Consider the following 111,491-nt stretch of genomic DNA (forward strand, 5'->3'; position numbering starts at 1 on the left):
TCGCCGGTGAAGGCAGCCAGGGTGGAGGCCTGGGTGGCCCAGGCCTTCGCCGCAATGCGCAGTTCCTCGGACGGTTCGGTGGTGATGGTGCCGGCGGCACCGTCCACGTACACCTCAACCCCGTCGCTGATTTCGTCCACGCCGGGGGCGGCGACGACGGCGGGCAGGCCCAGCGCGCGGGCCAGGATCGCGGTGTGCGACTGCGGTCCGCCGCCGGAGGTGATCAGGGCGATGACCTTGGCCGGGTCGAGGGTGGCGGTGTCGGCCGGAGCGAGGTCCTCGGCAGCCAGGATGAACGGCACCTCCGAGGACGGGATGCCGGGGGCCGGGAGCCCGCGCAGTTCGGCCACGATCCGGGCACGCACGTCCAGCACATCCGCGACGCGTTCGGCCATGTAGCCGCCCAGGGACTTCAGGGTTTCAGCTACCGTGGCGGCAGCTTCCCAGACCGCGCGCTCGGCGGTCCGGGCACCGCCCGGAGCCTCCGGCGAAAGGAGCTTGACGGCGGACTTGATCAGCATGGGGTCGGCGGCCATCAACGCGGTGGCTTCCAACACCTCCTTGCCCTCGCCCGTGGCGATCGCGGCGCGGGAACGCAGCTCGGCCTGCACGGCCTTCGCAGCGTCCTTCACCCGCTGCGCCTGCGACTCAACCGTCACATCCGCGGGGATATTCACGTTCGCGTGCGGTTCCTGCACGGGCTTGGGCATCTGCCGCACCGGACCCAACACCCGGCCCGGAGCGACACCAACACCTGAAAAAGTCTGCATGGATCAGTCCTTTAGTTAGCTATCTAACGGCGTTGTCAGGCTGCTGCCGCAACAGTATCAACGGTCTTCTTGACTGCCCAGCGCTTGAGCGCCAGCAGGGTCAGGGCGGTGACCACCACGCCTACTGCGATCGACACGATGAACATGGCGATGTTGCCGATGGCGAAGAAGACGAAGATGCCGCCGTGCGGGGCCTGGGAGGTAACGCCTGTGGCCATGGACAGGGCGCCGGTCACGGCACCGCCAAGCATGGACGCCGGGATGACGCGCAGCGGGTCGGCCGCGGCGAAGGGGATGGCGCCTTCGGAGATGAACGATGCACCGAGCAGCCAGGCGGCCTTGCCGTTCTCGCGCTCGGCCAGGCTGAAGCCCTTCTTGTTGAGGGTGGTGGCCAGCGCCATGGCCAGCGGGGGAACCATGCCGGCTGCCATCACGGCGGCCATGATCTGCCACGGGGCCTGGTTGGCCAGGCTGCCGGCGCCGAGGCCGGCAACAGCGAAGGAGTAGGCCACCTTGTTGACCGGGCCGCCGAGGTCGAAGCACATCATGAGGCCCAGGATGATGCCGAGGATCACGGCCGAGGCGCCGGTCATGCCGGTCAGCCAGGAGTTCAGGCCGGCGGTGATGCCGGCGATCGGGCCGCCGAGGACCAGGAACATCAGGCCGGAGGCCACGATCGAGCCGAGCAGCGGGATGATCACCACGGGCATCAGGCCGCGCAGCCAGCGCGGAACCTGCCAGGTGCCGATCCAGTAGGCGGTGACGCCGGCCAGCAGGCCGCCTACCAGGCCGCCGAGGAAGCCGGCGCCCATGAAGGACGCCACCGCACCGGACACGAAACCGGGGGCGATGCCCGGACGGTCGGCGATGCCGAACGCGATGTAGCCGGCCAGCGCCGGCACCAGGAAGCCGAGCGACAGTGCGCCGATCTTGAAGGCGACGGCGCCCAGGTAGGTGAGCAGTCCGCCGTCGGGCAGGTTGCCGAAGTTGTTTTCCAGAACAACCTTGTCCGCGACCTCAGTGATGTCGTAGCCGCCCAGCAGGAAGCCGAGGGCGATCAGCAGGCCGCCGCCGGCGACGAACGGAATCATGTAGCTGACGCCGGTCAGCAGGACCTTCTTGAGCTTGGTACCGAAGTGCTCACTGGCGGCTTCCGCGGCCTGCTCGGCGGCTTCTTCCGCGCCGAAGTGCGGAACGCGGTGTGCGTTCGGATCGGTGGCGGCAGCGAGGGCTTCCTCGATCATCTTGGCGGGTTCGTCGATGCCGCGCTTGACCGGGGCGTTCACCACGGGCTTGCCGGCGAAGCGTTCCTTGCCGCGGACGTCCACGTCGACGGCGAAGATCACGGCGTCCGCGGCGGCGATCACGGCCGGGTCCAGCGGGGTGACGGCGCCGGAACCCTGGGTTTCCACCTGCAGGTCCACGCCGGCTTCCTTCGCGGCAGCCACGAGGGAGTCGGCGGCCATGTAGGTGTGGGCGATACCCGTGGGGCAGGCCGTGACGGCGACGATGCGCTTCGGTGCTGTTCCGACCGCTTCGCCGCTCAAGGGGGCCCCGCCCGCTTCGCGGACGCCCGAAGCCGCTCCCGGGCCCCCTTCAGCGGCTGCGCTCTTCGCGGGCCCGTCACCGATCGCCTCGGTCACGAGATTTACGATTTCCTCCGGCGAGGAAGCGGCGCGCAGGGCCGCGGTGAAGTCCTTCTTGATGAGGGAGCGGGCCAGCTTGGAGAGCAGCTTCAGGTGCTCCTGGTCGGCGCCGTCCGGGGCCGCGATGAAGAAGATGAGGTCCGCGGGGCCGTCCTTCGCGCCGAAGTCCACCTTCTGCGACAGCCGTGCCATGGCGAGCGACGGCGCGGTCACGGCGGCGGAGCGGCAGTGCGGGATCGCGATGCCGCCGGGAACGCCCGTGGCGGTCTTGGACTCCCGGGCGAAAGCATCGGCGAACAGGCCTTCCACCTCGGTGGCGCGGCCGGCGTTTGTGACCATTCCGGCCAGGTAACGGATCACGTCGGCAGGAGCCTCGCCGAGGTTCTGGTCGAGGGCGACCAACTGGGGGGTGATGAGCTCGGTCACTGTTAGTCCTTCGGAAGGGCCGTGATGGTTACGGCGTCGGGAGTTGTTTGGTGGACTGCCGGGACAGTGGAGCCCGGCAGCGAAGCAGCGGCGGCACCGTGTGCCACAGCCTGACGGAGGCAGTCCTGCGGGGTGCCGCCCTGGGTGGCGGCCAGCAGGTAGCCGGCAAGGGAGGAATCGCCGGCACCCACGGTGCTGACGGCTTGGATCGGCGGGTGCTTGGCCAGCCACGCGCCGTCGGCGGTGACCAGTACGGCGCCCTTGGAGCCAAGGGTTGCGAGCACGGTTCCCACACCGGAGCCGACGACGGCGGCCGCGGCCCGGGCGGCAAGGCCCGGATCCGCTTCCAGTTCCTCGGCGGTGTGCTGCTCGGTGAAGCCGGCCGCGGCGGCCAGTTCGGCCAGTTCTTCCGCGTTCGGCTTGAGCAGATCGGGGCGGCCGTCCTCGCGGCCGCTGATCGCTGCCGCCAGCGGGGCACCGGAGGAATCGATCGCGATCAAGGGGGCGCCGGCGTCGTCCGCGCTGCGAAGGCGGGCGGCGACAGTGGCGTAGAAGTCGGCGGGGACACCCGGGGGAAGCGAGCCGGCCAGGACCACCCATCCGGCGCCCTGGGAACGTTCCAGGAGCAGCTCGATCAGCGCTTCCTGCTGTTCGCCGCTCAGTTCCGGGCCGGGTTCGTTGATCTTGGTGGTGACGCCGTCCGGCTCGGTGAGGGTGACGTTGCTGCGCAGGGGATCGGCGATGGGCAGGGCCGCGAACGGCACCTTGTCCTCGCGCAGGCCGCTGAGCACGGGGTCGGAGTCGCCGCCGGGGAGGACCGCGACGGTATCCAGGCCGGAAGCCACCAGGGCGCGGGAAACGTTGACGCCCTTGCCGCCCGAGTGCTGGTGGACGGCGACGGCGCGCTGCACTTCGCCGCGGGCCAGGGCGGCGGGGAGCTCGACCGTGCGGTCGAGGCTGGGATTGGCGGTGAGGGTGACGATCATGCGAGCACGACGTCCACACCAGCTTCGGCCAGCGCGGCCGAGAGCTCTTCAGAGGGTTCGCGGTCAGTAATCACGGTGTCCACATCTTTCAGGGCGGCGAACTGGACGAGGGTTTCCGCGTCCAGCTTGGAGGAGTCCGCCACGACGACGACGCGCCGCGCGGAGGTGACGAAAGCAGCCTTGACGGCGGCTTCTTCGGGATCCGGAGTGCTGAACCCGAACGATGCGTGGATGCCGTTGGCGCCCACGAAGGCGATATCCGGCCGGAGCCGGTGTGCGGAATCGACGGTGGACTGCCCGACGGCGGCCTGGGTGAGGCCGCGGACGCGTCCACCCAGGATCTGGAGGGCGACGCCGGGGGTGCTGGACAGCTTGGCGGCGATCGGAATGGCGTGGGTGATGACCACGAGTTCGCCGTTGCCGTTCCCGCCGCGCTGGGCTGCCCCGCGCTGGGAGAGGAGGCCGGCGAGGGTTTCGGTGGTGGAGCCGGCGTCCAGGAGGATGCTGCCGGCGCCGTTTTCCGGGATGAGGGCCAGGGCGGCCTGGGCGATGCGGAGTTTTTCGTCCTGGCGCTGGACGGAGCGTTCGCCCACGCTTTCTTCGCGGGTGCTCAGGCGGTCCAGGGGAACAGCCCCGCCGTGGACGCGGCGCAGGCTGCCGGCGGATTCCAGGGCGGCGAGGTCGCGGCGGACGGTTTCAGTGGTGATGCTGAAACGGTCTGCGAGCTCAGTGACGCTGACCCGTCCGCGCTCCGCGACGAGTTCGGAGATCAACTGCTGGCGCTCTTCAGCGAACACTTACCCTCCATTGCGTACTAGCAGAATCCGGTTGGTGACCACCATCACATGATGTGGAATTGCTTGACTCTATCTTTGTTTTCGTGGGTATGTCAATAAAAAACAACATAAACAAAGATCGTCGGGCGTGGCTCGTGAAGGCGGCGTAACGTGCGCGTGATTTTTCGGCGGGTCCCCGGTGTCCCCGCGTAATCCCTATCCCGTGATCCGCCGCCCGGAAGCGTCCAGGCGGATGCCCAAGTGCTTCGGGGTGCGCAGCACGATCGAGCGGTCCACGATCTCGGCGAACGGCAGCCGCTCGCCGAGGTGCCGCTCCAGCAGGGTGATGTCCTCGATGCGGCGCAGCCACACCGCCACCACCAGCGAGTAGTTGCCCACGGTGGTGGTAACGAGCCGGACTTCGTCCAGGCCCACCAGCTTGCCGGCCACCGAACCCACCTGCGTTGCCGGAACGCGCATGAAGAACCACACGTACACGGGCCAGCCGGAGTACGGCCGCGCCACTTCCGATCGGATGACCACGCTTTGCTTCGCGAGGGACGTGGCCAGCACGCTGCGGGCGCGGGTCTGGCTGATGCCGAGCGCCGAAGCGATCGTGCCGATCGAGGCCCGTGCGTCCTTGCGGAGCACTTTGATCAGCTCTTCCGTCAGTCCTGCGGGGATGCGGGACAGTACTTCTTTCGGGGCCGGTATCTCCCGTTCGAGCGCCCGGACTTCGCCCTGGTTGAGGGAGCGGAGCCGCCACACCTGGGCGTCGGCCACCACCTGGATGGAACGGTGCGTGCGCATGCTGCGGATGCCATCCACGGTGGAGAGGCGGTCCAGGACGTAGCGGGACAGCGCGGAATCGTCGGCGCACATCAGGGTGACGATCATGTCCCGGCCGCCGGCGGTGAGGTCGATGGTCAGGACTTCCGGGTCGCCCGCCAATTGCTCGGCCACCGGAGTCATGCTCGCGGGGGAGCACTCGATCTCGAGAATGGCTGTCACGACGTCGGTGCCGCGCCCCGGGTAGCAGCCCATCCACGCCAGTCCCTGTGACTGCAGTTGTTCCCACCGCCGGGCGAGCGTCACCGGGTCCGCGCCGACCACCGGTGCCAGGGCTGTCCACGGTGCACGGGGCCTCACCTGCAGGGCGTGCAGAAGCCGCAGATCGCGTTCATCAAAAACAAGATCCTGCATCTTCGGCCCAACTTTCCTTAATTACCTGCAATTCTAAGGCCGTGTGATGCGCGTTATATAGCTTTGAAGCCCGTTCGGTTCCATCACTCCCCAGCAAGGAATCCCATGACTACTTCAACTCTCAAGGCCGCTCCCCGGCGCACCCGGGAATCGTTGGCATGGCTCTGGCCCATTGGCGGACTGGCCTTGCTGATCGCAACACTGAGCCAGATCGTCGGCCCCATGGTCATCCCCGTCGGCTTCGCGGCCATCACCATCCTGCCGATGGTGTGGGGCATCCTGGCCGGCGGCATCGTCTCCTCGCAGAAGTTCCGATCGCTGCCCAAGAGCTTCCAGTCCGCAGCCGGCGCCCTGATGGGTGTTTCCGTCCTCATCCTGGTGGGCAGCCTGGCCTTCACCATGGGACCGAACCTTCCCCTGCTCTTCCGTGCCGGCCCGGCCCTGCTGCTGCAGGAAGTCGGCCACCTGCTCGGCACCCTGATCCTGGCACTGCCGCTGGCCGTCATGCTCAAGATGGGCCCGGCAACCATCGGTGCAACCTTCTCGATCGACCGCGAAGGCTCCTTCGCCATGGTCAGCGAACGCTACGGCACCGACTCCCACCCATACCGCGGCGTGCTGTCCATGTACGTCTTCGGCACCATCTTCGGCGCCGTGTTCATCTCCCTCCTGGCGTCCATCACGGCCTCCCTCGGCATCTTCGACCCGCTCGCACTCGCCATGGGTGCCGGCGTCGGATCCGGCTCCATGATGGCCGCAGGTGCCGCCAGCGTCGCCGCCCAGTTCCCCGAACTGAAGGAGCAGATCTTCGCCGTCGCGGGCACCTCCAACATCATCACCAGCCTGCTGGGCGTCTACGTCGGCATCTGGATCGCCCTGCCCCTCGCGGACAAGATGTACCACGCACTCGTCCGCCGCTTCCCGCACCTGGGTGCCGCTGCCAATGCAACCCCGGCAGCCGCCTCCACCGAATCCGCAGCCGACCTTGCCGCCGTCGAGTCCGCCGCCGTCGAGTCCGCATCCGCTGAAGCCGAAGGCGACAACCACGGCCCGGTCCGCGTTCCGCTGTACATCGCCATGCCGGTGCTGACCGTGATCGGCATCTTCATCGCGTCGATTGCCGCGGGCGGATTCTCCTGGAACATCGTGGGCGGCTACGCCATCATCGACGCCCTCCTGCTGGCCGGCATGGGCCTGTCCAAGCTCTGCCGCGGCAAGGTGCCCAGCATGGTCTTCATCATCACGCTCGGCGCCCTGCTTTCCAGCCCGGTCTCGCCGATCGCCAAGACCCTGATCACCATGGTTACCAGCGTGAACTTCCTGTCCATCTGCACCGTGGTGCTGACCGTCGCCGGCCTCAGCCTCGGCAAGGACATCCCGTTGCTGCGCCGCATCGGCTGGCGGATCGTCCCCGTGGGCCTGGTCGCCATCGCGTCCTCCTACCTCTTCTCGGTATTCATCGCCCAGGCGACGCTCGGCCTCGGCACGCACTGACGCCCGCCTGAGCTTCCCACCACCACTTCCCGACTCCCGCTTCACCGAAAGGCCACCATGCCCAGCCAAGCCACCGCCGTCGACGTCGAAACCCTCAAGAAGTCCGTCTCCGCCACCATCGGATCGTGGGAAGACCGCCTGCGCGAAGTCAGCCGCGTGATCCACGGCAACCCGGAACTCGCCTTCGAGGAACACTTCGCCGCCGACACCCTGGCGACGATCGCAGAAGAGGCCGGCTTCGCCGTCGAACGCGGCGCCTACGGCATGGAAACCTGCTTCGAAGCGGTGCGCGGCAGCGGCGAATTCACCGTGGTGATCTGCGCCGAATACGACGCCCTGCCGGAGATCGGGCACGCCTGCGGGCACAACATCATCGCGACGGCGGCGCTCGGCGCGGCGCTGGCCCTCGCCGAGGTTGCCGATGAGCTGGGCCTGCGCGTGGTGCTGCTGGGCACCCCGGCAGAGGAGCACGGCGGTGGCAAGGCGCTGCTGCTCGAGGCCGGTGCCTGGGAGCAGGCCACGGTGTCCATGATGGTGCACGGCGCGTCCGGCACCGAGGACTTCAGCTGCGCCATCACCCACTCCCAGGCCGTGGACCGCTTCGCCGTCACCTTCACCGGCCGCGCGGCCCACGCCGCCGCCGCCCCGCACAAGGCGATCAACGCCGGCGATGCCGCCACGATCTCCCAGGTGGCGATCGGCCTGCTTCGCCAGCAGCTGCCGGACGGCGTCCGGCTGAACGCCTTCGTGGAGCACGGCGGCGAGGTCACCAACATCATCCCGGCGCGCGCCGTGGTGAGTGCAGAGGTCCGCGCCCATGACCTCGAAACCCTCGAGGACATCAAGGAGCGCATGCTGAACTGCTTCGCCGGCGGCGCGCTCGCCAGCGGCTGCACCTGGGAGGTTGCGCCCACCGAGCCGCGCTACGAAAACCTCGTGCAGAACACCCTGCTGGCCGGGGCCTGGGACCGGAACCTCCAGGCCATGGGCCGCACCGTGGTGCACAGCTCCGGCCTCACCGGCGGATCCACGGACATGGGCAATGTGTCCCACGCCGTCCCGTCCATCCACCCGATGATTGCCGTTCTCGGTGCCACCGGTGTTCCGCACACCCTGGAATTTGCCGCCGACGCCGGATCCCCCGCGGGCGAACAGGCCGCCCTCGACGGCGCGCTCGGCATGGCATGGACCACGATCGACACCGTCACCAACCCGGAAACCCGCGCAGCCCTGCTCGAACTGCAGGCAGCCCGGCGCCCCGGCGCCACGCGCAGCCCCGCGCTCGGGTAGCGGCACCTGCTCCACCGGACATGTCCATCGTTGGCAGCCGGGAACGGACATATGACTGTTATGTCCGTTCCTCGACGCCGACGGTGGACATGTGCCGTTGTAGGCGGAGCCGCGGACGTTAAGCTTTTCCCCATGGAGACGGTGGTCTGGTCCAAGCCGGAGAACGAACGCGCGGGCACGCCCCTGCTGGTGATGATGCACGGCTACGGCACGGACGAACAGCGCATGGCCAAGCTCTTCCCGGAACTGCCGGAGGAGTTCACGTGCGCTGCGCTGCGCGGACCCATGGTGATCGGCGACGACTACGGCTGGTTCCTGCTGGACTACTTCCTGGCCAACGACTTCGCCGACGTCATCACGGCCGCCAACAAGGTGTTCGCCTGGATCGACTCGGTCAAGGGAAACCACAGCAGCGTCAGCCTGCTGGGTTACTCCCAAGGCATGGCCATGGCCAGCACCCTGCTGCGGCTACGCCCGGACGGCTTCAAGGCGACCGTGGGCCTTTCCGGCTTCGTCCTGGACAACGATCTCCTGGCACTCAGCGAATCCTTCGACACGCCCCCGCCCTTCTTCTGGGGACGGGACAAGGCGGACCCCGTCATCAACGAGGACGCGATCGAGCACACGGCCGCCTGGCTGGAGCAGAACACCGCGCTCACGGCCCGCACATATCCCGGAATGGGGCACCGGATCGAGGCCATGGAAATGGCCGATGTGGGCACCTTCCTGCGCCACTACGTCCTGCGCTGAATCCCCGCGCCGGGCGTGGCCTGACTCTTGTGCCGGGCGCCCACCCAGGCGCCGCCCGCGTAACACTATCGATGTGCCGGAACGGCCCTTGCCCGCTAAAATTGTAAGCGCTTACAATCGCTCGGTGCGGTTCTCCGCCGCACCGTCCCAGACGACGTTTCACCAAGCATGGAAAGGGTTGAGGCCGTGTTGCATGGTTAGTGCCCAGCGCGCCACCATCCAGGACGTTGCTGTCCTCTCGGGTCTGTCCATCTGCACCGTGTCCCGGGCCCTGCGCAATCTGCCCAATGTGTCCGAGAAGGCGCACCGCAAGGTGGCCGAGGCCGCGGAAAAGCTTGGCTACAAAGCGTCTCCCGCCGCGTCCCGGCTGGCCGGCGGAAACACCGGTTCCGTCGCCATCATCGCCCCCACCGCCACGGCCTGGTTCTTCGCCCAGACCGTGGAAGCCGCCGAGGAAATGTTCGCCGACGCCGGCCACGACACCGTGCTGATCAGCCTCCGCAACAAGGCCGAGGTCCGCAGCCGCGTCTTCGGCGACCTCGCCGCCCTGCGCCAGCGGGTGGACGGGGTGCTGCTGCTGAACGTCGAGCTCGACGCCGCTGAGATCGGGGCGCTGGCCGCGTCCGGTCTCGCGGTGGCGAGCGTCGGCATGAGCGGCGTACCGTGGGACAACGTAGGGATCGACGACGAGCAGGCGGCGTGGGAGGCCACCAGCCATCTGCTGGAGATGGGCCACTGGGACCTCGCCGTGCTGGCGGGCCGGGACCTGGGCGGGCATTCGGTGCACACCAGCCGCCGCAGGCTGGACGGCTTCAGCCGCGCCCTGGCCGAGCACGACCTCGAGGTGCATCCGGACCTGGTGATCAGCGCCGGCTCCTCGATCGAGGACGGCCGCCGCGCCATGACCGAGCTCATCGCCAACCGGGCATTGCCCAGCGCGGTGTTCGCCGAATGCGACGAGACCGCGTTCGGTGCCCTGATGGCCTTGCGGGAGCATGGCCTGAGCGCACCGAAGGACGTGTCCGTGATCGGGATTGACGACCACCCCATGAGCTGGTTCCTTGGCTTGAGTACAGTGTCCCAACCCGTGGCGGACCAAGGTGCCTTCGCGGCCAACCTGCTATGCGAACGCCTGCAGAACCCGGAGCAGGACCACGCGCCCACCAACCACTTCCTCGACACCAAGCTGATCGAGCGCAAGACCACCCGACGCAAACGCCGAACGGACAAGAACCATGACTGACTTCCCCTCCACAGCCCCGAGCGCCGCCCCGACCCCTGAAGCGTGGACCGGCGCGTCTGCCCTGCTCTTCGACCTCGACGGCGTGCTGACGCCCACAGCCGTGGTGCACGAGCAGGCCTGGCAGGAACTGTTCGACGGCTACCTCGCCGAAACCGGCCATTCGGACGCCGACGGCAACGGCGGCTACCGGGAGAGCGACTACTTCGACTTCATCGACGGCAAGCCGCGCTTCGACGGGGTCCGCGATTTCCTGGCGTCCCGCGGAATCACGCTCCCGGAAGGCCCCACGGACGATGCCCCCGGCAACGAAACCGTGCAGGGGCTTGGCAACCGCAAGAACCTGATCTTCAATGAAATTGTGTCCACCCGCGGTGTGGAACCGTACGCAGGCTCCGTCCGGTTCATCGAGGCTGCGCAGGAGCGCGGACTCAAGCTCGCCGTCGTTTCCTCCTCCCGGAACGCCCCCGCCGTACTCAAAGCGGCGGGCCTGGACGGCTACTTCCCGGTGGTGGTTGACGGCCAGGTGGCGGCCGCCGTCGGACTTCCCGGCAAACCGGACCCGGCCACCTTCGACTACGCGGCACAACTGCTGGACGTGCCGGCCGAGGAATGCATCGTCGTCGAGGACGCGGTGTCCGGCGTGCAGGCCGGCAGCGCCGGAAACTTCCGGGCGGTGATCGGCGTGGACCGCGGCGCGGGCCGCCAGACCCTGCTCGACGCCGGGGCCACCCTCGTGGTGGACGACCTCGGCGAGCTCCTCTGAACTTCCTCCCCATACTGCTTTCGTAGGAAAGGCACCTGCCCCATGGCACTCATCAGCTCCGACCGGCTGCGCTTCCCGTGTGAACCCTGGAAGCTCGTCGAAGCCGTCCACGTCCCCGGCGACGCCGGCACCCTGGAAACCCTCTTCAGCCTCGGCAACGGCCACCTCGGCATCCGCGGCGGCCACTGGGCTCCCGCCGACGGCGAACTCCCCGGCACCTTCATCAACGGCTTCCACGAAACGTGGGACATCAAGCACGCCGAGAACGCCTACGGCTTCGCCCGCACCGGGCAGCGGATCGTGTACGTACCGGATGCCAACAACTTCACGGTGATGGTCGACGGCGAACAGCTGTCCCTCGCCGAGTCCGCCGTGCGCGACTACCGCCGCACCCTGGACTTCGCCACCGGCGTGTACGAATGCGCCGTCACCTGGGAATGCCGTTCCGGCGCCGTGGTCACCACGGTGGAGCGGCGCGTGGTGGGCTTCGAATCGCGCGGCTGCCTGGGCATCGAATTCAGCCTGAGCTCGGACCGCACCGCGTCCGTGGACATCACGTCCTCGCTCGTCAACCGCCAGGACCAGCCTGTGGAGGACCACTCCGCCCACGATCCCCGCCGCTCCGGCCGGCACGCAGGCCGCGTACTGCGCCCGCTGCACCTGCAGGGCGCGGACGGCTCCTTGCGCCTCGCCTGGGAAACCACGGTGTCCCGGCAGCGGATCGGCGTGGCCGTGGACCACTGGATCTCCCTCGAAGGCCAACCCTTCGAAACCGTTGTGGGGGAGGACGAATCGAGCGTGCGGTACGTCCTGGCCGTGAACGACGGCGAGACCTTCCGCCTGGAGAAGAGCGTCAGCTACGCGGTGAACGCCGTCGAGGAGGCGCTGGATGAGGCGGGCGCCGGCACCGAGGCTGTGGGCGAGGCGCTCGCCGCGGAGGCCGAGATGGGCCTGGCCACCTTCGGTGCGCTCCTTGAGGAAAGCACCGCGCACTACCGCGACTACTGGGCCACGGCGGACATCGTGATCGGCGGCCAGACCGACATGCAGCAGGCCGTGCGCTGGAACCTCTTCCAGCTGGCGCAGGCCACGGCGCGGGCCGGCGTCGCGGGCATCCCTGCAAAGGGCGTGAGCGGCTCCGGCTACGAAGGCCACTATTTCTGGGACCAGGAAATCTACCTGCTGCCGTACCTGAGCTACACCAACCCGGGCGCGGCCCGCCAGGTCCTCGAATCCCGCCACGCCATGCTGCCCGACGCCCGGATCCGGGCCAAGGAACTCAGCGTGGACGGGGCCCTGTTCCCCTGGCGCACCATCAACGGCCTCGAGGCCAGTGCGTACTACGCCGCCGGCACCGCCCAGTTCCACATCGCCGCGGCCATCGCCTTCGCCGCCAACCGGTACGAATGGGCCAGCGGGGACGCAGCCTTCGGCGAGGAGATCGGTGCGGAGCTGCTGATCGAAACCGCCCGGATGTGGGCCTCCCTCGGCTTCTTCGGCAAGGACGGCATGTTCCACATCCACGGCGTCACCGGCCCGGATGAGTACACCGCCGTGGTCAACGACAACCTCTACACAAACGTCATGGCGCGCTTCAACCTCCGGGCCGCGGCGGCACTGGACCACCCCGGCGTTGCCCAGACGGAGCAGATCATCTGGCGCCAAGCCGCGGAGCGCATGTCCCTGCCCTACGATCCGCACATGCACGTCCATTCCCAGGACAACGACTTCATGACCCTGGAGCCTTGGGACTGGAACACCCCGCGGTCCAAGTACCCGCTGCTGCTGAACTTCCACCCGCTGGTCATCTACCGGCACCAGGTGCTGAAGCAGGCGGACACCGTGCTCGCGATGTTCCTGCAATGGCAGGACTTCACGGCCGAGGAGAAGCAGCGCGCCTTCGACTTCTACGACCCCATCACCACCGGCGACTCCACGCTGTCCGCCTGCGTGCAGGGCATCATGGCCGCCGAGGTGGGCTACTCCGATATCGCGCTGAAGCACTTCACCGAGGCCCTGTTCATCGACCTGGACAACACCCACAACAACACGGTGGACGGCGTGCACATCGCCTCCACAGGCGGGATCTGGAGTTCGCTGGTGTGCGGCTTCGCCGGCATGCGGGACCAGGGCGAAGTGATGCATTTCGATCCCCGCCTGCCCGAGGAATGGGAGAGCCTTTCCTTCCGGCTGAAGCTCCGCGGGCAGATCCTGGAAGTGGAGCTGCGGCCGGGCAGCATCGCCTTCTCCGCGAGCGGCACCGGCCTGGAGGTCAGCGTCCGCGGCCAGCGGATCGCCGTCGGGCCCGAAGCGGTGACGGTACCGCTGGAGGCGGTCCCGGCCCCGGCGCCGTCGGTCTTCCCGAGCCTGTTCCCGACCGCCGGCCTGCCCGTGATCGGCACGCTGGAGGGTTAAGCGGAAAGCGCCCTGTGGCTGGAATCCAGCCACAGGGCGCTTTTCTACTTGCCGGTGATGGGCTTGTCGGCAGAGAGGCTGATGGTCTGGCCGGCGGCGAGTTCTCCGCCGGCGAGGCCTGTGAATCGGTACCACGTGCGTTCCCCCGCAGTCCGGGGCCGGTTGGCGGTCCCCAGGTCCACCATCTCCAGGTTGAAGCGGAACGCCACCTGGCGTTCGGTGTCTCCCGCCGCCGTCGTGTACGTCAGGGGCACGCCGTTGGCGTCCGTGGTGAAGCTGCCCCGGGCGCCGTTGAGCGTCACGGCGCCGGGCATGAGCGTCACCTTGGTGCCCGCGGGGAGGGAGCTGCCATCACGGAGTTCCGGGTTGTAACGGAGCAGTTGTTCCGTGGTGCGGCGGAAGGCGTAGCCCAGGCTGTCCAGGGAGTCGCCGGCCACAGTGGTGTAGTAGACCGGGTGGGCGAACGAATTCCTGACGATTTGTCCCTTGCCCGAACGCGGGTCGACCGGCTTCTTCTGCAACTGGAGGGTCTTGCCCGGATGCAGGAAATACACGTTTCCCTGCTCATGGAGGAAAGGCGCCTTATTGGCTTCGGCCAGTTGCTCCTCGGTGATGCCGAACCGGTAAGTGATGCCGTCCAGCGTGTCCTTTTCGACGACGGCGTAGCTCTGCGGAATTCCGTTGCTGTCCTCCGTTGCGGTGCCGGCAGCTCCCGGCATTGGGCCCGACGGCGGAATCAGCCGCAGCTTGGTGCCTTGCCTGAGTGGTGCGCCCTCGGTGAGCCCGTTGAAGGATGCCAGCTTGGCCTCCGAGAGCCTGAACGCCGCCGCCACTCCTGCGAGGGTGTCGCCCTCCGCCGTGGTGTAGAAATCAGCGTTCCCGAAGGAGTCAAGGGCCTTTGCGCCGGCCAGGTCTTCGGGTTTTTCCGCGGCGGGTGCCGGGCTTGGTTCTGTGGTTTCCGGGCCGGCGGCTGCAGTACTAGCGGGTGCTTTTGCGGCAGGATTCTCCGGTCCGCCGCAGTCCGCGAGTCCGGCCATGGCCCCGGCCGCGAGAACTGCGACAAGGACAACGGCCCCCGCCCGATTTCCAGTGGTGCCAAATTTGTGCGCCAAAATATTCCCCCAGTATGTGCCCGCAATTCGTTGGCGCGGGCAACCTATTGAGCATAAGGGATGTGGGTTGCTGCTCCGCCATCCGTCAGTATCGGCCGCTTTGACCCCTCGGATACCGGCCGGAATTGCCGAATGGTTTCCGGGAAGTGGTCCCTACCTCCTGCTTGGCGCCGGGCGTCCAGGTTCGGAGGGCATTTCCGTAGGTGCCCCTTCCACATATGCGGTGCCGCCACCGATGACGAATTCGCCCAAGACGTTTTCGCCGTCCTGGTCATAGACAGGGACCGCAATAGCTTTATTGCCCCGGGCTTCCTGCCAGGCAAGAGCATCGGCAGGGCTCTTGAACGTTTTCATGGCAGCTACTCCGCTGGCCTCGTCAAGGTCTGTCCGGTAGGCATACCCGGACCGTCCGTTGGTGGCTATCACCGCGATGAGGTCCGGCGTTCCGTTCTCAGGGCTCTCCATGCCGTAGCTTTCGCCTTTGACGTTGGTGCCCAATGGCAGCCGTTCCTGCTTGACGTATTTCGCGGTAATCCGCCAACGGTTCTGGAGATCGGTCTTGATGGTGACGCTGTGCTGTCCGGGAGTAAGCGCGAGCGTGTAGCCGGTCCAGCCGGGTTTTGACGCGCTTGTGGACTCATCGCAGGTGCCACTCGCGCCATCTTCGAACTCGAAGCGTCCCGGTGTCAGGCATACCAGGTCCACCTGGACGCCGGTGGTTCCCTCCGGCGGTGTCCCCAGTTCGACGGTGGCCGTACCCATGTACGTCTCGGTCACCGGTGCCGCCAAGGGTGTGATCCGCTCGCCGCCGGGGATGACGAGGATTCCTGCGGCCGTTGCACCTATCCCGCCGAGAAGCCCGACGCCGGCCAGCGCACCGGCGCCCAACCATATCCGGGCGCGGCGCCTCGCCTTGGCCGGAGTCTCCTTGCGGACGCGGGACACCAGTTCCTCCCGCAGGGCGTTGCTGTAACGCTCATCGATGCGCATGCGGTTCATGGCAGGCCTCCTTCCAGGAGCGGAATGGACGTGGGTTCGGGGCGTTTCTCCGGGAGCGCTGCTTTCAAGCGCTGGCGCGCCCGGTGCATGCGGACCTTCGCCGCCCCGGGAGTGAGCTTCAGGATTTCCGCGGCAGCAGCAAGAGTGTGCTCTTCGAACACCACCAGGCTGATCAACTGCAGGTCCACGGCGTTCAGGGACCTGAGCGCCTGCGCGAGTTCGGCGTCGAGCTGGTCCTGGAGCGTGCCGAACGCGGGGTCAACTGCCTCCTCCACACGCGGCAGAGAGTCGAGGAATCGCCGGTAGCGCCGGGCCGCCCGGCCGCTGTTCCGGGCACAGTTTGTGGTGGTGACCAGCAGCCACGGCAGGACCGAGCCTTCCACCACACGCACTTTGGACCGTCGCCGCCACAACTCCAGGAACGCCGTTGCCATGACGTCTTCGGCCTCATGCGGATCGCCGCACACCCGGTAAGCATGCCGGAAGACGCGGTCCCGGTGCCGGTCATACAGCGCACCGAAGGCGTCGCCGTCGCCCTTCAGGCTGCGGGCCCAGAGCGCTTCTTCAGCAGAATCAACGTCCCCCATGCACTGTATTGTCCGCGGGAGCACCGATGGTTACAGGCATTTTGAACCCGAACCGGAAATTACCCCTCGACGGCGTCTGCGGACTTCGCGTCAGTGGGCACCTCTGCCGCAGAGGCCTCCGCATCCAGCGGGTTTTCGATCTCGTCCGTCAGCATGCGCGCCGCGAACAGGGCAACCACGGACATCAGCGGGCACACCACACCGGCCGCCAGGAAGATCAGCCAGATCGGCAGCACCTCGGACAGAGGCCCGGACAGCGCCATTGACACCGGCATCAGCGCCAGCGACACAAAGAAATCCAGGCTGGACACACGCCCCAGAAGGTGCGGCGGCACCCGGCGCTGCAGCAGGGTCCCCCAAATGACCATCCCCACGCTTCCGGTGGCGCCGAAGATGAACAGGGCCGCGGCCAGCACCCAGAAGTTGTCCATGATCCCGACGGCGGCAAGCGGCAGGCTGCCCAGCCCCCACGAGGCGAGCATCACCGTGAGGTAGCGCCGCGGCAGTTTGAACGACGCCGTCACCAGCGATCCGATTGCCCCGCCGACGCCCATGATGGCCAGCAGGAAGCCGAACATCCGCGAATCGCCGTGCAACTGGTCCCGCACCACGAAGGGAATCAGCACCTCGATGGGCCCGATGATGAACAGCACGGACAAGCACGCCCAGATCAGGGTCCACAGCAGCCACGGCGTCCGCAGCGTGTAGAGGATGCCTTCGCGGAGGTCGAGCAGGAAGGAACGGACCGCCCCTCGCCGGACGGCGGCGCCTTCCGGCGAGCCGGGAGCCGAGCCGGAAGCCGAATCGGAAGCCGGGCCGGACGCCGAAGAGTCCCCGCCATTCCGCGCATCCAAGGCATGCCGCCCCAGGAAATTCAGCACGATGAACGCCATCAGATGGCACAGCGACACCCCGGTCACCGCCCACGACGGCGACAACGCCGCTACCAGCACACCCGCCACGGCCGGTCCGGCGGCCTGCTGCAGGATGGGCCGCATGGTGCCCTCCATGCCGTTGGCCGCGAGCAGGTCCTCGGCGGGCAGGATCCGCGGCAGGATGGCGGAGTACGCGGGGAAGAAGAACGCCGCGCCCACGCCCAGCACGAACGCCCCTGCGGCGAGGTGCCACAACTGCAGCAGCCCGGTCAGCGAGAGCACGCTGACGGCGCCGATCACCGCCAGGTTGGCGCCCTCGACAGCGATGATGAGCATCCGCTGCGGCACCCGGTCCGCGGCGATCCCACCGGCCAGCACGAACGCCACCAGGCCCACCGCGGCGGCCGTCGCCACGAGGGACAGCTCCAGCGGCCCGCCGCCCAGGTGGATCACTTGGTACACCATGGCCACGGCCCACATGCCCGAGCCGAAAATGGAGATGGCCAGGGCAGAGATCAGCACCCGGTATTCACGGTGGATAAAAGGTCGGAGGGCCCGAAAGGCAGCCATCAGCCCAGTCTAGGTGTGTTGGCCACGGACCGCACCGCGCACCTAAGCGGACCGGCAACTCAGTGCCGCCGCGGCGACTTCAAGCCCGTTTCCAGCTTGCTGCGGACCTCGCGTTTCACGCGCGAGGCGAGTTCGCCGTCGTGCGCTTCCAGGAAGGTGCGCACCGCGCGCGGATCCCACGGCACCAGGGACCGCAGCGCCCAGCTGAGCGCCTTCACCACGGTGTCGTCGCGGTCATGCATGAGGAGGACGACGACGGCGAGCGTGCGGTCGCGGTCGCCGGTTCCCCAGCGGGAGCGGGTGTTGAGGACAGTGGTCGCCACGAGCGCGATCCGCCGCCACCAGCGGTTGCCGTTGCGTGCCCAGCCGGTGACGTCGGAGTCGGCCACGAGGCCTTCGCGCCAGGCGGGCCCGGCGAGGATGGTGCCGAAGGCGTCGGCCTGGCCCCAGGAGGAGATCTCCGCACCCAAGTCAGCCAGCCGCGCGGCGTCGAGGGCGTGGTAGGCGGCGTCGTGGGCGCTGATCAGTTCCCAGCCCAGCCAGTCATAGCCCGCAGCGCGAAGGCCGTCGGCGAGGTCGAAAACGGTGGAGGCATCGGCAGCGGCCAGCTCGTGGGACACTCGGCGGCGGACGGCGCGGAGGCTGGCGGCATCGGCCTTCTCCAAGGCGTGGACTTCGGTGAGTACACGCTCCAGAAGTTCCCCCGGTTTTGCGTCCCCCGGAGATCCTGCGACCAGGCGCGGAGCCACGCTTCAATTTTAGGAGCGTGGCCCGCTTTGGGCCATGGCCCGGTGCGCTTGGCGGGGCTTATTCGGAGTTTTCGTCCTCGTCCGGGCCCTCCGCGGGATCCTGGCTGTGGAGCCCTGTGTCATGCGGGACCCAGCCCTCGGTTTCGCCCTCGGCGGGGGAATCGCTGTGGTGCCTGACGTCGTCCAGATTGTTGTTCTTCTTCATTTCCGGATACTTCCTGTCCTGGCTTGTTCCGGTTCCAGTGAACGGCACCCAGTCTACGCCGGGGTCCCCAGCCGACGGCTACGCTTAGCTGAAGAACAGCCACTACTTTCCACAGCAGAGGTGAACATGGCAAAGCGCCCCAACCCGGCGGTGAAAATTGCCCAGGAATCCGTCCACAAGGCGGTGTTCGACGAGCACGGCAATGCCAAGCCCGGCGTGCACAGCGTGCTGCTGCGCGCCGTCGAGGTGCAGCGTCCCCTTGTCCTGGCCAACCTGCGCCGCCTGCGGCGCCGCCACCCGAACGCCACGGCAGCCCAGCTGGCCGCCAAGCTTGAGCGCGACTACCTGATCGCTGTCACCGGCGGGGGAGCGGCGGTGGGAGCCACCGCCGTCGTCCCCGGACTGGGAACGGCGGCCTCGCTGGGACTGTCCGGCCTGGCAACGGTCGGTTTCCTTGAAGCGACCGCACTCTACGCCGCCTCGCTCGCCGAACTGCACGGCATCCGCCTGACCGATCCGGACCGCGCCCGCACCATGGTCATGGCCATCATGCTCGGCGAGGAGGGCACGGCACTGCTCGGCGCGCTCAGCGGGCAAAGCCGCGGCCACGGCAAGGGCGTCACCCAGACGTGGGGCAAGACGCTCAGCAAGAAGCTCCCGGGCAGCGGCTTCGGCATGATCAGCGACGCCATCCAGCGGGCCTTCTTCCGCCGGATCCTCAAGCACCAGGGCACCGCCTTCCTGGGCCGGGCGCTGCCGTTCGGCGTGGGCGCCGTGGTGGGCGGCGGCGGGAACCTGATGATGGGCCGGGCCGTGGTGGCCTCGGCCAAGCAGGCCTTCGGCCCGATGCCGGACACCATTCCCGGCGAGCTGCTCGCCGAACCCAATGCCAGTTCGGAACCCGGCACGAGTCCGGAACCCACTAACGCCCTGACGGAAGGCAACCATGGACCTCAACGCTGACCTCGGAGAATCGTTCGGCTCCTGGACCATGGGCGACGACGCCGCCATGTTCAGGATCGTCAGCAGCGCCAACGTGGCCTGCGGCTTCCATGCCGGGGACCCCGTCACCATGCTGGACAGCTGCCGCGCCGCCTTCGAACTGGACGTCCGCGTCGGCGCGCACATCGGCTACCGGGACCTGCATGGCTTCGGCCGCCGCAGCATGGACATGTCCTTCGACGAACTTTACGGCGATGTCCTCTACCAGTTGGGCGCGCTCGACGGGATCGCGCACGCAGTGGGCGCCTCCGTTGACTACGTGAAGCCGCACGGCGCCCTGTACAACCGGATCGTCCACGACACCGACCAGGCGGAGGCCGTCGTCGCCGCCATCCAGGCCTACGACCCCGGCCTGCCCGTGCTCGGCCTGCCGGGTTCGGCGTTCCTGCGACTCGCCGGTGAGGTGGGCCACCCCGTCTTCCATGAGGCCTTCGTGGACCGCGGCTACCTCCCGGACGGCACCTTGGTGCCGCGCTCGCAGGAAGGCGCCGTAGTGCACGACGCCGGCAAGGTGGTTGAGCGGGCCGTGCGCCTGGCGACGCGCGGGGAACTGGAGGCCGTGGACGGCTCGGTCCTGCGGGTGCGGGCGGATTCGCTCTGTATCCACGGAGACACCCCCGGCGCCGTGGAACTCGCTGCGGCCGTGCGGAAGGGCCTGAACGACGCAGGCGTGGAGATCGAAGCCTTCGCCTGATCCCCACGCCCGCGGTCCTTGCCAGCAGCGTTACTTGCTGACGAACACCGCCACGGTCCGGGCCGGAACGGTGAAGCTTCCGGCGTTGAACGAGGCCGTTTTCACCACCGGATCGTGGCCGCCGGCCTGGACCGGGTGCAGCTCGTAGCCGGCGGTTCCGGGGACAGCTTGCGTGGTGGCTTCGTCCGAGGCGTTGAACACCACCACGAGTCCCTTGAGCGAGGGATCGACGTCCGGGCCCGCGGTGTCGTCGATCTTCATGACGATCACGCCGGGCGTCTGCGAGGGCCCGCCCAGCGGGAACGAGACTTTCTGCTGCACCAGTTCCGCGGTGCCGAGATGGAACAGCGGGGTGCCCTTCCGGATCCTGAGCAGCTCGGCGGCGCCGGCGCGCGCCGTGGCGAGATCCGCCGTCGTCGGCTTGAGCGCAGGGTCTTCCAGCAGCGGCGTCATGAACTGGTACTTGCTGCCGTTGTCCGTGATGGGCGGCAGGCCCTTGGCGAAGCCGTTGCCGGCGTCCGTGTGGTCCATGGCGTTGAACCAGTCGCCGGAGTCGTAGCTGTTGCGGTCCAGGGACTTGCTGCGCAGGGCCTCGGTTCCGGCGTGCCAGAAGGAGACACCCTGCCCTAGCGCCGTGGTGCTCAGCGCCAGGTGCTGCATGCGGATCCGGTCCGCCATCGACGTGGCCGGCGGCAGTTTGAAGGCGAGTGCGTCGAAGAGGGTTTCGTTGTCGTGGGCTTCGACATAGGTGATGGCTTCCTGCGGATCCTGCGTGTACCCGGCGGGCTGGCCGTTGTAGGAGACATCCGAGCCCTTCACCGTGGCGCCGGTGCGGTCCGTGAAGGTGTACCCGGCAAGGTTGCCGGTGAGGCCCACCTTGATCTGGTCCTGGGCCAGGAGCAGCGACTGCAGCTGGGCCTCGCTTGAGCCGTTGGCAGGGGAAGCGTTGGGATCGGTGAAGAGCCCGCTGCCGAAGCCCTGGATGCGGGGATCATCGTCGAACGGTCCGCCGCCGCGCACGGCGTCGCGGAGGCGGTCCGTGAAGGTGCCGATCCCGGTGCCGGCCATGTTCAGCTGGGTGGCCTGCTCGAAACGGGCGTTGTTGGCTACCTCGCCGAAGTTCCAGCCTTCGCCGTAGAGGTAGATGCCCTTGCCGTCCACGCCGTCCTTCTTCAGGGTCAGCGCATCCAGCGCGGCACGGACGTCCAGAAGGTTCTGCTTGCTGTGGTGGCCCATGAGGTCGAAGCGGAAACCGTCCAGCTTGTAGGTCTTGGCGAGCGAGACCAGGGTGTCGGTCATGAGCTTGCCCATCATGGCGTGCTCGGTGGCGGTGTTGGCGCAGCACGTGGAGGTTTCCACGGTGCCGGTGTCCGGGTTGAGCCGGTGGTAGTAGCCCGGAACGATCCGGTCCAGGTTCTGCACCGAGTTCTGCCCGGCGCCGGAGGTGTGGTTGTAGACGACGTCCTGGACCACGCGGGCACCGGCCTTGTTCAGCGCCGCCACCATTTCACGGAATTCGAGGGTGCGCGTGGCGCCTTCGGGGTTGGTGGAGTAGGAGCCTTCGGGGGTGCCGTAGTGCAGTGGATCGTAGCCCCAGTTGAAGCCGTCCTTGGCCGCGATGGCCGAGACGCAGGCCTGCTGTTCCTCGCTCGCGGGAGGCAGGGAGGCAAGGTCGCAGGCGGGTTCCTGGTGCAGTTCGCGGCGTTCTTCGATGGTGGCGATGTCGTTGACCGGGAGCAGGTGCACGGCGTTGATGCCCGCGTCGATCTGCTCCTTCAGGCGGGACATGCCCTTGCTGTCCGTATCGGTGAAAGCCTTGTAGGTGCCGCGGTGGGCGGCGGGGACGCTCTGGTCCGCGATGGAGAAATCGCGCACGTGCAGTTCGTAGATGGAGAGGTCTTCCGGGGTTGCCAGTGCCGGTTTGGCGAGCTTCGACCAGCCTGCCGGGGCGAGTGCCTTGTCCGCCGGATCAAGGAAGAGGCTGCGTTCGGAGTTGGTGGACAGGCCCAGGCTGTACGGGTCCGTGACGGCATTGAGCTCCACCTCGCCCGTTTCCGGAACATAGACCTCCACCTCGTACAGGTAGTAGCTGCCCTTCCAGCCCTTGTTTCCTGCGGCGGTCCAGACACCGTCGGCGTCCCGTTGCATGGGTACGACGGCGGCCGCTTCCCCGCCGCTGCCCGTGCTGTAGACGTGGAGCCGGACGTTGCGGGCAGTAGGTGCCCACAGCGCCAGCGACGGCTTGCCGCCCTGCCAGTTCAGGCCGAGCCCGCGCTGTGCTGCGCCCGGGTAGAGGGAGTCGAGTACGCCGGGGAGCTGGACGCCGGTGGTCCCGACGACGTTCCCGGCCTCGTCGAGTGCCGCCACCACGAGCTGCCCCTTCAGGAGCTCCTTCGCCCTCGCGGCGTCCGCTGCGGACAGCGTCAGGACCGGCGTTCCGGCAAGGTGCGGGAACTTCGCGGCGGCTTCTCCGCCGAGCCCCGCGGACTGGCGGGACAGCCCAAGTGCCTCGCCGCCGTCGAGCTTTCCGTCCACCAGGGTGATTCCGCCGTCGGGCGAGGCGTACAAACGGTAGGCGGCAGCGGCCGGTGCGCCCTTCCACACGAGCGTTCCGGCATCGAGCCAGTGCGCGGCCGCGCCGGCGCCGACGGACTTGGGCACGTCATCGGTGATGGTGTGGGTGGCGTGGTCATAGGTAAACGTGACGGTGCCGCCCGTGGCCGCCAGCGGAAGGTTGGCTCCGCCCGCGGCCCCGCCAGCACCGTAGTTCTCAGTCCAGGAGTTGTTCAGGGCCACTTTGTATTCGTAGCTGCCCGCGGGGACGGTAAAAGTTCCGCGATAGAGCCCGGGCGAACCCTCCACCGGCTGGAGCGCGGTGGCCGGGCACTCGGGCTGCCAGTCACCGGGGCAGCCGAGCTCGGACTGGAGCGAACCGACCAAGGCCACGTTCACCGGAGCCGCGGTGTGGTCCGCGGACGCCGGAAGCGCCAGGCCGCCGAGGATGAGCGGAGTGAGGCCCGCGACGGCGGTGGCCGGCCGCGCGAGCTTGTGCAGGGATGAACGGGGTGGGGGAGCCATGGGGAACCTTCCAAGTCGGCATCATTGGTGAGCTGAGGCCCCTTGATGGTAGGAATGTGAAACAGAACACGTCAAGGTTTGCGAATAATTTACGCTCTGTTTTCACGTCAGCGTGGCAGGCGATTTGCGTAAACTGGTCCGGAAGGACGGCGGGACAGCCGGCAGCAAGCAAGGGAGAAGCCATGAGCGGCGGCGGTGCGCCCAAGCGCGGCAGTACACAGGAACGGCCACGCCTCGAAGACCTCGCCAAGCACGTGGGGGTCAGCCTTGCCACGGTCTCCCGTGTGCTGAACGGGCGCAGCGGAGTCTCCCGCGACGTCCGCCAGGCCGTGCTCACCGCCATGGACGACCTCGGCTACGAACGGGCGGACCGCGCACTCGGCACGGCCCGCGGGCAGGTGGGCATCATCGTGGCCGACCTCGTGAATCCGATCTTCCCCGCCATGGCCCAGGCCGCGGTGTCCTTGCTGTCGCAGGAGGATTTCATCCCGGTGCTGTGCGCCCTCCCCGGCGGCGGCCGCTCCGAAGACGAATACATCGAGCTGCTCACGCGCCAGGGCGTGGCCGGAATCATCTTCATCTGCGCATCCCACGCGGACGGCCAGGCCAACATGGAGCGCTACCACCGCCTCCAGGGCCGCGGCATTCCCTACGTGCTGGTCAACGGCAGCCGGCCCGAACTCGATGCCACCTCCGTGGCCAACGACGACGCCAAGGCCATCTTCGACGCCGTCCAGTACCTCGTGACCATGGGCCACCGGAAGATCGGGCTGTCGATCGGTCCGCACCGCTTCCTGCCCAGCCGCAGCAAGATCGAGGGCTTCCGCAGGGCGCTGAAGGAACTCCTTGGCGTGGACGACGCCGCCCCGCACATCGCCACCAGCATGTTCACGATCGAAGGCGGCCACAGCGCCGCGGCCGAGCTCATCCAGGCCGGCCACACCGCCTTCGTCTGCGCCTCGGACCTCATGGCGCTGGGCGCCGTCAGGGCTGCGCGCTCGCTGGGGCTGGGCGTCCCGGAGGACGTTTCGGTGATCGGTTTCGACGACTCCCCGCTCATGGCGCTCACCGATCCGCCCCTGAGCACGCTGCGCCAGCCCGTCAACGCCATTGCCCACGCCGCGGTGCAGGCACTGATCGCCGGGATTTCGGGCGAAGCGGGCGGCCCGTCGCAGGTGCTGCTGCAGTCCGACCTGGTGGTGCGGGGCTCGGCGGGTCCGGCACCAGCCAAGGCATAGGGCCTAGCCGAACACCAGATGCGCCACCGTGAAGATCAGCAGCCCGGCCAGCGCACCCACCACGGTGCCGTTGATCCGGATGTACTGCAGGTCCTTGCCCACCTGGAGTTCGATCTTCTGTGAGGTCTCCTCGGCGTCCCAGCGCGCCACGGTGTCCGAGATGACCCCGGCGATGTCCGAACGGTAGGTGTTCACCAGGTACCCGGCGGCGTCGCCGATCCAGGCGTTCACCTTCCCGGCCAGCTCGGCGTCGTCCACCAGGCGGTTGCCGAAGTCGCGCACCGCGGCCTTGAAGCGCCGGCTGAGTTCCGAATCGGGATCGTCGACGGCGGTCAGCAGCGCGTTCTTGAGGGTGCCCCACGTGCGGGAGGCCAGCTCGCGGACCTCCGGGTCGCCCAGGATCTGCGCCTTGATGGTTTCTGCCCGGGCGATCATGGCGGGATCGTGCTGCAGGTCGTGCGCCAGTTCGGTGAGGTAACTGTCGATCGAACGCCGCACCTGGTGGTCCGGATCGGCTTGCACGGCCCGGACGAACTTGGACAGCTCGGCGTGGACCTTGTCGCCCACCAGGTCATCCACGAAGGACGGAACCCACATCGGAGAACGGTCCGAAACCAGGCGGTTCACGGTGTCGTGGTTGGCCGCCACCCAGTCCGCGGTGCGGTCCACCAGCAGGTCCACCAGCGTGTGGTGGTGCCCCTCGGCGAAAATCCGCTCCGCCATCCGGCCCACCGGCGGTCCCCACGGCGGAGTCAGCACGTGCTTGCGGAACAAGCCCTCGATCACCGCCTGGACGTCGTCGTCGTTCAACACGGTGAACGCGCCGCGGATCACCGCGGAACCCTCCTTGGCCACGCGCTCGGGCCCGCCGGGGGAGCGCAGCCACTCGCCGGCCTTGCGCGCGATGTCCACGCTGGCCAGCTTGTCCTTCACCACCTGCTCGGAGAGGAAATTGTGCTCCACGAAGTCGCTCAGCGAGGCCCCGATCTGGTCCTTGCGCCGCGGAATGATGGCCGTGTGCGGAATCTTCAGGCCCATCGGGTACTTGAACAGCGCGGTCACCGCGAACCAGTCCGCCAGCGCGCCCACCATGCCGCCTTCGGCTGCGGCCCGCACGTACTCCAGCCACGGGTACTGCTTCTGCAGGGCGAACGCCACCGTGAACACCACCGCCATGCCGATCAGCAGCGCCAGCGCCACAGCCTTCATCCGGCGCAGCGCCGCCGCTTTGGCGGCATCGTTCGCGGAGAGTCCGACGGCGGCAGCCCCCTTGGCGGGGCGCGCATCCGCTTCGCTGACCGTCCGGTTATCCGCGGGGGCGGCGTCCGCCGTCGGGATTCGTTCAGAGTTCACCTGCATGTGCCCAGCGTAGCCCCGTGCCCGCCAGGCGGGTGGGTTACCGTGGCAGCATGACTATCGAGGCGCCCGAGAGCGATTCGCCGGAAACACCGCTGCGGCGGCCGCTGGTTTACGCGCACCGCGGGGCGAGTGCTGCGTTCGCTGAACACACGCGCGCGGCGTACCTGAAGGCAATCTCCGACGGCGCGGACGGCGTTGAGTGCGACATCCACCTCAGCCGGGACCAGCACCTGGTCCTGCTGCACGACGCGAACCTGGACCGCACCTCGGACGGTACCGGGCCGGTGGCTGAGAAGGACCTCGCGGAACTTCGCATGCTGGACTTCTCGTCCTGGAAGGGCGCCCGGATCCCGGACGAATACGGGGCGGCCTCGGACCAGTTCCTGACCCTCCCGGAGTTGTTGGACATCCTGCGCGGGGCCGGCCGGGAGATCGGGCTGGCGATCGAACTCAAGCACCCCAGCCCCTACCAGCTGAAGCTTGAAGACCGGCTCCTGGAACTGCTGCTGCGGGAAGGCTGGGACGCGGAGAGCTCCCGGCTGGACAACATCCTGGTGTCCTTCATGAGCTTCAGCCCGGACTCCGTGAAGCACCTGCTGCAGTATGTTCCCCCGCAGCACATCTGCCAGCTGGTGGATGACGTCAGTGTGGAGGAAGTCCGCGAAGAACTCGGCCTCGGACGGATCACCGGCGGCGCCGTGGCCAACGTGATGAAGGCTGCGCAGTTGGAAGGCGAACGGATCCTGGACGATTGCGAGGTGGGAATCGCCGGGCCCGGGATCGAGTACGTGCGCGAGCACGCCCGCACCGTGCAGCGTTGGCTCGACTCCGGACGCCGCTTCCGGGTGTGGACCGTGGATTCCGAGAAGGACGTGGCGCTGTGCCAGCGCCTGGGCATCCACGAAATCACCACCAACAAGCCCGCCAAGGTGCTGGCGCAGCTCACAGATACGGACTGAGCTTTGCCCGCACGGACCCTGCGCGGGCGCCCTTAAACGGAGCGGCCGGCCGTCGATGTCAACCATCAACGGCCGGCCGCCGGCGTTAGCCGCGCTTATTCGCGTGAGGCGGGCACCGCTTAGCGGGCCACCGGTTGCGGCGAGGTCAGGCGGTACAGGGAGTCGACGTCGCGCACTGCTCCCTTGTCCGCGGAGGTGGCCATGGCGGCGTAGGCACGCAGGGCCGCCGAGACTTCGCGCTCACGGTTGGCCGGGTGGTATCCCGTGGTGGCCTCGAGGCGCTCGCGGCGGGCATCCAGCTCGGCCTCGTCCACCAGCAGCTCCAGGGAACGGGTGGGGATGTCGATGCGGATGCGGTCGCCGTCCTCCACCAGGGCGATGGTGCCACCGGAAGCGGCCTCCGGGGAGATGTGGCCGATGGACAGGCCCGAGGTGCCGCCGGAGAAACGGCCGTCCGTGATGAGGGCGCACTTCTTGCCGAGGCCGCGGCCCTTGAGGAAGGAAGTCGGGTAGAGCATTTCCTGCATGCCGGGGCCGCCCTTGGGGCCTTCGTAGCGGATGACCACCACGTCGCCTTCCTTCACGGTCTTGTTCAGGATCTTCTCCACGGCTTCGTCCTGGGATTCGCAGACCACTGCCGGGCCTTCGAAGGTCCAGATCGACTCGTCCACGCCTGCGGTCTTCACCACGGCGCCGTCGACGGCGATGTTGCCGCGCAGCACGGCCAGGCCGCCGTCCTTGGAGTACGCGTGTTCCACGGAGCGGATGCAGCCGCCCTCGGCGTCGGTGTCCAGGGAAGTCCACACGTTCGACTGCGAGAACGCGGTGGAGGAACGGACGCCGCCGGGAGCAGCGTGCCACAGGTCCTGGGCTTCCTGGGTGGCCTTGCCGCCGCGGATGTCCCAGTCGTCCAGCCAGCCGTCCAGGTCCGCGGAGTGCACGGAGTGGACGTCCTTGTGGAGGAGGCCGCCGCGGTTCAGCTCACCGAGCAGCGCGGGGATGCCGCCGGCGCGGTGCACATCCTCCATGTAGTAGGTCTTGTCCTTGGCTACGTTCGGGGCCACCTTGGCCAGGCACGGCACCTGGCGGGACTTGGCGTCCATCTCGGCCAGGCCGTAGTCCACGCCTGCCTCCTGGGCCGCGGCCAGCAGGTGAAGGATGGTGTTGGTGGAGCCGCCCATGGAGATGTCCAGGGCCATGGCGTTGTCGAAGGCCTTGGCAGTGGCGATGGAGCGGGGCAGCACGGAGGCGTCGTCGCCGTCGTAGTAGCGCTTCACGAGGTCCACGATGGTGGAACCGGCCTTCTCATAGAGGGCCTTGCGGGCAGTGTGCGTGGCGAGCACGGAACCGTTGCCCGGCAGGGAGAGGCCGATCGCCTCGGTGAGGCAGTTCATGGAGTTGGCGGTGAACATGCCGGAGCAGGAACCGCAGGTGGGGCAGGCGTTCTCTTCGATGAGGTTGATGTCCTCGTCGGAGATGGACTCGTCCACGGCGTCGGCGATCGCGTTCACCAGGTCCAGGGAGCGCACTGAGCCGTCGCTCAGGGTCACGCGGCCGGCTTCCATGGGGCCGCCGGAGACGAAGACCGTGGGGATGTTCAGGCGCAGCGCGGCCATGAGCATGCCGGGGGTGATCTTGTCGCAGTTGGAGATGCAGACCAGGGCGTCGGCGCAGTGCGCGTTGGCCATGTACTCCACGGAGTCAGCGATCAGGTCGCGGGAGGGCAGCGAGTAGAGCATGCCGCCGTGGCCCATGGCGATGCCGTCGTCCACCGCAATGGTGTTGAACTCGCGGGGCACGGCACCGGCGGCGAGGATCGCCTCGGAGACGATGCGGCCCACCGGGGCCAGGTGGGTGTGGCCGGGAACGAATTCGGTGAAGGAGTTGGCCACGGCGATGATCGGCTTGCCGATATCGGAATTCGCGACGCCGGAGGCACGCAGCAGTGCGCGGGCTCCGGCCATGTTGCGGCCGTGGGTGACAGTGCGGGAACGGTATGCAGGCATGTATACCAGTCTCCCTGCGCGGATACCCGGTTACCAAGACGGTGTCAATACTGGTAGTGGGAGTACTAGAATCACTTCTTGCAACGCGGGGTCAGTTACGGCCCATGTTTGCTGTCCGGATGGGCCGTAAGTGACCCCGCGTTGGAAATGAGAGGAGTGCGGCGGTGGCGGAGTCCGAAGAATGGCGGAAGGAACTCGGCAACTTCCTGGCGGCGCGCCGTCGCCAGGCGGTCCGGAGCGATTACGGCTTGCCGCCCGCGGGTCGGGGCAAGGAGACAGGCCTGCGCCGTGAAGAGGTTGCCTTCCTGGCCGCCATCTCGGTCACCTGGTACACGTGGCTCGAGCAGGGCCGCAAGGTGAACCCTTCGCGCGAAGTGCTGTCCTCCCTGGCCACGGTGCTGCGCCTCGACACCGCGGGCGAACGGTACCTGTTCACCCCGTTCGGCTACGCCGTGCCGGAGCCCGGGCCCGGTACCGCCGAGACCACCGGACATGTCCAGCGGCTGCTGGACGCCATCGACCCCAACCCCGCTTTGGCGCTCGAAGGCAACTGGGACATCGTTGCCTGGAACCAGGCCTACAGCGACTTGTTTCCGCGGGTCCTGGAAGTGTCCGGGCCGGAACGGAACCTGCTGAAGCTCGTCTTCACTGACCCTGCGGTCCGAGCCCTGCTGCCGGACTGGGAACAGACCAGCGCCCAGTTCCTGGCCGAATTCCGCGCCGAGACCGGCTCGCGCATCCAGGATGCGCGGAAGGCGAGCCTGGTGGCCGGGCTGCTGCAGTCCAGTCCGGAATTCCGGGCGCAGTGGGAGGCGCACGGGGTGCGCGGCTTTACTCCGCGTACCCGCACCTTCAACAGGCCCGACGGCGGCACCGGGGTTTATGAGCACCATCAGTTGACGCTCGCGGACGCTCCGGCGTTGAAGCTGATCGTCTACACGCCGGCGGTGCCTGGTGTGCAGCCTGCTTAGGCGACCCGGTTGGCCAGTGTTCCGATTCCTTCCACGGTGATCTCGACGTCGTCCCCGGGCTGCACGGGGACGAAAGTATTGGGCGCCCCGGTCATGATGACGTCCCCGGGCTCGAGGGCGAGCCATTGCGTGACGTACACCAGGCATGCGGCCACGGAGGAAGACAAGTTGAAGGTTCCGGACTTTACTGTCGTCTCGCCGTTGACCACCACCTCGATGCCCACGTTTTCCGGAGTGGCGAGTTCCGTTTCGATCCACGGGCCCAGCGGCGTGTAGTTGCGGCCGGCCTTGCCCTGGAACATCTTCTCGTCCACCTGGTTCTGCTCCACGTTGGTGACGTCGTTGACCACCGTGTATCCCAGGACGTACTCCAGCGCATTTTCCAGCGTGAGGTTCTCCGCCCGTTTGCCGATCACCACGGCCAGTTCGCCTTCGATGTTCACGGTGCCCGCACCGCGCGTGGCAATAATGTCCGCCCCCGGCGCTGCAATGGTGTGCACGGACTTGTGCCAGGCCTGGATGGGGAGGGGGTGGTTGTTGTTTCCAAGGTTTTGGGCGATGCCCAGGAGGGCGGCCGGGCTGACGGGGGCCAGCAGTTCGGCGCTGCCGACGGGTGTGGAGGTGCCGGTCAGCACGGGCTCGGCCGCGAAGGGATCTTCGATGTGCTCCCACCGCTCCCCGCGCAGCACTGCGTGGACGGGCCCGGAAGGCGTCTGGAGACGGGCGATGCGCATTCGGTTCCTCCTTGAATTCGTCCAGTCAAGCTAACACTATGATGAACGATGTTCAATATTCTGAACGCACGGTGCGGGTGTCGGCCGGAGTTAGGCCGGTGCGCGGGGCTGTGGTTGCATGAAGGAATGCCCCAGAAGTTGCTCGAATCCCCGGCCGTGAAGGTCGGCATTTCCATCAGCATCGCCACGGGGCTCTACGGAATTTCCTTCGGCGCGCTGTCCGCGGCGTCCGGCTTCGACTTCTGGCAGACCATGGCGCTGAGCCTGCTCATGTTCAGTGGCGGCTCGCAGTTCGCCTTCATCGGGGTGGTCGCGGGCGGCGGCTCCGGCGTCGCGGCCATGACTGCCGCGGCCCTTCTTGGCCTGCGCAACGGCATCTACGGCATGCAGATGAACGCGCTGCTGATGCCCGGTCGCAAGCTCAAGTACCTCCAGGCCCAGCTGAGCATCGACGAAAGCACGGCAACGGCGTCGGGCCAGTCCGAACCCGGCGAGCAGAAACGCGGCTTCTGGACCGCCGGAATCGGCATCTACGTGCTCTGGAACCTGTTCACCGCCGTCGGCGCACTCGCCGGGAATGCGCTCGGCGACCCCAAGCAGTGGGGGCTCGACGGCGCTGCTGTCGCCGCCTTCCTGGCGCTGCTCTGGCCGCGGTTGAAGGGCCGTGAGCCGTGGGCGATTGCCGTTGCCTGCGCCGCGGCGACGCTGCTGGCCGTGCCCTTCGTTCCGCCCGGCGTGCCGATCCTGGTTGCCGCCGCGGTAGCCGGCGTGTTCGGCTGGCTTAGCCATGCCCGGAACGATGAAGGCTTGGAACCGGACATCGACCCGTACGCGAACCGCCACGGTGAGCACCGCTCCGAGGGGGAGGGCAAATGAACCTCTGGTTTTGGATCCTGGCCGCCTGCGTGCTGGCTTATGGCACCAAACTGGCCGGCTATTTCGTTCCGCGCAGCCTGCTCAAGAACCCGCGGACCATGCACATCGCCGGAACCATGACGATCGGGCTTCTGGCGTCACTGACCGTTGTCAATGCGCTCGGCTCCGGCCAGGCCTTGGCCCTCGACGCGCGGATCGGCGCCCTCGCGGCTGCCGCCATCGCCTTGTGGCTGAGGGCGCCGTTCCTTGTGGTGGTCATTGCCGGTGCCGCGGCGGCCGCGGGGCTGCGCCTGCTCGGCTGGGGTTAGCGGGCGGGCGGATTGCCGTAAGGCTGCTGGCCCTGCTGGGGGTAGGCCTGCTGCTGGCCATAAGGCTGCTGGCCGTACTGCTGCTGCTGCGGGTACCCCTGCTGCTGGTACTGCGGGTAAGCCTGGGCCGGGTAGTTCGCCGCCGGGTAGCCCCGCGCTGCATATGCCTGCGCGGGGTAACCCTGCACGTAGGGATTGAACTGCCCTGAAGCCGCCGGACCGAGGTAGCGTGCCTGGCCGTGGCCGAGCATCGGGAAGAACACGATCGGGAGCAGCACCAGGCCCACCGTGTATCCGGCGTCCTTGCCGAAGGACCGGGAAAGATCGTGCAAGGCAACGACCGCGAAGAAGATGCCAGCAAACGGAATCAGGAACAGCAGGAACCAGTACCAGGGCCGGCCGACGATCTCCAGGAGTTTGATGTCGTTGTATACCGGAACGAACGCTGCCCATGCGGGCTGCCCGGCCTTCATGAAAACGCCCATCCGGAGCAGGCCGCTGATCCCGAATGTCACCAGGAAATACAGCAGCATGAAGATCAGGATCAGGGCTGCGGGCGGATCGGATTCGGAATAGGCCATGGGCGCCAAGGTAGGAAGCATGATTCGAGCCTAGGCGGCTACCGGAACGCCCGCGATAGGGAGGACTACCCATGCGCCGCCGGGCCGCACTCCCGGCGGGTGACGGCTTAAAGAACGACGCCGGGAATGGGGGTCTGCGGAGGCAGCGGACGTTGCGGGCGCTCAGTGCGGATCGCGTCTTCCACCAGCGCAACGGGCCGTTCCCAGGCACGCGAGCCCGGCTCCATCGTGTCCACCGAGCCGATCAGCATGGCGACCAGGCGGATCATGTCCTCGATGGTGATGTCCTTGCGCAGGGTGCCCTGCCCCTGGCCGCGGGCCAGCAGCACGGCCATGGAATCGACGATGCCGCCGGTGATGCCCATCAGCAGGTTGCGGCGTCCGGCAACCGCCCCGAGCAGGTTGGCGTCCTCGCTCGCAACCATCACGACGGCGTCGATCACCTTGATCAGTCCTTCTGCGGCATCCATGCCGGCCAGGGCTTCTTCGGCCACCGGGTCAGCATGAAGGCGCAGCTGACGGGAGAGGGCGGCGAGCACGAGTTGCTGTTTGTCTGCGAAGTTGCGGAACAGGGTGGCGGGTCCGACGCCGGCGGTGGAGGCGATGGTCTGCAGGGGTACATCAGGCCCCAATTCACGGAAGCATTGCCTCGCAGCCGTGATGATTTTGTCCACATTTCGCGCGGCATCGGCTCGAAGCGGCTTGCGTTCCGGGGGCAGACTCATGCTGTTCAGATTAGCAACGCGGTTCTTTCGGCCCGTGGTTACTCCGGAGTTGGCGTTTATATGACATGGCATGCCATGAAAGACTTGGCGTATGTTGCTCGCATTTTCCGTAGCCCCGTCCGGCCAGCCCGCCGAAGGAAATGCCGCCGCCGACGGTTCCGTGCATGACGCCGTCGCCGAGGCCGTGAAGATCGTCCGGGATTCCGGCTTGCCGAACCGCACCGACTCCATGTTCACCACCATCGAAGGTGAATGGGACGAGGTGTTCGATGTCGTCAAGCGCGCCACCGAGGCCGTGGGCAAGTACGGCAGCCGGGTCTCGTTGGTGATCAAAGCCGATATCCGGCCCGGTTATTCGGGCGAATTGACGGGCAAGGTGGAACGCCTTGAATCCGCAATTTCAAATGCTGACTAAGCAAAAACAAACCAAATGCCGCTTTTAGGCGGCGATACGTATTGAACGGCGATAACGGCCGGACATAGCAGCAAGCGCGGAGTGCCCTGGTCAGGGGCGCTCCGCGCTTGCTTGTGCTAGCCGCCGATGCCGGGGAGAGGTGGCAGCGGCGGCAAGGTTCCTCCACCACCAAGGAGGCTCATGATCAAGTTCAGGATTGTGGTGACGAGGTTAATAATGGCGTCCACGGTGTCTCCCATCCAGACATTTCTCTGCGTGCAACGAGAAAGACTCTAGCCAGCCCGGTGGTATGTGGCAATAGATTTAATGACGAATATCAACAAAACTTTTCAGAAGTTAGTGACAAAGCTAGTCATGCGCAGGCCCGACGTGGGGTCATGCGGTGGGTCAGTGCCGCTCGAAGAGCCCCGTGATCGTGGCCCTGCCCAGCGTGTGCCGGTCCAGCAGCGGCCCCAGGGCCGAGGCCGCTCCGCCGGCGAGCAACGGCTCCGCGGTGTCCAGCGCATGGACCGCAATAACGTAACGGTGGCGTCCGCTTCCCCGCGGAGGCGCGGCTCCCACATAGTCGGCCGAGCCGGCGTCGTTCATTAACTGCAGAGCACCTGCCGGCAGCAGGTCCCCTTCCGCATGGCCGGCGCCTTCCGGCAGGGACGTGATCCCGGCGGGGATGCCGACGACGGCCCAGTGCCAGTAGCCGGACCGGGCATCGGGGTCGAAAACGGTGACGGCGTAGCCTTGGGTGCCGGCCGGTGCGCCGCTCCATGCCAGATGCGGGGATTGGTCCCGGCCGCCGATCACGCCAAGGCGTGCGCTGGTCTGGGCGGCCGGCAAGGCGCCGCCGTCGGAGAAGGAGTGGCTCTCCACCGTGAAGCTTGGCAGGTTTTCCGGCGATTGGTAGGGCAGTGGCGCTCCCATATCTCCACTGTGCCACCGGATGCCGGGCGGTTCCAGAGCGTCGGCGCGTTCCGGAGCCTTCCCAGCCCGGGGACCGGATGCAAGACTGGGGCCCATGTTCGAGCACAAAGTCCAGCCCGCCTGGGCTGATGTCGAAGAGTACTTGTCCACCGCCGTCGTGCGTCCCGGTCCCGAACTGGAGCGTGCGCGCCGCTCAGCGGTCGACGCCGGACTGCCGGCGATCGAAGTGGCGCCCAACGCCGGGAAGCTGCTCAAGCTGCTGGTTCAGTTGAGCGGCGCGCGGCGTGTGCTGGAGATCGGCACGCTGGCCGGATTCAGCACCATCTGGATGGCGCAGGGACTGCCTGACGACGGGCAACTGGTTACCTGCGAATACCTGCCCAAGCACGCTGAAGTGGCCCGCGGAAACGTGGATGCCGCGGGAGTGGGGCACAAGGTGGATATCCGTGTAGGCGCGGCCTTGGATACCTTGCCGCTGCTGGCCGGCGGGGAGGCGTTCGATTTTGTTTTCATCGACGCGGACAAGCAGAACGATTCCAATTACCTCGATTGGGCCATCAGGCTGGGCAGGCCCGGCACGGTGATCGTGATGGACAACGTGATCTGGGAGGGCGCCATCCTGGACAACTCCATTGACGAGGTCAACGCCCCCGGCATCACCGCCGCCCTGGAAATGATGGGCCAGGATCCCCGGCTCGACGCCACGGCCATCCAGACCGTCGGCACCAAGGGATGGGACGGCTTCGCCATCGCCCGGGTGGTGTGAGCGTGGAATTCACGGTGCGCCCCGCCGTGCCCGCGGATGCCGAGGCCATCGCCGCCATGCACCTCCGGGCCTGGCGGGAAAGCTACGGGCACCTGCTGTCGGAGAGGTTCTTCGAGGACCGCAAAGCCCGCTTGCCCGAACTTACGGCCACTTGCTGCCCGCGGAGTTCTTTGACTCCCGGGAGGCCGCGATGGAGGAACGGGTTGAGCAGCATCGGGAAGCCCTGGCCGGTTCGTACCGCCCCACGCTGGCGTTCGACGATGCCGGCGTGCTGGTGGGTATGGCCTTGGCGGCGGCCTCGAACGACGACGATGCTCCCTGCGGCTTGGAACTCCAGTTGATCTACGCACTCCGGCGCGTGCATGGCACCGGGGTAGGGCAGGCGCTGCTGGATGCCGTGATCGGCAAGGAGGCCGCGTATCTCTGGGTCCTTGAGGACAATCCGCGCGCCCAGGCTTTCTACCGGCGCAACGGTTTCGTGCCGGACGGGAAGCGGGAGATCCTCCCGGAGGAGTGGGAAAGGTTGCCGGAGATCCGGATGGTGCGGGCCGCCGTCGGGCAATAGCAGGCCGGGCAATCACGACGGCGGCTGGCCGCTGTTAAGGTGGGAGCATGATTCAGGCAGGACTCCGCTGATGGCCAAACGCGGACGCGTGGCGCGGCAGGGAAGCAGCGCCATTGAACCGCCCGCGGGCGGACGCTCGAAGGGGCCGGTGGAGGGCGTCTACTACATCGATACGGGCGACTGCGAACTGGTGGCCGATCCGGACAACTCCAACGGCTGGCTGCTGAAGATCAACGGGGTCATGAGCTCGCACATCGATCTCGCGGACCCCCTGTTCCTGGACTTCGAGTACATGCGCTGGATTGCGGCCCTTGTGGAGTCCGTGTGGCCGCCCGAAGACAAGCCGAAACTGCGCGCGCTGCACCTTGGCGGCGGAGCGTGTTCCGTGGCGCGGTACGTCCACGCGGCCTACCCCGAGGCCCGGCAGGTGGTGGTGGAGCTGGACGGAAAGCTGGCCGACTACGTCCGCGCCTGGTTCGATCTTCCCAAGGCGCCGCTGCTCAGGATCCGCGTGGGTGAGGCCCGCGAGGTCACCGAAACGCTCACTGCGGAGAGCCGGGACCTGATCATTCGCGACGTTTTCGCCGGGGCCTTCACCCCGCGCCCCCTGACCACGCGGGAATTCAACGCCCATGCCCGGCGGGTCCTCGCGCCCGGCGGCCTCTACGTGGTGAACTCCGGCGACAGCCCGGACCTCCGCAGCGCGCGGCAGGACGCCGCCACCATCGCGGACACTTTCGCCCACACCTTGATCATCGCCGACCCCGCCATGCTCAAGGGCCGCCGCTACGGGAACATGATCATGGCCGGCAGTGACAAGCCCTTCGGCGACGATCCGAAGCTGGCCCGCAGGCTCCTGGGCGGGGCGGTGCCGGCGCATATCTGGGACGACGCACAGGTCCGCGCGTTCGCCCGGGGCGCGGAAATCCGGCACGATCCCGTAGCGACTGCCTGACGACGGCGCTCGAATAGAGCGCCCGCGGACGCCGGCTGGCCGGAACCAGCCGGCTAGCTCCGCCCCAGCAGCGCGTCGTGCCGCGCCGTCATCTCTTCCTGCAGTGCACGCACGACGGCGGCCACCGCGGGGCGGCGCATGGATTCGGTCCGCAGCACCAGCCAGTAGGGGAGCAGCTCGGCGAAGTCGGCGGGCAGCAACCGGACGAGGTCGTCATGCCGGTCCGCCATGAAGCAGGGCAGGAAGCCGATGCCCGCCCCGGCGCGGGTCGCCTCCACGTGTACGAAGACGTTCGTGGACATGACGCCGTCCCGCATGCCGGGGACCAGCCGCCGTGGAGCATCGAGGTCATCCACCTGCAGCATCGAATCCACAAAGTAGACCAGCGGGTGCCGGACCAACTCCTCCGCCGTGCGCGGGATGCCGTGTGCGGCCAGGTACTCCCGCGAGGCGTACATGCCGAGCATGTATTGGCCCAGGCGGAGCGACTCCGCCCGGTGCACCTGGGGCTCGCCCACCACCACTTCGAGGTCCAAGCCGGAACGCTGCTGCAGTGCGCGGCGGGTGACGGTGATGATTTCCACGCTGAGCCCGGGATGCTGCGTCCGCAGCCGGGCAATGGCCGGGGCCGCGATGTACGCGCTGAAGCCGTCCGTCGCGGTCATGCGTACGACGCCGGCAATGGGGTCGGGTGCGCGGTTTCCGGCGTCCAGCGTGCCCACCGCCGCTTCGATCCGTTCGGCCACGGCAACCGCTTCGGTCCCCAGCTCGGTAAGTTCCCAGCCGCCGGCCGCCCGGGCGAGCGTCCTGCCGCCCAAGGCCTTTTCGAGCGCTGCGATCCTGCGCGACACGGTGGTGTGGTTCAGTCCAAGGTCCTGAGCGGCGGAGGTGAACTTGCCGGAGCGGGAGACTGCCAGGAGGATCAGGAGGTCGTCCGGATTCGGGTTCATATCTGCAATTCTGCACACGCTGAGTGCCGAATTGGCCATTGAGCTGTACTGAATCTGCAGGAAGACTCAACGAGTCATTCGTGTTGCGGATCACAGCAGTCGTGGATCGCGGCACGTGTCAACGAAGACACAAAGGAGCTGGACATGGCCGCAGAACGGCCCTCCCTCGCAGATGCAGGAGCACGTACCGGCAGCGCCGGACCGGCAAAGGGTGCGGGGCTCAAGAAGATCGTCGCTGCCTCCATGGTGGGCACCGTGGTCGAATGGTACGAATTCTTCCTCTACGCCACGGCCGCCACCCTGGTTTTCGGCAAGTATTTCTTCCCGGGCACCGGCAACGAGCTGGACGGCGTCATCCAGGCTTTCCTGACCTACGCGGTGGGCTTCGTAGCCCGGCCCCTTGGCGGGATCGTCTTCGGGCAGATCGGCGACAGGCTTGGCCGGAAGCCCACCCTGCAGCTCACCATCGTGCTGGTTGGTGTTTCCACGTTCCTGATGGGCTGCCTTCCCGGCTTCGCGGAGTTGGGCTACCTGGCGCCGGCCCTTCTCGTGGCGCTGCGCTTCATCCAAGGGTTTGCGCTCGGCGGCGAATGGGGCGGCGCGGTGCTGCTCGTGGCAGAACACAGCCCCAATGAATCCCGTGCCTTCTGGTCCAGCTGGCCGCAGGCCGCCGTTCCGGTAGGCAACCTGCTGGCCACCCTCGTGTTGTTCGTGATGTCCAAGGTGCTCAGCAGTGCCGACTTCCTCGCCTGGGGCTGGCGCGTGGCGTTCTGGCTTTCCGCGGTGATCGTCTTCGTGGGCTACTACATCCGCACCCATGTCACCGAGGCGCCCATCTTCCTGGAAGCGAAAGCGCAGGTGGAAAAGGAGCAAGCCGTCAGCTACGGCGTCGGCGAGGTCATCCGCAAGTACCCCAAAGGGATCCTGCAGGCCATGGGGCTGCGCTTCGCGGAAAACATCATGTACTACCTCGTGGTGAGTTTCTCCATCGTCTACCTCAAGAGCGTCCACAAATACGACACCTCGTCCCTGCTCCTCGCCCTGTTGATCGCGCATGTAGTGCACTTCCTGGTGATTCCGCAGGTGGGCAGGCTCGCGGATTCCTGGGGCCGCAAGCCCGTGTATCTTGCGGGCGCGGTTGCCGGGGCCTCCTGGCCGTTCTTCGCCTTCCCGATGTTCGACACCCGGAACCCCGTGGTGATCGTCCTGGCGGTGACGATCGGCCTGTGCCTGCACGCCTTCATGTACGCATCCCAGCCGGCCATCATGTCCGAGCTCTTCCCCACCCGCATGCGGTACTCCGGGGTGTCGCTCGGTTCGCAGGTCACCTCGATCTTCGCGGGTTCCCTTGCCCCGCTCCTGGCGACGCAGTGGCTCAAGGACACCGGCTCCTGGGTGCCCACCGCGGTCTACCTGCTCCTCGCCTGCGCGGTGACCGCCGTCGTCGTCCTCACCCTGCGCGAGACGCGCGGCGCCGCCCTGGAAGATATCGACGACGCCGACGCCCGCCGCCACGGACTGCCCGCCGGCAAGGGAGCGGGGAAGTGAGCGCAGCGCACCAGGGCGGAACGCTTGCGGGGCGCAAGGCGGTGGTCACCGGCGGGGCCAGCGGCATCGGCGCCGCCTGCGCCCGCACCTTCGCTGCCCGCGGAGCCAAGGTGGTAGTGGCCGACGTCGATGCCGCCGGGGCCGAAGCGCTCGCCGACGAACTCGGCGGCACCGCGTGGGCCGTCGACCTCCTGGACACGGGAGCCCTGGCCGGCCTCAGCCTCGACTGCGACATCCTGGTGAACAACGCCGGAATCCAGAAAGTGGCGCCCGTCGAGGAGTTCGACCCCGCGGATTTCCGGCGCATCCTTGCGCTCATGCTCGAAGCGCCGTTCCTGCTTATCCGGGCCGCCCTGCCGCATATGTACGCGCAAGGGTTCGGCCGCATCATCAACGTTTCTTCGGTGCACGGGCTCCGTGCCTCGTCTTTCAAGAGCGCCTACGTCTCGGCCAAGCACGGGCTGGAGGGGCTCAGCAAGGTGACGGCACTGGAAGGCGGGCCGCACGGAGTGACCTCCAACTGCATCAACCCCGGGTATGTGCGCACTCCGCTGGTGGAAAAACAGCTGGCGGACCAGGCCGTGCTGCACGGGATCCCCGAGTCCGAAGTCCTGGCCAAGGTGATGCTCACCGAATCCGCCGTGAAGCGTTTGGTGGAACCGTCGGAGGTCGCATCGCTGGCCGCCTGGCTGGCTTCCGACGACGCCGGCATGGTCACCGGCGCCAGCTACACCATGGACGGCGGCTGGTCCGCCCGGTGAACTGGTCCGCCCGGTGAGCTACTGAACTCGGCAGGCGCGATTAAACGCCGGTGGCGCCCGGGTCGGGGACCGGGCGCCACCAGTTGTTGCGGAGGGATGTGGTTAGGAGAGCGGGGCGCTTTCCTTCGCCGTTTTGCCCTTGACCACGGGGATCGAGGACGTTTCGTCGACCAGCTCGGCCCGGACGCGGCCGCCGTCGCGGACCCAGAGCCGGTAGGCAACCACCAGCAGGGCGAGCCACGCGGCGCCGACGTAGAGGGCTACGCGGGTGTCCTCGAAGACGCCCAGGATGACGATCACCATGCCCATGAACGCAATGGCGAGCACGGACGCGGCCGGCCACAACGGCGACGGGAACTCCGAGGCCGGCAGTCCCTTGCGTGCGATCTCGCGCTTCATGGCCACGTGCGAGGCCAGGATCATGACCCACACCCACACAGTGGCGAAGGTGGCGATCGAGGCGATGATGACAAACACGTCTTCCGGGATCACGGCGTTCAGGATGACGCCGACCAGCAGGATCGCGCCCATCAGCACCACGGTCATCCACGGGACGCCGTGGCGGGACAGCTTGCCGAAGCTCGCCGGAGCGTGGCCCTGCTGGGACAGGCCGTAGAGGATACGGCCGGCGCCGAAGATGTCCGAGTTGATGGCGGAGAGTGCTGCGGTGATCACCACGGCGTTGAGGATGTGCGGTGCTGCGGGGATGCCCAAGCCGTCGAAGATCTGCACGAAGGGGCTGCCGTTGGTGCCGATTTCGTTCCAGGGGAACAGGCTCATGAGCACGCCAAGGGTCAGCACGTAGAACAGCAGGACGCGCACGGGAACGGTGTTGACGGCCTGCGGGATGACCTTCTTGGGGTTGGCGGCTTCGCCTGCCGTGATGCCGATCATCTCGATGCCGCCGAAGGCGAACATCACGACGGCGAACGCGGCCAGGAGCCCGCCGAAACCGTTGGGGAACATTCCGCCGTGTTCGACCAGGTTTCCGAGGCCGGGTGCCACGGTGCTGCCGCCGGCCTGGAAGCCGAAGGCGATGATCGCGGCACCGCCGGCGATCATGGCGATGATGGCGGCGACCTTGATGAGCGAGAACCAGAACTCCAGTTCACCGAAAACCTTGACGCTGAGCAGGTTGAGTGCGCCGAGGAACAGGATGATGGACAGTACCCAGATCCAGCGGTCCACCTGCGGGAACCAGAAGCCCATGTAGATGCTGAACGCGGTGACATCAGCGATGGCCACGATGGCCATTTCGAAGACGTAGGTCCAGCCGGTCACGAAGCCGGCCAGCGGGCCGAGGTAGCGGCTGGCGTACTGTCCGAACGAACCGGACACGGGGTGGCGGACGGCCATTTCGCCCAGCGCGCGCATCACCATGAAGACGGCGGCGCCGCCGATCATGTACGCGAAGAGGACGGCGGGGCCGGCCTTCTGGATGGCCGAGGCCGAGCCGTAGAACAGGCCGGTGCCGATCGCGGAACCGAGTGCCATGAAGCGGATGTGCCGGACGCTGAGGCCGCGGTTCAGTGCGGTTGCCACACTGCCGGCTTTCGCACCGGCGGTGGCCGCTCCGGCGGCGCTGGGTGCTTGTTGCATACGAATACCTTCTCGTCATTGGGAGGGGGATCGCTAACCAGCAGACCATTTTCCTGGGCCTTGTGATTGGCCTCACGAGGCTTTGGTGTCTTACATCTCAGACGAACGCCGCCGCGTGTGGCCTGCGTCACGGCGGAGATGGCGCGCCGCGCCGCCGCGCGCCTCAAATTTGTCTGGGATCCCGGACAATTGAAGGCTGTATGGGGCTGGCCGTCAGTCCGTCCGCACCGCAAGCTTAAGTACGGGATCCCGGACACCTAGACCACTTGATGAGGAACCATGACTGCACAGCCGCTGGCGCCTGGCAAAGCCACTTCCAAAGTCCCGGCCGCCGAAAACACCTTGCGCATCCTCAAGCTGCTGGCTTCCCGCCGCGGCCCCATGGCGGCGTCGAACATTGCCACCTCCCTGGGCCTGCCGCGCTCCAGCGTCTACCACCTGCTGGGGGTCATGGAGGCCAACGGCTTCGTGCTCCACCTGCATGAGGAGCAGCGTTATGGCCTGGGCATCAGTGCCTTCGAGCTCAGCTCGGCGTACTCCCGGCAGGAGCCGCTCTCCCGGCTGGGCCGCCCGATGCTTGCCTCCCTCGTGGATGCGATCGGCGAGAGCGCCCACTTGGCGGTGCTGCACGGCCGCGACGTGCTTTACATCGTGGAGGAGCGGGCCAAGAACCGTCCGTCCCTGGTGACCGACGTCGGGGTCCGCTTGCCCAGCCACCTCACCGCCAGCGGCCGCGCCATCCTGGCCGCCCTGCCCAAGTCGCAGGTTCGGGCGCTGTACCCGAACGCGGCCGCCTTCACGGCGCGGCACGAGACCGAATCGCCCATCATGAAGTACTCGGCGCTGTCTTCGCACCTGGACCAGGTGCGCCAGCGCGGCTATGCCACCGAACACGGCGAAGTGACGCCGGGCTTCGGCTCGATTGCCGCCGCCGTTACGGACCACCTGGGATGGCCGACGGCGGCAGTCGCCGTGACCTTCCTCGAGGACAAGGTGCCGGCAGAGGAGTGGCCGGCACTCGCAGCCCGCATCCAGAAGGCCGCGGGCGAACTCTCGAACCGCATCTACGGCCGTCCGGCCCAGTAGACAACTCCGCCCCAGATGGCGCGCCTGCATGCGTTGCGGGGCCCGCTCTACGTGGAATGAATCCCGGAAAGCACGTAGAGCAGGCCCCGCAACGAACGGTCCTTCCCGGCGCCGCCCGGAACCACTCCGCGCCAGTCTGGAATCCCGGACACCACCCCTAGAAAAGCCATTCCGCGCCCGTTCCGGACAGGCTCTACTGGATACAGAAGATCTTTCCTCCGCAACCACCCCTCCAGAGACGAAGGAGCCACCATGGCACCCGCCGATTTCACCACCGGAGCCCGCCCGGTCAAAGCTGCCCGCGGCACCGAACTCACCGCGAAGAGCTGGCAGACGGAAGCCCCGCTGCGCATGCTCATGAACAACCTGGACCCCGAGGTCGCCGAACGTCCGGACGACCTGGTGGTTTACGGCGGCACCGGCCGCGCCGCCCGCAGCTGGGCCGCGTTCGACGCCATCACCCGCACCCTGGAAACCATGGAGAAGGACGAAACCCTCCTGGTCCAGTCCGGCAAGCCGGTGGGTGTCTTCCGCACCAACGAATGGGCACCGCGCGTGCTGCTGGCAAACTCCAACCTCGTGGGCGACTGGGCAACGTGGCCCGAATTCCGCCGCCTCGAGGCTGAAGGGCTCATGATGTACGGCCAGATGACCGCCGGTTCCTGGATCTACATCGGCACCCAGGGCATCCTGCAGGGCACCTACGAAACCTTCGCCGCCGTCGGCAACAAGCTCGCCGCCGAAGGCCGCCACCCGGCTCCCGCCGCGGAAGGTTCCACCGAAGGCCCGCTGGCCGGCACCCTGACCCTTACCGGCGGTTGCGGCGGCATGGGCGGCGCCCAGCCGCTCGCCGTCACGCTGAACGACGGCGCCTGCCTGATTGTCGACGTCGACGAGTCCCGCCTGCGCCGCCGCGCCGGCAAGCGTTACCTGGACGAGGTCGAAACCGACCTGGACACCGCCATCGCCAAGGTCCTCAAGGCCAAGGAAGAGCGCCGCGGTTGGTCCGTGGGCTACGTCGGCAACGCTGCCGAGGTCTTCCCCGAGCTGCTCCGCCGCCACAAGGCCGGCGAGCTGACCATCGACGTCGTCACCGACCAGACCTCCGCCCACGACCCCCTGTCCTACCTCCCCGAGGGCATCACCGTCGAGGAATGGCACGCTGAAGCCGAAGCTGATCCGGAAGGCTTCACCAAGAAGGCCCAGGCTTCCATGGCCCGCCACGTACAGGCCATGGTCGAGTTCCAGGACGCCGGTGCCGAGGTCTTCGACTACGGCAACTCCATCCGCGACGAAGCACGCAAGGGCGGCTACGACCGCGCCTTCGAATTCCCCGGCTTCGTTCCGGCCTACATCCGCCCGCTGTTCTGCGAGGGCCTTGGCCCGTTCCGCTGGGTGGCACTGTCCGGCGATCCGGAAGACATCCGCGTCACCGACGAGGCCATCAAGGAGCTGTTCCCGGAGAACAAGCACCTGCACAAGTGGATCGACGCCGCCCAGGAGCGCGTGGAGTACGAAGGCCTCCCGGCCCGTATCTGCTGGCTCGGCTACGGCGAACGCCACAAGGCCGGCCTGCTCTTCAACAAGCTTGTCGCCGAGGGCAAGGTCAAGGCCCCGATCGTCATCGGCCGTGACCACCTCGACTCCGGTTCCGTCGCCTCCCCGTACCGCGAAACCGAAGCCATGAAGGACGGCTCGGATGCCATCGCCGACTGGCCGCTGCTGAACGCCCTGACCGCCGCTTCCTCCGGCGCCACCTGGGTCTCCATCCACCACGGCGGCGGCGTCGGCATCGGCCGCTCCATCCACACCGGCCAGGTCTCCGTGGCCGACGGCACCGAGCTCGCAGCCCAGAAGCTCGAGCGCCTCCTGACCAACGACCCCGGCATGGGCGTCATCCGCCACGTCGACGCCGGCTACGAGCGCGCCGAAGAGGTTGCCGCCGAGCGCGGTGTCCGCATCCCCATGAACGAGGCCCGCTAGCCGACCCCTCGGTGGTCGAGCTTGTCGAGACCTGGATCCCGACAAGCTCGACCACCAGCGCTGGTTTCGACAGGCTCAACCACCGAAGGAACACCCAATGACCATCACCACCAACGAAGCGCTGACCGTCACCCTCGGTTCCAGCGACGTCACCGCGGAAGACGTCCTCAACGTCGCCCGCCACGACGCACAGATCACCATCGCCCAGGAAGCCCTGGACACCGTCGCCAAGGTCCGTGCCCACATCGACGAGCTCGCTGTCAGCGACACTCCCGCCTACGGCATCTCCACCGGCTTCGGCGCCCTGGCCAACCGCCACATCCCCAACGACCTCCGCACCCAGCTGCAGAAGTCGCTGATCCGCAGCCACGCTGCGGGCATGGGCCCGGCCGTGGAACGCGAAGTTGTCCGCGCCATCATGTTCCTGCGCGCCAAGACCATGGCGTCCGGCCGCACCGGCGTCCGCCGCGAGGTCCTCGAGACCTTCGTCAAGGTGCTCAACGCCGGCATCACCCCGCTGGTCCGCGAGTTCGGCTCCCTCGGCTGCTCCGGCGACCTCGCCCCGCTGTCCCACTGCGCCCTGGTGGTCATGGGTGAAGGCGAAGCGTTCGGTCCCGACGGCGAGCTCTACGGCGTCGAAGGCCGCCCCTCGGTCGCCGAACTCCTCGCCCAGCACGGCATCGAGCCGGTCACGCTGGCCGAGAAGGAAGGCCTGGCGCTGGTCAACGGCACCGAGGGCATGCTCGGCATGCTGCTCATGGCGATCGCAGACCTCCGCAACCTGATGACGACGGCGGACATCACCGCCGCTTTGAGCGTCGAGGCGCTGCTCGGCACGGACCAGGTGTTCCTGCCCGAGCTCCACGCCGCCCTGCGTCCGCACCCGGGCCAGGCCGCCAGCGCGGACAACATGCTCAAGGTGCTGTCCAACTCGCCGATCGTTGCCTCCCACCGTGTGGGCGACTCCCGCGTCCAGGACGCCTACTCGCTGCGCTGCGCCCCGCAGGTTGCCGGTGCGGTCCGCGACACCGTGACCCACGCCGAGCTCGTGGCCACCCGCGAACTGGCTGCCGCGATCGACAACCCGGTGGTCCTCCCGGACGGCCGCGTGTCCTCCAACGGCAACTTCCACGGCGCTCCCGTGGCTTACGTGCTGGACTTCCTCTCGATCGCCGTGGCGGACCTGTCCTCCATCGCCGAGCGCCGCACGGACCGCATGCTGGATCCGGCCCGCTCGCACGGCCTGCCGGCCTTCCTGGCCGACGATCCGGGTGTCGACTCCGGCCTCATGATCGCCCAGTACACCCAGGCCGGCCTGGTCTCCGACAACAAGCGCCTGGCCGTCCCGGCATCGGTGGACTCCATCCCGAGCTCCGCCATGCAGGAAGACCACGTTTCCATGGGCTGGCACGCTGCCCGCAAGCTGCGCAAGGCCGTGGAGAACCTCCGCCGCGTCCTGGCCATCGAACTGGTCACCAGCTGCCGCGCGCTCGACATCCGCACCAAGCTGTCCGACGGCGAACTGACCCCCGGCCCCGCCGGCGCGGCAGTGCTCGAGGTGCTGCGCGGCGTCGTCGCCGGTCCGGGAACGGACCGCTTCCTCTCGCCCGAGCTGGAAGCCGCCGACCGCCTGGTGGGCTCCGGCGCGGTGCGCGAAGCCGCCGAATCGGCCGTCGGTATCCTCGCCTGATCCCGAAGAAAATACGGCGCAGGTAAACATTGGATGGCGCCCCGGAAATGTTCGGCATAGCCGGGCCCGGGGCGCCTTCCGTGTAGTAGAACTTATGAGGTACGGCACGTCCGCGCCGATGATGTCGCGGACTTGTCGGGACAGCTCCACAACAGAAAACAACGAACATCCACAAAGGGGTAGAAGTTCAATGAAGTCACGCGGATCCGTCCTGTCCAGGCGAATCGCACATGCCGCCACCGTTGCCGACTGGGCAAGCCTGGAAGCGGGGGAGCGGATCGAGGTCGTCAAGCACGCCCAGGTGATCGCAGCAGGGGAGGTCCAGGAGGTTTCCGTCAGCGGAAACGTCGTGTGGCTTGAGCCTGCGGGTCCCGGTGCCGATGCGGCCGCCAAGCAGCTTTTCATGAAGTCCGACGGCGTGGTGCTGCGCCGGGCGTAACCCGCCCTCCGGATTTCCACTCAGCCGGGGCCTGCCCGCTGTTCCCGCACCTTGTGTGCCGGGGAAGCGGGCAGGCCCCGGTTCTTTTTGGGCACCGAATTATTGTCAGGATGATATTTAGTAGCTAGCATCCTTCTTATCAATCCGACAATAATTGGGGAACGTCATGAATGAACTGCTTGCGTGGATGAACTCTGCCGCCTTCGTCCTCTTCGGAGCGCCGGTCAGCTGGATCGAGGTCATCGGTTTCGTCACCGGTGCCGCCTGCGTCTACGGAGTCGCCCGGCAGAAGCTGTGGAACTGGCCGGTCGGCATCATCAACAACATCGCCTTCATCATCCTGTTCCTGGGTGCAGGCCTCTACGCCGAATCCGTGCTCCAGGTGATCTTCGCGGCAATTGCCGTGTACGGCTGGTTCAACTGGATCCGCGGCAACGCCCGCACCGAAAGCAGGAACGACCTCCCCATCCGGGATGCGACCCGCAAAGAGATCTACGCCGGCGCCGCGGCTGCCGCCGTCGGGACCGCCATCGTGGCCATGCTCCTGACCCACGGAACGGACTCCCAGGTGCCGTGGCCCGACGCCTTCGTTTTGACGGCGTCCCTCGTGGCCACCTACGGGCAGGCAAAGAAGATCTTCCAGCACTGGCACGTCTGGATCCTGATCGACCTGGTCTCCATCCCGCTCTATTTCAGCCGCGGCCTGGCCCTGACTGCCATCCTCTACATCGGTTTCCTGGCGCTGTGCGTGTACGGCCTGCTCGACTGGCGGCGTGCACGGAAGGCGGCGTCGGTGGAACCCGCTCCCGAGCTGGCCGCGGAAGGTGCCTGAGTTGTTCGGAAACTCCATGGTGATCGGGAAGTTCTACCCGCCCCACGTAGGGCACCGTCATCTCATCGAGGCCGCTGCCGCGCAATCGGAGCAGGTGTTTGTCCTGATGCTCGGCAGCCGTTTTGAGTCCATGACCGTGGAGCAGCGTACGGGCTGGCTGGAGGAGGAGTTCGCCGGCCGCCCGGACGTCATGGTGATCGGCATGCGCAACGACTGCCCCGAGGACTACCACTCCGATGAAATCTGGAAAGCCCAGACGGAGTTGATGCGCCTGGCCCTGAAATCCCGCGGGGTCGAACGGATCGATGCCGTCTTCAGCTCCGAAAGCTACGGTGACAGGCTCGCTGCGGCCTTCGGCGCGGAGCACATCCCTGTGGATCCGGCGCGGATTGCCTATCCCGTCAGCGGAACCCTGTGCCGTGCCGATCCTGCCGCGTCTTGGGACCGGGTTATTGAGCCCGCCCGCCAGGTCCTGGCCACACGCATCATCGTCCTCGGCGCGGAATCCACCGGGACCACCACCCTGGCCGCCGCGCTGACCGGCCACTACCGTTCCCGTTTCCCCACAATCCTCGATGTCCCGGAGTACGGACGCCAGTACACCTATGAGAAATTCGAGGAGCTCCGGGCGGTGCACCCCGAAGCCGAACTTGCGGACATGGTGTGGACTGCCGAAGACTTCGCCAGGGTCGGCGCACGGCAGAACGAACTCGAGAATGCTGCAGCGGCGGCGTGCCCCCTGGTCATCGCGGACACCGACTCCTTTGCCACGACCCTGTGGGAACGCTACTACCTCGGCGAAGGCAGCCACGGCTCCGCGGCCGCGGTGGCGGAGCTGCCCCGCCGGGACCTCTATCTGCTTACGGACTGGGAAGGCGTGGATTTCGAGGACGACGGCTGGCGGGAAGGTGAACACCGGCGGGCGGACATGACCGAATGGTTCAAGGACGCCCTGACCGGGGCCGGCCATTCCTGGATCCTTGCCACGGGTGACCATGCACGGCGGATGCGGACCGCAGTGGACGTCATCGATGCCGTCCTGGCGCAGGCCGGCGCGTTGGCCTCGCCGCCTTGGGCCGGCAGCACTGTCCTGACCGGGAGTTCGGCCCTACCCGCTGGCACTTCCCTTCGTGGGGCCGCCAGGTGAGCCGCGGGTCCGACGCCGAAAGGGAGTTCCTGGAGGCATACGAACCCCGTGATTATCCGTCCATTGCCGTCACGGTGGACCTTGTGGTGCTGGCCGTCGCGCAAGGGGTGCTGCATGCGGCGCTCGTCCGGCGCGGCGGCCATCCCTTCAAGGGAATGCTGGCGCTTCCCGGCGGTTTCGTGGCTCCGCGGGAGTCTGCCGGTGACGCCGCGGCACGGGAGTTGGCCGAGGAAACCGGCCTGGATCTCGGCGGCCTTCCGGCCCACATCGAGCAACTCGCCAGCTACAGCGACCCGGACCGGGACCCGCGCATGCGGGTTGTGTCGGTGGCGCACCTTGTCCTCCTCGCCTCCGACGGCGGTGCGTTGCCGGGTCTTTCGGCGGGCACGGACGCAGCCTCCGCCGCCTGGCACCCCGTCCATGCGGTCCTCGAAAGCCCGATGGCCTTCGACCACGCCACCATCCTCCGGGACGGCCTGGAGCGCCTGGCCGGCAAGATGGAGTACACCACGGTTGCCGCGCACCTGCTGCCGGCCGAGTTCACCATGACCCAGCTGCGTTCTGTCTATGAGGCTGTCTGGGACACGCAGCTCCCGGCCGGGAACTTCACGCGCAAGATGCTGCCGCACCTTGCGGCCACAGGCCGGAAGACGCAGCCTGCCGTCGGAGCACCGGCTGCCCTGTTCACGGCGGAACAGCGACATATCCACCCGCCGTTGAGCCGCCGTCGTACGGGCCCGGCCGGGTGAAAGCGGCTCCTGCCGCGTTAACGGGAAACGGCCCCCGCGCGCTCGAACGATAGCGTGCGGGGGCCGTGGCCGCGCTGGGGAACTCAGGCGGCAAAAGCCTCGCGGGTCTGGCCGAAGGGGACGGACTCGTCGAAAGCGACCGTGTAGCTGCCCGGCTCGTGGCGGGTGACGAGAATGCCGCAGTCAACGTCGGCTGCGTCCTCGATCAGGGTGTTGACGGCCTGGTCGAGTCCGTCGTGTACTTCCTGGCCGTTGGCGAAGGTCAGGTGGATCTCGCCTCGTGCGATGGTTGTAATGGTCATTGGGGGCCTCCTTGATGCGGGACTGCGCACGCAAAGGTGGCAGTCCGTCGTTCAAGGTAGCAAATTCAGTAGATGTCTGTCATTTAACGGGGCGCCCGGTTTCCTTCGAGCTCCTTCGATTCCCTTCGACGTGGTGGCGGGATTCGAACCCGCGTGCGCTGCTTTGCAGGCAGCTCCCTGGCCTCTTGGGTACACCACGTGCATCGAGACTAGGCAGGTGGCCGGCACCGTTCCAAGCTGCGTTTCGTTGCCTTTCCCCGCACGACGCCGGGTTGCCCGGGATGTCCCGATGTTGCCTTTGCTTGCGCTCTGTGACGCCGTTGCCGCCTTAGGCGGAGGGGCGGGATTCCGCGTCAATCCAGGCCCAGAGCGCCGCCGGCTTGCCTTTGCCCCGGGGCTCCGCAGCAGCAGCCGCCTTGCTGAGCAGGGGGCTCTTCGCGAAAGTGCGGCCGAGGTTGGAGGTGTCCGGCTCCGGGCGGCCGGCTGCTGCCGCCAGCTCACGTTCGCGCCGTGCCGCGTCGGCCGTGCTGAAGGTGCTGCCCAGCAAGGCCCGGGTGAGGGGAAGATCACGCCACAGGCTGTCCAGGACGGTCCCGGCAGTCCTGCGGATGATGGCTTCGTGGTCGAAAGGAAGGCCCCGGGCTTCGTCCAACGGCACTGCCCGGACTCCGGACTCCGGCAACGCGGTGCGCGGACGGAGGATGGCCGTATGGACGATGGAAATGGTGGGCCCGCGGGGGTCCCGGTCCGGATTGTCGAAGACGCCCGCGCCGCTCAGGGCGAGGACATCGGCCGCGCCGACCCCGATTTTCGACTCCAAGGCGCGCAATGCTGCTTCGTGCATGCGTTCGTTGCCCAGGAGCAGGACGCCGGGCAGGGCCGCCTGCCCGAGGAAAGGCTCAAATACGCGGTCCCCAAGCACCACATGAAGGCGTCCGTCCCGCACGAGCAGCGGCACTGTGTCGATCGATACCAGCGGCTGCCGCGGCAGCTCATCCTTCACGGTCCAGTTCCTCCCTGAGTTCCAGAATGATTGCAAGGCGGGCGTTCCTGCCCCGCAGGTACGCCCGCACGCCGAGCGGGGGCTGGCGCTCGTAAGCCTCCAGCTCCCGCTCGGCATTGGCCAGCCGGACAGCCAGGCTGTCCGGCTGAGTGGTGGTGTCCACAGCAGTCGCTCAGGCGATGTTGCCCAGAACGGCGCGGACGTCGGCGAAGGACTGGCGGGTGATGAACTCACCGTCTGCCCAGACCGGCTGCAGGAGGGATTCGGCCTCCTGTTCCGGCGTCGCCTTTTCGATCAGGACCAGCTCGCCGTCGGCATCGCGGACCACCGCGAGGCGCCCGGTGGCGGACTTCTTGGTGCCGCTGTCCGTGGCGGGGTCCTTCAGCAGGTTGTGCTCGACGCCGCCGATCCGCGCCCAGGTGGCCTTGACCGCGGAGGAGAAGGTATCCCGGGTGACGTATTGGTAGGAGTAGGAGCCCACGCCGAACACCACGTTTTCGGAAGCGAAGCCCATGGCTTCCAGCCGGGTCCAGATGTCCTTGGCGCGGTCGATGGTGATGGAGTCGCCGTAGATCAGGCCGATGTGGCTGTCCAGGACCTTGTAGCCCTTGGCGTTCACGGTTCCGCCGAAGACGTTCCAGAGCAGTTGGACCGCACCGAAGTATTCGGGATCGTCTTCCATGGTGCGGGCGGCGCCGTCGGAAACGGCTCCTGGGCGGGAGGCGGTACCGCAGATGATGTCCGCGGGGTCGCCGGAGTCGGGGCGGATGACCAGCTTGCCGTCGCGGGCCATGATGCGGCCCTTCAGGGCGGGGAGGATGCCGTTGAGCACCTCGAAGAAGTCGAAGGTGTCTGAGACAACCGAAACGATGCCGGACGGGTGCTTGTCCAGGATGCGTTCGAAGGTTTCCAGTTCGCTGGATTCGCTGATGCCGGCGCACATCACGGAGTGCTCGGTGGCCGGAACGGAGCCGAGGACGAGGCCGTTCTCCGCGCCTGCCTCGGAGGGGTAGTAGCGGCGCACCCAGTCGATGCTGGCCAGGGAGTCGCTGCCGGTGAAGGAGAGCAGGTGCCCGGCGCCGCTGGCGGCCGCGGAGACTGTGCCGGACATGCCGCGGTAGGAGAAGTCGTGCAGCTGCCAGTTGACGGCGGCGCGGTCCACGCCGGTCGTGTCCGCGGCCTCATCCAGGATGCGGCGGTAGTGGTCCGCGATGGTGGCCGTGGTGGAAGGGTGCCAGACGGCGGCGGAGAGCACGGTCTCGATGTAGTTGACCAGCCAGAAGAATTCGGGCCGGGTGTTTTCGATGGTGAAGCTGGGGACGCGCAGCGGGACGCGGGTGCCTTCGGGGACGGCGCGGAAGATCAGCGGCAGGTAGCCTACGCGGTGGAGTTCGCGGATGTGGTCGGAGCCGATGGAGTTCGGGCCGAGGATCGAGGCGAGGACGGTTTCGTATTCGGCGACGGCTTCGTCCTCATCGGCGGCGAAGAACGGGGCGAAGGCTTCGATGCAGTACGACTGGAGGAAGGCCTGCAGCCCGAAGTGGACCACCTTGGTGACGCCTTCGATGCGTGAGCCGCGGTTGGTGTAGTTGCTCAGGATGCCGGTGGTGCCTTCGGGGTACAGATCGCGGTGGCCCAGCTTGTAGGCATCGGTTTCGAACAGTGCGGCGGTCACGGACGGGGCGGTGATCGCGGGAGCGGTGACGCTGCTTGCCGGTGCGGTGGGGTTCATCAGTTGCTGCCTTCCAGGAGGTAGGGAATCAAGGGGGTGACGCGGGCGCCGACTGCGGGATTCGTGGCGCCGGGGTGGGAGTCGGTGGTGAAGATGGTGCCGTAGTGCTCGTTCAGCGCTGCGGCGTTTCCGGAGAAGACACCGTGGCTGACCCAGAGGTCCAGGCGGTCCTTGCCGAGCCCGGTGGCTTCGGCGAGGCCGCGGAATGTGCCGCCGCCGTCGCAGATATCGTCGACCACCAGGAACTTGCCGTTCTCCGGGAGGGTTTCGCATTCGAAGCCGGAGAGCTTGCCGGTGGCGAAGTCGCGGCGCTTGGTGGCGTAGTAGACGGGCAGTCCGAGGGTTGCGGCGGTCTTTTCGGTACGGAGCCGCGCACCCTTGTCCGGACAGATAACGCCTGCGTAGTCGCCGATGTGCTTGCGGAGGACCCTCGCGATGACGGTGTCCGAGTAGACGATCCGCAGCTTGTCCACGAGGCCCGGCATGACCTCGGAGTGCGGGTCGAAGCAGACCACTTCGTCGGCGTCCAGGGCGTTGATGAGGTTCGCGTAGACCTTGGCGCCGAACGGGACGCCGCGGTCCTGGCGCGCTCCGGGGAGGTAGGGAATGAGTGCTTTGACCTTGTGGCCGCCGGCGTGTGCGTAGTCGATCCACATGCCGGCGGTGACATAGTCATTGGCGTCGGTGCCGGTCAGGTACAGGTAGAGCGGGGTTTCATCCCCGGCTGATTCGGTCTTGATGTGGCACTCTCCGGCGGGGAACCGCATTTCCGTGGCCCGCGAGTGGGTGACCCATCCTTGGCTGGACTTCGAGAACATCGTGATCATGCGGACCACGCTAACAGAATAATCGTCAAATGACGAATAAATTTTTTGAGAGGTGTGGATAACGCCGAAGGGCCCCGCCTGGCATTGATGCCGGGCCGGACCCCTCGGGCTGTTTCGCTGAGCTGCTGTGCCTACGCGAGCAGGGTGTTCACCAGGCGGGCGGCCACCTTCGCGGTGCGGGAGTCGACGTCGAACTCCGGGTTCAGTTCCGCGACGTCCAGGTGCAGCAGCTTGCCGCTGGCTGCCACCTGGCGGCACACGGCGCTGATTACCGGGAGGCTGACGCCGTAGGCGGCAGGTGCGCTGACGCCCGGGGCGGTGGCCGCCGGCAGGACATCCAGGTCGATCGTCAGGTACAGGACATCGATCCCGTCGAGGAAGGACGCCACGAACTGCTCCACCGCCCCGGCCGAGCAATCCTCGTCCAGCAGGTACTTCACGCCCAGGCGTTCAGCAGTGTCGAAGAGCGTGCGGGTGTTGTTCGCCTCGGAAATTCCGACGACGGCGTACTGCAGTTCGCGGCCGGCGGCGGCTTCGGCGCGGGCCATCTGCAGGAACGGGGTGCCCGAGCTCGGCACGGCTTCGTCGCGCAGGTCGAAGTGGGCATCCAGGTTCAGCACACCCAGGCGCTTGCCGGAGGCGACCGCGTCGGAGCCGGCAACGCCCAGATAACTGGCGAATGCCGTCTCGTGTCCGCCGCCGAGCACCACGGTGAGGTTGCCGCCGTCGAGCAGTGCTGACACGACCGCGCCCGCGCGCTCCTGGCCCGCCTCGAGTGCCTCGCCTTCCACTACGACGTCGCCGGCGTCGAAGACGCTGCGGTCCAGGTGGTAGGCGAGTGGTCCCAACGCGGAACGGATCGCGGCGGGAGCCGCGGCGGCGCCCACGCGGCCCTTGTTGCGCCGCACGCCCTCATCGCTGCAGAAACCCACGACGACGGCGGGCCGGGTGCGGGAGGAGGCGTCACCGTCGGTGTAGGGGGTGATGGCCTGCCACCAGCGGCGGTGCTCCTCGCCGTCGCCGTCAAAGCGGCCCGTCCAGGGCTGCGGGTGGACATCAACAGGGAGGGCGCTCGTTTCCATGCTTAAAAGCACACCGCAGGCCGCGCCCGAATAACAGCGCAGCCTGCGGTGTGGTGTCCGGAATCCCGGACGGGCTTACTTGATGCCGAGGAGCTCTTCCACCTGGCCGATGCCGAAGAACAGCAGGAAAGCAGCGGCGACGGCCCACATCAGCGGGTGGACTTCGCGGGCGCGGCCCTGGAAGGTGCGGATCAGCACGTAGGAGATAAAGCCGGCGCCGAGGCCGTTGGCGATCGAGTAGGTGAACGGCATCAGGGCGATGGTGAGGAAGGCGGGAATGCCGACGCCCCAGTCCTGCCAGTCGATCTTGCCCACCTGGGACACCATCATGAAGCCCACCACCACGAGGGCCGGGGCTACGGCTTCGAACGGCACCAGGTTGATGAGCGGGGTGAAGAACATGGCCACGATGAACAGCAGGCCCGTGACGATCGAGGCAAGGCCGGTGCGGGCGCCTTCGCCGATGCCGGCCCCGGACTCCACGAAGATCTGGTTGGACGAAACGGAAGAGCCGCCGCCCACGATCGCGCCAAGGGCGTCCACCTGCAGCACGCGGTCCACATTGGGGATGTCGCCGTTCTTGTCCACGGTGCCGGCCTCATTGGCCAGGCCCACCATGGTGCCCATGGCGTCGAAGAAGATGCTGAGCAGGATCACGAAGGCCAGAAGCGCAGCGGCAACGAAGCCCAGGTGCTCGAAGGCGCCGAAGGGGTTGGCCTTGCCGATGAGGGAGAGGTCCGGGGCGCCCCACTCGGAGAACTTCGGCGCCACCAGCGACCATCCGCGCGGGTTGACGTTCTTGCCGTCGAAGCTGGGGCCGATGTGCAGGGTGAATTCCAGGATGGCGGCCAGTGCGGTGGATGCCACGATGCCGATCAGGATGGCGCCGCGGACCTTGCGGACCACCAGGGCGATGGTCAAGACCAGGCCGACTGCGAACACCAGGGTGGGCCAGCCCATCAGCTTGCCGTCAACACCCAGGCCAAGCGGAACAGTGGTGCCGGCGGCGTCCGGGATGCGGCGAACGAAGCCGGCATTGACCAGGCCGATCAGTGCGATGAAGAGGCCGATGCCCACAACGATTGCCGTTTTCAGCGCTTCCGGGACGGCCTTGAAGACCGCGGTGCGGAAACCGGTGAGGACCAGGATCAGCATGGTGATGCCGGAGAGGACCACCAGGCCCATCATGTCAGGCCAGGTGAGGCCCGGGTGCGAGGCGACCGTGACGGCCACGAAGGCGTTGACGCCCAGGCCGGTTGCCACGGCGAACGGGTGCTTGGCCCAGGCTCCCATGAGGATGGTCAGGATGCCCGCCACGAACGCGGTGGTGGCGGCGACGGCGGTGAAGCCGAGGCTGTTCCCGCTGGAGTCCGCTCCGGAGAGGATCAGCGGGTTCAGGACCACGATGTAGCTCATGGCGAAGAAGGTTGCGAAGCCGCCGCGGATCTCCCGCGAGACGTTGGAACCGCGCTCCGAAATCTTGAAGTAGCGGTCGATGGCCGAACCCTGTTTGAGCTGTGAACCCTGATTGAGCATGGAAGTCTCCGGGGAAAGTGGTTGGGGGTGTGCTATCAAATCCTAAACCTGTGGTGGAGGTCGCCCCGGAAATTTCGCCTAGTCTGTAAGGAATCCAACACAAGGAGTTGTCTGTCCATGCGCCCCGCCCGCCGGCTCCTGGCCGCTGCCGTAACCGCCTTCCTTTTTGCCGCAACCGTGCTCTTCGCAGCGGCACCGGCCTCGGCCCATGATGTGGCCGAGTCCACGTCCCCGGCCAACGGGGCCTCCGCGGCGACAGTTCCGGCGTCGGTTTCGGTCACGTTCAACAACCAGCCGCTGGCGCTCGGTGCGTCCATCGCCGTGAACGACGCCTCCGGCGAAAACTGGGCCGAAGGGCCGGTGGAGATCGTCGACTCGGTAGTTTCGCAGAAGCTGCGCGCGGGCGCCCCCGCCGGCGCGTACACCGTCGTCTGGCGCGTGGTCAGCTCCGATTCCCACCCGATCGAAGGCACTTTCACCTTTACGGCAAAGGCCGGCAGCACGACGCCGGGCGGCGGCACCGCGTCCGCCTCGCCGTCGTCGGTGGTCCCCTCGGCGGGCACGGCCGCTCCCGGTACGAGCAGCGAGCCGGAGAAGGCGCCCGACGCGTCCCAGCCCTTCCCGTGGAGCATCGTGGGCTTCGCGGCGGTTGCGCTGGCCTTGCTGGTCTTCCTTGGAATCACCGCCCGCCGCAAGCTGGCCGGTGGACGCGACGAAGAGGCTGCAGGGGAGTAACCCCGCTAAGCCAAGGCGGCGAAGCTCCCCGTCAGGGCACGTCCCGCCAAGGCATTGTCCGGGTGGACCTTCGCCGAGATGGCCTGGCCCACCACCTTCGCCTGGCGCAGGACCTCCTTCGGTGTGGGGCTGACGAGCTCTCCGACTCCCACCAGGTACATGCCCATGGCGCGCAGGGCCGAGGTGAGGTTCTGGCCGATGGCGATCCCCAGGTCCGCGAGCATGCGGCGCAACTGGCTCTGGCCGCATCGGGTCAGCACGATGTTGTCCGCGAGCAGCACGCCTTGTTCGGTGTGGATGGCCCACAGCTTTTGCTCAGGCTTCTGCTTGAGGGGCTGCTGGTGCGCCAGGAGGTCCAAGCGGACCGCGGGCGTGGTGTTGCGGACATCCAGATGATGGCTGGCGGCGTAGTTGCGCAGGTGGCGGAGGATTTCGTTGCGCTCCTGCAGGGACGCGGCGTCCGGCCCATCGCAGCGGGGCAGCTTGCCGGTGTTGAGGGAGCCGGTACCCGGCTGGCCGCTCTCGATGGAGAAGGGGAACCCGTTGAGGCCGCTGACTACAATCGCGTCCACGCCATGACGGCAGAGTTCGCTGGCGACGGCGAGGCCCGGCATGCCGGCGCCGATCACCACTGTGGTGGTGCGTTCCGCGTCCGGGGCAAGCATGAACTGCACGCTTGGTTCCTCCTTGAATAGTGCTCGCCCGAAGGCAATCAGGGGGTGGCGTCCGGTTTCCCCAAGCGGCCGCACAAACACCCCGGAATGTGCCGTAGGCCACATTTCGGAGTGCGTGCATGGAACACTACAGAATTTTCCGGCTGGACGGTAGCCGGTGAGTCGCCGGCCCGGAGGCGTGCTTGATTCGCTTCCACGAAGCGAGAATAGTGGGCAGTGGAGGCCCCGACCCGCGGCCTGCCGGGGGAGGCATGCCAGGGCCAAGGCCTCTGGCAGAATAGCGGCAACTAGAAGCCAGCAGTGCGAGGAGGCGGGCCCCATGGACCAGCACGGCAAACACAGCGGGAGCGAGCAGGAACCGACCATCGCCCCGGGCGGAATCGTGGTCGGCGTGGACGGCAGCGAACATGGCCAGTGCGCCCTGGTGTGGGCAGCGCGGGAAGCCGAACGCCGGAATCTTCCCCTGCACATTGTGACCGCCTACTCGGTGCCGATCTTCGCCGCGTCCGGGCTGGACGGCGGCTACGCCACGGTGGACGACTCGGTGATCCGCGAAGGCGCCGAAGAAATCGTCCGCCAGGCTCTCGCGAAGGTGTCCTCCTACCCGATCGAAGTGGACGGCTCCGTGGAGAACGGCGATGCCTCCGGGGTGCTGCTTGAGCTCTCCGCTTCCGCTGAACTCCTCGTCTTCGGCACCCGTGGCCGCGGCGGCTTCGTTGGCCGCCTGCTCGGTTCGGTGAGCAGCGCCCTGCCGGCCCACTCGAAGTGCCCCACGGTCACCGTCCCGCTCTTCTGCGGCGACCGCCTGGGCGAGCCCACCGAGGACAAGCACGTGAAAGCCGAGCGGGCCAAGTCCGGAAACCGGCAGATCGAGAACGTGGTGGCAGTCGGCGTCGACGGTTCGGAACAGGCGCGCGTTGCCGTCCTGGAGGCCGCGGAAGCGGCGGAGCGCATGGGTGCCAAACTCCGGGTGATCTGCGCGGTTCCCGAATACAGCGGATCCCTCGCCTGGGTTCCGGCTCCGCTGGACCGCGAGGCGCTGTTCAAGGACATCCGTATCCAGCTCGACGCCGGCCTGGCCTGGATCCAGAGCCATTTCCCCAGGCTGGACATCGAAACGCAGTTGCTGGACGGTTCCCCGGTGGACGTCATGGTGGAAGCCAGCCGGAACGTGGAGCTGGTGGTCCTGGGCACCCGTGGCCGCGGCGGCTTCACCGGCATGCTCCTGGGCTCCACCTCGGACGGCGTGCTGCACCACGCCAAGGGACCTGTGATGGTGGTTCCGGACCGTGAGGATCCGCGCCTTGCAAACCGTGCGGACTTCGGCCCGATGCTCGGGGCGGCGTAAGGACTCCGCGCCCGGCGGCTCAGTAGCGCGCCGCGTACGGATGCAGTTGCATACCGGACATCATGCTGATGTCCGTGACAGTGATGCCGCTGTCCGGGTTCAGGGCCTGGACCACCTTGCCGTTTCCGAGGTAAATGGCCACGTGGTAGAAGTACGAGCCCGAACCCCAGACCAGCAGATCGCCCGGCTGCGCCTGCGACACCGGCATCGTGAGGGGTGCTTGGAGGAACTGGTCCGTGGCCGTGCGTGGCAGGGACTTGCCTGCCGCGGCAAAGGCGTACTGAACCAGGCCGGAGCAGTCGAAGCCGACGGGTCCGGTGCCACCCCAGACATACGGTCCGCCAACCTTGCTGAGCGCTACGGAAATGGCGGTTTGGTTTGAACCGCCCGGTTGCGGGGCCGGCGGCTGCGGCGCGGGTGGTTTTGGTGCCGGCGGTTGTGGCGTGGGGGCCGGTGGTTGCGGGGCAGGTTGCGCGGGCGGCCGCGGAGCTGGTTGCTGGGGAGTCGGCTGTGCCGGCCTTTCCGGCTGCGGGGCAGGTTGCGGAGCGGGCGACGACGGCGCGGGCCGGGCGGGCGCCTCGGCCGCCGGTGCTTCAGCCGCCGGAGGACGCGCGGCTGCCTCGTTCTTGGCCGCCTCATCCGCGGCTGCGATTTCGGCCGCCAGGCGCGCTGCTTCCCGCTGCTTTTGCAGCCCGTCCACCCGGGCTGCCTCCAATGCAACGGTGGTGTTCCGCAGGGTAGCCAGCTGTTTGACGGCCGCGTCCCGCCGGGCGGAAGCTTCGGCTACGGCGTTGCGGCGCGCGGCGTCGGCGGCTTCGGCTTCTGCCTTACGCTCTGCTGCCGCGCGGGCGGCGTTGTCAGCAGCTTTCCGGGCGTCCTCGGCAGCGGCGGTGAGGGATTCGGCTGCCGCGGCCGCTGCCTCGGCGGATTCGAAGGTCCGCGCCTGGTTGCTGGTGTAGGCCTCCAATGTGGCGGCCTGTTCCAGCAATTGGCCTTGGCCGCTGGCGAGGGTGCTCAACGCAGGGTCGATGCCGCCGTTGCGGTACATCTCCGCGGCGAGCCGGCCCATATCCTTCCGGGCCTTTGTCTGTTCCTTGCTTGCCGACTCCGCACGCTTGCCTGCTGCATCGGCGGCGGCGCGGCGGTTTTGGAGTTCCACGAGAGCCTCGCCGTAGGCATTGTTGGCCTTCAGGGAGGCGGCGAAGCTGCTCTGCCGCGCATCGTTCACTTCGGCGAGCAAGCGTTCGATCCTGGCCACCTGGTCCGCCGTGGCACGCTCATTGCCCTTGGCAGCGGCAATCTCCTCCGGCGTCGGGATGTCCTGTGTCCGGTCACTCAGCGTCCGGTCATTCAACGCGGGGGAGAGGACCGCCGTCGGGAAAGCCGGGCTGGCGGGTGCGGCGTCCGCCCTGCCGGAGACGGCGGTGACACTAAGGAGGACGACGGCGGCGCAGAGCGCGGCGGTTGTCCGTCCGGCCGCGGGCCAGTGACTGGAGGGGGTCATGACTCATGAGGCTACGTCGCCAAACGCAACTTTGGCAACAGTAGTCACATCAGTAACATACGCAACACGCGAGTGCGCAGGCGGTATTTGCGCGGTGTGTCGCCGTCGCAGGGCGCCCCGTTCGGGCGCTGTCAGGCGTGCTGGTGCGTTTCGTGCTCGGAGTGGCTGGCCGGCTCCAGCTGGAAGGTGCAGTGCTCGGTGTCGAAGTGCGAATCGAGGCACGAGGTGAGCTGGTCCAGCAGACGGTCCGTACTGGTGGCGTTGAGGATGCTGTCCTCCACCACCACATGGGCAGAAAACACGGGGACGCCGGACGTGATGGTCCAGATGTGGATATCGTGCACGCCGACCACGCCGTGCACGGAGAGGATGTGTTCGCGGATCATGCTGACCTCCACGCCCTTGGGGGTGGCTTCGAGCAGTACGTCCACCACGTCCCGGAGCAGGTGCCAGGCGCGGGGCAGGATCATGAGCGAAATCAGGATCGAGGCGATGGGATCCGCGGCCTGGAATCCCGTGACCATGATGACGACCGCCGCGGCGATGACGGCAAAGGAGCCCAGGAGGTCGCCGAGCACCTCCAAGTAGGCGCCGCGCAGGTTGAGGCTCTCCTTCTGGGAGCCACGCAGGATCAGGAGCGAGACCAGGTTGGCCACGGCGCCGAGGATGGCCGCGTAGAGCATGGTGTCCGTGTGGACTTCCGGCGAATCCCCGAAGCGGCGGATGGCTTCGATCAGGATCACCACCGAAATGACGATCAGGATCAGGGCGTTCGCCAGCGCGGCCAGGACCTCGGCGCGCTGGTACCCGTAAGTGCGCTGATCGCTCGGCGGACGGGTGGCGACCCAGGCTGCCATCAGCGCGATGAAAACGCCCGCGGCATCCGAAAGCATGTGGCCGGCGTCGGCGAGCAGCGCAAGCGAGCCGGAGACGACGGCGCCCGCCACCTGGATCAGCACCACCGCCAGGGTGATGCCCAGGACAGCGATGAGCCGCTTCCGGTGCTTCCCGGTCGCCGTGATGCCGTGTGCGTGGTTGTGGTCGTGCCCCATGGCTATAAGGCTATCCGCGAGGGGCCCCGGCCGAGCGCAGCGAGGTTGGGGAAGCGGATGGGCGCTATCGCCGCGTCAGTCCCAACCCAGTTCGTGCAGGCGCTCGTCGTCGATGCCGAAATGGTGGGCAATCTCGTGGACCACGGTGACCGCGACCTCGTCGATCACTTCCTGGCGGGAGGTGCAGATGTCCAGGATGGGCTGCCGGAAAATCGTGATGCGGTCCGGCAGGGAACCGGCTTCCCACCAGGAATCGCGCTCCGTGAGCGGCACGCCCTCATAGAGCCCGAGGAGGACGGTGTCCGGGTCCTCGCCCGGTCCCGGGACGTAGTCGTCTTCGATGAACACCGCCACGTTGTCCATGGCCCGCGCCAGCTTGCGCGGTATCAGCAGAAGGGCGTCGCTCACTGCGGCTTCGAACTCTTCCTCGGACATGTCGAAGGGCGTGCCGTCAGGACGGATCGGCAGGCCGGGCGGCAGGTGGGACGACATTCTTCGACTCTAACCGCTGCGGGCGTTGACGCTGCAGAGTGACCGGGGATACAGTTTTCCGGGCTTTGGTTATGCGTATAACCTCCGTATGTCCAAGGCTTTCACAGCAACTCCTCCGGCAAGGCGGTTTCCGCAGACAGGTACGGCGCAGCAGCATGGGCAGGTACACGGCATGAGCCGCCCCGGCAACCGCACGGGGCCCACGATGCACGATGTCGCCGCCGCCGCCGGAGTCTCCCAGGCCACCGTCTCCCTGGTCCTCAACGACGCCTCCGGCACCCGCTTCTCCGAAGAGACCCGGCACCGCGTGCAGGAAGCCGCCCGGCAGTTGGGCTACCGCACCAACGCCCACGCCAAGGTCCTGCGGGACGGCGTGGCCGGGATGATCGGCTTCGTGGGCGATTTCGTGGCCACCGCCCCTTTCGCCGGCAAGATCATCGAAGGAGCCCAGGCCCGCGCCTGGGAAGCCGGCCTGCTCCTGCTGACCGTGAACACGGGCGGGGACAAGGAGCTGGAAAAGTCCTCCCTCGACATGATGCTTTCCTACAAGGTGGCCGGCGTTGTTTACGCGGGTATGTACCACCGCCAGCTGGAGGTGCCCGAGGCACTTGGCGAGGTTCCCGCCGTCGTGCTTAATTCGCGGGACCGCAGCGGCAGGCTGCCCGGCATTGCCCCGGACGAAGAGCTGGGCGGGTACACCGCCACCAGGCGGTTGCTCGGCGCCGGACACCGCCGGATCGCGATGATCAACATCGGAAGGCCTGACGACGTGGCCTTGCCGGCCGCCGCCGGGCGCCGTGCCGGGTACCTGCGTGCGCTCGCCGGGGCCGGGATCGACGCCGACCCGCGGCTGCAGTGCGACGGCGGAGGCGAGGTTCCCGACGGCCGCGCGGAAATGCTTCGGCTCATGGCCTTGGACGAGCCCCCGACGGCCGTGTTCTGCGCCAACGACCGCACCGCGTGGGGCGCCTACCAGGCCCTCGAATCACTGGGACTCAGGGTTCCGCAGGACGTCTCCGTCATCGGCTTCGACAACCAGGAAACCCTTGCCCCGAACCTGCGCCCCGGCCTGACCACGCTGGAACTGCCGTTCGTGGAAATGGGCCGCCGCGCCGTCGAACTGGTCCTTGCCGGAGCCCGGTCCGGCGCCGGCCGTACCGAGCTCCTCGCATGCCCCCTGATCGAACGACAATCGGTCGCGCCACCCCACCCGTCACCCCGCAGCCGGCGCGCCTGACCCTCCAACAACGAAGGAAACCATGAACCCCACCGAAGCCGTATCGCCCGAGCCGCTCGACGTCGTCGTGGTCGGTGAAGCACTCATCGACATCGTCAACGCGCCGGAAGGCCAGACCGAGTACCCCGGGGGCTCTCCGGCGAACGTCGCCTACGGACTGGGCAGGCTGGACGTGAACGTCGGCCTCCTCACAGCCATCGGCAATGACGAACGCGGCGGAGCGATCGCCGCGCACCTTGAAAGCGCCGGCGTGGTGCTGCTGCCCGGCTCGCAGTCCCTCGCGAAAACCGCGACGGCGACCGCCGAGATCGCTGCCGACGGTTCCGCCGAGTACACCTTCGACATCGAATGGGCGCTGCCGCCGGCGGTCCTTCCGTACGCGCCCAGGATCCTGCACACCGGCTCCATCGCCGCATTCCTGGAGCCCGGCGCGGCCGTGGTGCGGAACCTGCTGGAACAGGCGCAGGGCGGCTGCATGGTGACCTTCGATCCCAACATCCGCACGGACCTGCTGGGCAGCCACGGCGAGGCGTTGGGAATCTTCGAGGACCTGGTTCCGCTGGCGGACGTGGTGAAGCTCAGCGATGACGACGCCGGCTGGCTGTACCCGGACGCCTCCCTCGAGGACGCTGCCGAGCGGATCCTCGGGCTCGGTGCCGAACTGGCCGTGGTCACCCGCGGCGGCAGCGGCTCCCTGATGGCCACCAAGGGCGGCAAGATCACCGTGCCCGCCGTCCCGTCCGTGGTGGCGGATACGATCGGCGCGGGAGATTCCTACATGTCCGCGCTCATCATGGGCCTGCTCCTGCGCGGCAGCGAAGGCCTGGCCCCGACCGTCCTGGAACGGATCGGGCAGACCGCGTCCATGGCGGCTTCCATCACTGTTGGCCGGCCCGGCGCGAACCCGCCCACGCACCGCGAGCTGCTCGCCGGAATGGCGCGCTAGCCATGGAGTACCGCAAGCTCGGAGCGAGCGGCATGTACGTCAGCGCCATCGCCCTGGGGAACTGGGCCACGCATGGCGAAACCGTGGAGCAGGACCTGGCCACGGAGTGCGTCCGGACGGCCCTGGACCTGGGAATCACCACATTCGACACCGCGGATGCCTATGCGGGAACCAAGGCGGAGTCCATGCTCGGTGAGGCCTTGAAGGGCGTCCGGCGCGAAGGCGTGGAAATCATGACCAAGGCCTACTTCCCGACAGGTCCGGGGAAGAACGACCGCGGCCTGTCCCGCAAGCACCTCATGGAATCGATCAACGGTTCCCTGCGCCGCCTGCAAACGGACTACGTTGACGTCTACCAGGCCCACCGTTATGACTACGAAACCCCGTTGGAAGAAACCATGAGGGCGTTCGCGGACATTGTGCGGGCCGGCAAGGCGCACTACATCGGCGTATCCGAGTGGACCGTGGAGGAGATCCGGGCCGGTGCCGGGCTCGCCGCGGACCTGGGCATCCAGCTCGTCTCCAACCAGCCGCAGTACAACATGCTGTGGCGGGTGATCGAAGCGGAAGTGGTGCCCGCGTGCGAGGAATTGGGACTCAGCCAGGTGTGCTGGTCGCCCCTCGCCCAGGGCGTGCTGAGCGGAAAGTACGACGGCGGCCGTTCGGTTCCGGCCTCGGCCCGCTTCAGCGACAAGGACGGTGCCCTCAAAACCGAACACCGCTTCATGCAGCCGGAGGTGCTGGAGCGTGTGGAGAAACTGAAGCCCATCGCGGACGGCCTGGGTGTTCCTTTGGCGACGCTGGCCGTGGCCTGGGTGCTGGCGAATCCGAACGTGTCCGCGGCGATCGTGGGGGCAAGCAGGCCGGAACAGCTCGAAGACACCGTCAAGGCCGCAGAACTGGTCCTGGAACCGGCGGTCCTCGCGGCCATCGATGAGGCCCTGGGCGACGTGGTGGAACGCGATCCGTCGAAAGTGGAATCCTTCCTCACTCGCCCCTGAACCCCGCCGGGCCCGGCGCTACTGTACTTGGCGCGGGCGGCGGCGGGTGAGCCCGACGCCCACCAGGCACACCACGCCGCCGATCAGTCCCCAGACGGTGGGAACCTCATTGAGCAGCGCCCAGGAGATCAGGATGGTGGTCCCCGGGACCAGGTACGTGGTGGCGGCGAGCTTGCCTGCCTCGATCAGGGACAGGGCGTAGGCCCAGGTGGTGAACGCGATGGCCGTGGGGAAGATGCCCAGGTAGACCAGCCCGAGGGTTGCGGGCAGGGGCGCGGCCTGGACTTCGGTGACGAGTTGGCCGGCCCACGGCAGGCAGCAGACCGCGCCCACCATGATCCCGAACCAAGTGGCCTGTGCTGCCGTGAATTTCCGCAGCACAGGTTTCTGGACGATCACGCTGACCGAGGCGAGCACCGCCGCAAGCAGGCACAACAGCACTCCGGCGACGTCCGCCGTCGAGCGCTGGCCGGAACCCAAGGCGATCATCGCCACCCCGCCGAATGCCACGGCGCTGCCGATGATCAGCCAGCGCGGGAAGCCTTCCTTCAGGATGACGCCGGCCAGGACCGCGATGAGGATGGGCGAAACGTTGATGAGCATGGCGCTGGTCCCGGCATCCAGCATGTGTTCGGCCGCGTTCAGTGCCACGTTATAGCCGGCGAACCACATCACCCCATAGGCCAGGATGGGCCACCATTCGCGGCCTTTCGGCCAGGCTTTGATGGTGGGCAGGACCACCGCGCCAAGCACGACGGCGGCCACCGCGAGGCGGCCGAGCGTCAGCGGGCCGGGGGAGAAGCTCGGCCCGACCGCCCGGATGCCGACGAAGGCCGAAGCCCACAGGATGACGGTAATGACGACGGCGGCGATGCCGGCTTTGCTGATGCCCTGGCTGCCGGTGGGCGCCATGTGTTCGGGGCTGGTGGTGGATGCGCTTGTGGCCATGCAGCCAAACTATCGCCGGCCACTGACATTTGGCGCGCGATTTCCGGACGTCCTACCGCAAGAAAGCGCCAAGTTTGCGCCACGACCTGATGCCCTCCTGAGGGGCACCGGATGTCGTTCCAGGCGCCGATTTGGGAAATCCCGCATCCATGCTCTAAAGTTTTAGAGTCCAGTTCGGACAAGCGACCACGCGGGAATGATTCCTAGGGATCCTTTCTGCCGCGAATCCGGATTGTTCCAGGCCCCCATCGTCTAGCGGCCTAGGACACCGCCCTTTCACGGCGGCGGCACGGGTTCGAATCCCGTTGGGGGTACGCAAGGAAGTGGTCAAAGCGGTCTGAAAAGTCTGCTAGGCTGGAAGCCTTGAAAAACGCGGTAGAGATACCGCAAACAAGCAAGGCCCTGTAGCGCAGTTGGTTAGCGCGCCGCCCTGTCACGGCGGAGGTCGCGGGTTCAAGTCCCGTCAGGGTCGCTCTGGTGGCCGGAAGAGATTCCGGCTATCACGGTGATAAAACACCTCAGGCTCTGTAGCTCAGTTGGTAGAGCGTTCGACTGAAAATCGAAAGGTCACCGGATCGACGCCGGTCGGAGCCACCACTGGGAAGCATCAATTCTTCGGAATTGGTGCTTTTCTTCTTTAACCGCTGTTTTCCAGGCGTGGTGCCTTGTGGCTTTTCCGGGATGACAGTCTTATGGAGGACATGCCCATCACCCTGAGCACTCCTGCGGCCGCGGCCTTGCCGGAAGTGATCGACGCCCTTTCAGTGTGGCAACAGGACGGCCTGCCATTCCAGCTGCACCCCGGTGATCTGGGATGGGCCTGGCAGATCGGGGCGCCGGCGCTGGCAGCACGGGTCCGTGCCTGGCGCCGGGACGGGCAGATCGCCGCCGTGGGGTTCCTGGATGGAGCTGCCCTCCTGCGACTGGCGATCGCGCCGGAGGCGGGCAACGACGAGCAACTCGCAGATGCGATGCTCCACGATGTTTCCAATCCACGGCAGGGAGTCCTTCCCGCAGGCCCCGCGTCTATTGAAGCCGGCTTCGGCGAAGCCCTGAGGGGGCGGCTGCGAAACTCAGGATGGACCGCAGGCGAGGCGTGGACGCCGTTGACGCGCGATCTGGCCGGATCCGTGCCGGAGTGCGGGCTCCGCATCGAGACAGTCGGGCCCGCACTCGCCACGGCGCGGAGAATGGTCCAGAACGCCGCATTCAGCAGCCGGAATTTCACCGAAGAACGGTGGCATGCGATGGCGGCGGGATACGCCTACCGTTCGGCACGCTGCCTGCTTGCCTATGATGCCGCAGGCACCGCCGTCGCAACCGCCACCGTATGGTCAGCGGGTCCGGGCCGTCCGGGCCTGCTCGAACCGATGGGCGTGCATGATGGGCATAGGGGGCATGGCTATGGCACGGCGATCACTCTGGCCGCTGCTTCAGCCCTGAGGGAGATGGGCGCCTCTGCAGCCCACGTGTACGCCGAGGCCTCCAACACCGCCGCCGTGGCGACGTACAGTTCCGCCGGATTTGTCCGCGGGCCGGACTCCCCGGATTTCCACCGGGACGGATAAGGGTGTGCCCTTCGCTTCCGACCCGGTCCCTGTTCAGCGCGGACCGGCAGGCGTATTCTTTCCTCGCCGACACTCCGGGCGGTACCGAAATGGGGGAGAACAATGAAGACCACATCCCGGCTTTGGCTTGCTTTGTCACTTGCGGCGGCCATGCTGCTGAGCGCCTGCTCGCTTCCCGCACCGGCGGGGCAGCAAAGCCCGGCGCCGTCCTCGGAACCTGCTCCGGCTGAATCCTCCCCTGGCACCAGCGGCGACGGGCTGGCCGGTGGCTTCGGCTCGATGAACGAAGCCTGTGTTTCCGTCAGCGCCACGTTCCTGAGCATCTCCATCCTGCCGTTGGCCGGGTTGGTGGGCGGAAAAGCCGAGGATGTGAAGAAGGCGCAGGACGAACTCGCCAAACTCCAGGGCAAAGTGCCGGAGGAATTGAAACCGCACTTCGACAAGCTCAAGGCCTTCATCGATTCGGCCGGTTCGGATTTCAACAAGTACGGAAGCGACGAGTTCGGGAAGCTCTCGAAGCCGATCGAGGAATGGATCGACAAGAACTGCAAGTAGGCTGCCGGGCCAGCCCCCATCCTGTCGCAGCCACGCGTTAGGGTTGTAGGCAGGACTAGGGGAAGGGCGCAGACATGGAAACCGGCATGGAACATGAACTCGCAGAAGAACAGCCCGCAGGAACGGGCCGCACTGTCATCTCCGACTCCGCCGTAGCCAAGGTTGCAGGAATCGCGGCGAAAACCGTGGCCGGTGTCTACTCGCTCGGCTCCGGGCCCTCCCGTGCGCTCGGCGCCATCCGGGACGCCGTGGGCAGTTCGGACCATGCCGCCGGTGTTCGGGCCGAAGTCGGCGAAACCCAGGTGGCCGTGGACATCAACCTTGTAGCCGTCTATGGCTACCCGCTGCACGATGTGGCCAACCAGGTCCGGGCCGCCGTCTACCGGGCCGTGGAGCGCCTGGTGGGCCTGCAGGTCATCGAAGTGAACATCGAAATCAACGACGTCTACATCGCCCCGCCCGCCAAACCCGGCGGCAAGTCCGGCACCGAAAGGGAGGCCCTGCAGTGAACATGACCGTGGTCGGCATCGGAATCGGTGCTTTTGTGGCTTTCATGTCCTTCCAGTTCGGCCTGTGGGGTTTCCTGGTGTCCTTGCTCTTCATGGGCGTCGGTGCGCTCCTGGGCCGTGCCGCGGACGGGAAGCTTGACCTGCGCAGCGTGCTGGACGCCATCACCGGCCGGCGCTCGTCGTCATGAGCGCAGCCTCTGTGGCCGCCCCGCAGCTTTCCCCGGCCCTGGCGGGCCACAACCGGATCAGCACCCAGGCGCTGACCTCGCTGGCGCGCGAGGCCGCCGCCGAGGCGCTCGGCGTGCATGCCCATGATGTCCGTGTGGACTGGGCGGACGACGGCGGACTGCTGGCTTTGTCGATCGTGGCACCGGTCAATATTCCATCTTTGGCCGAGGTGCTCCGTGATCCTGGCCGGGTGCCGGCTATTGGCGGCTCGGTCCGGGACCGCGCGGTGGCGGCCAAGACAAGCATCCTCCGGCGGGTCACCGAACTGAGCGGCTCAATGCTGAGCCGCGTGGATATCAGGATCAGCGGAGTCCGGGTGGCCGAGGGAGGGCGGGTTCAATGAGCACAAGGAACGGCCTGCCACGGGCTGGCGGCCCGGAAACGGACATGCGCAATGATCCCGGGGTCCGCACTATCCTGCGCCGGGAAACACGTTCGTCCCGTGCTGCGGCTGCCGGTGTTGCTGCGGTTCTCGTCATCGCCGTCTGCATTTACGGGTTGCTGGAGTCCGCCCTTCGCGCCATCGGACAGCCTCCCTGGCTGATCGATCCGCAGACCGCCGCCGAACGGATTGTTGCCCTCCCCGCCGGCGTCCCGCCGCTGCTGCTGGGCGTGCTCGGCATGGTCCTTGCAGTGTGTGGCCTGGCCTTCCTGCTGAACGCCGTGCTTCCCGGCAAGCGCGCACGGCATCTCATCGATGATCCCCGGGTGGCCGTTGTGGTGGACGACGAAGTCATCGCTTCGGCCCTCGCCCGGCGTGCCCGTGCCGCCGCGAACGTCACCCAGGAACAGGTGATGGTGGTGGTTTCGCAACGGCTGGTGGTGGTCAACGTGCGGCCGACCTCCGGGGTTCCGGTCCAGGAAGAGCGCGTGCTGTCCGCCGTCGAGGACGAACTCCGGTCCATGGCACCCGAGCCCATGCCGGCAATCCGGGTGAACATCGCGGAGTCGGGGGTGATCGGCGCGTGAACGGCACACCCCGCGTCCTCAACCGCATCCTGGTGGGAATCCTTGGCCTGCTTCTTCTCGGCGCAGGTGTCCTGCTGGTCCTGTTGGCGAGCGTGCCTGCGGTGGCGCAGTGGTGGCAGGGCTGGGCCTCGGATGCCTACCAGCAGGCAATCCTCATGGCCGAGCAGACCCGGATCCCCGGCCGCCAGGAAAGCTGGCTGTGGCTTGCTGCTGCCGCCCTGATGGTGGTCCTGATCGTGCTGATGGTCGCGTGGCTGGCCCAGCAGGGCAAGGGCAGGGCCAACCTGATCGTGTCCGACTACGAGGACGAAACAACGCCGGGGGAGGTGCAGATCGGTGGCGGCGTTGCGGAGCAGGCGTTGAAGGCTGCCTTGGCCGGCCGCCCGGACCTCGCGGGCGTCACTGTTGCCACCTACGAGGTGCAGGGCCGTCCAGGCCTCCGGGTGAGGGTGCACCCCCGGCTGGGCGTCTCACCGCAGTTGCTTGCCGCGGAAGTTTCCGCGCTCATCGGGGCCCTGGACGAAGTGGTCGGGGCGAAGACTCCTGTACTCCTGCACATTGCCGGCGGCGCCCGGTCCAGGTTCAGCCGGGCCGAACGCGTCCGCTGACGGCCCCGGTAAAAGTGCGCTGAAGCGCTGGTGAACAGTGTGCTGTATGTGTACAAATATGCCCTGAACTGGAGTTTTGCCTTGCGAAGTGTTGTCTGTGCCCCCTAGCTTGATGGCAGAGGGGAAGCATTTCCCTTGCTTGGGCTTTGCCCGGGCCGCCGGGGGACACGCGTCTGAGTCGAGCCGACGAACCAGGAATCAAGAGAACCAGGATCAGGAGAGAACCATGAGCGAAGTAAACGGCACCGAAAACACCGAGGGCCAGGCTCCCGAGGGCGACGTTGTGGAGAACGCGAAGGAATTCGCCGCGGACGCCGTGGAAAACGCCAAGGAGTTCGCCGGTGACGCCGCCGAGAACGTGAAGGAATTCGCTGGCGACGCCGTCGAGAACGCCAAGGAATTCGCCGGCGACGTTGCTGAAAACGTCAAAGGCCTCGGCTCCAAGATCGCAGGCTTCTTCAAGGGCGAGAAGTAACACCAGGCCCTGAAGGCTGATGGCCGGTCCTGCCGCGGAAAGCGGCGGGCCGGCCATCGTTGTTTGCCGGGGGCCGTTCGGGCTTGACCCAGACCTCCTGGTCCGCGGCATAGCGGGTTCATGGGCCCGGACACGGGGCTCCCTCCAACGGTGCAGCGTCCGTCCCGGCGTATCCAGCCCATGTGTTTCGTGGCGGTTACAACGAAGTGCGTAAACGCTTGCATTCTTCTGACAAACCTCGCTAATGTGAGCAGCACCACATCACATTTGCCGCGTCGCGGCACCCACCTGGTTCACTCATCGAGGAGTCCCGGAAATGAAAACTCGCAAGTACCTCGTTCCGGCCGCAGTTGCCGGCGTGCTCGCCATCTCTTTGTCCGCCTGTGGCGGTGGCGGCGGCGGAGGTGGAACGCAAGGTGGCGGCGATGCAGCTGCCAACCTGGACGGCCGCGGCCCCATCACCTACGTGACCGGCAAGGACAACTCCGCTGTCCAGCAGCCCACGGTTGACCGGTGGAATGCCCTTCACCCGGACCAGAAGGTCACCCTGAAAGAGCAGACCGACAAGGCTGACCAGCAGCATGACGACCTCGTCCAGCACTTCCAAGCCAAGCAGTCCGACTATGACCTGGTAACGGTGGATGTCGTCTGGACCGCGGAATTCGCGGCCAAGGGCTGGCTGCAGCCGCTCAAGGACAAGATGGCGGTTGACACCTCCGCCCTGCTGCAGCCGACGGTGAAGGCTGCGAGCTACAACAACACCTTGTTCGCAGTACCGGTGCACTCCGACGGCGGCATGCTGTACTACCGCAAGGACCTGGTTCCCACACCGCCCAAGACCTGGGACGAAATGATGGCCATGTGTTCCATCGCGAAGGAAAAGAAGATCGGCTGCTACGCCGGCCAGTACCAGAAGTATGAAGGCCTCACCGTTAATGCTTCCGAGGCAATCAACACCTTCGGCGGCAAGGTGGTGGATGACCAGGGCAAGGCCACGGTGAACTCGGCTGAGTCCAAGGAAGGCCTGGGCAAGCTGGTCGACGCCTACAAGAGCGGCAACATCCCGAAGGAAGCCATCACCTTCCAGGAAGAGCAGGGCCGCCAGGCCTTCGAAGACGGCAAGCTCCTCTTCCACCGCAACTGGCCCTACGTGTACAACCTGGCCAAGACCGATGGCGCGTCCAAGGTGAAGGACACCTTCGCAGTAGCCCCGCTCCCGGGCAAGGACGGCCCCGGCGCCTCGTCCCTGGGTGGCCACAGCGCAGCCATCAGTGTCTACTCCAAGAACAAGGCCACCGCACTGGACTTCGCCAAGTTCCTGCTTGAAGACGAGCAGCAGAAGTTCTTCGCACTGAAGGGCTCCCTGGCTCCGGTGAAGGCCAGCCTTTACAAGGACGCCGATATCGTGGCCCAGGCCCCGTACATGCCGACCCTGCTGACCTCCATCGAAAACGCCGTGCCGCGCCCCGTGACTCCGTTCTACCCGGGCGTCACCAAGGCACTCCAGGACAACGCCTACGCCGCCATCAAGGGCGAGAAGACCGTTGACCAGGCGCTCGCGGACATGCAGGCCGCGATCGAGGCTGCCAAGTAGCGTTCCCTCACCGGCCGGGGATCCGCCGTCAAGGCGGGTCCCCGGCCTCCCCGGAAAGGGAAGAACAGGAGTCACCATGTCCACCGAGGCCCCCACGCCCACCAGCGCCAAGGATGCGTTGGCCGGCACCCACCATATGCCCGGCAAGGAAAGCGCGGACCGCCGCCAGGTCACCCAGGGCCGCTGGGCTTACACCTTGCTCGCGCCCACCTTGATCCTGCTCGGCGTAGTCATTCTTTACCCCATCATCAATGCCATCATCATGTCCTTCCAGAAGGACTCCGGCCTGGACCCTGCCACCGGTTTCTTCACCGAAGGCGGCTTCGCCGGATTCGAGAACTACACCCATTGGCTGCTTCAGCAATGTGGTTCCGGCCCGGCCCTGGGTCCCTGCCCGCCGGGCACCTTGGGCGCCCAGTTCTGGGACGCGATGGGCACCACCTTCTTCTTCACGATCGTGACGGTGGCTCTCGAAACGGTGCTCGGTTTCTGGATGGCCGTCATTATGGCCCGCGCTTTCCGCGGCCGGGCCGTGATCCGTGCAGCAGTGCTGGTGCCGTGGGCCATTCCCACCGCGGTGACCGCGAAGCTGTTCTTCTTCATGTTTGCCTTCGACGGCATCGTGAACAAACTGTTGGGAACCCAGATCCTCTGGACCGGCTCCGAGTGGCCGGCCAAATGGGCCATCATCATCTCCGACGTCTGGAAGACCACCCCGTTCATGGCCCTGCTGATCCTGGCCGGCCTACAGTTGATCCCGGATGAGGTCTACGAAGCGGCGAAGGTGGACGGCGCCTCGGCCTGGCAGCGCTTCACCCAGATCACGCTTCCGCTGGTCAAGCCGGCGCTGATGGTGGCCATTCTGTTCCGCACCTTGGACGTGCTGCGCATGTACGACCTCCCCGCGATCATGACGGGTGGCGCCAACGGCACCACGACGCTTTCGATCCTGGTGGTTGACCAGATCCGGCAAGGCTTGAACAATGCCTCGGCGTTGTCCACGATCACCTTCCTGGTGATCTTCCTCGTCGCCTTCATCTTCGTCCGCTTCCTCGGCGCCAACGCCGTGGACGCCGCAACCACAGGGAAGAAGTGACATGAGCACCACCACCGCCACTGCTGCCCGGCATGCAGACGCCCCGGCCCGGCGTCGCGCGTTCGACTGGGCCCCGGCACGCACCTATATCCAAGCGGGCATCATCTTGATCTGGTGCCTGGCGCCCTTCTACTGGATGATCGTCACCGCGTTCCGCGAGGTCGGCTACACCTTCGACCCGACGCCGTTCTTCACCCACTTCACCTTCGACAACTTTGCCACGGTGTTCGACGAATCCCGAGGCAACCATTTCGCCAGAAACCTGTGGAATAGCCTCATCGTCGCCGGTGTGACGACAGTGATTTCCCTGGTTGTCGGTGTCTTCGCCGCCTACGCCTTGGCGAGGTTGAAGTTCAGGGGCAAAAGCCTGGTGCTCGGCTTCATCCTGGGCGCCTCCATGTTCCCGGGCGTCGCCCTCATCACCCCGCTGTTCCAGCTGTTCACGAACATCGGCTGGATGGGCAGCTACCAGGCCCTGATCATTCCGAGCATCTCCTTCTCGCTTCCGCTGGCGGTCTACACCCTGACCTCCTTCTTCCGCGAGATGCCGTGGGAGCTTGAGGAATCAGCACGTATCGACGGCTGCACCCAGGGCCAGGCGTTCCGGAAGGTCATCCTGCCGCTCGCCGCGCCCGCGACGTTTACGACGGCGATCCTTACCTTCATCGGCGCCTGGAACGAATTCCTCATTGCGAGCCAGCTGTCCAATGACGCCACCAAGACCGTCACCGTTGCGATCGCTTCGTTCTCCGGCGCACAACCGCACCAGGAGCCGTACACGGCCGTCATGGCGGCCGGAACCGTGGTGACCATCCCGCTGGTGATCCTGGTGTTGGTATTCCAGCGCAAGATCGTTGCGGGCCTCACCGCCGGCGCCGTGAAGTAAGTGCAGCGAAGTGAGTACAGCGAAGTGAACCGTTCCGGACATTCCGGAGCTCCCGGCGGCGGCAGCCCCGCCGTCGGGGGCTCCGGAAACGACATCAACGCGCGGCGCAAGGCCCGGTCTGCCGAAGATCTGGACATACTGATCGGCTTCCTCGGATTCTGGGCGCTCGTGCTGCTGGTCACCACGGTGTGGATGGAGCTCACAGCCCAGCCCGCGCTCGGCTGGGCGCTCGGGCTGCTGGCTTCCGTCCTGGCACTGTGGGGCTTGATCCGGCTGCGCAAGCGGCTTCCCGCGCGTACGGGGCGGCGGCTCCGTTAGCGGGTGCGGTAACAAAGAAGCAAAGGAATCCGGGCGGCAAGAATAAGCTGTATACCAAGCCACGGCAGGGGATTTCAGCCTTCGTGTGGTCTCAGAGAGGATTTCATTGGCGAAGACGAGCGAGCGCGCCCAGCGGGGAGGGCACTCGGGGATCAGCATCGAGGACGTCGCCGTCGCGGCGGGGGTCTCGACCGCCACGGTGTCCCGCGCGCTCCGCGGACTGCCGCGGGTCTCCGAATCCACCCGGACCAAGATCCTCATCGCCGCGAAAGACCTCGGATACGTTCCGTCCTCCTCCGCTGCCGGCCTGGCAACGGGCAAGACCCGGACCATCGGCGTCCTTGCCCCCTACGTGGACCGCTGGTTCTTCGGCAAGGTGATTGACGGCGTCGAACGCGAACTCCACAGCCACGGTTACAACCTGTCCCTTTTCAACCTGGGCGGCCGCGGCGGAGCGCCTCGCGAACGGCTGTTCAGCCGGGCCATGGTCCAGAAGCAGATCGACGCACTGGTGCTGCTGGCCACCTTCCTGAATCCCGGCGAAATCGAAGAGCTGCAGGATATCGAGATGCCCGTGGTTTCGGTGGGCGGTGCAGTTCCCGGCCTGTCCACGATCGGCGTGGACGACCGCGAAGTCTCCCGCACCGCCGCCCGCCACCTGCGCGACCTGGGCCACCGCCGTATCGCCATGCTGCACGGCATCGGTGAAGTCCAGCAGCAGTTCACGGTTCCGGATTTCCGTGCCACCGACTTTGAAAACGCGCTCCGGGAAATGGGCATCGAGCCCGAACCGCGCTGGACTTTCCGCGCCGAATTCACCGTGGAAGGCGGGGTGACGGCCGCCCGGGCCTTCGCGGCCCAAAGCGGCCCTAAACCCACGGCCATCATGTGCGCCTCCGATGAGATGGCGCTTGGCGTGCTCTTCGAAGCCCAGCGCCTGGGTATCCGGGTGCCGGAGGAACTGTCCGTGGTTGGCATCGACGGCCATGAGATGGGTGCCGCGGTCGGCCTCACCACCGTGTGGCAGGATCCTGCCGCGCAAGGCCAGCGCGCCACCCAGATGCTCCTGGCGGCACTGGGGGGCGACGACTCCGCGGTGCACAGCGAGTACGCCGAACACCGCCTCATCGCACGTGAAACGACGGCCCCGCCTGCGGTTTAGTCCGCTTCAGCCCGCGCTTCGGACAGGGCGTTCCAGCGCTCCAAGGTGGTCCGCGCGCCGTGTTCGTGAAGTGAACGCAGGGCCTCCGCGTAGGCCGCGGTGAAGCGCTCCTGTTCCACGAGGTCCCCGAACAACCCCGCGTCCCGCAGGAACGCCAAGGGGTCCGTCCGGTTGCCGGCGGCCCGCGCCATGACCTCCGCACGGCGCTGGTCGACGACGTCGATCGGCCGCCCCTGCTCATCCGCACCTTCGGCGTAGCGCGCCCAGGCTGCGACCACCAGCGCCGCCAACGGCGCCTGCGCACCCTGCGCGAGCCGTTCCCGCACCACCGGCAGCAGGAAGGTGGGGATGCGGTCCGAAGCATCCGTGGCCAGGCGGGCCAGGGTGTCCGCGACCGCCGGGTTGGCGAAGCGCTCCACCAGGCCGCGACGGTACGCCGCCAGGTCCACGCCTGGCACCGGTGCGAGGGTGGGGGTGGCTTCGTCTTCCATGTAAGCCAGGAGGAAGCGGGCAAAGAGCGGATCCTGAGAGGCTTCGTGGGCGTAGCGGTAGCCGGCCAGGATGCCAAGGTACGCGATGGCCTGGTGCCCGGCGTTGAGCAGGCGCAGCTTCATCAGCTCGTAGGGCAGCACGTCGTCCACCAGCTGCACGCCGGCCGCTTCGAACTCCGGCCGTCCGGCGGGGAAGTTGTCCTCCAGGACCCATTGCGTGAACGGCTCGCAGACCACAGGCCACGTGTCCTCCACAGCGAATTCCGCTGCGAGGAGTTCCTTGTCCTTGTCCGTCGTCACCGGGGTGATGCGGTCCACCATCGAGTTGGGGAAAGCGACGTTCTCCGCGATCCACCCGGCCAGCCCGGGGCTGCGGTGGGCGGCGAATGCGGTGAGCATGCGGCACGCGAGGCTGCCGTTGCCCTGGATGTTATCGCACGACATGACGGTGAACGGCGCGACGCCGGCCTCCCGCCGTCGGGCGATGGCCTCCACCAGGAAGCCGAACGCCGTGGCGGGAACGGCACCCGGCTCTAGGTCCGCCAGCAGGCCGTCGTCCAGGACCAGCTCACCGGTGGCGGGATCGGCGTGGTAGCCGCCTTCGGTGATGGTGAGGGAGACGATGCGGATGGCGGGGTCCGTGAGGACGTCAAGGACCGCTTCCGGGTCCTCCGGCGCGAACTTGTAGTCGAGCAGGGAGCCGATGACGCGGGGTTCCAGCGTGCCGTCCGCGTGCTTGGCCACCACGGTGTAGAGATGGTCCTGGCCCGCCAGGGCGTCCCGCATGGCGGCGTCGTGCGGCAGCAGGCCGATGCCGACGATGCCCCAGTACTTGTGCTGTTCGGGAGCCTGCCCGAGCAACCGGTCCATGTACACCGCCTGGTGGGCGCGGTGGAATCCGCCCACGCCGATGTGGGCGATCCCGGCGCGGACGGTGGCGGGGTCATAGCCGGGGACGGCGACGCGGGCGTCGAGTACCGTGAGGGTGTTGCGGCTCAGTTTCGTCATGCTTCCGATCTTGGGCCGGGCAGGCCGGAAACCCCTAGGCCGGATACGGGCGTGCCAGTGACCGTTTGATGACCGAATGGGCTCACGCGCGGATGAGCTGCGGTCCGGCGGCGGCGTAGCGTTGCGCCTCCCGGGCCGGCAGTTCGCTTCCCGTGACCACCGCCTCGAAGTCGGCCAGTTCCGCGAAGCGGCAGAAACTGCTCGCCCCGAACTTGGTGTGGGACCCCACCAGGACCCGACGGCGGGACCTCCGCACCGCTTCCTGCTTGACTGCCGCCACGGCCGGGTCCGGCGTGGTCAGTCCATGCTGGAGGGAGATGCCGTTGGCGCCGAGGAAGGCGAGGTCGATGACCAGCTCGCCGAGCATCCGCAGCGCCCAATGGTCGACGGTGGCCAGGGTGCGCCCGCGCATCCGCCCGCCCAGCAACAGGACCGTGACCTGGCTGTGGTCAGCCAGCGCTTGGGCGGCGGGCAAGGACGCGGTGACCACGGTCAGCCGGGCTTGCTGATCCAGTTCGCGGGCGATGAGACCCGGCGTGAAGCCTTCGTCGATGAACACGGTTTCGGCGCCCCGCAGGAGCGTGGCCGCGGCGGCAGCGATCCTTCGTTTTTCACCGACGTTGCTTGCCGCCCGCTGCCTGACATTGCTTTCGAAGCCGGCGCTTTCCACAGCAACCGCCCCGCCGTGCACCCGCCGCAGCAGGCCCCGGTCCACCAGGACGCGGAGGTCCCGCCGGATGGTTTCGGCGGCAGCGCCAAGCTCGGGGACAAGCTTGGTGACGTCCACGCGGCCCTTTTCACGGGCGAGGCCGAGGATGGTCGATTGGCGGAGTTCCGGTTCCATCGCACCATTCTGCTGCCCGTTCGGTCGCCCGGACAAGGCCGAATGGGCGTCCGGATGGTGCCCGTTTGCGTTGGAGGCTGTGCCTAGGACGCCCGCGCCAGCTGCCGGATGGGGATCCAGCGTGATGCCAAGCGACGGTACGCGGCGGCCGCGCCGGTCATGTCGCCCTCGGCCAGGCACTCGATGCCCAGGCGCACATCAAGCGGGGACTCGTCCGGGTACACCTTGTCCGCCACCGCCCCGTAATCCAGTTCCACCATGGACTCGACGTGGAACTGCTCAAGCCACTCGGTGAGCTGGGTGAGGTCGTCCAGCATGTCCAGGTCCGGGGCGGCGAGGGCCAGGTTGGCCACCGCGAAGCGCGCCCGTTCCAGGGCCTCGGTGAGCGGCACCCATACCCGTACGGTGAGGATGCGCCCGTTGCCCTCCACCACGTCCTTGCGGTCCGATTCCTGGAACAGCGAGAACCAGCTGAAGGGAATGCCCCACGTGGAGGCCCGGGTGTGCACCCGCTTGGAATCGTGCCCGGCGTTGATACGGTCGATCCGCATTTGGTGCTTCTGCCGCTGGTCCACCGGGATCAGCAGTTCCGCGAGCGAACCGTGGATGCCCTCCATCAGCGCGTTCGCGGCCAAGCCGGCCCGGATCACCAGCTGGCTGGGGCAGTAAAGGAGGCGTCCGGCGTCGGGATTTCCATCCTCGGACGGGACCCGCGTGACCCGCACCAGATCGGTGCGGCCGGTGGGGAAAGGGTCGCCGCCGGGGCGCGTGACGCGGCCCAGCGAGGCGAGGAGTTCGGCGTGCTCGACGGCGGCGCGGGAACCCGGGCGGGTTCCACCGGCTTCGAGCTGTTCGCGCTGCCGTTCCGGGAACGCCTCGAGCGGTTCGTAGATCCGCAGCGCAGACGAAAAGGGGAGTCCTGCCTGGCCACGGTAGAAATCTTCGCTCATGCCGGCTCCGCCTCCTCGTACCTGAACAGCCTCTTCGTTAGTCCGCCAGTTCGACGATCACGGGGGCGTGGTCCGACGCTCCCTTGCCCTTGCGCTCCTCGCGGTCGATTTCCGCGCCGGTGACGCGGGCGGCCAGCGCGGGGGAAGCGAGGACGAAGTCGATGCGCATGCCTTCCTTCTTGGGGAAGCGCAGCTGGGTGTAGTCCCAGTAGGTGTAGACGCCGGGGCCCGGGGTGTACGGGCGGACGACGTCGGTGAAGCCGGCGGCCTCGAACGCGCGGAACGCTGCCCGTTCGGGTTCGCTGACGTGGGTCATGGCGTTGCGGATGAAGTAGTCGATGTCCCAGACGTCGTCATCCGTGGGGGCGATGTTCCAGTCGCCCATCAGCGCGATCTGGCTTTCCGGGTCACCGGTGACCCAGCCGGCCGCGTGGTCCTTCAGGGTTTCCAGCCACTTGAGCTTGTAGGGCATGTGTTCGTCGTCCAGGGCGCGGCCGTTGGGGACGTAGAGGCTCCAGACGCGGACCCCGTTGCAGGTGGCGGCGATGGCACGCGCTTCCTGGACCGGATCCTTGCCGGCCTTCCCGAAGGCGGGCTGGTCGATGAAGGTGCGTTCGACGTCGTCGAGCCCCACACGGGAGGCGATCGCCACGCCGTTCCACTGGCTCAGGCCGAAGTGCGCCACCTCGTAGCCCATGCGTTCGAAGAGCTCCCAGGGGAAGTTGTCGTCCTTGCACTTGGTTTCCTGGATGGCCAGGACATCGCAATCGCTGCGCTGCAGCCAGGCCTCGACGCGGTCTGCGCGGGCGCGGAGGGAGTTCACGTTCCAGGTAGCAATCTTCACAGCCACTAACTTACCGAACTTGGCTGGCGGGTTGTCCGGTGTTTCGGAATACCTTGCGGTTCGCCCCGGTTGCCCACCGATGTGAGCACACTTTTCTCTGAAGCCACCCTGTCCGCCCCGTCCGGCCAGCTCGCGCTGCGCAACCGGACCTTCCTTGCGCCCATGTGCATGTATTCCGTCGAAGCCCGCGACGGCGTCCCCACTCCGTGGCACCTGGTCCACCTGGGTGCGCGGGCCGCGGGCGGCTTCGGCATGGTGATCGCGGAAGCCACCGCCGTGGTGCCGGAAGGCCGTATCTCGCCTGAGGACCTGGGCCTCTGGAACGACGAACAGGCCGAAGCCTTCAAGCCGATCACCGCGTTCATCAAGGGCCAGGGCGCCGCTGCGGGTGTGCAGCTGGCTCACGCCGGAGGCAAGGCGTCCACCTACGGTTGGGTTCCGCGCTTCGCCTCCCAGGGCTTTACCGGTTCCGTTCCCGTGGACGACGGCGGCTGGACCACCATGGCGCCGTCGGTCACCTCGGTGCACGGGCTGGCCGAGCCGCGGGCTTTGTCCGTGGAAGAGATTCAGGAGTCCGTTGAGGACTGGGCGGCCGCCGCCCGCCGCGCCGACTCTGCGGGGTTCGACTTCATCCAGATCCACGCCGCCCACGGGTACCTGATCCACCAGTTCCTGTCTCCGCTGAGCAACACGCGGACCGATGAGTATGGCGGCTCCTATGAGGGCCGCACCCGGTACCTGCGTGAGGTGGTTTCCGCGGTCCGCGCCGTATGGCCCGCGTCGAAGCCGCTGGGCGTGCGGTTCTCCGGTTCGGACTGGGTTGAGGGTGGCTGGACCATCGAGGAAACCGCTCAGTTGGCTGTGGAACTGCGTTCGGTCGGCGTGACGGTCTTTGACCTGTCCAGCGGCGGGATCGGCGCTTACCGTGGGCCGGTCGGCCCGGGGTACCAGATCGCCTTGGCTGACATCGTGAAGAAGGCGCTCGCTGCGGACGCCCTGGAACGGGGTGTGGAGAACGACGCCTTCGTGACCGCAGTCGGGATGATCACCACGGCGCAGCAGGCCGAACAGGTGCTGGTCAACGGCCAGGCGGACGGCGTCTCGATCGCCCGCGCCGCCCTCCGGGAGCCGAACTGGGCCGCGTTGGCCGCCCGCGAACTGGGCGAAGCCGTGGAGAAGACCCCGTTCGCGCCGCAGTATTGGCGCGCGCACTGGTGAGCGTTTTGTAGGGGCCTTTAGTGCCGGGGCGCCGCCGTCCTGCCCCTCTTTGCCGGAGGTTCAGGGCGGCGGCGCCTTGTGTTGTGCGGGCTGTTCTTTTGGGCGCCGTCAAAGAAGGTCAGACCGGCACGTGCCACCTTGGCTCCGGTGACGCTCCCTCCCGCTTGCTTCGCAGGCCGTGCCGACTGCGCCAAGGCTTCCGGGCCCTGAGCTGGGAAATTATTGAGGCGCTGCGGGGATGGGCGGAGGCAACTGGGAGGGAACGTCAGGGATGGGCAAGTAACGAATTGGCAACAAGGTGAGCTTGGGTGTCCAAAAACGGCAACAGCGTGACCTTTGGGTATCAGGAGCGAATTGGTCTTTCCCTGACCAAAGGAGACATCATGCCCAGACGAGAAATGCTGACCGCCCGTATTAGCTACGCTGCCGACGACTCCGTCAGGCCACTTCGCTGCCGACCCGGGAAGCCGAGGGAAGAAGACGTAGAGAAGCTGATGGTGGTGCCGCGCACCCTGGTTGTCGGCTTGCTCGAGGAGAAGGAACAGGACCTGCGGGAGCCTCATTGGGAGAGGCTCATGAACTTTGTGAGCATCATCGGCGGATCGTTCGCAATGTGGGCCAGCCTTCTGTTGGCGATGGCCTCGTTTGTCGCAGGCGATCCAAGAATGCAGGACCACGTTTCTCTCCAGGAAGCCGGACAAATTCATGGCGAGGCTGCATGGTTCGTGGGCGGTCTGGCGTACTTCCTGGTGGTTTTCGCAGGAAGTGTACAGATCAGGGCAATCCTTTTCCGGCACCGGACCCGCCAGTGGATCAAAGTGTGCAAGCAAGCGTTGGAGATCCAGGAGCTGAACGCTGAGCTCTACGTGCCGGGGGCGCGCTGAGTCGTCGTTTAGATCGAGCGATCTTCCTTCCCGGTTGCTCCGTGGGCCGCACCGATTGGGCCCAGCCTCCGGCCCCTGAGCTGGGAAAATACTGAGGCGCTGCGGGGGAGGCGGAGGCAACTGGGAAGGAGCGTCGCAATGGGTTCCAGACCCGGACCCAGGGAACCGAGGTGGGGCTCTTTGACGCGACACACCGAGTGTTTGCGCCTAGACCGAGAGTCAGCGCCGCCAAAGTGCCCCACGACCGCGCCCCGAGCCGCCGAAGGCAACCCCTACCGGGTCCCCTCCCGGCGCAGGGCCTTCGCGATCGCCGCGGCGCGGGAATCCACCCCGAGCTTGGCGTAGATGTGGGCCAGATGGGACTTCACTGTGGCCTCGGAAATGAACAGCTTGCGCCCGAGTTCCTTGTTGGAGAGGCCCTCGGTGAGCAGGTTCAGGAGTTCGGCTTCGCGCGGGGTGAGGGCTTCGTCCGGGTTGCGCATCTGCTGGAACAGGCGGCTGGCCACGGGTGCACTCATGTGGCTTTGCCCGCGCGAGGCCCCACGGACAGCGGCGAAAATCTCGTCCGGCGCGGCGTCCTTGAGCAGGTAGCCCATGGCCCCGGCGTCGACGGCTCGCACAATGTCCGCGTCCGAATCGTAGGTGGTGAACACCAGCACGGCCTGCTTGGGCCGGGTGGCGTGGATACGGCGGATCGCTTCGATGCCGTCGATCCCTGGACCCATCGACAGGTCCATCAGCACCACATCGGGTTCGTGCTCCAGGACCACGGCCACCCCGTCCTCGCCGTTGGAAGCCTCGGCCACCACCTCGACGTCGGGCTGGGTGCTCAGCAGGGCCCGCAGCCCGCTGCGCACCACCAAGTGGTCGTCCACCAGGATCACGGTGATCAATGCAGGCCCCCTTCGGCCTCGGAGTGTTCGGACTCTGCGGTGTGGAACAGCGGAATTTCCACACCGATCACCGTACCCTCACCTGGCGCGGACTCGACGGCGAACGTGCCGCCCAGTTGCTCCACCCGCTGCCGCATGGCCCGCAAACCGTACCCGCCGTCGCGGGTGTGCCCGGCGGTGGCGTCCGGCGCGAAGCCGCGGCCGTCGTCGTAAATGTCCAGCGTGACAGAGTGCGGCAGGTATCCGAGCGTGGCGCTCGCGGTCTGCGCGTGGGCGTGCTGCAGCACGTTCGCTGCCGCGCTTTGGGCGATCCGGAGCAGGGCGTGCCGTACCTCCGCGGGAAGCTCCCGCGGCTGCCCGACGACGGCGACCCGCATGTCCGCCACATGCTTGCGTACCGCTGTGGCCAGGGCTGTTTCGAGCGGCTCTTCGGGGGCGTCCGCGGTGGCGAGCTCGTGGACGAGGCCACGGGTTTCGGCGAGGTTGAGGCGCAGTTGTTCGGTGGCCTGGCGGACCTCGGGGCTCAGGCCTTCCTTGCGGTCCGCGGCTTCGAGCAGCAGCACGGTGCTGGCCAGGCCCTGGGTGACGGTGTCGTGGATTTCGCGGGCCACGCGTTCGCGTTCGGCCATGGTGCCGGCGGCGCGTTCGGCGGCGACGGCCTGGATCTGGGCTTCGCGGAGTTCGTCATTCAGGGCGGCTTGCCGGGACAGGGCCGTCTCCAGCCGCTCGTAGACAAGGGTCAGCACCAGCCCCGCGGCGAGCGGACCGAGCAGCGCGGCAATATCCGTGAAGCCGCTCAGCTTGAACAGGCCGAGCGCCGTGCTCAGCGCGGTGACCGCCGTCGCCACCGCCGCCTGCCGGGCCGGCACGCCGGAACGGCACACGAAGAACACCCCGAAGGCGCACCAGGCGAAGCTCGGCGCCAGGACCACCAGCACCGTCCACACCGCCACCAGGACCCAGGTGGCCACGGCAGCGGACAGGCCCCGGGAACGGACGGCCGTCACATACAGCCCGCACAGCAGGCCGGCCAGCACCAGCACCATCGTGTTCTCGTCCGGGCCGTGCCGGAACACATACCGGATCAGCGACGCCGTCATCAGCAGGGCGAATCCGCAGTGCACGGCGAAGTTCAATTGCCGCTCCCGTTCAGGGCGGGTGTCTGCTGTGGTCATGCGGCAAGTATTCCACCGTCCACCGTGCAGGACCGGCCGGATTCCGCGCGAAATATGGCCTCTCATACTTTTGGCTGAGACGGATGGCTGAAAGCATGATCCAAGGCCCGCTGATGTGCCGATGTGCGGCGTTGAAGGGCCCGGCAACATGGATACCAACAGCCCGGCAGAACCGCCGGTGAAGCACTCAGAAAGGTGTCAATCATGGCCCTCAGCAAGCTCACGACCTTCTCCGCAGCAGCCGCAGCCCTCCTCCTGACCGGCGGCATCACCGTCGCCGCCAACGCCGGCCAAGGCGCACCGGCCGCGGCTCCAGCACCCGCCGCTGTTCCCGCCGTCGACATCCCCGCCGGCGAAGGCACCACCGTGGCCCAGAACCGCATCTCCGCCACCGCCTCCGCCAAGGCCGTCCAGGCTGCCCTCGCCAAGTGCGCTGCCGACAAGCTCCCGTTCGTCACCGTCTCCGTGGTTGACCGCTTCGGCACCGTCCAGGCTGTGCTGCGCGGCGACAACGCTGCCGAGCACACCATCGAAGCCTCCAAGCAGAAGGCCTACACCGCCGCTGCCTTCGGTGCCCCGACCAGCGAGCTCAACGGCCGCATCTCCGGCAACGGCAAGCCCTCCATCGCCGACCTCCCCGGCACCCTCTTCCTGGCCGGCGGCGTTCCGCTGAAGGTCAACGGTGTATCCGTGGCCGGCATCGGCGTCGGCGGTGCTCCGGACGGCATGCTGGACGAGGCCTGCGCCACCGCCGGTGCAGAAGCCATCCTGGCCCAGTAAGAAGTCTGCCCAGTAACCCATGGCATTTGCACACCGCGGCCGGGGCTTCCTCAAGGGAGCTCCGGCCGCTGCATTGATACTGTTCCTGGCTGCCTGTTCCGGCGGGCAGCCGCCCGTAAACGTCCCGACGTCGGCGGGCACGACGGCGGCAAGCACCCCGGCGGCGAGCCCGGCACCCGCGTCGGCGGCGCCGTCGTCGGCTGCTTCCGTTGCGCCCACAAGCAAGCGACCCGTCCTCAGCAAGGAGGCCCAGATGGATATCGACCGGCAGCTCATCCGCGCGGCGAAGGCCAACGACCCCGCTCAGGTGAAGAAGTTGATCGAGGCCGGCGGCAACGTCAACGCCAAGGACGACATCCAGGACTCGGCCTTCCTCTACGCCGGGGCGGAGGGCTTCAACGAGGTCCTGAAGCTGACCATCGAGGCCGGTGCGGACGTGAAGTCCACCAACCGCTACGGCGGCACGGCACTGATTCCCGCCGGTGAGCACGGGCACGTGGAGACGATCAAGATCCTGATCGCCGCGGGCGTGCCGGTGAACCACGTGAACAACCTGGGCTGGACCGCCATGCAGGAAGCCATCCTGCTGAACAACGGCGGACCCCGCCAGCAGGAAGCAGTCCGGCTGCTCCTTGAGGCCGGTGCCGACCCCGACATCCGCGACCCTCAGGGCCGCACGGCCCTGCAGAACGCGGAGCGGCTGGGCTTCACGGAGATTGCGGAGTTGATCCGGGGGCGCTGAGCTCAAGACGCTTTAAACAGCGCAACCGTCCTGACCCTCTTTGGGGAGCAAACAGGGGCGGCACACCTTTGCTGAAAGGTGTGCCGTCCCTGTTGTGCCTCCAAAGAAGGTCAGGAAGGGCGGCGCGTCAAGCAGCCTGCCGCTTCGCGACCACCAGCACGCAGGCGAAGGACGCCAGCACCCCGGCCAGGGACAGCGCCAGCATGCTGGTGAATCCGCCGCTGGACTGGATGAGGCTGCCGCTGAGGATGGGGCCGAGCGAGAAGCCGCCGCCGATCATCAGGTTGGTGGTGTTCATGACGTGCCCGCCGCCGGAGAGATCGGCCAGCGTGGAGAGCAGGTACGGCAGGATGAACGTCCACGCGAACTTGAAGATCACCGCGGCGATCGCGAACTGGATGAGCCCGGGAGTCCCGAACAGCAGCGCGACGCTCAGGGCCATGCCAAGGTAACCGACGATCAGGTAGAGGCGGCGCCGCGGGGTATCGCCCAGGACGGTGGCCACGAGCGCGGATACGATGCCGGCCACGGTGGCGATGGACAGCACGAGGCTGGTGGCGGAAAGTTCGGTTCCGGCGGCCGCGGAGATCTGTGCCATGAAGGACCACACGCCGCTGAGGGCAACATAGAAAAGGAAGACGGCGGCGAGCCCGGCCGCGAACTTCGCCACGGGAACCTTGCTGCGCGCAGCGGCCGCGGCGGGCATCTCCCGGCGGAGCGCTTCGCCGTCGATCCTGTTCACCACGGCAAGGCACGCCAGGCCGAGGCCGGCCAGCGTCCAGTAGATCGCCGAGACTCCCGCGTTGGCGAACAGGGCCGGGAACACCGCCAGGATCAGCGCGCCCATGGCCAGCTGGCACACCACGAAGATCCCGAAGGCCCGGCTGGGGTTGGAGGTCTTGCCGCTCAAGGTCAGCAGGATGACCGTAATCGAGCCGGCGGCCAGCGAGGTGACGAAGCGGACCGCCATCAGCAGACCGAAATCGTCCACGAAGCCGGAGAGCACATTGCCCGCGATCACGACGGCGGTGAACAGGTAGGACGCGGTGCGCAGGTTGATGCGCCGCAGCCACAGGTACGCCGGCACGGTTGCCAGGCTGAAGGCGCCGAGTTCAAGCGAGAACAGGCCGCCCAGCTGGACCGGGGTGAGGGCGAACTGCTGGATCAGCTTGCCGGCCACCACGGGCGCGATGAGGAGCACGGTGTAGAGGACGGCGCTGTAGACGGCCACGTAGGTATACGTGCCGCGGTCCGACGCCGTGGAGGGCACAGCGGATTTGAGGAGGGTTGTCATGGCTGCTCTTCCGTGGGGAGGGGGAGGGGTGATGGAAAAGGAACTCAGGCTTCGTAGACTTTCCGGCCCGCGAACCAGGTCTGCCGGGCGTGGATGGCCGGGATCTTTTCGATGTCCACGTCGTAGGGGTTGTCGCTGAGGACGATGAAGTCGGCGGATTTGCCGGGAACCAGGGAACCGGTGACATCGTCCACGCCCATCGCTTCGGCGCAGGCGGTGGTGTAGACCGCGATCGCCTCCGGGAGCGTGATGGCCTGTTCCGGCCATAGTGTTCCGGGGAAGATTCCGGCCGGGTCCTTGCGGGTGACCAGTCCGTAGATCCCTTCCCACGCGTTCGGGGAAACGCTCACGGGCCAGTCGGAACCGCCGGCAATGCGGGCGCCGGCGTCGAGCAGGATGCGGTTGGGCTGCATCTTCGAGGCCCGTTCGGGTGGAAGGACGGTGGCGATCGCTTCGGAGATCACGCCCGGGAACCAGAGCGACGGCGAAATATCGGCCGTGACGTCCAGCTCGGCAAAGCGTCCGTAGTCGTCCGGATGCACGAACTGCCCGTGGGCGATGTGGTACCTGGTGTCCGTATATCCCGCGGCCCGGACCTTGGCGATGGTGTCCAGGGCCAGCCGCACGGAGGCGTCCCCGGTGCAGTGGATCTTCGCCGAGATGCCGCGTTCGGCCGTGCGCATCAGCCAACCTTCCAGTTCCTCCGGCGCCATGGTGGCGTTGCCGCAGTGGCATTCCGGGAAGCCCTCGACCGGCAGGTACGGCTCCAGGAAGGCGCCCGTGCCCGCCGGCGGAACGCCGTCCAGGAAGATCTTGATGAAATCCGGGCGGTGGTGCTCGCTGCGCAGGCCGTCGCGTTCGGAGATGATGCCTTCGCCGAGCGGCGTGGTGCCGAAGATGAAGTCGTTCGCCTGCATGGAGGTGACCACCCAGGCGTGCAGCCGCCCGTCGTCGTCGAGCTGCTTGAGCGCCTGCAGCAGTTGCAGGGATGCCGCGGCGTCCTGGAAACCGGTGACGCCGTAGGAGTGCAGGAGCTCGATGCCGCGCTCCGCGGCGCGGGCCAGCTTCGCCGGATCCTGCGGCTGCAGCCGCGCGAGGGTCTGCTCCAGCAGCACACCGCCAGCCTCGATCAGCACCCCGGTGGCGCGGCCGGTGGCGTCGCGGAGGATCTGGCCGCCGTCGGGATCCGCCGTGGCGTCCGTGATCCCGGCGAGCTCCAGTGCGCGGGAGTTCGCCCAGCGGTTGTGCTTGCTGTCGTCCTTGAGGAGTGCAGGGCGCCCGCCGGTGGCTTCGTCCAGGCGGCGCAGCGCCTCCGGGGTGTTGAGCTCGGCCAGCAGGCCGGAGCCCCAGCTGCCGCCGGTGATCCACTCGTCCGGGCCGAGCGTGCGGGCGCGCTCGGCGATGGTGTTGAGGAACTGCTCCAGGGTCAGCGACGGCGGCGCGTCCAGCTCGAACAGGTCCATCTGCCCGGCGAGCATGTGGTGGTTGTGGACGTCCAGCAGCCCGGGCATCACGTACGCGCCTTGGAGGTCGACGACGGCGGTGGCCGGTCCGCGGCTCGCTTCGGCTTCCGCGCCGCTCGCCAGGACTTTGCCCGCCTTGACGGCGAGGGCGTGCGTGCGGGGGCCCTGGGGGTCCAGGGTATCGATGACGCCGTTGACCAGGAGAAGGTCTGCGTGGGCTGCGGACATGCGCTCCGTCCTTTCGCTGTGGGATTGCGATTCAGACTAGGTGCGCCGCCTCCCCCGGGCTTTGTCCAGCAGTGCAGGGGACTTGTCCGGCAGAGCTCGTCAGTGAGCTGCGCCACTCTGGAAAATAGTAGGAAGTCCGAGTATATTCGGGACCAGACGAGCCGGCGGCACCACAATCCACGGCTGAAATCCGTGCCTCCACACAGCGCGGCACGGTCCGCGGGACGGCCTTTACGGCAGTCCATTCCGGCAATGCGAAGGAGCATTCTGATGGTCCGCGAACTTTCCCATTACATCGACGGCCAGCGGGTGGACGGTACCTCCGGCCGCTTCGGCGACGTCTACGATCCCTGCACCGGAGAGGTCCAGGCGCGGCTTCCGCTGGCCAGCAAGGCCGAGGTGCAGGAAGCGGTGGCCAATGCGGAGAAAGCCCAGCTCGAATGGGCCGCCATGAACCCGCAGCGCCGCGGCCGGATCCTGCTGAAGTTCGTGGACCTGGTCAACGAAAACATGGACGAACTGGCCCGGCTGCTCTCCTCCGAACACGGCAAGACCTTCCTGGACGCCAAGGGCGACATCCAGCGCGGCATCGAAGTGGTGGAGTTCGCCGCCGGCGCGCCGCACCTGCTCAAGGGCGAGTTCTCGGACAGCGCCGGCCCGGGCATCGACATCCACTCGCTGCGCCAGCCGCTCGGCGTCGTCGCAGGCATCACCCCGTTCAACTTCCCGGCCATGATCCCGCTGTGGAAATCCGGCCCCGCGCTCGCGGCCGGCAACGCCTTCATCCTCAAACCCTCCGAACGCGACCCCTCGGTGCCGCTCCGTCTGGCCGAGCTTTACAACGAAGCCGGCGTCCCCAACGGCGTCTTCAACGTCATTAACGGGGACAAGGAAGCCGTGGACGCGCTGCTCGAAGATCCGCGCGTCAAGGCCATCGGCTTCGTGGGTTCCACGCCGATCGCCCAGTACATCTACGCCACCGCCGCGGCCCATGGAAAGCGCGCCCAATGCTTCGGCGGTGCCAAGAACCACATGGTGATCATGCCGGACGCGGACCTGGACATGGCCGCGGATGCCCTGATCGGCTCCGGCTACGGTTCCGCGGGTGAACGCTGCATGGCCATTTCCGTGGCGGTCCCGGTGGGCGAGGAGACCGCGAACATCCTGGTGGAGAAGCTGCAGGAACGCATCAAGGACCTGAAAGTCGGCCCGAGCCTTAAGGAAGGCGTGGACTTCGGGCCGGTGGTCGCCGCAAGTGCCAAAGAGCGGATCGAAGGCTACATCCAGGCGGGCGTCGACGCCGGCGCCACCCTCCTCGCCGACGGCCGCGGCCTCACCGTGGAGGGCTACCCGAACGGTTTCTGGGTGGGCCCCACGCTCTTCGACAACGTCACCAAGGACATGTCCATCTACAAGGAAGAGATCTTCGGCCCGGTACTCAGCGTGCTGCGCGCGGCTGACTACGACGAAGCACTCCGGCTCTGCTCCGAGCACGAGTACGGCAACGGCGTCGCAATCTTCACCCGCGACGGCGACGCCGCCCGAGACTTCGCCAGCCGCGTGGAGGTGGGCATGGTGGGCGTCAACGTCCCCATCCCGGTGCCGATCGCGTACTACACCTTCGGCGGCTGGAAGGCTTCCGGCTTCGGCGACCTCAACCAGCACGGCCCGGACGCCTTCCGCTTCTACACGAAGACCAAGACCGTCACCACGCGCTGGCCCTCCGGGGTCCGCCAGGGCGCCAGCTTCGTGATGCCGGCGGGCAGCTGATGGAGGCGGCTCCGGAGGTCCCGTTCGACGAGGTCCTGTTCGAGCAGCGCGGCGGGCTCGGCGTCGTCACCCTGAACCGGCCCAAGGCCGTCAACGCGCTGAACCATCGCATGGTGTTGGCCATGCTGGAGCAACTCGCGGCCTGGGCTTCGGACGACTCCGTAGCCGCCGTCCTGGTGCAGGGGGCGGGCGAGCGGGGGCTGTGCGCCGGCGGTGACATTGTGGCGATCTACGAAGACATGCCCGACGGCGGCCACGCCACTGCGGACTTCTGGCGCGACGAGTACCGCCTCAATGACCTGATTGCGCGGTACCCCAAGCCGTACGTCGTCTTCATGGACGGCCTGGTACTGGGCGGCGGCGTGGGGGTTTCCGCGCACGGCTCGCACCGGATCGTCACCGAACGCACCCGCACCGGCATGCCGGAAACCACCATTGGTTTTGTGCCCGACGTCGGCGGGACCTTCCTGCTGTCCCGCGCACCGGGGGAGACGGGAACCCATGCGGCGTTGACGGGGGCGCACCTTTCCGGGGCGGACGCCGTGTACCTGGGACTGGCGGACTACTTCGTGCCCTCGGGCGAGTTGCCGGCCCTTGCGGAGGCACTCGAAAAGGCGGCGCTGGAAGGCTCGACGCCGGATGCCGCCGTCGCGCTTTACGCCGCCGCGGTGCCGGGCTCGGTACTGGAGCGGCAGCGCGAGTGGATTGACGCCGCCTATGACTCCGACAATGCGGAGGAGATCGTGCGGCGGCTGCGCAGTTTTGGCCAGGGAGGGGCTGCCGGCGGGGAGGCCGCCGAGGCCGCGGATACCATCGAGGCGAAGTCGCCCACGTCCGTGAAGGTCACCCTCGAATCCCTGCGGCGCGTGCGCGGCCGTTCCCTTGAGGAGGCCCTGGCGCAGGAGTTCCGGGTGGGCCTGCATTGCCTGACCGGTGCCGACTTCCGTGAGGGAATCCGCGCGCAGGTGGTGGACAAGGACCGCAATCCGCGCTGGACGCCGTCCACGCTCGCGGAAGTGGACCGGGCCGCCGTCGAACGCTATTTCGAACCGCTGGGGCAGGAACTGACCTTCGAACCAAAGGAGTCGCGCCATGTCTGAGAACGCAAGCACCGGAACGGCAGGCACCATCGCTTTCCTGGGCCTGGGCCACATGGGCGGGCCGATGGCGGTGAACCTCATCAAGGCCGGGCACACGGTGGTGGGATTCGACCCTGTGCCCGCGGCCGTGGAGGCTGCGAAGGAACACGGCGTGCCGATGGCGGGGTCGGCCGCGGAAGCAGTGGAGGGCGCCGCCGTCGTGCTGACCATGCTGCCCAGCGGCAAACATGTGCTGGATGCCTACCGGGGCGTGGATGGTGGACCGGGACTGCTGTCTGTCGCCGCGCCGGACACGATGTTCCTGGACTGCTCCACCATCAACGTGGACGAGGCCAGGGAGGCCGCTGCCCTCGCGGTGGAGGCAGGGCACCGCTCCGTGGATGCGCCGGTATCCGGCGGCGTGGTGGGCGCCGAAGCCGGCACGCTGACCTTCATGGTGGGGGCGCTGCCGGAGGACTTCGACACCGTGAAGCCGATCCTGGAACACATGGGCAAGCGGATCGTGCACTGCGGAGACCACGGCGCCGGGCAGGCCGCCAAGGTCTGTAACAACATGATCCTGGGCGTTTCGATGATCGCGGTGAGCGAGGCGTTCGTGCTCGGCGAGAAGCTGGGGCTGACGCACCAGGCGCTGTTCGACGTCGCCTCCAACGCCTCCGGGCAATGCTGGGCGTTGACCACCAACTGTCCGGTCCCCGGGCCCGTGCCCACCAGCCCCGCCAACCGGGACTACCAGCCCGGCTTCGCGGGCGCTTTGATGGCCAAGGACCTCCGGCTCGCGGTGAATGCCCTGGAAAGCACCGGCGTCGAGGGCCGCATGGGGCACCTGGCCTCGGAGATCTACGATGCCTTTGCCGCGGGGGAAGGTGCCGCCCGGGACTTCTCCGGGATCATCACGGACATCAGGGACAAATCGGGCAAGTAGCCTTGGGCTTACTGACGGCTCGGCACACGTGGAACACGGAACGAAGGGGAACGGCTTGACGCAGCAATTCGAGAACATCCTGGTGGAACAGCGCGGGCGGGTGGGCCTGGTGACACTGAACCGGCCCAAGGCGCTGAACGCCTTGAACAAGGCCACCATGGACGAGCTCGTTGCCGCCGTGACCGCCATGGACGCGGACCCGGGTGTTGGCGCCGTGGTGATCACGGGTTCGGAGAAGGCCTTCGCCGCGGGCGCCGACATCAAGGAAATGGCGTCCAAGGGCTACCTGGACATGTACGCCGAGGACTGGTTCCGCGGCTGGGAAAACCTCACGCGACTGCGGATCCCGATCATTGCCGCGGTCTCCGGCTTTGCCTTGGGCGGCGGCTGCGAACTGGCCATGATGTGCGACATCATCATCGCCGGGGACAACGCCAAGTTCGGCCAGCCGGAAATCAACCTCGGCGTGATCCCGGGCATGGGCGGCTCGCAACGGCTCACCCATGCCGTGGGGAAGGCCAAGGCCATGGACATGGTGCTCACCGGGCGGTTCATCGACGCCGACGAAGCCGAGCGCTCCGGGCTGGTCTCGCGCGTGGTGCCGGCCGGCGTCGTGATTGAAGAAGCGCTGAAAGCCGCCGAACTGATCGCCTCCAAATCCAAACCCGCCGCGATGCTGGCCAAGGAAGCCGTGAACGCGGCCTTCGAAATGGGCCTGGCGCAGGGCGTGGTGTTCGAGCGCCGCGTGTTCCATTCCCTGTTCGCCAGCGAGGACCAGAAGGAAGGCATGGCCGCGTTCACGGAAAAGCGGCCGGCCGAGTTCAGGGGGCGGTAGGTTTCCGGGGCGCGTCGGAGGTTTTCGACGCGCTTCGTTCCCGGCGCACCCGGAATTCCGGGCGCGCAAGGAAAGAGCCGCGTCGCCAGCTTCGAAGCGTGTCTCCCGCCCACTCTTGTCCCTCCCACTTCCCGGGCGTAGAGTCCACGTGCCTGTACCCGATGCTGCGCACGGGAGGAGAAACCATGGGGCAACTGATAGTCCAGCAGTTTGTTACCGCGGACGGATTCGCCGCGGACAAGAACAACGAATTCAAAGCCTATGAATTGCTCGACGGCGGTACCGCCGAGCTGGAGCAGAGCCAGCTGGAGTGGCTCGCGTCGGTGGAGGCGATGGTGCTCGGCGCGAACACCTACAGGATGTTCCTTGAGTACTGGCCGACGCCGGCCTCCGCCGAGGATGCGATCGCGCCGGCGCTGAACGGACTCCGCCGGCACGTCTTTTCGAAGACCCTCACCGAAGCGCCGTGGGGCGACTACGAACCGGCGACGATCGAATCGGGAGACGCCGTCGAAGCCATCCGCCGGATCAAGTCCGACAGCCAAGGCGACGTTGTCCTCTGGGGCAGCCTGAGCCTCAGCGAAGCCTTCTTCAACGCCGGTGAAGTGGATGTGGTGCGGCTCGTCGTCATGCCGGTTGCCCAGGGTGCCGGCCGGGGCGTCTTCCCGCCGGACATGGACACGCGGGCCATGCGCTTCCTCGGCGCCGCGCCCTACGACCAAGGCCTGGTGGAGCTCCGGTACGCGCTGAACGACTAAAACAGCTGAATAACACAAGGGTGGCCCTCCGTCTCCGGAGGGCCACCCTTTGCGTTGAAACGAGCGGAATTACTTCAGCGTGACGCTGCCTTCGGCCTCTTCGCGCTTGCTGTCAATGCGTTCGCCGGCAGCGTCCCGCGGGCTGATCCGGGCCTTGATGAGCAGCTCCTTGCCGGCGGTGTAGGCGAAGTTCTCGGCAACGTTGTAGGACTCGCCGGCCGCCAGGATGTACGGGGCCTTGTCATCGCGGTCCTTGTCGAGCTTCTGCGCGGAGTCATCCAGGCCGTGCTTTTCGTACTGCTTGGAGCTGGAATCCGACGGCATGCCGCCAAGGTACTTCCAGTCGGCGTACTTGGTGTCGAGGGACACCAGGCCGATGGTGAACGCGAGGTCTTCCGAGGAGGTGTTGGTGACCACGTAGTTCATGTAGACGATCGGCGCGCCCTTGGGCAGGAGGTTTTTCTTGGTTTCCTTGTCCAGGAAGTTGCTGTCCTTGCTGGCGACGTCCGTGGCCACCTGGTAGACATCGATGCTGATGCTCTCGGACTTGATGGTTCCGAGCTTGGTGCCCTTGTCATTGATCGGCTTGGCCCAGGGCGCGGCCTTGTACTTACCGGAACCTGCCGCCGCGGCCTCGCTCGCGCTTCCCTCGGAGGCGGAAGCGGACGTGCTCGCGTCGGGCGACGCCGCGGACGAGCTGGAAGCCGGGCTGGAAGCGCTGGTCTTCTCCGCCGTCGGGCTGGCTGCTCCGCCACAGGCGGTCAGGGCAAGGAGGCCGGCCAGGGCGAGGGCAGAAAGCGTAGTGGTCTTTGCGGTGTTCACGAATTCCCCCAGAGAGTGGATGAATGATGTACGGCCATCCTGACACACTGTTAATTTTTCCCGCGATGGGCACTGCTATCCATCCGTGCTGGCCGCCTAACCGAAGTCCAGCGACAGCCGCGTCAGCTTGTCCGGGTTCGACAGCTGCCGCAGTTCCCGGATGCTGCCGTCCGGGCCGCCGTCGACGAACAACACGTCCGTGCGGCCGTTATGCCGGAGCAGCACGGCCGGCCCGCCGTTGACGTCCACAAGGCGGGCGCGCACCGGCTGCAAGGGGTCGACGGCGGCCGCCTTGCCGAGGATGCCGGCGAAGAAGCGCGCAATCCGGGCCGCCCCGAACAGGGGGTTCCTAGCGCTCCTGACCCTGCCTCCGCCGTCGGCCCAGAGGACCGCGTCCCGGTCCAGCATGGCCACCACGGTGTCGATGTCCCCGTGTTCAATGGCCGCCACCAGCTCTTCCAGCGCCGCCCGGTCCTTGGCCCTGGGCGCGGGTGCCTCCGGATCGATCTCCAGCCGGCGTTCGGCGCGCGAAATTAGCTGGCGCACAGCGGCCGGTGTCTTTTCCAGGATTTCCGCGATTTCCGGGGCGGACATCCCGAAGGCCCGGTGCAGCACCAAGGCCGCCCGGGCTTCCGGTGCCAGCTGCTCGGCGAGGTGCAGCAATGTCAGGGACAACAGCTCGCGGTTCGCCACGGCGTCCTCGGGCAACCGTGCGGTGTCCACCGGCTCCGGCAGCCACGGCCCTGTGTAGTCTTCACGCACCGTGGCGAGCTGGCGCACCCGGTCCACCGAACGCCGCACGCACACCGTGGTCAGCCAGGCCGGCCAGGAGTCCACGCGGCCGCCGTCGGGCCGCCGCTCCTGCCGTACGGCGTCGATCGCCACTTCCGAGACGACGTCCTCGGCATGGCCGAAATCGCCCAGCATCCGGTACGCGATGCCCAGGAGCCGGTTCCGCTCGCTCTGCCACGCCGAAGCCGCCGTCATCGGAAGGGTCATGCTGCCCACGCTACCGTTCACACCAGCGGGTTCTTCTCATCCAGCGGCGGTTCCATCTGCGTGCTGATCGCGATCCTGTTCCACACGTTGATCGTGGAGATGGCCAGGATCAGGGCACCCATCTGCCCGTCGTCGAAATGGGTGGCCGCCGCGTTCCAGATCTCGTCGGTGACGGTGTCCGGTCCGAGCCGCGTGACGGCGTCAGTGAGCGCCAGTACTGCCTGCTCCCGCGCGTCGAAAAAGACCTTCGAATGCTGCCACGCGGCCACGGCATGCAATTTGCGGGCCGGGATGCCGCGCTTCGCGCCGTCCGTGGCATGCATGTCCACGCAGAAGCCGCAGCCGTTGAGGATCGAGGCCCGCAGCTTGATGAGTTCGTACAGTTCCGGATCCACCGACTTGCGAGCGTAACCTTCCAAACCGATCACGGCGGCGTAGCCGAGCTTGTTGCTGCGGCCAAGGTTGATGCGTGTCATTCCGGGTCCCTTTCCGTAGTGGCACCTCATCGGGAAGTGCCTTACACCAGGGATGTCGGACGGCGTGCGGAAAGTGTGACAGTTCGGCCCGTCAGCCCGCCGCAACGGCCGAATCGAAGAACGCGAGCTCCAGGCGGACGGCCTCTTTGAAGGTGGCCGCCACGCGTGCGCGGATCGCCGGGTCGGCGGGCTCGACGGCGTCGAACTCCTCGCGCAGCCACGCCACCCAGCTGTTGTACTCCGGGTTGTTGTGCAGCCGGATCCATTCGGCATGCTTCGCCGCTGCAGGCCAGGAACCAGGCTCCCCGGCCTTGGCCGCCCAGTCGCCGTACAGCCACTCGGCCACCAGCAGCACGGCGAGGACGTCCGGGTAGGAGCGGGTGTCCAACGCCCGGCGCATCAGGGCATCGAAGTTCCGTGTAGCCGCCGTCAGCTCCGGGCTGTTGCGCTCCGTCTCCGCAACGGCCAGCTCCTCGAAGCAGTCCTGGAAGTAGCTGTTTTCATCCGAAGCGAAGGCGCCAAGGACTTTGGCGAACACCAGCCTGGACGGCAGTGACGGCGCGGACGCCACTGCCTGCCCCAGCAAAGCAACAAAGGCATCGCAGAACTGGTAATCCTGCACCAGATAGTGCCGCAGTACTGAGTCCTCGAGGCTGCCGTCCAGCAGCCGGTCAACGAATGCATGCCCGACGGCGGCGTCCCAGTCCGCGGCACAGCTGTTTCTCAGTTCTTCGGCAAAGCCCATGGTGTTCCCTCCTGGATCGTCAGCTGGGAGCCTAACAGTTCGCCCAGTTCACCGGCCTAGGCCTGCGCAGCTCCTCCCGCCGCCGATTCCACCAGGTTGCTCTTCTCCAGCGGCACTCCTGCCTGGACGGCCTGGATCCAATGGCCGCTATCGGCCACGGCAGCGAAGTTCGAGTTGAGCAGGGCCATCAGGGTGGTGTGCACGGTTTTCGCGTCCACGCTTCCCGCGCTGTTGGAGATGTTGATGGCGCCGGTGGCATCCGAGAGGACTTCGGTGGCGAAGCCATGGATTTCGGCGTCGCTGGCGGATGCGATGACGCAGTTGTTGGTCATGTAGCCGGCCAGGGTGATGGTGTCCACGCCGTTTTCCCGGAGCCATTCCGCCAAACCGGTGTCCGTGAAGACGGAGCTGTACTGCTTGATTACCGTCTTCCATCCGTCATTGCGGCGCTCCTCAAGGGAGGGGTGGAGCTGCCATTCGTTTTTGCCCGGGTTGAAGGCCGGGGCGTCCCCGGCGGCGGAGTGCTGGACCATGACCACGGGGATGCCGGCTTGCTCCGCGGCTTCGACGGCGGCCGTAATGCGCTGGATCGAGTCTTCCCGCGGCGGGTACTGGATGGGCAGGAGCCCGGTGAAGTATTCCTGCTGGGCATCGATGACGATCAGGGCACGGCGCGGAGCGCTCATGTCCACCTCCTGGGTTCTTGGGCGGGCGCGGCCTTCGCGCCCACGTCCAGCCTTCCGGGCCCGCACTTGTGCCACAATTGGCACAAGTGCACAACTACGATGAAATCAGGCCAAGCCGGAGGAGCACTTCGTGAAAGCGGTGAAGATCGCTGTGCATGCCTTCGACGGCATCACCATGTTCCATCTGTCCGTTCCCCAGATGGTGTTCGGGGAGGTCGCCCGTCAAGGCCTCGCGGACTGGGAGACGGTCCTGTTTACGGACAGCGAAGGATTTACGGACAGCGGCCGATCGGTCCGCACCTTGGAGGGCTACGGAATCGACGGCCTCGCCGGAAGCGAGGTGGTGCCCGGGGCGGACATTGTGGTGATCCCTTCCTGGTTCGACGACGGACGGCCCCTGCCGGCGTCGCTCGCCCAGGCGATCCGGCAGGCGCATGGGAACGGCGCCATGATCGTCGGCCTCTGCCTCGGGGCGTTTCCGGTGGCCGACAGCGGCCTGCTCGGCACCCGCCCCGCAGTGACCCATTGGCACGCGCTGGACGCGTTCAGCGAACGCCACCCCGGTATCCCCGTGGACCGCACTGTGCTCTACATCGACCACGGAGACATCCTGACCTCCGCGGGAACCGCCGCCGCGATGGACGCGTGCCTGCATATCGTGCGTTCGCGGCTGGGGGCGGAGGCTGCCAACCGGGTAGCCCGCAGCCTGGTGGTTGCACCGCACCGCAGCGGCGGGCAGGCCCAGTACATCGAACGGCCCGTACGGCAGATGAAGGACTCGAACCCCATCGCGGAGGCGCTGGACTGGGCGGTGGAGCACCTTGGCGAGAGGCTCGGCGTCGATGAGCTCGCCCAGGCCGCCCACATGAGCCGGCGCAGCTTCATCCGGGCCTTCCGCGCGGCAACCGGCACCACACCGGCTACCTGGCTCCGCACGCGCAGGCTGGACGAAGTGCGGCGCCTGCTGGAAATCACGGACCTTCCCGTGGAGCAGATCGCGGCCAAATGCGGTTTCACCAGCCCGGTCACCATGCGGCAAAACTTCGTGTCCGCTTACGCCACCACACCGTCCGAGTACAGGCACCTCTTCAGCCAGCGAAATGCGGGGACCGCTCTACGGGCTTAGGGCGGGCCAAAGGACGTAGAGCAGGCCCCGCAACGAGGGGAGGGATCAGTCCTCGAAATCCCCGGCCGCCTTGCGGAAACGGCCCAGCACCTGGATGAGCTGCTCAACGTCGTCGTCGTCAAAGCCGGACTGGGCGAACACCTCGGCGTTGAGGGCCGTCGTCGCCCGCTTGGCCAGGGTACGGCCCTCCGAGGTGAGCTCGATCAGGGTGGTTCGGCCGTCCGTCGGATGCGGCGAGCGGACTACCAGGCCCGCCTTTTCCAAACGGTCGACGGCGTTCGTCACCGAGGTCGGATGGACCTGCAGGAGCGCGCTCGCCTTGTTCATGGGCAGCGCGCCGCTGCGGGCGAAGCCGAGCAGCGCCAGCAGCTCGTACCGCGCGAAGGTCAGGCCCAGGGGCTTGAGGACGGCTTCGATCCGGGCCGTGAGGATCTGCTGCGTGCGCATGATCGCGGTGATGGCGGCCATGGGCGCGGCAACGTCCCCCCAGCCGTGGCGCTCCCAATTGCGGCGCGCGTCGGCGATCGGGTCGCGGGGCAGCGGGCTTCCCATGTTTCAGTCCTTCAGGCCCGGGAACTCGGACTCGGAGTATTCGACGCCGAGGCCCGCCGGCAGCGGTCCGGGGCTTCCTTTCCCGTCAGACCCGTGCCGTGCTTCCTCGCTCTGGCGCAGTTCCACGCGGCGGATCTTGCCGGAGATGGTCTTGGGCAGCTCCGCGAATTCGAGGCGGCGGATCCGCTTGAACGGGGCCAGATGTTCGCGGCAGTAGCGCAGGATGTCCTCCGCCAGCGCCGGGCCCGGAGTGTGGCCGGGGGCCAGGACAACGAACGCCTTGGGCACCGAAAGCTTCACCGGATCCGGTGACGGTACGACGGCGGCCTCCGCCACCGCGGGATGTTCGATCAGCACGCTCTCCAGCTCGAAAGGGGAGAGCCGGTAATCGGAGGACTTGAAGACGTCGTCCCCGCGGCCCACGTAGGTGATCACGCCGTTTTCGTCCCGGCTGGCCATGTCGCCCGTGTGGTAGTAGCCATCGCGGAACGCTTCGGCGGTCTTCTCCGGGTCGCCGTAGTACGCGGTCATCAGCCCTACGGGGCGGGGGTCCAGGCGCAGGCAGAGCTCGCCGTCGTCGGCTTCTTCCCCGGTGGCGGGGTCCACCAGCACCACGTCGTATCCCGGCAGCGGCCGGCCCATGGAGCCGGTCTTGACCGGCTGCCCCGGAGTGTTGGCCACTTGGACGGTGCTCTCGGTCTGGCCGAAGCCGTCCCGGATGGTCTGGCCCCAGGCCCGTTCCACCTGGCCGATCACCTCGGCATTGAGCGGTTCGCCCGCGGACACCACCTTGGTGGGCGGCTTCTTCAGCAGCGTGAGGTCCGCCTGGATGAGCATGCGCCATACCGTGGGCGGGGCACAGAAGCTGGTGACGCCCTCGCGGTCCATCTGCTCCATGAGGGCCTTGGCGTCGAAGCGCTCGTAGTTGTAGACGAACACGCAGGCCTCGGCGATCCACGGCGTGAACACATTGGACCACGCGTGCTTGGCCCAGCCGGGGGAGGCGACGTTCAGGTGCACGTCCCCGGGTTCCACGCCGATCCAGTACATTGTGGACAGGTGGCCCACCGGGTAGGACGTGTGGCTGTGCTCCACGAGCTTGGCGCGCGAGGTGGTGCCGGACGTGAAATACAGCAGCATGGTTTCGTCCGCACGGGTGGGCTGGTCCGGGACAAACTCCGCCAGAGCGGACGCGTAGTCCGCGTACCGCAGCGCGCCGGCCGTGTGGCCGGCCGTCCCGTCAGTCGGGCTGCCCACTTCGATCAGCATGTACTCGCCCGGCACCTCGGCGAACTTGGCGATGTTCGCGCTCCCGACGGCGGCCCAGCGCGCCCCTCCGCGTTCCACCCGGTCCGCGATGTCCCGCGGACCCATCAGCGTGGTGGTGGGAATCATCACCAGGCCCAGCTTGATGCCGGCCAGCATGAGTTCCCAGAGCTCCACCTGGTTTCCGAGCATGATGATCATCCGGTCGCCGCGCTGCACGCCCTGGGCGCGGAGCCAGTTGGCCAGCCGGGAGGACGCTGCGGAAAGGTCCGCAAAGCTGCGGCGCGTGGCGCTGCCGTCCTGCTCCACGATCACCAAGGCCGGCCTCCCGCCCTTGGCAGGGTCTGCGGCGATGGCATCGAACCAGTCGAGCGCGAAGTTGAAGTGTTCGAAGCGCGGCCACTGGAATTCACGGTGGGCCCGGGCGTAGTCCGTGCGCAGCTCCAGGAGCCGGTCGCGGGCCGCGCGGAAGTCGTCGGTGACAGTCATGGCGTGCCTTTCGCTTCGCAGGGCGGCCGGAGACAGAACGGTCCGACCCGGAGCCCTGCATCACTTGCAAAATATACTAGGACATCCAAGGGTTAGGAAGGCTGGCCCGGCAGCTCCCCGCCCAGTATTTCGCCGTACAGTTCCGCGTACCGCGCAGCCATGAGCGCGGCACTGAAGCGCTGCTCGACGGCGGCCCGGCAGCGGCGCCGGTCCAGCCCGGCCGCCGCGCGCAAAGCCAGCGCCAGCTCTTGGGTGCCGTTCCGCAGGAAGCCCGTGACGCCGTCGTCGACGATTTCAGGGGCGGCGCCCCGCGGTGCCGCCACCACGGGAGTCCCGGCCGCGAGCGATTCGATCATCACCATCCCGAACGGTTCGTCCCACTGCAGGGGATTGAGCAGGGCCAGGGCTCCGCGGAGCAGGGCGAGCTTGCCGGCGGCGTCCGGTTCGCCCAGGAACTCTTCGTTGTCGCCCAGCATCGGTGCCACCACGGTGCGGAAGTACTCCAGCTCGGTCCTGTCGCTCATCTTGGCCGCGATCCGCAGCGGAATCCCGGCGGAGCGGGCCGCCAGTACAGCCTCCACCACGCCCTTCGTCGGATCCATGCGGCCAAGGAACAAGGCGTAGCCGCCTCCGCCGTCGCCAAAGGGAATGGCAGCCGTGTCCACGCCATGGTGGATCACCCGGGCCACCGGAACGTCCGGGGCGGACTCGGCCTGCCGCCGCGAAATCGCTACGAGGGCCGCGTCCCGCGCAATCATCCGGTACACGCTCCGCAACTCCGGACTCATGACCGTGTGCATGGTGCAGACCACCGGGATACCGGGCGGGCGGTGCCGGTACAGGGGGCCCGCGAGCGTGTGGTCATGGATGATGTCGACGCCGGCCAGCGCCTCATACGCGCGGATGACGTGCGGGAGCTCCGCGGAGCTTTGCCCCATGCCGGAGCGCCGCGCCGGGGCGAAACCGCCGGGCCGCTCCACGGGGCAGCCGCTGTCCGAGGACGCCGCGAGCAGCACTTTGTGTCCTGCCGCCGTCAGGCCGGTGGCGAGGGCATGCACCACGGCTTCCGTCCCGCCATAGGCGGGCGGCGGAACAGGCACCCAGGGCGGCGCGATCAGGCCGATCCGCATGGCGGTCCTCCGGTGTTCACTTGGCCTCCCGTACGCACCGGGCCTCCAAAGCTATGGGGCGGGGTTCAATTTCTCCGCGAGCTCGACCAGTTCGGCCAGCACCGGCCTGGTTCCGTGATGCAGGGTGATGCCCGGCGGGAGACCATCCACCGTTGCCACGTTGTCCTTCACAGTAATCGTCATGCGCCCCTCGCCGATAGGGCAGTTCCGGATCCGCACATCGCCGAGCTCCGGGGGCAGCACCGGGTCCAGCCACAGCCCGTTCAACGACACATGGGGATCATGCCGCAGCAATACCCGCAGTAGTTGCACCGGGGCGGCGGCGGCCCAGGCCTGGGGCGAACAGGAGGTCGGGTACGGCACGGGCTCGGGGTACTCGGCCCGGTCAAAGCCGCAGAACAATTCGGGCAGCCGGTGGTCGGTGTATTCCGCGGCTTCGAACATCGCCATCGCCACCCGCTGGGCCTCCTTGACGAAGCCGTAGCGCATCAGGCCGGTGGCAATCAGCGCGTTGTCATGCGGCCATACCGAGCCGTTGTGGTAGCTGGCCGGGTTGTAGGCGCCCATGTCCGAGGCAAGGGTGCGGATGCCCCAGCCGCTGAACATCTCCGGGGACATCAGTTTCTTCACCATCAACGCGGCCTTGTCCGTATCCAGGATGCCGCTGATGAGGCACTGCCCCATGTTGGAGGCGCAGGCGTCCACGGGCCGCTTGTCCCGGTCCAGGGCGATCGCGTAGTAGCCGCGGTCCGGCAACCAGAACTGCTCGTTGAACTTCCGCTTCAGCTCCGCGCCGCGCTCGCGGTATTCGCGTGCCAGTGCGAAGTCCTTGGCGTCATAGGCCAGCCAGGCCCGAGCTGTGTAGGCGCTGTACACGTAGCTCTGGACCTCACAGAGGGCTATGGGCGGTTCCGCCAGGCGGCCGTCCGCGAAATTGATGCCATCCCAGGAATCCTTCCAGCCCTGGTTCACCAGGCCTTGGTCGTTGAGCCGCTGGTACTCCACGAATCCGTCGCCGTCGCGGTCCCCGTAATCCCGGATCCAGTCGAGGGCGCGGTCCGCGTACGGCAGCAGAGCGGCCATTTGTTCCGGGTCCAGTCCCCAGCGGCTGGCCTCGCCCATGAGTCCCACGAACAGCGGAGTGGCATCGGCCGAACCGTAGTACGCGGACTTTCCGCCCAGCGCCAGATTGGTCCCGATGCCGGGGCGGACCTCGTGCAGGATGCGGCCCGGCTGTTCCTCCGTGAGCGGGTCCACCTTGGTTCCTTGCCGTTCGGCGAGGTTCCACATGGTGTCCAGCACCAAGGTGGGGTCCAGGGGAAGGGACATGTAGGAGGTCAGCAGGGCGTCCCGGCCGAAAAGCGCCATGAACCACGGAGCGCCCGCCGCCACCACGGTCCGGTCCGGCCGCTGCGGGTCCTCGATCTGCAGGGCGCCGATGTCCTCGTGGCTGCGCTGCAGGGTCCGTGCCACGGACGGGTTGCCGATGTCCGGTGCCGGGATCTTCCGGATCCACTCCCGGCGCCGCAGCTCCGCCGGGGACTCCGCCGAACTCACCCGCCCGAACGGCAGGGGCAGGAGCGCGCCGGCCGGGCTGCCGCCGTCGGGCGCTGTCGTGGCGACCAAGGGCGAAACGGTGACGATCACGGTCCAGCTGCCGTGCGCCGGAACCACCAGCGTGTAGCCGAGGCCCTCGTGGCTGACGGCGGCATCCGGGGCGTGGACCATCACGCCCTTTCGCGCACCGCGCCACGAGCCCTCGATGTAGAGGGAGTCGCCGTCCACCCGGCGTTTCTGCTCCCAAAAGCGGGTGATCCGGGCGTCCTTCACCTCGAAGAGGTCCGCGAAATCCGCGTCCATGGTCAGTTCCAGGCTGCAGACGGCGGGTTCGCGTGAATGGTTCCGGATGGTGATGCGTTCTTCGAGCCCGACGCCGGCCTCCCGCGTGCGCTCGACGATCAGCGGGCTGTCACCGCGGCCGGCCAGGCGGCCCGGCCTGCCGATGAACAGGCCCCGGTACGGTTCGAGGTTCCGGGCGGCGAGCGGTTCCAGCGTGACGTCGTTGATGGTGAGGCGCCATCGGGAAATGATGCGGGTGTCGTCGTGGAAGACTCCGTGCGGGCGGTCGGAGTACATGTCTCCGGCCAGGCCCGAGATGCAGAAGTTGGCGCCGTCCACGAGGGTCACGGAGGCACCCAGGGGGCCGGCAGCGGTGTCGGCGTTCCATCCAGCCATGGCGGCTCCTTCACGGCGGGTCCACCGGCCACGGGATCCGCCGGCGGCTTTCGTTTTGTCAGCCAAGCATGACCCTACGCCTGCGTCCGGGGGCGGCGCCAGGAGGGCGGCGCTAGAAGGGCGGCGCCAGGAGGGCGGCGCCAGGAGGGAAACGGAACCGGCCGCCGTCCCGGTGCGGGGACGGCGGCCGGAGCACGCAGGTATTGCTACGACAGAGGGGTCACGTACGCCGCCGAGATGCCGCCGTCCACCAGGAAAGTGGAGGCCGTGATGAAGGAGGAATCATCGCTGGCCAGGAACGCGACGGCGGCCGCCAGTTCCTCGGGCTCGGCGAAGCGGCCCATCGGCACGTGCACCAGGCGGCGGGCGGCCTTCTCCGGATCCTTGGCGAAGAGTTCCTTCAGCAGCGGGGTGTTGGCCGGTCCCGGGCAGAGGGCGTTGACTCGGATGCCCTGCCGGGCGAACTCGACGCCGAGTTCCCGGCTCATGGACAGCACGCCGCCCTTGGAAGCGCTGTAGGAGATCTGCGAGGTGGCCGCGCCCATGACCGCCACGAAGGAGGCCGTGTTGATGATGGAACCCTTGCCCTGTTCCTGCATGTACGGGATGGCGTACTTGCAGCAGTAGTACACGGAGGTGAGGTTGACGTCCTGCACCCGGCGCCAGGCGTCGATGCCGGTGTCCAGGATCGAGGCGTCGCTGGCCGGGGAGATGCCGGCGTTGTTGAAGGCGATGTCGACGCTGCCGTACGTTTCTTTGACGGTGGCGAAGAGGTTGCGGACGTCTTCTTCGCTGGTGACGTCCACCTTCACGAACAGGCCGCCGACCTCCGCTGCCGCGGCCTCGCCGGTGGTGGGGTCGATGTCCGCGATGACCACGTGGGCACCCTCGGAAGCGAGGCGGCGGGCACTGGCCAGGCCGATGCCGCTGGCGCCGCCGGTGATGACTGCGCTGCGGCCTTCGAGGCGGTTGGAGATGACTGCGTTCATGATGGGCTCCTTTGTTCTTGTGTGTTTGCTTGGGGGTATCCGGCTCAGGCCGGGGTGGTGGAGATGAAGACGTTCTTGGTTTCGGTGAAGGCGGCCAGCGCGTCCGGTCCGAGCTCGCGTCCCAGGCCCGACTGCTTGAAGCCGCCGAACGGCGTGGAGTACCGCACCGAGGAATGCGAGTTGACGGACAGGTTTCCCGATTCAACGCCGCGGGCCACCCGCAGTGCCCGGTCCACCTTGGACGTCCAGATGGAGCCGGAGAGTCCGTACTCGGTGTTGTTGGCAATCTGGATGGCCTCTGCCTCGTCCTCGAAAGGAACGACGGCGAGCACCGGTCCGAAGATTTCCTCGCGGAAGGCGGGGGAGTCCAGGCCGGGAGTCAGGACGGTGGGTGGGAACCAGAAGCCCGGGCCTTCGGGGACCTTGCCTTGGAAGGCGACCGGGGCGCCGTCGGGCACAAAGGACGCAACCGTTTCGCGCTGTTGGGCCGAAATCAACGGACCCATGGCGGTGGCTTCGTCCGAAGGGTCGCCTACCGCGAGGCCGGTCACCGCGGGTTCGAGCAGCTCCATGAAGCGTTCGTACACGCTGCGCTGCACCAGCACGCGGGAACGGGAGCAGCAGTCCTGACCGGCGTTGTCGAAAGCACCGCCCGGGGTGGCCGCCGCGGCCAGTTCCAGGTCCGCGTCCTCGAAGATGATGTTGGAGCTCTTGCCGCCCAGTTCCAGGGTCACCCGCTTCACCTGCTCGGAGCAACCGGCCATGATCTGCTTGCCCACGCCTGTGGAACCGGTGAAGACCACTTTGCGCACCGCCGGGTGGGTGACGAAGCGTTGGCCCACCACGGAACCCTTGCCCGGGATGACCTGGAAGACGCCTTCCGGGATGCCGGCCTCCAGTGCGAGCTCGGCCAGGCGCATGGCAGTCAGGGGAGTGACCTCTGCAGGCTTGAGCACCACGGTGTTTCCGGCGGCCAGGGCCGGGGCGAATCCCCAGCCGGCGATCGGCATGGGGAAGTTCCATGGCACGATCACGCCCACCACGCCCAGCGGCTCCTGGAAGGTGATGTCCACGCCGCCGGCCACCGGGATCTGCTTGCCGAAGTTCCGTTCCGGGGCGGCCGAGTAGTACTGCAGCACGTCCCGCACGTTCCCGGCTTCCCAGCGGGCGTTGCCGATGGTGTGCCCGGCGTTGCGGACTTCCAGCTGCGCCAGGTTTTCCAGGTCCGCGTCCACTGCGGCGGCGAAGCGGCGGAGCAGGAGGGCGCGGTCGGCCGGCGCGACGTTCCGCCAGCTTTCAAAGGCTGCTGCCGCTCGGGCAATGGCGGCGTCCACCTCCGGCAGGCCGGCGAGCTGCACCGAGTCGATCACCTCTTCGGTGGCCGGGTTCAGGACGTCAAAGACTGTGGCGGTCATGGGGTGGACATCGCTTTCGTGGTGTCGGTGATGGTCAGGGTCTGGGTAACGGTCAGGGGACGGTCGCGGCGGTAGGCCGCTGCGGCTTCAACGAAGCCGTGGAAGAGGCGCAGGTCCTGCGGGTTCTGCTCCGGATGGAACTGCACGCCCAGAACCCAGCGCTCGTCCTTGCTTTCGAGCGCCTGGATGGTTCCGTCTTCGGAGCGGGCGGTGACCCGGAGTTCCGCGGGAACGGCGTCCACCGCCTGGTGGTGGTAGCAAGGAGCTGTCCCGGAGGAACCCAGCAGTCCTTCGATCAGGCTGCCCGCTTCGGTGCTGAACGCGGCTTCGCCGAACACTCCCGGTGCCGGCTGGTAGTTGGCGTCCGGGTTGATGTCCGGGATGTGCTGCACCAGCGAACCGCCCAGGGCAACGCTGAGCAGCTGGGCACCGCGGCAGATCGAGAAGAGCGGCAGGCCGCGTTCCAGGGCCGCGCGGGTCAGGGCGGCGTCGTGCGCGTCCCGCAGCGGCTGCGGTGCGGTGAGCGGATGCGGCTCTGCCCCGTAAAGGGAAGGGTCGACGTCGGGCCCTCCCACCACGATCAGGCCGTCCACCAGGTCCAGCACTGATTCATCGGTGCCCAGCGGAGGCAGGAGCAGCGGGGTGCCGCCCGCGGCGACCACCGCTTCCACGTAGGTGCCCGGAAGGATGGCGGCCGGCGCGTTCCAGACTCCCCAGGACGCTTCCTGGTAGTAACTGGTGAGCGCGATCTTCGGCCGGTAGGCGCTAGAGACGTTCGAAACCACGGACACGCTCCCAATCGGTGATGGCGCTTTCAAAAGCGGAGATTTCCACCCTGGCGGCGTGGACGTAGTGGTCCACCACTTCGTCGCCGAAGGCTTTGCGGGCCAGGCTGCTTTCGGCCAGCAGGGCGCGGGCTTCACGCAGCGTGGTGGGCAGGCGGTCGGAGTCGGAATCGTAGGCGTTGCCCTTGGTGATGGCGGGCAGGGAAAGGTCGTTTTCCAGGCCATGGATAACGGAGGCCACCAGTGCCGCCGCTGCCAGGTAGGGGTTGACGTCGCCGCCGCCCACGCGGTTTTCGGTGCGGAGGGCCGGGCCGTGGCCCACCACGCGGAGCGCGCAGCTGCGGTTGTCCAGGCCCCAGGCAATCGCCGTTGGCGCGAAGCTGCCTTCCACATAACGCTTGTAGGAGTTGATGTTCGGAGCCAGGAAGTAGCTCAGTTCGCGGAGCCCGGCCAGCTGGCCCGCGATGAAGCGGCCCATGACCGGGCTGAAGCCGTGCTCGCCGTCGCCGGCCAGCACCGGGTTGCCGTCCAGGTCCGTAAGGCTGATGTGGATGTGGCAGGAGTTGCCTTCACGCTCATTGAACTTGGACATGAACGTGATGCTCTTGCCGTGCTGGTCCGCGATTTCCTTGGCGCCGTTCTTGTAGAAGCTGTGCTTGTCGCAGGCGGCCAGGGCTTCGTCGTAGCGGAAGGTGATTTCCTGCTGTCCCAGGTTGCATTCGCCCTTCGAGGATTCCACCACCAGCCCGGCGGCCTCCATGTTGTTGCGGATGGAGCGGATCACCGGTTCCAGTCGGGAGGTGGCCAGCAGGGAGTAGTCCACGTTGTACTGCGTTGCCGGGGTGAGGCCGGTGTAGCCCTTGTCCCAGGCCTGTGAGTACGAATCGTCGAACATGATGAACTCGAGTTCCGTGCCGATGTGGGCGCGGTAGCCAAGCTTTTCGAGCCGCTCCAGCTGGGCCTTCAGCACTTGCCGGGGTGATGCCACCACCGGTGTACCATCCGTCCAGAGGACGTCGCACTGCACCATCGCCGTTCCTTCGAGCCACGGAACCCGGCGGAGCGTGGCCAGGTCCGGCTTCATCACCATGTCCCCGTAGCCGGTCTCCCAGGAGGACATGGCGTAGCCGTTCACCGTGTTCATTTCGACGTCGACGGCCAGCAGGTAGTTGCAGCCCTCCGCGCCGTGGTCCAGGACGTCCTCGAGGAAGGACCGGGCGCCGCAGCGCTTGCCCTGGAGGCGGCCGAGCGCGTCGGTGATGGCGACGACAACGGTGTCGATCTCGCCCGTCTCAACGAGTTCCCTGAGCGTTTCCAGCGTCAGCTGCTGGCTTCTGGTGTGAACAGTCATCATCTCTCCGAGAGTGTTTTCGAATGGATCAGGTTTGTGGATGCTCAGGCTTTGAGCTCTGCTTCGGCGCGTGCCAACTGGGCGAATTCTTCTTCCGGCGCTCCCGCGACGATCCGGTGCCGGCTGTAGAACCAGTAGTAGAGGAGGAACGCCGCGAAGATCACCGCGGTGATGGAGGCCGCGAAGACATCGACGACGAACGTTGCTACCACTGCCACGGCGGACAGCACCAGGGCGATCGAGGTGGTGACGACGCCGCCCGGCGTGCGGTAGCCGCGCTCCAGGAGCGGTTCCTTCCGGCGCAGGACAATGTGCGAGAGGTTGAGCAGAACGTAGGAGACGGTTGCGCCGAAGACCGCGATATTGATGAGCAACGCCCCGTCCTGGGTGATGGCCGCGAGCAGGAAGCCGATGGTTCCGGGTACGATCAGGGCCCAGTACGGGGTGCGGCGCTTCCCGGTGAGGGACATCCAGCGCGGCAGGTAGCCGGCGCGTGACAGTGCGAACAGCTGGCGGGAGTAGGCGTAGATGATCGAGAAGAAGCTGGCTACCAGGCCGGCGAGTCCGGCGTAGTTGATGAAGTCGGCCAGGAAAGTGTTGCCGCCGTAGGCGATCCGGAGGGCTTCCGGCAGCGGGTTGTCCGAGGTGCTCATGGCCTGGGACCCGGCGGCACCGGGAACCAGGACCAGCATCAGTGCCCCGAAGGCCACCAGGATGAGGACGGACACGATGATGCCGCGCGGCATGTCCTTCTTGGGGTTCGCCGTTTCTTCGGCGGCCAGCGGGACGCCCTCCACGGCAAGGAAGAACCAGATGCCGTACACCAGGGCGGCCAGGACGCCGCCCACACCCATCGGGAGGAACGCACTGGACCCGGCGGAGCCGTCCGGGACGATGTCGAACAGGCGGGCGGCGTCGAACTTGGGAGCGAGCCCGACGGCGGCCGCGAACAGGGCGGCAGTGGCCACTGCCGTAATGGCGAACATGAGCTTGAGCGCCTCGCCCACGCCGCGGAGGTGGATGCCGACGAAGACGATGTATGTGCCCAGGTACACGGGCCAGGAGTTGGTGAGGCCGAACAGGCCGAGGGCTTCGATGTATCCGCCGATGAAGGTGGCGATCGCGGCCGGAGCCACCGCGTATTCGATCAGGACTGCGACGCCGGTGGCGAAGCCGCCCAGCGGGCCGAGGGCGCGGCGCGCAAAGGCGTAGCCGGCGCCCGCGGTGGGAAGGGTGGATGAGAGTTCGGCCAGGCCGAAGACCATGCAGGTGTACATGACACCCATCAGGATGAAGGCGATCAGCAAACCGCCCCAGCCGCCTTGGGCCAGGCCGAGGTTCCAGCCGGCGAAGTCGCCGGAAATGACGTAGGCAACGCCCAGGCCGGCCAGGAGGACCCAGCCGGCGGCGCCGCGGTTGAGCCTGCGGTGCTGCAGGTACGCGTCGTCGGTGCGTGCTGTTTCTGTTGTTTCCATGTGTCTTCCTAAGGGGGAGGAATGCAGTGGGAAAGTTCTGAGGTGTTGCACGTTCTAAAGGACTGTTTTCAGTCCAAGGACTGCATCACAGTTTGGACGTGATCTGCGCCACGGTCAAGCGTTTCGGCGAAAAAGTGTGTGTTTCCAGCGGATTGGCGCGACGTAATGGTTCTGCCCGTGACCATTGGGTGAGGCGTGGATAATATGGGTGCAACATCAGCAGGCCCGGTTCCCGGCCTTAGTGAAGGGGAGGTTCCGCCGTGCAGGATTCTCCGTTCGGCCCTTCATATCCCGTGCTGCGTCCCGTCCGCGGCGGCAACGCCTTCGAAGAGACCATTGAGCACGTCCTGCAGACCATCAAGCTGGGAATTTTTGCTCCGGCGGAAAAGCTTCCGCCCGAACGCGAGTTGGCCGAGAAGCTCGGCGTGTCACGGGCAACACTGCGCGACGCCTTGGCGGAGTTGCAGGATGCGGGATACCTGGAGGTGCAGCGTGGACGTTACGGCGGTACCTATGTGTCCAACTCGGCGTTCCACCGGCCGTTGAAGAGCCAGCCCCTGGACCCTGCCGA

109 protein-coding genes and 4 tRNA genes (1 of these 113 running past the window's edge) are annotated in these 111,491 nt (G+C 67.2%); 58 read left to right on the plus strand and 55 right to left on the minus strand.

What is annotated here, in order from left to right:
- The 5 genes from BIU82_RS07350 to BIU82_RS07370 all read right to left on the minus strand — a co-directional run.
- Positions 1-770, minus strand: a 770-nt coding sequence (locus tag BIU82_RS07350) for a PEP-utilizing enzyme (protein WP_253182713.1), incomplete at its 3' end; no start/stop codon positions are given.
- 35 nt (positions 771-805) lie between these two features.
- Positions 806-2,842, minus strand: coding sequence for a fructose-specific PTS transporter subunit EIIC (locus BIU82_RS07355; RefSeq protein WP_070348823.1), 2,037 nt, complete (start codon positions 2,840-2,842; stop codon positions 806-808).
- Positions 2,843-2,844: 2 nt separating this feature from the next.
- Positions 2,845-3,828, minus strand: a complete 984-nt coding sequence (locus BIU82_RS07360; RefSeq protein ID WP_070348824.1) for a hexose kinase — start codon at positions 3,826-3,828, stop codon at positions 2,845-2,847.
- The gene (locus tag BIU82_RS07365) at positions 3,825-4,625 is read right to left on the minus strand and encodes a DeoR/GlpR family DNA-binding transcription regulator (protein ID WP_070348825.1); all 801 of its coding nucleotides are present in this window, start codon (positions 4,623-4,625) and stop codon (positions 3,825-3,827) included. The genes BIU82_RS07360 and BIU82_RS07365 overlap by 4 nt, the downstream gene beginning before the upstream one ends.
- A gap of 195 nt (positions 4,626-4,820) precedes the next feature.
- Positions 4,821-5,807, minus strand: a complete 987-nt coding sequence (locus tag BIU82_RS07370) for an Lrp/AsnC family transcriptional regulator (RefSeq protein ID WP_070348826.1) — start codon at positions 5,805-5,807, stop codon at positions 4,821-4,823.
- A 105-nt stretch (positions 5,808-5,912) separates the two neighbouring features.
- Between BIU82_RS07370 and BIU82_RS07375 the strand changes: the two genes are divergently transcribed.
- From BIU82_RS07375 to BIU82_RS07400, 6 genes are all read left to right on the plus strand, one after another.
- Positions 5,913-7,301, plus strand: coding sequence for a DUF3100 domain-containing protein (locus tag BIU82_RS07375; RefSeq protein ID WP_070348827.1), 1,389 nt, complete (start codon positions 5,913-5,915; stop codon positions 7,299-7,301).
- Positions 7,302-7,358: 57 nt separating this feature from the next.
- Positions 7,359-8,591, plus strand: coding sequence for an amidohydrolase (locus tag BIU82_RS07380; protein WP_070348828.1), 1,233 nt, complete (start codon positions 7,359-7,361; stop codon positions 8,589-8,591).
- A 132-nt stretch (positions 8,592-8,723) separates the two neighbouring features.
- Positions 8,724-9,341: a phospholipase gene (locus tag BIU82_RS07385; RefSeq protein ID WP_070348829.1), complete on the plus strand. Its 618-nt coding sequence runs from the start codon at positions 8,724-8,726 to the stop codon at positions 9,339-9,341.
- A 193-nt stretch (positions 9,342-9,534) separates the two neighbouring features.
- A complete protein-coding gene (locus BIU82_RS07390) occupies positions 9,535-10,584 on the plus strand; it encodes a LacI family DNA-binding transcriptional regulator (protein ID WP_070348830.1) in 1,050 nt (349 codons plus the stop codon).
- Positions 10,577-11,347, plus strand: a complete 771-nt coding sequence (locus BIU82_RS07395; RefSeq protein ID WP_070348831.1) for a beta-phosphoglucomutase family hydrolase — start codon at positions 10,577-10,579, stop codon at positions 11,345-11,347. Before BIU82_RS07390 ends, BIU82_RS07395 begins: the two co-directional genes overlap by 8 nt.
- Positions 11,348-11,389: 42 nt before the next feature.
- Positions 11,390-13,762, plus strand: a complete 2,373-nt coding sequence (locus BIU82_RS07400; protein WP_070348832.1) for a glycosyl hydrolase family 65 protein — start codon at positions 11,390-11,392, stop codon at positions 13,760-13,762.
- A 44-nt stretch (positions 13,763-13,806) separates the two neighbouring features.
- On the opposite strand, the gene BIU82_RS07405 is transcribed toward BIU82_RS07400, so the two are convergent.
- From BIU82_RS07405 to BIU82_RS19850, 6 genes are all read right to left on the minus strand, one after another.
- A complete protein-coding gene (locus BIU82_RS07405) occupies positions 13,807-14,799 on the minus strand; it encodes a LysM peptidoglycan-binding domain-containing protein (protein WP_070348833.1) in 993 nt (330 codons plus the stop codon).
- Between the two features lie 228 nt (positions 14,800-15,027).
- The gene (locus tag BIU82_RS07410; RefSeq protein ID WP_070348834.1) at positions 15,028-15,873 is read right to left on the minus strand and encodes a peptidase M56 family protein; all 846 of its coding nucleotides are present in this window, start codon (positions 15,871-15,873) and stop codon (positions 15,028-15,030) included.
- Positions 15,870-16,460 (minus strand): sigma-70 family RNA polymerase sigma factor, encoded by a 591-nt coding sequence (locus tag BIU82_RS07415; protein ID WP_070348835.1) that lies wholly within the window; start codon positions 16,458-16,460, stop codon positions 15,870-15,872. Before BIU82_RS07415 ends, BIU82_RS07410 begins: the two co-directional genes overlap by 4 nt.
- A gap of 59 nt (positions 16,461-16,519) precedes the next feature.
- Positions 16,520-17,905 carry an MFS transporter gene (locus tag BIU82_RS07420; RefSeq protein WP_070348836.1) on the minus strand — a complete coding sequence of 462 codons (1,386 nt, stop codon included), beginning with the start codon at positions 17,903-17,905 and terminating at the stop codon, positions 16,520-16,522.
- 59 nt (positions 17,906-17,964) lie between these two features.
- Complete coding sequence (locus tag BIU82_RS07425) at positions 17,965-18,654, minus strand: DNA alkylation repair protein (protein ID WP_070348837.1); 690 nt, start codon at positions 18,652-18,654, stop codon at positions 17,965-17,967.
- A 58-nt stretch (positions 18,655-18,712) separates the two neighbouring features.
- On the minus strand, positions 18,713-18,859 hold the full coding sequence (locus BIU82_RS19850) for a hypothetical protein (protein ID WP_171906517.1): 147 nt from the start codon (positions 18,857-18,859) through the stop codon (positions 18,713-18,715).
- A 126-nt stretch (positions 18,860-18,985) separates the two neighbouring features.
- Here BIU82_RS19850 and BIU82_RS07430 point away from each other — a divergent pair, with 126 nt between their 5' ends.
- Positions 18,986-19,822 carry a hypothetical protein gene (locus BIU82_RS07430; RefSeq protein WP_070349144.1) on the plus strand — a complete coding sequence of 279 codons (837 nt, stop codon included), beginning with the start codon at positions 18,986-18,988 and terminating at the stop codon, positions 19,820-19,822.
- A complete protein-coding gene (locus tag BIU82_RS07435; protein ID WP_070348838.1) occupies positions 19,806-20,555 on the plus strand; it encodes a 5-oxoprolinase subunit PxpA in 750 nt (249 codons plus the stop codon). The genes BIU82_RS07430 and BIU82_RS07435 overlap by 17 nt, the downstream gene beginning before the upstream one ends.
- Before the next feature lie 30 nt (positions 20,556-20,585).
- Here BIU82_RS07435 and pulA read toward each other — a convergent pair whose 3' ends face one another.
- Positions 20,586-23,633, minus strand: a complete 3,048-nt coding sequence (gene pulA, locus BIU82_RS07440; protein WP_070348839.1) for a pullulanase-type alpha-1,6-glucosidase — start codon at positions 23,631-23,633, stop codon at positions 20,586-20,588.
- A 182-nt stretch (positions 23,634-23,815) separates the two neighbouring features.
- Between pulA and BIU82_RS07445 the strand changes: the two genes are divergently transcribed.
- Positions 23,816-24,871, plus strand: coding sequence for a LacI family DNA-binding transcriptional regulator (locus BIU82_RS07445; protein ID WP_070348840.1), 1,056 nt, complete (start codon positions 23,816-23,818; stop codon positions 24,869-24,871).
- Between the two features lie 3 nt (positions 24,872-24,874).
- On the opposite strand, the gene BIU82_RS07450 is transcribed toward BIU82_RS07445, so the two are convergent.
- Positions 24,875-26,230, minus strand: coding sequence for a DUF445 family protein (locus tag BIU82_RS07450; RefSeq protein ID WP_070348841.1), 1,356 nt, complete (start codon positions 26,228-26,230; stop codon positions 24,875-24,877).
- A 50-nt stretch (positions 26,231-26,280) separates the two neighbouring features.
- Here BIU82_RS07450 and BIU82_RS07455 point away from each other — a divergent pair, with 50 nt between their 5' ends.
- Positions 26,281-27,189, plus strand: a complete 909-nt coding sequence (locus BIU82_RS07455) for a glycerophosphodiester phosphodiesterase family protein (protein WP_070348842.1) — start codon at positions 26,281-26,283, stop codon at positions 27,187-27,189.
- Between the two features lie 119 nt (positions 27,190-27,308).
- Here BIU82_RS07455 and ilvD read toward each other — a convergent pair whose 3' ends face one another.
- Positions 27,309-29,195, minus strand: coding sequence for a dihydroxy-acid dehydratase (gene ilvD / locus BIU82_RS07460; protein ID WP_070348843.1), 1,887 nt, complete (start codon positions 29,193-29,195; stop codon positions 27,309-27,311).
- Between the two features lie 164 nt (positions 29,196-29,359).
- Here ilvD and BIU82_RS07465 point away from each other — a divergent pair, with 164 nt between their 5' ends.
- Complete coding sequence (locus BIU82_RS07465) at positions 29,360-30,166, plus strand: helix-turn-helix transcriptional regulator (RefSeq protein WP_070348844.1); 807 nt, start codon at positions 29,360-29,362, stop codon at positions 30,164-30,166.
- Here BIU82_RS07465 and BIU82_RS07470 read toward each other — a convergent pair.
- On the minus strand, positions 30,163-30,900 hold the full coding sequence (locus BIU82_RS07470) for a fumarylacetoacetate hydrolase family protein (protein WP_070348845.1): 738 nt from the start codon (positions 30,898-30,900) through the stop codon (positions 30,163-30,165). The genes BIU82_RS07465 and BIU82_RS07470 overlap by 4 nt on opposite strands.
- Positions 30,901-31,026: 126 nt before the next feature.
- Here BIU82_RS07470 and BIU82_RS07475 point away from each other — a divergent pair, with 126 nt between their 5' ends.
- Together BIU82_RS07475 and BIU82_RS07480 are read left to right on the plus strand one after the other, a co-directional pair.
- A complete protein-coding gene (locus BIU82_RS07475; protein WP_070348846.1) occupies positions 31,027-31,776 on the plus strand; it encodes an AzlC family ABC transporter permease in 750 nt (249 codons plus the stop codon).
- Complete coding sequence (locus BIU82_RS07480) at positions 31,773-32,084, plus strand: AzlD domain-containing protein (protein WP_070348847.1); 312 nt, start codon at positions 31,773-31,775, stop codon at positions 32,082-32,084. Before BIU82_RS07475 ends, BIU82_RS07480 begins: the two co-directional genes overlap by 4 nt.
- Here BIU82_RS07480 and BIU82_RS20025 read toward each other — a convergent pair.
- Together BIU82_RS20025 and BIU82_RS07490 are read right to left on the minus strand one after the other, a co-directional pair.
- Positions 32,081-32,686, minus strand: coding sequence for a DUF5684 domain-containing protein (locus BIU82_RS20025; RefSeq protein ID WP_070348848.1), 606 nt, complete (start codon positions 32,684-32,686; stop codon positions 32,081-32,083). The genes BIU82_RS07480 and BIU82_RS20025 overlap by 4 nt on opposite strands.
- Before the next feature lie 86 nt (positions 32,687-32,772).
- Entirely contained in the window at positions 32,773-33,390 is a 618-nt protein-coding gene (locus BIU82_RS07490; RefSeq protein WP_070348849.1) for a TetR/AcrR family transcriptional regulator, read from the minus strand.
- Between the two features lie 91 nt (positions 33,391-33,481).
- Here BIU82_RS07490 and BIU82_RS07495 point away from each other — a divergent pair, with 91 nt between their 5' ends.
- Complete coding sequence (locus BIU82_RS07495) at positions 33,482-33,805, plus strand: thiamine-binding protein (RefSeq protein ID WP_070348850.1); 324 nt, start codon at positions 33,482-33,484, stop codon at positions 33,803-33,805.
- 387 nt (positions 33,806-34,192) lie between these two features.
- On the opposite strand, the gene BIU82_RS07500 is transcribed toward BIU82_RS07495, so the two are convergent.
- Positions 34,193-34,720: a YbhB/YbcL family Raf kinase inhibitor-like protein gene (locus BIU82_RS07500; RefSeq protein ID WP_070348851.1), complete on the minus strand. Its 528-nt coding sequence runs from the start codon at positions 34,718-34,720 to the stop codon at positions 34,193-34,195.
- Positions 34,721-34,814: 94 nt separating this feature from the next.
- On the opposite strand from BIU82_RS07500, the gene BIU82_RS07505 reads away from it, so the two are divergent.
- The 3 genes from BIU82_RS07505 to BIU82_RS07515 all read left to right on the plus strand — a co-directional run bounded on the left by BIU82_RS07505 (position 34,815) and on the right by BIU82_RS07515 (position 37,006).
- Positions 34,815-35,486: an O-methyltransferase gene (locus BIU82_RS07505; protein ID WP_070348852.1), complete on the plus strand. Its 672-nt coding sequence runs from the start codon at positions 34,815-34,817 to the stop codon at positions 35,484-35,486.
- 190 nt (positions 35,487-35,676) lie between these two features.
- Entirely contained in the window at positions 35,677-36,051 is a 375-nt protein-coding gene (locus BIU82_RS07510) for a GNAT family N-acetyltransferase (protein ID WP_253182714.1), read from the plus strand.
- Positions 36,052-36,121: 70 nt separating this feature from the next.
- Positions 36,122-37,006, plus strand: coding sequence for a fused MFS/spermidine synthase (locus BIU82_RS07515; protein ID WP_070348854.1), 885 nt, complete (start codon positions 36,122-36,124; stop codon positions 37,004-37,006).
- 53 nt (positions 37,007-37,059) lie between these two features.
- Here the strand turns inward: BIU82_RS07515 and BIU82_RS07520 are convergent, their stop codons facing one another.
- Positions 37,060-37,956 carry a LysR family transcriptional regulator gene (locus BIU82_RS07520; RefSeq protein WP_070348855.1) on the minus strand — a complete coding sequence of 299 codons (897 nt, stop codon included), beginning with the start codon at positions 37,954-37,956 and terminating at the stop codon, positions 37,060-37,062.
- A 144-nt stretch (positions 37,957-38,100) separates the two neighbouring features.
- Here BIU82_RS07520 and BIU82_RS07525 point away from each other — a divergent pair, with 144 nt between their 5' ends.
- Together BIU82_RS07525 and BIU82_RS07530 are read left to right on the plus strand one after the other, a co-directional pair.
- Positions 38,101-39,504, plus strand: a complete 1,404-nt coding sequence (locus BIU82_RS07525) for an MFS transporter (protein WP_070348856.1) — start codon at positions 38,101-38,103, stop codon at positions 39,502-39,504.
- Positions 39,501-40,265: a 3-hydroxybutyrate dehydrogenase gene (locus BIU82_RS07530; RefSeq protein ID WP_070348857.1), complete on the plus strand. Its 765-nt coding sequence runs from the start codon at positions 39,501-39,503 to the stop codon at positions 40,263-40,265. The genes BIU82_RS07525 and BIU82_RS07530 overlap by 4 nt, the downstream gene beginning before the upstream one ends.
- A 102-nt stretch (positions 40,266-40,367) precedes the next feature.
- Here BIU82_RS07530 and BIU82_RS07535 read toward each other — a convergent pair whose 3' ends face one another.
- Positions 40,368-41,864, minus strand: a complete 1,497-nt coding sequence (locus BIU82_RS07535; RefSeq protein ID WP_070348858.1) for an amino acid permease — start codon at positions 41,862-41,864, stop codon at positions 40,368-40,370.
- Between the two features lie 279 nt (positions 41,865-42,143).
- Between BIU82_RS07535 and BIU82_RS07540 the strand changes: the two genes are divergently transcribed.
- The 7 genes from BIU82_RS07540 to BIU82_RS07570 all read left to right on the plus strand — a co-directional run bounded on the left by BIU82_RS07540 (position 42,144) and on the right by BIU82_RS07570 (position 49,790).
- A complete protein-coding gene (locus BIU82_RS07540; protein WP_070348859.1) occupies positions 42,144-42,950 on the plus strand; it encodes an IclR family transcriptional regulator in 807 nt (268 codons plus the stop codon).
- Positions 42,951-43,202: 252 nt separating this feature from the next.
- Positions 43,203-44,933, plus strand: a complete 1,731-nt coding sequence (locus BIU82_RS07545) for a urocanate hydratase (RefSeq protein ID WP_070348860.1) — start codon at positions 43,203-43,205, stop codon at positions 44,931-44,933.
- A gap of 97 nt (positions 44,934-45,030) precedes the next feature.
- Positions 45,031-46,623 (plus strand): histidine ammonia-lyase, encoded by a 1,593-nt coding sequence (gene hutH, locus BIU82_RS07550; protein ID WP_070348861.1) that lies wholly within the window; start codon positions 45,031-45,033, stop codon positions 46,621-46,623.
- Positions 46,624-46,813: 190 nt separating this feature from the next.
- Entirely contained in the window at positions 46,814-47,062 is a 249-nt protein-coding gene (locus BIU82_RS07555) for a hypothetical protein (protein ID WP_070348862.1), read from the plus strand.
- Between the two features lie 166 nt (positions 47,063-47,228).
- Positions 47,229-47,894 carry a nicotinamide riboside transporter PnuC gene (pnuC, locus tag BIU82_RS07560; RefSeq protein WP_070348863.1) on the plus strand — a complete coding sequence of 222 codons (666 nt, stop codon included), beginning with the start codon at positions 47,229-47,231 and terminating at the stop codon, positions 47,892-47,894.
- Between the two features lies 1 nt (position 47,895).
- Positions 47,896-49,041, plus strand: a complete 1,146-nt coding sequence (locus tag BIU82_RS07565; RefSeq protein WP_070348864.1) for an AAA family ATPase — start codon at positions 47,896-47,898, stop codon at positions 49,039-49,041.
- On the plus strand, positions 49,038-49,790 hold the full coding sequence (locus BIU82_RS07570; protein ID WP_070348865.1) for an NUDIX domain-containing protein: 753 nt from the start codon (positions 49,038-49,040) through the stop codon (positions 49,788-49,790). The genes BIU82_RS07565 and BIU82_RS07570 overlap by 4 nt, the downstream gene beginning before the upstream one ends.
- Positions 49,791-49,873: 83 nt before the next feature.
- Here BIU82_RS07570 and BIU82_RS07575 read toward each other — a convergent pair whose 3' ends face one another.
- The 8 genes from BIU82_RS07575 to BIU82_RS07605 form a co-directional block, all read right to left on the minus strand.
- The gene (locus tag BIU82_RS07575) at positions 49,874-50,092 is read right to left on the minus strand and encodes a hypothetical protein (RefSeq protein ID WP_070348866.1); all 219 of its coding nucleotides are present in this window, start codon (positions 50,090-50,092) and stop codon (positions 49,874-49,876) included.
- Positions 50,093-50,220: 128 nt separating this feature from the next.
- Positions 50,221-50,291, minus strand: a tRNA-Cys gene (locus tag BIU82_RS07580).
- A 129-nt stretch (positions 50,292-50,420) separates the two neighbouring features.
- Positions 50,421-51,095, minus strand: coding sequence for an NUDIX hydrolase (locus BIU82_RS07585; protein WP_083292241.1), 675 nt, complete (start codon positions 51,093-51,095; stop codon positions 50,421-50,423).
- Positions 51,085-51,258, minus strand: a complete 174-nt coding sequence (locus tag BIU82_RS19860) for a hypothetical protein (protein ID WP_171906518.1) — start codon at positions 51,256-51,258, stop codon at positions 51,085-51,087. The genes BIU82_RS07585 and BIU82_RS19860 overlap by 11 nt, the downstream gene beginning before the upstream one ends.
- A gap of 9 nt (positions 51,259-51,267) precedes the next feature.
- The gene (locus BIU82_RS07590; protein ID WP_083292242.1) at positions 51,268-52,827 is read right to left on the minus strand and encodes a nicotinate phosphoribosyltransferase; all 1,560 of its coding nucleotides are present in this window, start codon (positions 52,825-52,827) and stop codon (positions 51,268-51,270) included.
- Positions 52,827-53,654 (minus strand): phosphoribosyltransferase family protein, encoded by an 828-nt coding sequence (locus BIU82_RS07595; RefSeq protein WP_070349147.1) that lies wholly within the window; start codon positions 53,652-53,654, stop codon positions 52,827-52,829. The genes BIU82_RS07590 and BIU82_RS07595 overlap by 1 nt, the downstream gene beginning before the upstream one ends.
- A gap of 131 nt (positions 53,655-53,785) precedes the next feature.
- Positions 53,786-54,736 carry a formimidoylglutamase gene (gene hutG / locus BIU82_RS07600; RefSeq protein WP_070348867.1) on the minus strand — a complete coding sequence of 317 codons (951 nt, stop codon included), beginning with the start codon at positions 54,734-54,736 and terminating at the stop codon, positions 53,786-53,788.
- A 75-nt stretch (positions 54,737-54,811) separates the two neighbouring features.
- A complete protein-coding gene (locus BIU82_RS07605) occupies positions 54,812-56,272 on the minus strand; it encodes an NCS2 family permease (RefSeq protein ID WP_070348868.1) in 1,461 nt (486 codons plus the stop codon).
- A 117-nt stretch (positions 56,273-56,389) separates the two neighbouring features.
- On the opposite strand from BIU82_RS07605, the gene BIU82_RS07610 reads away from it, so the two are divergent.
- Positions 56,390-57,007, plus strand: coding sequence for a copper resistance CopC family protein (locus tag BIU82_RS07610; RefSeq protein ID WP_070348869.1), 618 nt, complete (start codon positions 56,390-56,392; stop codon positions 57,005-57,007).
- Between the two features lie 5 nt (positions 57,008-57,012).
- Here BIU82_RS07610 and BIU82_RS07615 read toward each other — a convergent pair whose 3' ends face one another.
- Entirely contained in the window at positions 57,013-57,672 is a 660-nt protein-coding gene (locus tag BIU82_RS07615) for an FAD-binding protein (protein WP_070349148.1), read from the minus strand.
- A 328-nt stretch (positions 57,673-58,000) separates the two neighbouring features.
- Between BIU82_RS07615 and BIU82_RS07620 the strand changes: the two genes are divergently transcribed.
- Positions 58,001-59,029, plus strand: coding sequence for a universal stress protein (locus BIU82_RS07620; protein WP_070348870.1), 1,029 nt, complete (start codon positions 58,001-58,003; stop codon positions 59,027-59,029).
- A 19-nt stretch (positions 59,030-59,048) separates the two neighbouring features.
- Here the strand turns inward: BIU82_RS07620 and BIU82_RS07625 are convergent, their stop codons facing one another.
- The 3 genes from BIU82_RS07625 to BIU82_RS07635 all read right to left on the minus strand — a co-directional run bounded on the left by BIU82_RS07625 (position 59,049) and on the right by BIU82_RS07635 (position 62,077).
- Positions 59,049-60,533, minus strand: a complete 1,485-nt coding sequence (locus BIU82_RS07625; protein WP_070348871.1) for a C40 family peptidase — start codon at positions 60,531-60,533, stop codon at positions 59,049-59,051.
- Between the two features lie 131 nt (positions 60,534-60,664).
- Positions 60,665-61,585, minus strand: a complete 921-nt coding sequence (locus BIU82_RS07630) for a cation diffusion facilitator family transporter (RefSeq protein WP_070348872.1) — start codon at positions 61,583-61,585, stop codon at positions 60,665-60,667.
- 75 nt (positions 61,586-61,660) lie between these two features.
- Positions 61,661-62,077, minus strand: coding sequence for a metallopeptidase family protein (locus BIU82_RS07635; protein WP_070348873.1), 417 nt, complete (start codon positions 62,075-62,077; stop codon positions 61,661-61,663).
- A 172-nt stretch (positions 62,078-62,249) separates the two neighbouring features.
- Here BIU82_RS07635 and BIU82_RS07640 point away from each other — a divergent pair, with 172 nt between their 5' ends.
- Genes BIU82_RS07640 through BIU82_RS07650 form a run of 3 tightly spaced genes read left to right on the plus strand, consistent with a single transcriptional unit; the run spans position 62,250 to position 65,261 of the window.
- Positions 62,250-63,314 (plus strand): LacI family DNA-binding transcriptional regulator, encoded by a 1,065-nt coding sequence (locus BIU82_RS07640; RefSeq protein WP_253182715.1) that lies wholly within the window; start codon positions 62,250-62,252, stop codon positions 63,312-63,314.
- A 22-nt stretch (positions 63,315-63,336) separates the two neighbouring features.
- Positions 63,337-64,260: a carbohydrate kinase gene (locus BIU82_RS07645; RefSeq protein WP_070348875.1), complete on the plus strand. Its 924-nt coding sequence runs from the start codon at positions 63,337-63,339 to the stop codon at positions 64,258-64,260.
- Between the two features lie 2 nt (positions 64,261-64,262).
- Positions 64,263-65,261, plus strand: a complete 999-nt coding sequence (locus BIU82_RS07650) for an aldo/keto reductase family protein (protein WP_070348876.1) — start codon at positions 64,263-64,265, stop codon at positions 65,259-65,261.
- Positions 65,262-65,279: 18 nt separating this feature from the next.
- Here the strand turns inward: BIU82_RS07650 and BIU82_RS07655 are convergent, their stop codons facing one another.
- On the minus strand, positions 65,280-66,209 hold the full coding sequence (locus BIU82_RS07655; protein ID WP_070348877.1) for a DMT family transporter: 930 nt from the start codon (positions 66,207-66,209) through the stop codon (positions 65,280-65,282).
- Positions 66,210-66,450: 241 nt separating this feature from the next.
- On the opposite strand from BIU82_RS07655, the gene BIU82_RS07660 reads away from it, so the two are divergent.
- The 16 genes from BIU82_RS07660 (at position 66,451) to BIU82_RS07735 (ending at position 76,177) form a co-directional block, all read left to right on the plus strand.
- Positions 66,451-66,523, plus strand: a tRNA-Glu gene (locus BIU82_RS07660).
- An 84-nt stretch (positions 66,524-66,607) separates the two neighbouring features.
- Positions 66,608-66,681: transfer RNA gene (locus tag BIU82_RS07665), tRNA-Asp, on the plus strand.
- A 49-nt stretch (positions 66,682-66,730) separates the two neighbouring features.
- Positions 66,731-66,806 (plus strand) — tRNA-Phe (locus tag BIU82_RS07670).
- 104 nt (positions 66,807-66,910) lie between these two features.
- Positions 66,911-67,777 carry a GNAT family N-acetyltransferase gene (locus BIU82_RS07675; RefSeq protein WP_070349149.1) on the plus strand — a complete coding sequence of 289 codons (867 nt, stop codon included), beginning with the start codon at positions 66,911-66,913 and terminating at the stop codon, positions 67,775-67,777.
- A gap of 102 nt (positions 67,778-67,879) precedes the next feature.
- On the plus strand, positions 67,880-68,332 hold the full coding sequence (locus tag BIU82_RS07680; RefSeq protein WP_070348878.1) for a hypothetical protein: 453 nt from the start codon (positions 67,880-67,882) through the stop codon (positions 68,330-68,332).
- An 86-nt stretch (positions 68,333-68,418) separates the two neighbouring features.
- Positions 68,419-68,841 (plus strand): Asp23/Gls24 family envelope stress response protein, encoded by a 423-nt coding sequence (locus BIU82_RS07685; RefSeq protein ID WP_253182716.1) that lies wholly within the window; start codon positions 68,419-68,421, stop codon positions 68,839-68,841.
- Positions 68,838-69,029, plus strand: a complete 192-nt coding sequence (locus tag BIU82_RS07690) for a hypothetical protein (RefSeq protein WP_070348880.1) — start codon at positions 68,838-68,840, stop codon at positions 69,027-69,029. Before BIU82_RS07685 ends, BIU82_RS07690 begins: the two co-directional genes overlap by 4 nt.
- Positions 69,026-69,412 (plus strand): hypothetical protein, encoded by a 387-nt coding sequence (locus BIU82_RS07695; protein ID WP_070348881.1) that lies wholly within the window; start codon positions 69,026-69,028, stop codon positions 69,410-69,412. The genes BIU82_RS07690 and BIU82_RS07695 overlap by 4 nt, the downstream gene beginning before the upstream one ends.
- A gap of 44 nt (positions 69,413-69,456) precedes the next feature.
- Positions 69,457-70,038, plus strand: a complete 582-nt coding sequence (locus BIU82_RS07700; protein ID WP_139146552.1) for a DUF6286 domain-containing protein — start codon at positions 69,457-69,459, stop codon at positions 70,036-70,038.
- Entirely contained in the window at positions 70,035-70,646 is a 612-nt protein-coding gene (locus BIU82_RS07705; RefSeq protein ID WP_070348883.1) for a hypothetical protein, read from the plus strand. Before BIU82_RS07700 ends, BIU82_RS07705 begins: the two co-directional genes overlap by 4 nt.
- Positions 70,647-70,872: 226 nt before the next feature.
- Positions 70,873-71,121, plus strand: a complete 249-nt coding sequence (locus BIU82_RS07710) for a hypothetical protein (protein WP_070348884.1) — start codon at positions 70,873-70,875, stop codon at positions 71,119-71,121.
- Between the two features lie 316 nt (positions 71,122-71,437).
- Positions 71,438-72,715, plus strand: a complete 1,278-nt coding sequence (locus BIU82_RS07715) for an ABC transporter substrate-binding protein (RefSeq protein WP_070348885.1) — start codon at positions 71,438-71,440, stop codon at positions 72,713-72,715.
- Positions 72,716-72,851: 136 nt separating this feature from the next.
- The gene (locus tag BIU82_RS07720; RefSeq protein ID WP_253182728.1) at positions 72,852-73,811 is read left to right on the plus strand and encodes a sugar ABC transporter permease; all 960 of its coding nucleotides are present in this window, start codon (positions 72,852-72,854) and stop codon (positions 73,809-73,811) included.
- Position 73,812: 1 nt separating this feature from the next.
- Entirely contained in the window at positions 73,813-74,697 is an 885-nt protein-coding gene (locus tag BIU82_RS07725) for a carbohydrate ABC transporter permease (protein ID WP_070348887.1), read from the plus strand.
- 93 nt (positions 74,698-74,790) lie between these two features.
- A complete protein-coding gene (locus BIU82_RS07730; protein ID WP_070349150.1) occupies positions 74,791-75,015 on the plus strand; it encodes a hypothetical protein in 225 nt (74 codons plus the stop codon).
- Between the two features lie 106 nt (positions 75,016-75,121).
- Complete coding sequence (locus BIU82_RS07735; protein ID WP_070348888.1) at positions 75,122-76,177, plus strand: LacI family DNA-binding transcriptional regulator; 1,056 nt, start codon at positions 75,122-75,124, stop codon at positions 76,175-76,177.
- Here the strand turns inward: BIU82_RS07735 and BIU82_RS07740 are convergent.
- The 4 genes from BIU82_RS07740 to BIU82_RS07755 all read right to left on the minus strand — a co-directional run bounded on the left by BIU82_RS07740 (position 76,174) and on the right by BIU82_RS07755 (position 80,314).
- Positions 76,174-77,676, minus strand: coding sequence for a mannitol dehydrogenase family protein (locus BIU82_RS07740; RefSeq protein ID WP_070348889.1), 1,503 nt, complete (start codon positions 77,674-77,676; stop codon positions 76,174-76,176). The two genes, BIU82_RS07735 and BIU82_RS07740, sit on opposite strands and share 4 nt — an antisense overlap.
- A gap of 82 nt (positions 77,677-77,758) precedes the next feature.
- Positions 77,759-78,520 (minus strand): DeoR/GlpR family DNA-binding transcription regulator, encoded by a 762-nt coding sequence (locus BIU82_RS07745; protein ID WP_070348890.1) that lies wholly within the window; start codon positions 78,518-78,520, stop codon positions 77,759-77,761.
- Positions 78,521-78,603: 83 nt separating this feature from the next.
- Positions 78,604-79,470 (minus strand): hypothetical protein, encoded by an 867-nt coding sequence (locus BIU82_RS07750; protein ID WP_070348891.1) that lies wholly within the window; start codon positions 79,468-79,470, stop codon positions 78,604-78,606.
- Positions 79,471-79,507: 37 nt separating this feature from the next.
- Positions 79,508-80,314 (minus strand): exodeoxyribonuclease III, encoded by an 807-nt coding sequence (locus tag BIU82_RS07755; RefSeq protein WP_070349151.1) that lies wholly within the window; start codon positions 80,312-80,314, stop codon positions 79,508-79,510.
- Positions 80,315-80,395: 81 nt separating this feature from the next.
- Here BIU82_RS07755 and BIU82_RS07760 point away from each other — a divergent pair, with 81 nt between their 5' ends.
- Entirely contained in the window at positions 80,396-81,532 is a 1,137-nt protein-coding gene (locus BIU82_RS07760) for an NADH:flavin oxidoreductase/NADH oxidase (protein ID WP_083292243.1), read from the plus strand.
- A 308-nt stretch (positions 81,533-81,840) separates the two neighbouring features.
- Positions 81,841-82,416: a hypothetical protein gene (locus tag BIU82_RS07765; protein ID WP_139146535.1), complete on the plus strand. Its 576-nt coding sequence runs from the start codon at positions 81,841-81,843 to the stop codon at positions 82,414-82,416.
- Positions 82,417-82,688: 272 nt separating this feature from the next.
- Here BIU82_RS07765 and BIU82_RS07770 read toward each other — a convergent pair whose 3' ends face one another.
- Positions 82,689-83,309, minus strand: coding sequence for a response regulator transcription factor (locus BIU82_RS07770; protein ID WP_070348893.1), 621 nt, complete (start codon positions 83,307-83,309; stop codon positions 82,689-82,691).
- Positions 83,306-84,484 (minus strand): sensor histidine kinase, encoded by a 1,179-nt coding sequence (locus tag BIU82_RS07775; RefSeq protein WP_070348894.1) that lies wholly within the window; start codon positions 84,482-84,484, stop codon positions 83,306-83,308. Before BIU82_RS07775 ends, BIU82_RS07770 begins: the two co-directional genes overlap by 4 nt.
- A gap of 204 nt (positions 84,485-84,688) precedes the next feature.
- Between BIU82_RS07775 and BIU82_RS07780 the strand changes: the two genes are divergently transcribed.
- Together BIU82_RS07780 and BIU82_RS07785 are read left to right on the plus strand one after the other, a co-directional pair.
- Positions 84,689-85,264 carry a heme-binding protein gene (locus BIU82_RS07780; RefSeq protein ID WP_070348895.1) on the plus strand — a complete coding sequence of 192 codons (576 nt, stop codon included), beginning with the start codon at positions 84,689-84,691 and terminating at the stop codon, positions 85,262-85,264.
- A gap of 19 nt (positions 85,265-85,283) precedes the next feature.
- Positions 85,284-86,006 (plus strand): ankyrin repeat domain-containing protein, encoded by a 723-nt coding sequence (locus BIU82_RS07785; RefSeq protein ID WP_083292244.1) that lies wholly within the window; start codon positions 85,284-85,286, stop codon positions 86,004-86,006.
- Between the two features lie 127 nt (positions 86,007-86,133).
- Here BIU82_RS07785 and BIU82_RS07790 read toward each other — a convergent pair whose 3' ends face one another.
- On the minus strand, positions 86,134-87,300 hold the full coding sequence (locus BIU82_RS07790) for an MFS transporter (RefSeq protein WP_070348896.1): 1,167 nt from the start codon (positions 87,298-87,300) through the stop codon (positions 86,134-86,136).
- Positions 87,301-87,344: 44 nt separating this feature from the next.
- Positions 87,345-88,991 carry an amidohydrolase gene (locus tag BIU82_RS07795; protein WP_070348897.1) on the minus strand — a complete coding sequence of 549 codons (1,647 nt, stop codon included), beginning with the start codon at positions 88,989-88,991 and terminating at the stop codon, positions 87,345-87,347.
- 270 nt (positions 88,992-89,261) lie between these two features.
- Here BIU82_RS07795 and BIU82_RS07800 point away from each other — a divergent pair, with 270 nt between their 5' ends.
- The 5 genes from BIU82_RS07800 (at position 89,262) to BIU82_RS07820 (ending at position 94,379) form a co-directional block, all read left to right on the plus strand.
- Positions 89,262-90,761, plus strand: a complete 1,500-nt coding sequence (locus tag BIU82_RS07800) for a CoA-acylating methylmalonate-semialdehyde dehydrogenase (protein WP_070348898.1) — start codon at positions 89,262-89,264, stop codon at positions 90,759-90,761.
- The gene (locus BIU82_RS07805) at positions 90,761-91,861 is read left to right on the plus strand and encodes an enoyl-CoA hydratase/isomerase family protein (RefSeq protein ID WP_070348899.1); all 1,101 of its coding nucleotides are present in this window, start codon (positions 90,761-90,763) and stop codon (positions 91,859-91,861) included. The genes BIU82_RS07800 and BIU82_RS07805 overlap by 1 nt, the downstream gene beginning before the upstream one ends.
- On the plus strand, positions 91,854-92,786 hold the full coding sequence (mmsB, locus tag BIU82_RS07810) for a 3-hydroxyisobutyrate dehydrogenase (RefSeq protein ID WP_070348900.1): 933 nt from the start codon (positions 91,854-91,856) through the stop codon (positions 92,784-92,786). The genes BIU82_RS07805 and mmsB overlap by 8 nt, the downstream gene beginning before the upstream one ends.
- Positions 92,787-92,841: 55 nt before the next feature.
- A complete protein-coding gene (locus tag BIU82_RS07815; RefSeq protein WP_070348901.1) occupies positions 92,842-93,621 on the plus strand; it encodes an enoyl-CoA hydratase in 780 nt (259 codons plus the stop codon).
- A gap of 185 nt (positions 93,622-93,806) precedes the next feature.
- Positions 93,807-94,379: a dihydrofolate reductase family protein gene (locus tag BIU82_RS07820; protein WP_070348902.1), complete on the plus strand. Its 573-nt coding sequence runs from the start codon at positions 93,807-93,809 to the stop codon at positions 94,377-94,379.
- Positions 94,380-94,448: 69 nt separating this feature from the next.
- Here the strand turns inward: BIU82_RS07820 and BIU82_RS07825 are convergent, their stop codons facing one another.
- The 5 genes from BIU82_RS07825 to BIU82_RS07845 form a co-directional block, all read right to left on the minus strand.
- Positions 94,449-95,201 (minus strand): hypothetical protein, encoded by a 753-nt coding sequence (locus BIU82_RS07825; protein ID WP_070348903.1) that lies wholly within the window; start codon positions 95,199-95,201, stop codon positions 94,449-94,451.
- Between the two features lie 96 nt (positions 95,202-95,297).
- Positions 95,298-96,200: a sigma-70 family RNA polymerase sigma factor gene (locus BIU82_RS07830; protein WP_083292261.1), complete on the minus strand. Its 903-nt coding sequence runs from the start codon at positions 96,198-96,200 to the stop codon at positions 95,298-95,300.
- A 17-nt stretch (positions 96,201-96,217) separates the two neighbouring features.
- Positions 96,218-96,676, minus strand: a complete 459-nt coding sequence (locus BIU82_RS07835; RefSeq protein WP_070348904.1) for a carboxymuconolactone decarboxylase family protein — start codon at positions 96,674-96,676, stop codon at positions 96,218-96,220.
- Positions 96,677-96,767: 91 nt separating this feature from the next.
- Positions 96,768-97,421 carry a TenA family protein gene (locus BIU82_RS07840; RefSeq protein WP_070348905.1) on the minus strand — a complete coding sequence of 218 codons (654 nt, stop codon included), beginning with the start codon at positions 97,419-97,421 and terminating at the stop codon, positions 96,768-96,770.
- Between the two features lie 56 nt (positions 97,422-97,477).
- A complete protein-coding gene (locus BIU82_RS07845; protein WP_070348906.1) occupies positions 97,478-98,107 on the minus strand; it encodes an isochorismatase family protein in 630 nt (209 codons plus the stop codon).
- Positions 98,108-98,237: 130 nt separating this feature from the next.
- On the opposite strand from BIU82_RS07845, the gene BIU82_RS07850 reads away from it, so the two are divergent.
- The gene (locus BIU82_RS07850) at positions 98,238-99,233 is read left to right on the plus strand and encodes a helix-turn-helix domain-containing protein (RefSeq protein ID WP_253182717.1); all 996 of its coding nucleotides are present in this window, start codon (positions 98,238-98,240) and stop codon (positions 99,231-99,233) included.
- 45 nt (positions 99,234-99,278) lie between these two features.
- On the opposite strand, the gene BIU82_RS07855 is transcribed toward BIU82_RS07850, so the two are convergent.
- From BIU82_RS07855 to eat, 9 genes are all read right to left on the minus strand, one after another.
- Positions 99,279-99,785, minus strand: a complete 507-nt coding sequence (locus BIU82_RS07855; protein ID WP_070348907.1) for a MarR family transcriptional regulator — start codon at positions 99,783-99,785, stop codon at positions 99,279-99,281.
- A gap of 3 nt (positions 99,786-99,788) precedes the next feature.
- Positions 99,789-101,540 (minus strand): AMP-binding protein, encoded by a 1,752-nt coding sequence (locus tag BIU82_RS07860; protein WP_070348908.1) that lies wholly within the window; start codon positions 101,538-101,540, stop codon positions 99,789-99,791.
- A 92-nt stretch (positions 101,541-101,632) separates the two neighbouring features.
- Positions 101,633-102,670 carry a glycosyltransferase gene (locus BIU82_RS07865; protein WP_070348909.1) on the minus strand — a complete coding sequence of 346 codons (1,038 nt, stop codon included), beginning with the start codon at positions 102,668-102,670 and terminating at the stop codon, positions 101,633-101,635.
- Between the two features lie 51 nt (positions 102,671-102,721).
- A complete protein-coding gene (locus BIU82_RS07870) occupies positions 102,722-104,905 on the minus strand; it encodes a glycogen debranching N-terminal domain-containing protein (RefSeq protein ID WP_070348910.1) in 2,184 nt (727 codons plus the stop codon).
- A 206-nt stretch (positions 104,906-105,111) separates the two neighbouring features.
- Positions 105,112-105,882 carry a 3-oxoacyl-ACP reductase gene (locus BIU82_RS07875; protein WP_363968099.1) on the minus strand — a complete coding sequence of 257 codons (771 nt, stop codon included), beginning with the start codon at positions 105,880-105,882 and terminating at the stop codon, positions 105,112-105,114.
- Positions 105,883-105,938: 56 nt separating this feature from the next.
- On the minus strand, positions 105,939-107,309 hold the full coding sequence (locus BIU82_RS07880) for an aldehyde dehydrogenase family protein (RefSeq protein ID WP_070348912.1): 1,371 nt from the start codon (positions 107,307-107,309) through the stop codon (positions 105,939-105,941).
- Entirely contained in the window at positions 107,306-108,094 is a 789-nt protein-coding gene (locus BIU82_RS07885; protein ID WP_070349156.1) for a gamma-glutamyl-gamma-aminobutyrate hydrolase family protein, read from the minus strand. Before BIU82_RS07885 ends, BIU82_RS07880 begins: the two co-directional genes overlap by 4 nt.
- A complete protein-coding gene (locus tag BIU82_RS20135) occupies positions 108,075-109,445 on the minus strand; it encodes a glutamine synthetase family protein (protein WP_070348913.1) in 1,371 nt (456 codons plus the stop codon). The genes BIU82_RS07885 and BIU82_RS20135 overlap by 20 nt, the downstream gene beginning before the upstream one ends.
- 44 nt (positions 109,446-109,489) lie before the next feature.
- Positions 109,490-110,920, minus strand: a complete 1,431-nt coding sequence (gene eat / locus BIU82_RS07895) for an ethanolamine permease (protein ID WP_070348914.1) — start codon at positions 110,918-110,920, stop codon at positions 109,490-109,492.
- A gap of 260 nt (positions 110,921-111,180) precedes the next feature.
- Here eat and BIU82_RS07900 point away from each other — a divergent pair, with 260 nt between their 5' ends.
- Positions 111,181-111,491 carry the 5' end (the start) of a GntR family transcriptional regulator gene (locus BIU82_RS07900; RefSeq protein ID WP_070348915.1) on the plus strand. The gene runs 406 nt beyond the window's last position, so the window shows 311 of its 717 coding nt (coding positions 1-311); its start codon is at positions 111,181-111,183; its stop codon lies off the right edge, out of view.

The organism is Arthrobacter sp. SW1, assembly GCF_001766675.1.
Lineage (GTDB): Bacteria > Actinomycetota > Actinomycetes > Actinomycetales > Micrococcaceae > Arthrobacter.

Coding starts and splice junctions, on each gene's coding strand:
- BIU82_RS07590 (WP_083292242.1), bottom strand. CDS start 52,827: ATGAACCCCACCGCACCGGCAAGCAGCGTCACCGCTCCCGCGATCACC.
- BIU82_RS07495 (WP_070348850.1), top strand. CDS start 33,482: ATGTTGCTCGCATTTTCCGTAGCCCCGTCCGGCCAGCCCGCCGAAGGA.
- BIU82_RS07415 (WP_070348835.1), bottom strand. CDS start 16,460: ATGGGGGACGTTGATTCTGCTGAAGAAGCGCTCTGGGCCCGCAGCCTG.
- BIU82_RS07545 (WP_070348860.1), top strand. CDS start 43,203: ATGGCACCCGCCGATTTCACCACCGGAGCCCGCCCGGTCAAAGCTGCC.
- BIU82_RS19850 (WP_171906517.1), bottom strand. CDS start 18,859: ATGAAGAAGAACAACAATCTGGACGACGTCAGGCACCACAGCGATTCC.
- BIU82_RS07675 (WP_070349149.1), top strand. CDS start 66,911: ATGCCCATCACCCTGAGCACTCCTGCGGCCGCGGCCTTGCCGGAAGTG.
- BIU82_RS07450 (WP_070348841.1), bottom strand. CDS start 26,230: ATGCAGGTGAACTCTGAACGAATCCCGACGGCGGACGCCGCCCCCGCG.
- BIU82_RS07535 (WP_070348858.1), bottom strand. CDS start 41,864: ATGCAACAAGCACCCAGCGCCGCCGGAGCGGCCACCGCCGGTGCGAAA.
- BIU82_RS07780 (WP_070348895.1), top strand. CDS start 84,689: ATGGCCCTCAGCAAGCTCACGACCTTCTCCGCAGCAGCCGCAGCCCTC.
- BIU82_RS07740 (WP_070348889.1), bottom strand. CDS start 77,676: ATGACGAAACTGAGCCGCAACACCCTCACGGTACTCGACGCCCGCGTC.
- BIU82_RS20025 (WP_070348848.1), bottom strand. CDS start 32,686: ATGCTTCCTACCTTGGCGCCCATGGCCTATTCCGAATCCGATCCGCCC.
- BIU82_RS07835 (WP_070348904.1), bottom strand. CDS start 96,676: ATGACACGCATCAACCTTGGCCGCAGCAACAAGCTCGGCTACGCCGCC.
- BIU82_RS07745 (WP_070348890.1), bottom strand. CDS start 78,520: ATGGAACCGGAACTCCGCCAATCGACCATCCTCGGCCTCGCCCGTGAA.
- BIU82_RS07505 (WP_070348852.1), top strand. CDS start 34,815: ATGTTCGAGCACAAAGTCCAGCCCGCCTGGGCTGATGTCGAAGAGTAC.
- BIU82_RS07750 (WP_070348891.1), bottom strand. CDS start 79,470: ATGAGCGAAGATTTCTACCGTGGCCAGGCAGGACTCCCCTTTTCGTCT.
- BIU82_RS07800 (WP_070348898.1), top strand. CDS start 89,262: ATGGTCCGCGAACTTTCCCATTACATCGACGGCCAGCGGGTGGACGGT.
- BIU82_RS07400 (WP_070348832.1), top strand. CDS start 11,390: ATGGCACTCATCAGCTCCGACCGGCTGCGCTTCCCGTGTGAACCCTGG.
- BIU82_RS07845 (WP_070348906.1), bottom strand. CDS start 98,107: ATGAGCGCTCCGCGCCGTGCCCTGATCGTCATCGATGCCCAGCAGGAA.
- BIU82_RS07790 (WP_070348896.1), bottom strand. CDS start 87,300: ATGACAACCCTCCTCAAATCCGCTGTGCCCTCCACGGCGTCGGACCGC.
- BIU82_RS07380 (WP_070348828.1), top strand. CDS start 7,359: ATGCCCAGCCAAGCCACCGCCGTCGACGTCGAAACCCTCAAGAAGTCC.
- hutH (WP_070348861.1), top strand. CDS start 45,031: ATGACCATCACCACCAACGAAGCGCTGACCGTCACCCTCGGTTCCAGC.
- BIU82_RS07390 (WP_070348830.1), top strand. CDS start 9,535: ATGGTTAGTGCCCAGCGCGCCACCATCCAGGACGTTGCTGTCCTCTCG.
- hutG (WP_070348867.1), bottom strand. CDS start 54,736: ATGGAAACGAGCGCCCTCCCTGTTGATGTCCACCCGCAGCCCTGGACG.
- BIU82_RS07720 (WP_253182728.1), top strand. CDS start 72,852: ATGCCCGGCAAGGAAAGCGCGGACCGCCGCCAGGTCACCCAGGGCCGC.
- BIU82_RS07370 (WP_070348826.1), bottom strand. CDS start 5,807: ATGCAGGATCTTGTTTTTGATGAACGCGATCTGCGGCTTCTGCACGCC.
- BIU82_RS07795 (WP_070348897.1), bottom strand. CDS start 88,991: ATGTCCGCAGCCCACGCAGACCTTCTCCTGGTCAACGGCGTCATCGAT.
- BIU82_RS07840 (WP_070348905.1), bottom strand. CDS start 97,421: ATGGGCTTTGCCGAAGAACTGAGAAACAGCTGTGCCGCGGACTGGGAC.
- BIU82_RS07830 (WP_083292261.1), bottom strand. CDS start 96,200: ATGACCCTTCCGATGACGGCGGCTTCGGCGTGGCAGAGCGAGCGGAAC.
- BIU82_RS07455 (WP_070348842.1), top strand. CDS start 26,281: ATGACTATCGAGGCGCCCGAGAGCGATTCGCCGGAAACACCGCTGCGG.
- BIU82_RS07510 (WP_253182714.1), top strand. CDS start 35,677: ATGGAGGAACGGGTTGAGCAGCATCGGGAAGCCCTGGCCGGTTCGTAC.
- BIU82_RS07635 (WP_070348873.1), bottom strand. CDS start 62,077: ATGTCGTCCCACCTGCCGCCCGGCCTGCCGATCCGTCCTGACGGCACG.
- ilvD (WP_070348843.1), bottom strand. CDS start 29,195: ATGCCTGCATACCGTTCCCGCACTGTCACCCACGGCCGCAACATGGCC.
- BIU82_RS07680 (WP_070348878.1), top strand. CDS start 67,880: ATGAAGACCACATCCCGGCTTTGGCTTGCTTTGTCACTTGCGGCGGCC.
- BIU82_RS07860 (WP_070348908.1), bottom strand. CDS start 101,540: ATGACTGTCACCGACGACTTCCGCGCGGCCCGCGACCGGCTCCTGGAG.
- BIU82_RS07520 (WP_070348855.1), bottom strand. CDS start 37,956: ATGAACCCGAATCCGGACGACCTCCTGATCCTCCTGGCAGTCTCCCGC.
- BIU82_RS07435 (WP_070348838.1), top strand. CDS start 19,806: ATGGACCTCAACGCTGACCTCGGAGAATCGTTCGGCTCCTGGACCATG.
- BIU82_RS07385 (WP_070348829.1), top strand. CDS start 8,724: ATGGAGACGGTGGTCTGGTCCAAGCCGGAGAACGAACGCGCGGGCACG.
- BIU82_RS07445 (WP_070348840.1), top strand. CDS start 23,816: ATGAGCGGCGGCGGTGCGCCCAAGCGCGGCAGTACACAGGAACGGCCA.
- BIU82_RS07700 (WP_139146552.1), top strand. CDS start 69,457: ATGCGCAATGATCCCGGGGTCCGCACTATCCTGCGCCGGGAAACACGT.
- BIU82_RS07695 (WP_070348881.1), top strand. CDS start 69,026: ATGAGCGCAGCCTCTGTGGCCGCCCCGCAGCTTTCCCCGGCCCTGGCG.
- BIU82_RS07870 (WP_070348910.1), bottom strand. CDS start 104,905: ATGGCTGGATGGAACGCCGACACCGCTGCCGGCCCCCTGGGTGCCTCC.
- BIU82_RS07575 (WP_070348866.1), bottom strand. CDS start 50,092: ATGACCATTACAACCATCGCACGAGGCGAGATCCACCTGACCTTCGCC.
- BIU82_RS07615 (WP_070349148.1), bottom strand. CDS start 57,672: ATGCTTGCCCCGGACGCGGAACGCACCACCACAGTGGTGATCGGCGCC.
- BIU82_RS20135 (WP_070348913.1), bottom strand. CDS start 109,445: ATGACTGTTCACACCAGAAGCCAGCAGCTGACGCTGGAAACGCTCAGG.
- BIU82_RS07775 (WP_070348894.1), bottom strand. CDS start 84,484: ATGACCACAGCAGACACCCGCCCTGAACGGGAGCGGCAATTGAACTTC.
- BIU82_RS07515 (WP_070348854.1), top strand. CDS start 36,122: ATGGCCAAACGCGGACGCGTGGCGCGGCAGGGAAGCAGCGCCATTGAA.
- BIU82_RS07555 (WP_070348862.1), top strand. CDS start 46,814: ATGAAGTCACGCGGATCCGTCCTGTCCAGGCGAATCGCACATGCCGCC.
- BIU82_RS07725 (WP_070348887.1), top strand. CDS start 73,813: ATGAGCACCACCACCGCCACTGCTGCCCGGCATGCAGACGCCCCGGCC.
- BIU82_RS07865 (WP_070348909.1), bottom strand. CDS start 102,670: ATGCGGATCGGCCTGATCGCGCCGCCCTGGGTGCCTGTTCCGCCGCCC.
- BIU82_RS07540 (WP_070348859.1), top strand. CDS start 42,144: ATGACTGCACAGCCGCTGGCGCCTGGCAAAGCCACTTCCAAAGTCCCG.
- BIU82_RS07480 (WP_070348847.1), top strand. CDS start 31,773: ATGAACCTCTGGTTTTGGATCCTGGCCGCCTGCGTGCTGGCTTATGGC.
- BIU82_RS07855 (WP_070348907.1), bottom strand. CDS start 99,785: ATGGGAAGCCCGCTGCCCCGCGACCCGATCGCCGACGCGCGCCGCAAT.
- mmsB (WP_070348900.1), top strand. CDS start 91,854: ATGTCTGAGAACGCAAGCACCGGAACGGCAGGCACCATCGCTTTCCTG.
- BIU82_RS07375 (WP_070348827.1), top strand. CDS start 5,913: ATGACTACTTCAACTCTCAAGGCCGCTCCCCGGCGCACCCGGGAATCG.
- BIU82_RS07640 (WP_253182715.1), top strand. CDS start 62,250: ATGAGCCGCCCCGGCAACCGCACGGGGCCCACGATGCACGATGTCGCC.
- BIU82_RS07610 (WP_070348869.1), top strand. CDS start 56,390: ATGCGCCCCGCCCGCCGGCTCCTGGCCGCTGCCGTAACCGCCTTCCTT.
- BIU82_RS07405 (WP_070348833.1), bottom strand. CDS start 14,799: ATGGCCGGACTCGCGGACTGCGGCGGACCGGAGAATCCTGCCGCAAAA.
- BIU82_RS07525 (WP_070348856.1), top strand. CDS start 38,101: ATGGCCGCAGAACGGCCCTCCCTCGCAGATGCAGGAGCACGTACCGGC.
- BIU82_RS07645 (WP_070348875.1), top strand. CDS start 63,337: ATGAACCCCACCGAAGCCGTATCGCCCGAGCCGCTCGACGTCGTCGTG.
- BIU82_RS07715 (WP_070348885.1), top strand. CDS start 71,438: ATGAAAACTCGCAAGTACCTCGTTCCGGCCGCAGTTGCCGGCGTGCTC.
- BIU82_RS07500 (WP_070348851.1), bottom strand. CDS start 34,720: ATGGGAGCGCCACTGCCCTACCAATCGCCGGAAAACCTGCCAAGCTTC.
- BIU82_RS07410 (WP_070348834.1), bottom strand. CDS start 15,873: ATGAACCGCATGCGCATCGATGAGCGTTACAGCAACGCCCTGCGGGAG.
- BIU82_RS07620 (WP_070348870.1), top strand. CDS start 58,001: ATGGACCAGCACGGCAAACACAGCGGGAGCGAGCAGGAACCGACCATC.
- pulA (WP_070348839.1), bottom strand. CDS start 23,633: ATGGCTCCCCCACCCCGTTCATCCCTGCACAAGCTCGCGCGGCCGGCC.
- BIU82_RS07470 (WP_070348845.1), bottom strand. CDS start 30,900: ATGCGCATCGCCCGTCTCCAGACGCCTTCCGGGCCCGTCCACGCAGTG.
- BIU82_RS07655 (WP_070348877.1), bottom strand. CDS start 66,209: ATGGCCACAAGCGCATCCACCACCAGCCCCGAACACATGGCGCCCACC.
- BIU82_RS07820 (WP_070348902.1), top strand. CDS start 93,807: ATGGGGCAACTGATAGTCCAGCAGTTTGTTACCGCGGACGGATTCGCC.
- BIU82_RS07420 (WP_070348836.1), bottom strand. CDS start 17,905: ATGGCTGCCTTTCGGGCCCTCCGACCTTTTATCCACCGTGAATACCGG.
- BIU82_RS07430 (WP_070349144.1), top strand. CDS start 18,986: ATGGCAAAGCGCCCCAACCCGGCGGTGAAAATTGCCCAGGAATCCGTC.
- BIU82_RS07595 (WP_070349147.1), bottom strand. CDS start 53,654: ATGATCACGATGTTCTCGAAGTCCAGCCAAGGATGGGTCACCCACTCG.
- BIU82_RS07650 (WP_070348876.1), top strand. CDS start 64,263: ATGGAGTACCGCAAGCTCGGAGCGAGCGGCATGTACGTCAGCGCCATC.
- BIU82_RS07630 (WP_070348872.1), bottom strand. CDS start 61,585: ATGGGGCACGACCACAACCACGCACACGGCATCACGGCGACCGGGAAG.
- BIU82_RS07880 (WP_070348912.1), bottom strand. CDS start 107,309: ATGACCGCCACAGTCTTTGACGTCCTGAACCCGGCCACCGAAGAGGTG.
- BIU82_RS07785 (WP_083292244.1), top strand. CDS start 85,284: ATGGCATTTGCACACCGCGGCCGGGGCTTCCTCAAGGGAGCTCCGGCC.
- BIU82_RS07710 (WP_070348884.1), top strand. CDS start 70,873: ATGAGCGAAGTAAACGGCACCGAAAACACCGAGGGCCAGGCTCCCGAG.
- BIU82_RS07605 (WP_070348868.1), bottom strand. CDS start 56,272: ATGCTCAATCAGGGTTCACAGCTCAAACAGGGTTCGGCCATCGACCGC.
- BIU82_RS07360 (WP_070348824.1), bottom strand. CDS start 3,828: ATGATCGTCACCCTCACCGCCAATCCCAGCCTCGACCGCACGGTCGAG.
- BIU82_RS07490 (WP_070348849.1), bottom strand. CDS start 33,390: ATGAGTCTGCCCCCGGAACGCAAGCCGCTTCGAGCCGATGCCGCGCGA.
- pnuC (WP_070348863.1), top strand. CDS start 47,229: ATGAATGAACTGCTTGCGTGGATGAACTCTGCCGCCTTCGTCCTCTTC.
- BIU82_RS07625 (WP_070348871.1), bottom strand. CDS start 60,533: ATGACCCCCTCCAGTCACTGGCCCGCGGCCGGACGGACAACCGCCGCG.
- eat (WP_070348914.1), bottom strand. CDS start 110,920: ATGGAAACAACAGAAACAGCACGCACCGACGACGCGTACCTGCAGCAC.
- BIU82_RS07395 (WP_070348831.1), top strand. CDS start 10,577: ATGACTGACTTCCCCTCCACAGCCCCGAGCGCCGCCCCGACCCCTGAA.
- BIU82_RS07475 (WP_070348846.1), top strand. CDS start 31,027: ATGCCCCAGAAGTTGCTCGAATCCCCGGCCGTGAAGGTCGGCATTTCC.
- BIU82_RS07805 (WP_070348899.1), top strand. CDS start 90,761: ATGGAGGCGGCTCCGGAGGTCCCGTTCGACGAGGTCCTGTTCGAGCAG.
- BIU82_RS07685 (WP_253182716.1), top strand. CDS start 68,419: ATGGAACATGAACTCGCAGAAGAACAGCCCGCAGGAACGGGCCGCACT.